The sequence below is a fragment of the Paenibacillus silviterrae genome (assembly GCF_030167925.1).
GTDB classification, from domain to species: domain Bacteria; phylum Bacillota; class Bacilli; order Paenibacillales; family NBRC-103111; genus Paenibacillus_G; species Paenibacillus_G silviterrae.
This window is the reverse complement of record NZ_JASKUT010000001.1, coordinates 230,687-346,029: the sequence shown is the minus strand read 5'-3', so window position 1 is coordinate 346,029 and position 115,343 is coordinate 230,687. Positions and strand designations below refer to the sequence as shown.

At 46.3% G+C, this 115,343-nt stretch carries 83 protein-coding genes and 4 pseudogenes (2 of these 87 running past the window's edge); 20 read left to right on the top strand and 67 right to left on the bottom strand.

The genetic code is table 11. The annotated features are described in order from the left end of the window. Together QMO62_RS01505 and QMO62_RS01500 are read right to left on the bottom strand one after the other, a co-directional pair. On the bottom strand, positions 1 to 1,379 hold the 5' portion of the coding sequence (locus QMO62_RS01505) for a sensor histidine kinase (RefSeq protein WP_284638189.1). 283 nt of this gene lie to the left of the window's left edge; 1,379 of the gene's 1,662 nt are visible here — the first part of the coding sequence; the start codon lies at positions 1,377 to 1,379; its stop codon lies beyond the left edge, outside the window. Between the two features lie 633 nt (positions 1,380 to 2,012). Beyond that, positions 2,013 to 3,050, bottom strand: coding sequence for a glycoside hydrolase family 88/105 protein (locus QMO62_RS01500; RefSeq protein WP_284638188.1), 1,038 nt, complete (start codon positions 3,048 to 3,050; stop codon positions 2,013 to 2,015). Between the two features lie 171 nt (positions 3,051 to 3,221). On the opposite strand from QMO62_RS01500, the gene QMO62_RS01495 reads away from it, so the two are divergent. Beyond that, positions 3,222 to 4,097, top strand: a complete 876-nt coding sequence (locus QMO62_RS01495) for a helix-turn-helix transcriptional regulator (RefSeq protein WP_284638186.1) — start codon at positions 3,222 to 3,224, stop codon at positions 4,095 to 4,097. A 73-nt stretch (positions 4,098 to 4,170) separates the two neighbouring features. Here QMO62_RS01495 and QMO62_RS01490 read toward each other — a convergent pair whose 3' ends face one another. From QMO62_RS01490 to QMO62_RS01430, 13 genes are all read right to left on the bottom strand, one after another. Next, on the bottom strand, positions 4,171 to 4,533 hold the full coding sequence (locus QMO62_RS01490; RefSeq protein ID WP_284638184.1) for a cupin domain-containing protein: 363 nt from the start codon (positions 4,531 to 4,533) through the stop codon (positions 4,171 to 4,173). Positions 4,534 to 4,547: 14 nt separating this feature from the next. After that, positions 4,548 to 6,683, bottom strand: a complete 2,136-nt coding sequence (locus tag QMO62_RS01485; RefSeq protein WP_284638182.1) for a TIM-barrel domain-containing protein — start codon at positions 6,681 to 6,683, stop codon at positions 4,548 to 4,550. A 41-nt stretch (positions 6,684 to 6,724) separates the two neighbouring features. Further along, the gene (locus tag QMO62_RS01480; RefSeq protein ID WP_284638180.1) at positions 6,725 to 7,690 is read right to left on the bottom strand and encodes a Gfo/Idh/MocA family protein; all 966 of its coding nucleotides are present in this window, start codon (positions 7,688 to 7,690) and stop codon (positions 6,725 to 6,727) included. 27 nt (positions 7,691 to 7,717) lie between these two features. Then, the gene (locus QMO62_RS01475; RefSeq protein ID WP_284638178.1) at positions 7,718 to 8,842 is read right to left on the bottom strand and encodes an alginate lyase family protein; all 1,125 of its coding nucleotides are present in this window, start codon (positions 8,840 to 8,842) and stop codon (positions 7,718 to 7,720) included. Between the two features lie 22 nt (positions 8,843 to 8,864). After that, entirely contained in the window at positions 8,865 to 11,081 is a 2,217-nt protein-coding gene (locus QMO62_RS01470; protein ID WP_284638176.1) for a glycosyl hydrolase family 95 catalytic domain-containing protein, read from the bottom strand. Next, complete coding sequence (locus QMO62_RS01465) at positions 11,074 to 12,780, bottom strand: alpha/beta fold hydrolase (protein WP_284638175.1); 1,707 nt, start codon at positions 12,778 to 12,780, stop codon at positions 11,074 to 11,076. The genes QMO62_RS01470 and QMO62_RS01465 overlap by 8 nt, the downstream gene beginning before the upstream one ends. Before the next feature lie 80 nt (positions 12,781 to 12,860). Next, positions 12,861 to 15,107 (bottom strand): chondroitinase-B domain-containing protein, encoded by a 2,247-nt coding sequence (locus tag QMO62_RS01460; protein ID WP_284638173.1) that lies wholly within the window; start codon positions 15,105 to 15,107, stop codon positions 12,861 to 12,863. Positions 15,108 to 15,349: 242 nt separating this feature from the next. Next, complete coding sequence (locus QMO62_RS01455) at positions 15,350 to 16,228, bottom strand: carbohydrate ABC transporter permease (protein WP_284638171.1); 879 nt, start codon at positions 16,226 to 16,228, stop codon at positions 15,350 to 15,352. 14 nt (positions 16,229 to 16,242) lie between these two features. After that, positions 16,243 to 17,199: an ABC transporter permease gene (locus QMO62_RS01450; RefSeq protein WP_284644825.1), complete on the bottom strand. Its 957-nt coding sequence runs from the start codon at positions 17,197 to 17,199 to the stop codon at positions 16,243 to 16,245. A 91-nt stretch (positions 17,200 to 17,290) separates the two neighbouring features. Continuing rightward, a complete protein-coding gene (locus QMO62_RS01445) occupies positions 17,291 to 18,913 on the bottom strand; it encodes an extracellular solute-binding protein (RefSeq protein WP_284638169.1) in 1,623 nt (540 codons plus the stop codon). A gap of 217 nt (positions 18,914 to 19,130) precedes the next feature. Next, complete coding sequence (locus tag QMO62_RS01440) at positions 19,131 to 21,443, bottom strand: helix-turn-helix domain-containing protein (protein ID WP_284638168.1); 2,313 nt, start codon at positions 21,441 to 21,443, stop codon at positions 19,131 to 19,133. 159 nt (positions 21,444 to 21,602) lie between these two features. Next, complete coding sequence (locus QMO62_RS01435; RefSeq protein WP_284638165.1) at positions 21,603 to 26,303, bottom strand: S-layer homology domain-containing protein; 4,701 nt, start codon at positions 26,301 to 26,303, stop codon at positions 21,603 to 21,605. A 272-nt stretch (positions 26,304 to 26,575) separates the two neighbouring features. Next, positions 26,576 to 28,918 carry a substrate-binding domain-containing protein gene (locus QMO62_RS01430; protein WP_284638163.1) on the bottom strand — a complete coding sequence of 781 codons (2,343 nt, stop codon included), beginning with the start codon at positions 28,916 to 28,918 and terminating at the stop codon, positions 26,576 to 26,578. Between the two features lie 386 nt (positions 28,919 to 29,304). On the opposite strand from QMO62_RS01430, the gene QMO62_RS33230 reads away from it, so the two are divergent. Continuing rightward, positions 29,305 to 34,311 (top strand): right-handed parallel beta-helix repeat-containing protein, encoded by a 5,007-nt coding sequence (locus QMO62_RS33230; RefSeq protein WP_348651691.1) that lies wholly within the window; start codon positions 29,305 to 29,307, stop codon positions 34,309 to 34,311. Positions 34,312 to 34,561: 250 nt separating this feature from the next. Here QMO62_RS33230 and QMO62_RS01415 read toward each other — a convergent pair whose 3' ends face one another. Next, entirely contained in the window at positions 34,562 to 34,948 is a 387-nt protein-coding gene (locus QMO62_RS01415; protein ID WP_284638162.1) for a GNAT family N-acetyltransferase, read from the bottom strand. Positions 34,949 to 35,327: 379 nt separating this feature from the next. Here QMO62_RS01415 and QMO62_RS01410 point away from each other — a divergent pair, with 379 nt between their 5' ends. Genes QMO62_RS01410 through QMO62_RS01400 form a run of 3 tightly spaced genes read left to right on the top strand, consistent with a single transcriptional unit; the run spans position 35,328 to position 36,946 of the window. Next, positions 35,328 to 35,837, top strand: coding sequence for a phage tail protein (locus tag QMO62_RS01410; protein WP_284638160.1), 510 nt, complete (start codon positions 35,328 to 35,330; stop codon positions 35,835 to 35,837). Positions 35,838 to 35,888: 51 nt separating this feature from the next. After that, entirely contained in the window at positions 35,889 to 36,389 is a 501-nt protein-coding gene (locus QMO62_RS01405; RefSeq protein ID WP_284638157.1) for a phage tail protein, read from the top strand. Positions 36,390 to 36,409: 20 nt separating this feature from the next. Continuing rightward, complete coding sequence (locus QMO62_RS01400; protein ID WP_284638155.1) at positions 36,410 to 36,946, top strand: phage tail protein; 537 nt, start codon at positions 36,410 to 36,412, stop codon at positions 36,944 to 36,946. Between the two features lie 109 nt (positions 36,947 to 37,055). On the opposite strand, the gene QMO62_RS01395 is transcribed toward QMO62_RS01400, so the two are convergent. The 9 genes from QMO62_RS01395 to QMO62_RS01355 all read right to left on the bottom strand — a co-directional run bounded on the left by QMO62_RS01395 (position 37,056) and on the right by QMO62_RS01355 (position 54,468). Further along, the gene (locus QMO62_RS01395) at positions 37,056 to 43,229 is read right to left on the bottom strand and encodes an S-layer homology domain-containing protein (protein WP_284638153.1); all 6,174 of its coding nucleotides are present in this window, start codon (positions 43,227 to 43,229) and stop codon (positions 37,056 to 37,058) included. Positions 43,230 to 43,681: 452 nt separating this feature from the next. Further along, a complete protein-coding gene (locus QMO62_RS01390; RefSeq protein WP_284638151.1) occupies positions 43,682 to 45,295 on the bottom strand; it encodes a type 2 periplasmic-binding domain-containing protein in 1,614 nt (537 codons plus the stop codon). A gap of 29 nt (positions 45,296 to 45,324) precedes the next feature. Beyond that, positions 45,325 to 46,224, bottom strand: coding sequence for a carbohydrate ABC transporter permease (locus QMO62_RS01385; RefSeq protein ID WP_284638149.1), 900 nt, complete (start codon positions 46,222 to 46,224; stop codon positions 45,325 to 45,327). Between the two features lie 15 nt (positions 46,225 to 46,239). Further along, positions 46,240 to 47,133: an ABC transporter permease gene (locus QMO62_RS01380; protein ID WP_284644824.1), complete on the bottom strand. Its 894-nt coding sequence runs from the start codon at positions 47,131 to 47,133 to the stop codon at positions 46,240 to 46,242. Between the two features lie 350 nt (positions 47,134 to 47,483). Then, a complete protein-coding gene (locus QMO62_RS01375; RefSeq protein ID WP_284638148.1) occupies positions 47,484 to 49,754 on the bottom strand; it encodes a helix-turn-helix domain-containing protein in 2,271 nt (756 codons plus the stop codon). A gap of 178 nt (positions 49,755 to 49,932) precedes the next feature. Continuing rightward, positions 49,933 to 51,279 carry a sulfatase family protein gene (locus QMO62_RS01370; protein WP_284638146.1) on the bottom strand — a complete coding sequence of 449 codons (1,347 nt, stop codon included), beginning with the start codon at positions 51,277 to 51,279 and terminating at the stop codon, positions 49,933 to 49,935. Positions 51,280 to 51,294: 15 nt separating this feature from the next. After that, positions 51,295 to 52,128, bottom strand: a complete 834-nt coding sequence (locus QMO62_RS01365) for a carbohydrate ABC transporter permease (RefSeq protein ID WP_284638144.1) — start codon at positions 52,126 to 52,128, stop codon at positions 51,295 to 51,297. Then, on the bottom strand, positions 52,125 to 53,066 hold the full coding sequence (locus QMO62_RS01360; RefSeq protein WP_284638142.1) for a carbohydrate ABC transporter permease: 942 nt from the start codon (positions 53,064 to 53,066) through the stop codon (positions 52,125 to 52,127). The genes QMO62_RS01365 and QMO62_RS01360 overlap by 4 nt, the downstream gene beginning before the upstream one ends. Positions 53,067 to 53,151: 85 nt before the next feature. Then, positions 53,152 to 54,468: an ABC transporter substrate-binding protein gene (locus QMO62_RS01355; protein ID WP_284638140.1), complete on the bottom strand. Its 1,317-nt coding sequence runs from the start codon at positions 54,466 to 54,468 to the stop codon at positions 53,152 to 53,154. A 247-nt stretch (positions 54,469 to 54,715) separates the two neighbouring features. Here QMO62_RS01355 and QMO62_RS01350 point away from each other — a divergent pair, with 247 nt between their 5' ends. Both QMO62_RS01350 and QMO62_RS01345 read left to right on the top strand, forming a co-directional pair. Next, positions 54,716 to 55,483, top strand: coding sequence for a response regulator transcription factor (locus QMO62_RS01350; RefSeq protein ID WP_284638138.1), 768 nt, complete (start codon positions 54,716 to 54,718; stop codon positions 55,481 to 55,483). Next, complete coding sequence (locus tag QMO62_RS01345) at positions 55,473 to 57,233, top strand: cache domain-containing sensor histidine kinase (protein WP_284638136.1); 1,761 nt, start codon at positions 55,473 to 55,475, stop codon at positions 57,231 to 57,233. The genes QMO62_RS01350 and QMO62_RS01345 overlap by 11 nt, the downstream gene beginning before the upstream one ends. Before the next feature lie 71 nt (positions 57,234 to 57,304). Here the strand turns inward: QMO62_RS01345 and QMO62_RS01340 are convergent, their stop codons facing one another. From QMO62_RS01340 to QMO62_RS01320, 5 genes and pseudogenes are all read right to left on the bottom strand, one after another. Next, positions 57,305 to 57,796 (bottom strand): hypothetical protein, encoded by a 492-nt coding sequence (locus QMO62_RS01340; RefSeq protein WP_284638134.1) that lies wholly within the window; start codon positions 57,794 to 57,796, stop codon positions 57,305 to 57,307. Positions 57,797 to 58,015: 219 nt separating this feature from the next. Further along, entirely contained in the window at positions 58,016 to 58,531 is a 516-nt protein-coding gene (locus QMO62_RS01335) for a hypothetical protein (RefSeq protein ID WP_284638132.1), read from the bottom strand. Between the two features lie 29 nt (positions 58,532 to 58,560). Beyond that, positions 58,561 to 60,690 (bottom strand): ABC transporter transmembrane domain-containing protein, encoded by a 2,130-nt coding sequence (locus QMO62_RS01330; RefSeq protein WP_284638131.1) that lies wholly within the window; start codon positions 60,688 to 60,690, stop codon positions 58,561 to 58,563. Positions 60,691 to 60,780: 90 nt separating this feature from the next. Further along, positions 60,781 to 60,954, bottom strand: a pseudogene (locus tag QMO62_RS01325) (sigma factor); the annotation flags it as partial. Positions 60,955 to 61,411: 457 nt separating this feature from the next. Then, positions 61,412 to 61,657 (bottom strand): annotated as a pseudogene (locus tag QMO62_RS01320) (sigma-70 family RNA polymerase sigma factor); the annotation flags it as partial. 304 nt (positions 61,658 to 61,961) lie between these two features. On the opposite strand from QMO62_RS01320, the gene QMO62_RS01315 reads away from it, so the two are divergent. Beyond that, positions 61,962 to 62,048, top strand: coding sequence for a putative holin-like toxin (locus tag QMO62_RS01315; protein ID WP_284644823.1), 87 nt, complete (start codon positions 61,962 to 61,964; stop codon positions 62,046 to 62,048). A 167-nt stretch (positions 62,049 to 62,215) separates the two neighbouring features. On the opposite strand, the gene sigK (QMO62_RS01310) is transcribed toward QMO62_RS01315, so the two are convergent. Then, complete coding sequence (sigK, locus tag QMO62_RS01310; RefSeq protein WP_284638129.1) at positions 62,216 to 62,758, bottom strand: RNA polymerase sporulation sigma factor SigK; 543 nt, start codon at positions 62,756 to 62,758, stop codon at positions 62,216 to 62,218. Positions 62,759 to 62,839: 81 nt separating this feature from the next. Between sigK (QMO62_RS01310) and QMO62_RS01305 the strand changes: the two genes are divergently transcribed. Next, entirely contained in the window at positions 62,840 to 63,106 is a 267-nt protein-coding gene (locus QMO62_RS01305) for a hypothetical protein (protein WP_284638127.1), read from the top strand. Beyond that, entirely contained in the window at positions 63,106 to 63,387 is a 282-nt protein-coding gene (locus QMO62_RS01300; RefSeq protein WP_284638125.1) for a type II toxin-antitoxin system RelE/ParE family toxin, read from the top strand. The genes QMO62_RS01305 and QMO62_RS01300 overlap by 1 nt, the downstream gene beginning before the upstream one ends. 44 nt (positions 63,388 to 63,431) lie before the next feature. Here the strand turns inward: QMO62_RS01300 and sigK (QMO62_RS01295) are convergent. Next, positions 63,432 to 63,944 (bottom strand): annotated as a pseudogene (gene sigK, locus QMO62_RS01295) (RNA polymerase sporulation sigma factor SigK); the annotation flags it as partial. 123 nt (positions 63,945 to 64,067) lie between these two features. On the opposite strand from sigK (QMO62_RS01295), the gene QMO62_RS01290 reads away from it, so the two are divergent. Beyond that, positions 64,068 to 66,602, top strand: coding sequence for a hypothetical protein (locus tag QMO62_RS01290; protein ID WP_284638123.1), 2,535 nt, complete (start codon positions 64,068 to 64,070; stop codon positions 66,600 to 66,602). Positions 66,603 to 66,816: 214 nt separating this feature from the next. Here the strand turns inward: QMO62_RS01290 and sigK (QMO62_RS01285) are convergent, their stop codons facing one another. The 10 genes and pseudogenes from sigK (QMO62_RS01285) to QMO62_RS01240 form a co-directional block, all read right to left on the bottom strand. After that, positions 66,817 to 67,449 carry an RNA polymerase sporulation sigma factor SigK gene (gene sigK / locus QMO62_RS01285; RefSeq protein WP_372516637.1) on the bottom strand — a complete coding sequence of 211 codons (633 nt, stop codon included), beginning with the start codon at positions 67,447 to 67,449 and terminating at the stop codon, positions 66,817 to 66,819. A gap of 452 nt (positions 67,450 to 67,901) precedes the next feature. Next, positions 67,902 to 68,441 carry a histidine phosphatase family protein gene (locus tag QMO62_RS01280; protein ID WP_284638121.1) on the bottom strand — a complete coding sequence of 180 codons (540 nt, stop codon included), beginning with the start codon at positions 68,439 to 68,441 and terminating at the stop codon, positions 67,902 to 67,904. A gap of 431 nt (positions 68,442 to 68,872) precedes the next feature. Next, positions 68,873 to 69,691, bottom strand: a complete 819-nt coding sequence (locus QMO62_RS01275) for an SDR family NAD(P)-dependent oxidoreductase (protein WP_284638120.1) — start codon at positions 69,689 to 69,691, stop codon at positions 68,873 to 68,875. 18 nt (positions 69,692 to 69,709) lie between these two features. After that, positions 69,710 to 70,201 carry a hypothetical protein gene (locus QMO62_RS01270; protein WP_284638118.1) on the bottom strand — a complete coding sequence of 164 codons (492 nt, stop codon included), beginning with the start codon at positions 70,199 to 70,201 and terminating at the stop codon, positions 69,710 to 69,712. A 641-nt stretch (positions 70,202 to 70,842) separates the two neighbouring features. After that, positions 70,843 to 71,394, bottom strand: a complete 552-nt coding sequence (locus QMO62_RS01265; protein ID WP_284638115.1) for a hypothetical protein — start codon at positions 71,392 to 71,394, stop codon at positions 70,843 to 70,845. A gap of 482 nt (positions 71,395 to 71,876) precedes the next feature. Next, on the bottom strand, positions 71,877 to 72,332 hold the full coding sequence (locus QMO62_RS01260) for a GNAT family N-acetyltransferase (protein WP_284638114.1): 456 nt from the start codon (positions 72,330 to 72,332) through the stop codon (positions 71,877 to 71,879). A 21-nt stretch (positions 72,333 to 72,353) separates the two neighbouring features. Next, a pseudogene (locus QMO62_RS01255) lies at positions 72,354 to 73,258 on the bottom strand (NAD(P)/FAD-dependent oxidoreductase). Between the two features lie 35 nt (positions 73,259 to 73,293). Further along, positions 73,294 to 73,845, bottom strand: coding sequence for a GNAT family N-acetyltransferase (locus QMO62_RS01250; RefSeq protein ID WP_284638112.1), 552 nt, complete (start codon positions 73,843 to 73,845; stop codon positions 73,294 to 73,296). Positions 73,846 to 73,877: 32 nt separating this feature from the next. Further along, positions 73,878 to 75,389: an MFS transporter gene (locus QMO62_RS01245; protein WP_284638110.1), complete on the bottom strand. Its 1,512-nt coding sequence runs from the start codon at positions 75,387 to 75,389 to the stop codon at positions 73,878 to 73,880. A 164-nt stretch (positions 75,390 to 75,553) separates the two neighbouring features. Next, positions 75,554 to 76,195, bottom strand: a complete 642-nt coding sequence (locus QMO62_RS01240; RefSeq protein WP_284638108.1) for a TetR/AcrR family transcriptional regulator — start codon at positions 76,193 to 76,195, stop codon at positions 75,554 to 75,556. 113 nt (positions 76,196 to 76,308) lie between these two features. Between QMO62_RS01240 and QMO62_RS01235 the strand changes: the two genes are divergently transcribed. Next, on the top strand, positions 76,309 to 77,253 hold the full coding sequence (locus tag QMO62_RS01235; protein WP_284638107.1) for a class I SAM-dependent methyltransferase: 945 nt from the start codon (positions 76,309 to 76,311) through the stop codon (positions 77,251 to 77,253). A 78-nt stretch (positions 77,254 to 77,331) separates the two neighbouring features. Here the strand turns inward: QMO62_RS01235 and QMO62_RS01230 are convergent, their stop codons facing one another. The 3 genes from QMO62_RS01230 to QMO62_RS01220 form a co-directional block, all read right to left on the bottom strand. Further along, positions 77,332 to 77,652, bottom strand: coding sequence for a hypothetical protein (locus tag QMO62_RS01230; protein WP_284638105.1), 321 nt, complete (start codon positions 77,650 to 77,652; stop codon positions 77,332 to 77,334). A gap of 141 nt (positions 77,653 to 77,793) precedes the next feature. Further along, entirely contained in the window at positions 77,794 to 77,985 is a 192-nt protein-coding gene (locus QMO62_RS01225; RefSeq protein ID WP_284638103.1) for a hypothetical protein, read from the bottom strand. Between the two features lie 31 nt (positions 77,986 to 78,016). Continuing rightward, complete coding sequence (locus QMO62_RS01220; protein WP_284638101.1) at positions 78,017 to 79,609, bottom strand: diguanylate cyclase domain-containing protein; 1,593 nt, start codon at positions 79,607 to 79,609, stop codon at positions 78,017 to 78,019. Between the two features lie 453 nt (positions 79,610 to 80,062). Here QMO62_RS01220 and QMO62_RS01215 point away from each other — a divergent pair, with 453 nt between their 5' ends. Next, positions 80,063 to 81,586, top strand: a complete 1,524-nt coding sequence (locus QMO62_RS01215) for a DUF4077 domain-containing protein (protein ID WP_284638100.1) — start codon at positions 80,063 to 80,065, stop codon at positions 81,584 to 81,586. A 74-nt stretch (positions 81,587 to 81,660) separates the two neighbouring features. Here the strand turns inward: QMO62_RS01215 and QMO62_RS01210 are convergent, their stop codons facing one another. From QMO62_RS01210 to sigK (QMO62_RS01145), 14 genes are all read right to left on the bottom strand, one after another. After that, positions 81,661 to 82,881 (bottom strand): IS256 family transposase, encoded by a 1,221-nt coding sequence (locus QMO62_RS01210; RefSeq protein WP_284638098.1) that lies wholly within the window; start codon positions 82,879 to 82,881, stop codon positions 81,661 to 81,663. Positions 82,882 to 83,119: 238 nt separating this feature from the next. Beyond that, positions 83,120 to 83,296, bottom strand: a complete 177-nt coding sequence (locus QMO62_RS01205; protein WP_284638097.1) for a hypothetical protein — start codon at positions 83,294 to 83,296, stop codon at positions 83,120 to 83,122. Between the two features lie 1,032 nt (positions 83,297 to 84,328). Next, complete coding sequence (locus tag QMO62_RS01200; RefSeq protein ID WP_348651690.1) at positions 84,329 to 85,675, bottom strand: DJ-1/PfpI family protein; 1,347 nt, start codon at positions 85,673 to 85,675, stop codon at positions 84,329 to 84,331. A gap of 535 nt (positions 85,676 to 86,210) precedes the next feature. Beyond that, a complete protein-coding gene (locus tag QMO62_RS01195; protein WP_284638095.1) occupies positions 86,211 to 86,630 on the bottom strand; it encodes a hypothetical protein in 420 nt (139 codons plus the stop codon). 51 nt (positions 86,631 to 86,681) lie between these two features. Beyond that, positions 86,682 to 87,329: a response regulator transcription factor gene (locus QMO62_RS01190; protein WP_284638094.1), complete on the bottom strand. Its 648-nt coding sequence runs from the start codon at positions 87,327 to 87,329 to the stop codon at positions 86,682 to 86,684. Positions 87,330 to 87,389: 60 nt separating this feature from the next. Further along, entirely contained in the window at positions 87,390 to 87,692 is a 303-nt protein-coding gene (locus tag QMO62_RS01185) for a metal-sensing transcriptional repressor (protein WP_284638092.1), read from the bottom strand. 10 nt (positions 87,693 to 87,702) lie between these two features. Further along, entirely contained in the window at positions 87,703 to 89,778 is a 2,076-nt protein-coding gene (locus QMO62_RS01180; RefSeq protein ID WP_284638090.1) for a sensor domain-containing protein, read from the bottom strand. A 349-nt stretch (positions 89,779 to 90,127) separates the two neighbouring features. Further along, positions 90,128 to 92,566 carry a sensor histidine kinase gene (locus QMO62_RS01175; protein ID WP_284638088.1) on the bottom strand — a complete coding sequence of 813 codons (2,439 nt, stop codon included), beginning with the start codon at positions 92,564 to 92,566 and terminating at the stop codon, positions 90,128 to 90,130. A gap of 478 nt (positions 92,567 to 93,044) precedes the next feature. Further along, positions 93,045 to 94,421 (bottom strand): DJ-1/PfpI family protein, encoded by a 1,377-nt coding sequence (locus QMO62_RS01170; protein ID WP_284638086.1) that lies wholly within the window; start codon positions 94,419 to 94,421, stop codon positions 93,045 to 93,047. Positions 94,422 to 94,565: 144 nt separating this feature from the next. Then, entirely contained in the window at positions 94,566 to 95,942 is a 1,377-nt protein-coding gene (locus tag QMO62_RS01165; protein WP_504928717.1) for a sensor histidine kinase, read from the bottom strand. Continuing rightward, the gene (locus QMO62_RS01160; protein ID WP_284638082.1) at positions 95,905 to 96,585 is read right to left on the bottom strand and encodes a response regulator transcription factor; all 681 of its coding nucleotides are present in this window, start codon (positions 96,583 to 96,585) and stop codon (positions 95,905 to 95,907) included. The genes QMO62_RS01165 and QMO62_RS01160 overlap by 38 nt, the downstream gene beginning before the upstream one ends. Positions 96,586 to 96,652: 67 nt before the next feature. Next, positions 96,653 to 98,134 (bottom strand): multicopper oxidase family protein, encoded by a 1,482-nt coding sequence (locus QMO62_RS01155; protein ID WP_284638080.1) that lies wholly within the window; start codon positions 98,132 to 98,134, stop codon positions 96,653 to 96,655. Between the two features lie 264 nt (positions 98,135 to 98,398). Beyond that, entirely contained in the window at positions 98,399 to 99,319 is a 921-nt protein-coding gene (locus QMO62_RS01150; RefSeq protein ID WP_284638078.1) for a hypothetical protein, read from the bottom strand. A gap of 675 nt (positions 99,320 to 99,994) precedes the next feature. Beyond that, entirely contained in the window at positions 99,995 to 100,696 is a 702-nt protein-coding gene (gene sigK, locus QMO62_RS01145; protein WP_284638076.1) for an RNA polymerase sporulation sigma factor SigK, read from the bottom strand. A 241-nt stretch (positions 100,697 to 100,937) separates the two neighbouring features. Here sigK (QMO62_RS01145) and QMO62_RS01140 point away from each other — a divergent pair, with 241 nt between their 5' ends. Next, on the top strand, positions 100,938 to 101,975 hold the full coding sequence (locus tag QMO62_RS01140) for an acyltransferase family protein (RefSeq protein ID WP_284638074.1): 1,038 nt from the start codon (positions 100,938 to 100,940) through the stop codon (positions 101,973 to 101,975). A gap of 62 nt (positions 101,976 to 102,037) precedes the next feature. On the opposite strand, the gene QMO62_RS01135 is transcribed toward QMO62_RS01140, so the two are convergent. After that, positions 102,038 to 103,318 carry a class II aldolase/adducin family protein gene (locus QMO62_RS01135; protein ID WP_284638073.1) on the bottom strand — a complete coding sequence of 427 codons (1,281 nt, stop codon included), beginning with the start codon at positions 103,316 to 103,318 and terminating at the stop codon, positions 102,038 to 102,040. Between the two features lie 152 nt (positions 103,319 to 103,470). Beyond that, positions 103,471 to 104,559: a sulfate permease gene (gene cysP / locus QMO62_RS01130; protein WP_284638072.1), complete on the bottom strand. Its 1,089-nt coding sequence runs from the start codon at positions 104,557 to 104,559 to the stop codon at positions 103,471 to 103,473. A 274-nt stretch (positions 104,560 to 104,833) separates the two neighbouring features. Between cysP and QMO62_RS01125 the strand changes: the two genes are divergently transcribed. From QMO62_RS01125 to QMO62_RS01115, 3 genes are read left to right on the top strand one after another with little or no spacing between them, the layout of a single operon-like run. Continuing rightward, a complete protein-coding gene (locus QMO62_RS01125; protein WP_284638070.1) occupies positions 104,834 to 106,921 on the top strand; it encodes a sensor histidine kinase in 2,088 nt (695 codons plus the stop codon). Next, positions 106,908 to 107,645: a response regulator transcription factor gene (locus tag QMO62_RS01120; RefSeq protein WP_284638068.1), complete on the top strand. Its 738-nt coding sequence runs from the start codon at positions 106,908 to 106,910 to the stop codon at positions 107,643 to 107,645. The genes QMO62_RS01125 and QMO62_RS01120 overlap by 14 nt, the downstream gene beginning before the upstream one ends. 16 nt (positions 107,646 to 107,661) lie before the next feature. Beyond that, complete coding sequence (locus QMO62_RS01115) at positions 107,662 to 108,366, top strand: response regulator transcription factor (RefSeq protein WP_284638066.1); 705 nt, start codon at positions 107,662 to 107,664, stop codon at positions 108,364 to 108,366. Positions 108,367 to 108,375: 9 nt separating this feature from the next. Here QMO62_RS01115 and QMO62_RS01110 read toward each other — a convergent pair whose 3' ends face one another. The 5 genes from QMO62_RS01110 to QMO62_RS01090 form a co-directional block, all read right to left on the bottom strand. Beyond that, positions 108,376 to 110,235 carry a SpoIIE family protein phosphatase gene (locus QMO62_RS01110; RefSeq protein WP_284638064.1) on the bottom strand — a complete coding sequence of 620 codons (1,860 nt, stop codon included), beginning with the start codon at positions 110,233 to 110,235 and terminating at the stop codon, positions 108,376 to 108,378. A gap of 4 nt (positions 110,236 to 110,239) precedes the next feature. Then, a complete protein-coding gene (locus QMO62_RS01105) occupies positions 110,240 to 110,629 on the bottom strand; it encodes a DUF1987 domain-containing protein (RefSeq protein ID WP_284638062.1) in 390 nt (129 codons plus the stop codon). Next, the gene (locus tag QMO62_RS01100) at positions 110,630 to 111,175 is read right to left on the bottom strand and encodes a SiaB family protein kinase (RefSeq protein WP_284638061.1); all 546 of its coding nucleotides are present in this window, start codon (positions 111,173 to 111,175) and stop codon (positions 110,630 to 110,632) included. After that, positions 111,156 to 112,097, bottom strand: a complete 942-nt coding sequence (locus QMO62_RS01095; RefSeq protein ID WP_284638059.1) for a sensor histidine kinase — start codon at positions 112,095 to 112,097, stop codon at positions 111,156 to 111,158. Before QMO62_RS01095 ends, QMO62_RS01100 begins: the two co-directional genes overlap by 20 nt. Before the next feature lie 78 nt (positions 112,098 to 112,175). After that, positions 112,176 to 112,913 (bottom strand): DUF429 domain-containing protein, encoded by a 738-nt coding sequence (locus QMO62_RS01090; RefSeq protein ID WP_284638056.1) that lies wholly within the window; start codon positions 112,911 to 112,913, stop codon positions 112,176 to 112,178. A 260-nt stretch (positions 112,914 to 113,173) separates the two neighbouring features. Between QMO62_RS01090 and QMO62_RS01085 the strand changes: the two genes are divergently transcribed. Beyond that, positions 113,174 to 113,974: a hypothetical protein gene (locus QMO62_RS01085; protein ID WP_284638054.1), complete on the top strand. Its 801-nt coding sequence runs from the start codon at positions 113,174 to 113,176 to the stop codon at positions 113,972 to 113,974. On the opposite strand, the gene QMO62_RS01080 is transcribed toward QMO62_RS01085, so the two are convergent. Then, positions 113,964 to 114,230 (bottom strand): YqkE family protein, encoded by a 267-nt coding sequence (locus QMO62_RS01080; protein WP_284638052.1) that lies wholly within the window; start codon positions 114,228 to 114,230, stop codon positions 113,964 to 113,966. The two genes, QMO62_RS01085 and QMO62_RS01080, sit on opposite strands and share 11 nt — an antisense overlap. Before the next feature lie 151 nt (positions 114,231 to 114,381). Between QMO62_RS01080 and QMO62_RS01075 the strand changes: the two genes are divergently transcribed. Together QMO62_RS01075 and QMO62_RS01070 are read left to right on the top strand one after the other, a co-directional pair. Next, on the top strand, positions 114,382 to 114,597 hold the full coding sequence (locus tag QMO62_RS01075) for a hypothetical protein (protein ID WP_284638050.1): 216 nt from the start codon (positions 114,382 to 114,384) through the stop codon (positions 114,595 to 114,597). Between the two features lie 28 nt (positions 114,598 to 114,625). Continuing rightward, positions 114,626 to 115,343 carry the 5' portion of an FAD-dependent monooxygenase gene (locus tag QMO62_RS01070; protein ID WP_284638049.1) on the top strand. 461 nt of this gene lie beyond the right edge of the window, so 718 of the gene's 1,179 nt are visible here — the first part of the coding sequence; its start codon is at positions 114,626 to 114,628; its stop codon lies beyond the right edge, outside the window.

Genomic DNA, 115,343 nt, shown 5'->3' with positions numbered 1-115,343 from the left:
CTCCGCTCCGCTTCCCTCACCCGGATCGTCACACGTTGATCGCCTGTAGCTTCAAGAAAGGCATGCTGAATGGCATTCTCTACGAGCGGCTGCAGACTGAATTTTGGAACAAGCGCATAGTCAAGCCTCGTATCATATTCATAGCGAATATCAAAGCGGTCCTTATATCGGGTTTGTTGGATAAAAACGAATGCCTGCGTCAGCATAATTTCTTCTTTAAGATGAATCAGGTCGACGTCGGTGTTTAAGCTCATTTCAAGCAGCCTGCCTAAGGACACGCACATATCGGCGATATCCTCACAGTCACGGCGCAAGGCGATCCACTTCATCGTGTTCATCGTATTCAGCAGAAAATGCGGGTTCATTTGCGCCAGCAGCATCTGAAAGCGGACGGCATCCTTCTGCCTTTCCTCCGCCCACAGCCTTTGAATCAATTCATCCATATCGACCAGCATCGTATTGAACGTACGGGTTAATTCGAGAATTTCTCCTTTGTATTTTTGCTCGGGAATACGAACCTTCAGATTACTATGCGCGGCCTGCCGCATCTTGATCTGCAGCTGCGAGAGCGGCCGGGTGATCGTATGCGCAATCAGGAATGCGACGAGAATGAAGGCACCCGCCAAAAGAAAAAACATGCTGAAATATTGACGTTTCAGCACCTCGATCTCGTTAAATAAAATGGGCAGCGGGATGCGGTTTACGATATACCAATCCAAGGATTCGATATAGCTGTAGTTGAGCAGCGCGTCGGAAGCTGCATCCACCGTATAGCCCTCGGCTTCCGGGTCCGATGCGATTTGCTTAATCGCCTTGGCCGTTACGGCTTGCGCCTGCGGATTCGATTGGGTCACCACCTCCCCGCTGCGCGTTACGATGAAGTAGTCCTGTCCAAGATCCGACGCGGGCTTTAGAAAGGTTTGAAACCAATAAGCATAATCAATGCTGATCCGTGCGATACCGTAAACGGCATTATTATGGTCTCGCAGCAACGCGTAAACGGATAATAAGTAAGGGGTCTTCGAGAGATCCCTAGACACATTGTTCTCGTCACTCGGCACCCAGACAATCGGTGTTTTACTCATGCGGATTTCACGGAACCTGGGGCTTGCCATGATCTCCTCATAGTTGAGGGAACGCCTCGAAGGATAGGAGGTATACACATTGCCGTGAAAATCTAGAACCGTGAAATATACATTAGAATTGTACAAGAAGAAGCTGTTATTCAGATTCAAAAATTTTTCTTCTATTAAGGCTTTGTTCTCCAGCGGATTGAATCTTGCCGGGTTGTCAAGAATCGACTTCACGAGAGAGTCCTGCTCCAGGAAGATGAGCGTCTTAAAAGCGATGCTTATTTGGTCTTGGACAGTTCGGTGCATCCTTTCCAGCTGATCGCGACTTTGTTTGCTGATTTTTTTCTGAACAATAGACTCAATTTTTTGGAAATTATAGATATTCAAGGCGCTAAACGGCAAAAGTAGTAACAGCAGACACGCTATAAACAAACGATATTTTAATGTATCGGGCCATAATCTGTTTAATTTTCTCAGCACGTGACCGCCCCCCTCACCTCAAAGATATTATAGCACGTCGTTAAAGATGGAAAGGGGTTTGGCATGAAATCCGTTGTTCTGTTCTATTTAGGCCTATTTCCCGAAATGTGAAACAAAGAAATGTTCTATTTCCATACATCAACAAAAACAGGGTGGAAAACATTTTCCCCCCTGAAATATATATTGTCTTTAGAAAATCCTTGCGTGCTGGGGTCCAACCACTCATAGGCGGCCTGAATCTTTGAAAAGCACATTTCTGCAAAAATGCAGCTTTTTCCATGATTGCTATCAATTTCAATAAAAATTCTGCGTTTATACAACTTTCCAAAACCATTGGCCTCGTCTTCAGCCGTTGTGATCTCTCAAAGATGCCTATTCTCACAAATCTCGTTCCAAACCTCCACTTAAGGTCGAGGATTTCTGCACTTTCGCAGCTTTGCATCCCTTGTTTAAAAGTGCTTATATTTTGCTGACAAGCTCCTTGTTTTGAAGCAAAGCCACAAGGTACGCCAAAGTTAATCCTTGCCCCCATCCCTGAACTCTCTTCCTGGATATCGCCTTGTAGTCTTCCGCAGAGTACATTACCGCCGTGCCTGCCGATACGTTCCGAACGGAACCGTCTTCGTCTATGTTGGCCAGGATGCCTTCATAGGCTTTGGCAATGGCATTTTGGTGCAACGGATGTCCATTGATGACCAAAGCTGCGGAAATGCCCGCGGAGGCTGATGTTTCGGTATACGAGGTTTCATCGGTCAATACCGTCCGCCAAAGTCCATCCGGAGTCTGCAGTCTTACCAAAGCGCTCAATTGATCCCGAAGCGCATCGCCGAGCTTCATCCACATCGGCATGAAGGGGTTCAGCATTTTGTACGCCTGTGCCATCGTATAAGCAGCCCATGCATTCGCTCTGCCCCAGTAAATAGCGGACAAATGGTCTTGTCTGACATTGTCCCAAGCATGATAGAACAGGTTCGTCTTCATGTCCTGCAGGTATTCCTCGTGCCAGTAAAATTGATTCAAGGCATCGTCAATATAGTCCTTGTTGTCCAGCTTAAAGCCCAGTCGAAGCAGGAAGTAAGCCGCCATAAACAGCGTATCCGCCCAGGCCTGCTCCGGAAAATCGTTTTTGGAGGACACCGTATGCTGGAATACGCCTTCTCCGAACCGGATGGCATCCTTACGAAGATACTCGGCCTTTAACAGCGCCAAATCAAGATATTTAGAGTCGCCTGTGGCTTCATGCAGAGTCAGCATCGTATGCCCCATGGCACACGCATTAACCATCATAGGCGGCAGGCCCAGCTCCAAGTATTCGTCCACCCATTGGACCAGAAAATCAATATATTCTTGGTTGCCGGTGACTTCCCACGCTTTGGATATTCCGTAATAGGCAACTCCGCAGGACCAGTTCCAGGTAAAATCCATATTCATCGTTCTGCGGACAACACGGTCAATAAGCTCTTTCACTTCATCTTCATTGCATTCAAATTTACGCATTTCACCCATCTCCTTTTGACAAAGCTCTACCCCTACAGCCATTTCGCTTTATCGAGAAGACTATCATAAAATGCGAATTATTTCCCCGCTTATATGGACAATCATTCCCCAAACCCCGCATATATTGATATAATGAATATATGAATCATTCTTTAATTAAAGGAGCCCTTCATGACGATTGCATCGCTGCCCGGCATGCTGCGCTTCGGGTCGAGGAATGATCCGCTTTGGATCGAATTCGACCGCAGAATCGGGCACTATTCCATGAACACCAGCCACTACCATATAGAGTATGAAGTGTTTTACCTGTTACGCGGGGAAAGAAATTATTTTATCAAGGATTCCGTATATCATATTCGGCCAGGCGACATGATGCTGGTAGACTCCTATGCCCTGCATAGAACCTCCGAGATCAGCGAGCCCAATCATGAGCGTATCGTCTTTCATTTTAACCCGTCCTTTTTCAATGGTTACCCACAGGAGGATAAAGAGCTGCTGCTTGCTCCCTTCTCCGGGGGCCACCCGTTTGTCAGGCTGAATATGCAGGAACAAATGCAGTTGGAAGCCCTGCTTGGCTCTCTCTTGAGTGAGCTTAACGAACGTCCCCCGGGTTATCCGCTGCACATCCGAAACATGGCTAACGAAGTACTATTGTTCGCGGCGAGACACATTCTGAAGCGCAGGGCCCAGCCTGATGTAGAGCTTACGCCCGTCCAGCGAAAGGTTACGGATATCGTTCGCCACATTAATCTGCACTTTAGAGAGCCTCTGCACCTGGACCTCCTGACCAAGCAATTTTTTATCAGCAAAGGTCACTTATGCCGTGTATTCAAGGAGGTCACCGGCTTTGGCTTCACCGAGTACGTGAATATTACCCGAATCAAGGAAGCCGAGCGTCTTCTGCGGGAAACGGATTGGAGCGTCACGCAGGTGTCGGAGCACTGCGGCTTTGAAAACTTCTCCCACTTCGGCAAGGTGTTCAAAAAGCTGTCGGGTCTCTCCCCTCGTGCCTATAGGAAGCTTGAACGCTCCGGCTCCGGCGGATGAAGCCGTTCTAAAGCAACAAAAGGAGGAAGCCCTCTGCGTCGCAAGGGCTTCCTCCTTTCTCCATGGAGCGTAATCATGGCTGTGTAGTAATAGCTGCCTCAAAAACAAGAATGCGTAAAGGAGCATCCGTGTGATTTTCCAATCCATGGCTCCAGCCCGGTTTATTTAGCAGCACATCACCGCGTTCTACCTCCCGCACTTCCCCGTTAACCGACATCCGCCCGCGGCCTTCTATGATGACATAAATCTCCTCATCTTGCCCGTGTGTGTGGTAGCCGATGGACGCCTGCGGCGGAATTTCGGTATAGTAGAAAAACTTCAATGCAGTATCAAAATCGCTGCTATCATACAATCTCACACTTTTCACCAGACCATTGCCTCTGTGACTCTTCTCCATCATATACTCGGCATGCAGGTAGTTACGAACGATCACCACGGATCCCCTCCTAGTTAGTTAATGCTCTTTAAGCCCAGCCTCCAGGTTACGGAACTGTAAGAGGAGAGCGCATCCGCAGCTCCGGCTTTTTCCTTCATCTCGAATAAGAGGTCCCCACGTTCATCCACCGTAACCTCCGCATACTGCCAAATATGCTTGCCCCGTTCATAATCAAACGACACGCCGTCGTCATCAAATAACATTCCGCGGCCCGGTACACTGCCGAAATGAAGCCATTCCAACGGAGTACGCTCCGTACTGTTCGGTGCATGCTGTCTGACAGGCATCATGGGAATGACAGCTCCCTCGCGAACGAAGATCGGAATCAGCTCGAGCGGAGCTTGAATATGCACAACCTGTTCACCCTCGTAGCGTACTCCTGTTTCGAAGCCGTACCACACACCCGGAGGCAGCAAAACGTCCCGCCCCCGCTCACCTGAAAACATCGGGGCCACGAGCAGGTCATCTCCGATAAGGAATTGATCGTCCCATTCCTTGATCCTTTGTTTTCCGTAGGCGGCGTCCGTCGTATTGAGCACCTCTCCATGATCAACGCTGGTTTTCGATGCGGCTTTACGGTATTGATCGGCGCTTTCAAAGGCCAGCGGCATGGCGCGAAACGGAGGAAGACCTTCGAAGCAGTATCGCGCGAATGCCGTATAGAAATAAGGCAGCAGCCGCATGCGAAGCTCGATATAGTGCCGAATGATAGGCTCCACCTCCGGGAAAGACCAGGGCTTGGTACCGTCTCCCCACGCGTTCAGCATGGCCATAGGCGAGAAGCATACGGATTGCATGCGACGCACCCATTCCTCACTGTTATCCGCCTTACGCACCTCCGGAGTCCAGAGAATACCGCTGAAGGAAGCGTTGCTCAGTGCACGAATGAACTGTTTATGGTCATACAAGTCTGAGTAGAGCACATAAGGCAGAGTGGATGCCGCCGCGTTAGAGGCTCGAACCAGACCGTAGGTTCTACGGTTATGCTTCCGATACAGGTCGGAAGTCATTTTCTGAAATAGAAGACCGTACATCTGCCTCATCTGCTCCCCATCGGCGCCGGAAGGGAAGCTGGCGTGGGCCGGAAACATCCACGAATGATTCGTAAGCTCGCTCCCATCGCATTCGTCAAGCTTATATCCCGATACACCGATACTGGCATGCTGCTCTATATGCTGATTCATGTACAGCTCCTGCGCAGCCTTCAAGGTATAATCGGGAGCCAAACCGCCCCACACCGTGTGACTTCCCGATAGCGGTTTCATCGCCTCAAAAATAGAGGCATCCGGGGAGATGTATGGATGCTCCCAAAGGTTAATTCGAAAGCCCAGCTGCTCCATGCTGCGCACAAATCCGGAAGGGTTGGGAAAACGCTCCTCCGACCATTCATAAGTGACAGGATAGCTTCTGCTGTGCCAGCCCGGCTCTAAACCAATGACGTCACAGGGAATACCGCGCTCGCGGAACTCTCTCGCTTCCGCTAAGGTCATCTTGTCATTGTACAGCTTCGGTACCCTGTGCCAAAAGCCAAGCCCCCATCGGGGCGGTAAGGTTCCTCCGCCACAGAACAGATTGTATCTTTTCACCACATCGACTAGCGTCGGTCCGCTAAATAAATAGACCGTGGCCCCTTCCTCGGGAAGACGTACCTCCATACGGCTGGACAGCGGAGTGGCCCTCCAGGCCTTATCCGTATTCCGATCCCGCGCCGCCTCCGGGCCGTTATCATCGATATGCACGGTTGAGCCGCAGTATACGGTCGTCACTCGTGAAGTATCGATCAGAACACCATAACCGCAGTCCGATACAAAGAACGGCACCGGCGCGTGTGTTTCTCCCGTATCCTGCTTAGGATCGCTATTAACACGAAGGAATCTGGTCCTTCCACGCTGGTTCATTCGGGCAAACTGCAGTCCCATCCCGTAAATGGCTTCCTGCTCCGTCAGCGGAAAGGATAAGATCGGCATGGCGCCTACGTAATCCGATCGTATCTCTTCCATAGAGAAAGGCAGAGGCACATCCCCTAACTGGTGCAATGCTTCATACTTAGGCTCCCGGTTCATCCAGCTAACGGGTGAAAGCGCGGATGGTTCTCCTATCGTTCCCCGCCATACTCCGGAAGCGTACTGCTGCCAAATAAGTGCTGCCATTGTATTTCCTCACCCCATCTTCCCTTGTTGGATTATGTCGTTCAAGTCCTTAGCGGCAATTCAATGTCCGTCCACTGCCTCTTTTTGCTGGCCAGCTTGGCATAATGAACAAGAGCTTGCGTATGCAAGTAGTCCCTTCCGCTCGATTCCGCCTCCCTCTCCTCTCGTAGGGACGAGAGGAACTCAGACAACGTATCGCTTGCTGCAAAAGCACTATGATCGCTGAAGGTTTCGGCATGTCCCCCTCGGTATAAGGAGATCTCTTGATCCGTAAGTTCCAGCGCGCCATCACTGCCCTCAATACGCAGCTGTCCACACCATGGAGTTTGTCTGCTCCGAGAGGCTATCGTTCCGGAATACGTAGCACGAATGCCCCCCTCGAGTTCAATCCATGCCTCAGCATTGAGATCGGCTCCGGGCTCTCCCCATCCGTTTAACGGCGCATACAGCTGAGCGGCAATTCGTTTCCCCTCGGCTCCGGTCAAGTACCGGATCATATCGAAGTGGTGCACGCCGATATCGTCCAATAAGCTGACCGTGTAATTGCGATGCACCTGATGGTAACGATGAAACCGGATATCAATAGATGCAACCTGCCCTATCAAGCCTTCATCTATCAATCGCTTTAGCCTTCGAATATAAGGGAAACGGCGATAATTCTCAGCGATCATAAAGGGGATCCCCTCCCGCATCGCTCGCTTTACAATGTCCACGGACTCTTCGTAATCAAAAGAGATCGGCTTCTCGCAAAGCACCGGCAGCTTCCGATCGAAGGCTGCATGGTTGACCGATGTATGAGCCATGGGCGAGGTCACGTTCACTAGGAAGTCCGCCGCTTCTTTCTCAAGCGCCTCCTCCAGCGAGGTGTAAAAGGGGTACGGGTCGTTACCCATCTTCGGCTTCAGGGAAGAATTGGTTTCCACAACAGCGGCTAACAGCCCCTGGTTCTTCAGCCTTGTATACCAGCTAAACCCGGCGGACCCAAGTCCAACCAATATGGCTTTCATAAGACTGCTCCTCTCTGGATCCGGATGTTATAACCATAAGATCGGCTGGCGAATAGCGATGTTTCTTCGTATTTCCTTATCCTCCGGGTCACGCTCCAGAGATTCAAAGAGGGATATATATTCCTCCTTACCAAGTCCCAAGCCGGCAAATAATAAGCCGGAAATTCTTGCCGGCCAGCCCTCGTCATGCTCAATGTCCGGTGGGTAGGGCCAACTTTCCTTGTCGGCAAGATAGGGGAAGAGATAAGCAAAGCCTCTACGTATACCTCGTCCGTCCGGAAGCTCGTAGTTCCACAAATTGTCGGACGGGGTGGATAGGATATGGCATAACGTTGCCATGTTGTCTAACGCAAAGATGGAGTAGCCGTAGGGCTTGGTACGAGCAAGCTCTCGGGGAAAGCTTCCGTCATGCTCCATTTGGCCGGGCAGCAGGATACGTTTATACCTGTCGCGGCAATACGCCAGCATCTCCTCGTTACCGGTGAAGCCGGCAAACACGCTTGCTTGTACATGCCAGCAGATGCTGTGGTTATTGTCCGTATTGCTTTCTTCCACGCCGTAAGGATGGGTTGTCATCCAGCATAAATAATCGGCAAACCAGCGTTGTAAGCCGGAAAGAATCTCATCCGCGAGGGGAGCCGAACCCCGCAGCATGAGAACCGCCTGCGGGATATCAATCAAATGCAGCGTATCAATGATCCCGATGCCTCTCCCGGGGCAAATGCCGGGAATGGCCTGAGCGTAGAGCAAATGCGGATTCATTCGTGTATCCTCATCGAGGAAAAATTCCTTGAGCCATTGTACCGCCCGCTCAGCATATTTCATCTCTTTGGTTACTGCGTATGCGGCGGCCAAATGTGCCGTGTTCGTTCGCATGTCCCGAAGGATCAGCCGATGGGCGCTAAAATTGTTCGGGTTCGACTCCCCGTCCCGCTTAACGTAGGGCAGCCCGTCCGTAGTATCCGGATGGGGCCACCAGTAATCGCCGTTCGAATAATAATCATGCGGTCCGCCTTCACTCTTATCTGCCTGTTCATCGGTAATGTGCCTTATTTCCGAACGGAGGGCCTGTTCCGCCCTCCTTAAGATCCATGACCTATCCAGGTCGATAAGTCTCTTTCGAATGTCATGTGATCCATGACTTGAATGCATGCTGCTTCTCCTTCCGTTCACATCACGAAATCGGTATCCCGTACAGACGCCAAGGCTTGCGGCCTCCAAAGTATCCGCACAAGTGATGGACCGCTGGAAGGGGCTTGACTTCCCAAGCTTCACTTCCTGAGTCAGATTCTGTACAACCTGCGTGGTATAGTACGACCTCTTCGTCAACTGACAGCTCGAGCTCATAGACGCCGGGACCGACCTGTCGGACCGCTTCCGCAGGGACGCCGGCTATGCCGATGTCCCCGGTCATGTCGGTCTTGATCCGGCAAATCCCTCCGGCCAAGCTTTTGACCCTGATCCACGACGTCTTCCCGTCTGTGCGAACGGCACTTACCTGGAATGCGCCTTCGGCCCGCAGGTTGTGAAACACTGCCTCCTTCCAGTCGGTGGGAACAGCCGGGAATACGCGAATCTCCGTGCCCCAGCTCTGCAGAAGCATATCGTGAAGAGCCTCCGCTCCCGCTAGCGGTGTCTCTATTACGGGGCCCGCCTCTTTATACATGGTATTCGACTTGAGCATGTGCAGTAAGGTGTGCAGGTATTTCAAAGCCTCATCTCCCTCGCCGACCTTCGCAGCCAGAGATGCCGCTCCCGTAAACGTGAATCCGCGCAGGTCCCCCTCGCGGGAAAGCCAATGCCGCAGGGAACGGATAATTAACTCACGTTCTTCTTTCGTATCCCCGCTCATGATATGCAGCGGAAAGGCGGCCATCAGATGACTGAAGTGCCGATGTCCGAACTCAAGCGGCTGATCCTTGCCGATCATAAAGCCTGTTTCGTCTGTCGGCAGTGGTGTAAGTCGCTCCAAGGTTTCCGTCCACCTCTCACGAGTTGGATCCTCGACCTGGAGAATCTCGCAGACACGCAGGAGCGTCCGGCAGCCCCATTGGAGTAGAGCGAGATCATAATGCGTATCCGGTACCTTGAGCTGAAGAAAGGACCCGTATTCCGGAGAAATCATGGGAGGCAAATGAAGCCTGCCATCCTCCCCCTCTTCCAGCAGATGCAGGTAGTACTGAACGGTTCGCTTCAGCAGCGGATAAAGCAGGTCTTTCAACATCTCCTGGTCCATCGAATGTCTATAGTGGCGCCACAGGTTATGGCATACCCAGGCCAAATTGCCCACTTCAGCGCCGACTGGGGCCGCCAGATCATAGCTCATGCTGCGACCGAGCCCTGCAGAGTCGTGCCGATACCGCTCGGGAACATTGCGGATCAATTGCTCCATGCGATCCCGGAAAGCTTTTACCAACGATTCGCCTATTTCCAGCCGACCTGATGTGTACACCGGTGAATAGCTCATCTGCACGTTCATATTGAACCAAACACCGGCCCATGGTGTCGGTGCGAGCCATGGTCCCTGATTGTCGATAATCATGCCGTCGGAACGCGTAGCGGCTGCGAGCTTATACATCTGAATCCAATAAAAGCCTTCCAGCAGCGTATCCGGAATGGATACAAAACTTTGACGATAGTAATCGTGCCACCAGCTGCGGTGAGCTTCCAGCCATTCCTCCCACGGTTGGGAGGCAGCATGAACCACAGCACTCTCCGCTTTTTCCCTTGAGGAGGCATCATCACCATTCATTAAGGAGAGCCACAGCCGTCGCCTGCCTGACTCTATTTCCCCATCCAGCCACGCAGTTGTGCAGCCTCCGCCGTACTCGAACGATTGTACTCCAACAGAAACACCGGCGTCCGAAATGTCTCGGGAAACCTGCGTAGCAGGAATAAATTGGTTCAGATTGAAGCCATCGGCATTCTTCAATACGGGATCCACTTCGTTATGCGGATACCACTGCAGCCGTGTCCCCTTCTCGCTTTCACTTGTTTCCAGTTCAACCGCGAGTACCGGCTCCCTGCTGTGGACGAAAGCGCGTACCCTTACATTCCCTACTGTCGTAGTAATCTCCGCACGCAGCTCCGCATTCCATAGATCGATTCGAATGCTTGAAGGCTGATAATACCAGCCGGTCAATTCAAGATGCAGCTCGCCTACAGGTACCCTGGGAGTGAATTCTCCTTTAGGTTTGCCGGCCGTTACGTCCGAGCGCCCTAGCACGAAGCGAACAATATTTCGCTTGTTTCGGTGCTCTTCACTATAAACCATGGCTCCTATCATCCCATTACCGATAAAAGCCCCTTCATCCCAAGAAATCGGTTTGACCGACCAGGTCATATCGTGACGTGCCAGAAAGGTATCCCATTGAATATGGTTTTTAATCATGCGAGTTTCTCCCCTCTTTTGTACCGTGCTGCATCGCCCCGTTTAGAAACCGAACAATAGGCTCCGGATTTTCCAAACTGTGAGGATGATGACCGATCCCTCTTTTAACTATAACGGTGATGGCGCCGCCTGCTTCGCGGTAATGGCGCTCGAAGGGCTCCCCATTTTCTCGGTAAGGAACGACGTTGTCGGCATCCCCTGCGATTAATAGGACCGGGATGCCGGCATTGGCCAGCTTACCCGCACTAGCGAGCGGCCGGCTCTCCGCAGGTATTGCTTGCTCCTCCGATACTCCGTACACCGCCAAGCATTCCTCCCAATGGGGGGGGGAGCCTATTCCCGCTCCTTTACCGCCCGGCCAGCTGTGTTGGTCCAGAACAGGAGCGTCCAGGTAAAGGGCCATAACGTGCTCGGGATAAACAGCAGCATAATTGACGGCATACAAGCCCCCCCGACTGAAGCCAAACAACGCCGCCTTGGAAGCAAGGCCGAAATGGTCTACAACCTGAGCTCGAAAGCCTTCCATCCTGCGAACCGCAAAGGGACAGCCATACAGATGGCTTAGCCGAATATAGGCAATGTGCCACCCCTGCTCCAGCAATGCCAGGTCCGCCGTTGCGAAAGCACCAAAAAACTCCGTTCGCCAAATCCACGGCCTTCCTGCAGCCTCCTGCTTAGGTGCGACCACAAGGGCCTCTCTTCCCGACAAGTAAAAATGATACTGCGTATATCCATGCCAATCGGTGGTCATGGGTTGAGTAAGCCCGTTTTTCTCTAATTCGAAGCATGCCTCGGCTGCAATTTCCTTCCGAAGGCGTTCCCCAAGCAATAGCGCTTCTGGAAGCGGCTTCGCTTCAGCCTTGTTCACATGACTATGACCGACATGCTCTTTCCAGGCAGTACTGAGAAGACGATGGCGTTCTATTGTTTTCCGAAACCAAGGTACGGTATTCGGCTCATTCACATAGTCAGGAATACGTTCCAAGGTGATGTTGAACAATCGGCTTAGCAGCGTTTGGGCGATGCTCCAGTGCCCATGGGCATTCGGGTGAATCCCGTCGCCATACATGTATTCCGGCTCCCTCCGGCGTCTGTGCTCCAAGTCCCTGCGGAGCGGATCATAAATGTTGATTGCCGCGTCTGCCTCACCCAGGACAGGTAGACTCAGTACCCAATCGGCATAGCGGCTTAAAACTTCATTGTAGCTCGGGTCAGGAAACCTCCAGCTGGGGCTGTCGTCTTCATTGATGTTTGGTCCCAGGTGCCTCAGCCTGGACGAATGGTCGTACGGAGTGGGAGTAAGAACAATGACCTTCTCCACCGATGGTCTAGCCTTGCTAATTGCTGCGAGCATGCCTTCTTGATATGCCCTGAAGCGATCCTCTGAGTACGGATGATAAATTCCGTCGTTCATACCGTAGAGGAATACGAGCCAATCGGGCTTGCTCTCCCGAAGCACTCGCTCAAGCCGGTCATGCAGGCAAGGACGCGGCCATGGATGGGCTTTTTCACTGAGGCCCGATACCGTTTCGCTGCTTACTCCGAGATTAACGAAGGTAAGCTCCCGCTCCGGCATATGTTGTAAAAAGTAAGCCTCCAAAAAAGCAATGTACAAGCCGTTATCTGTGATACTATCGCCTACAAAAACAATGCGCTTAGCTTGCGGAAGGTCTCCACCCCGCAAGAACAACGTTCCCAAGACCGGTTACCTCCCATTCGTTTCATCCTAAGCAAAAAGTCAGGCGTGCCGCTAAAGCGGCACACCTGAAATCAACTCCATTAAGGAGCGAGAGGGCCAACATCCGATGCCGTTAGAGGACGAACCGGGAATGTCGTTGCACTGGATCGTTCATCGGCTCCCGAATCGTTCGTAGAACGCGTTTCCCCGTCCATATCCTTTGTAACATACGTGTAGGTTCCCTTCGCATAATTGATCGCCGGACTAGATGAGGATAGCTTCTGTAAACCGCCCACCGTTGTGAAGAGCGGATTCGTGTTCCAAATTTCGGCGCTGGTTCTCGCCTTATTGTTTACGGTGCTGCCATATCCGATATTGCCTTCAAACACGGTGTTCGTCGTTGCAGCCTCGTTGTAAAGCGTACCCGTTGTGTTCCTTACAATATTATTAGCGACTCTGCTATCCTGAGGCGCATAGGTCTTGCCGGAGCCGACAATAATTCCTGTGGCGCTGTCTACAATGGTATTGTTCACAACGTGGGCGCGATAGATTTTCCATTGTGCCGTTAATTCACTGGAGGACGGATTGGACGGGTACCCGCCGGAGCCGCCGTCATAATCGCCGCTATCAAGCAGAATCGCCTTGCCCGTCAGCTTCTCCATATAGTTATTATAAATCTTATGGTCGTTACCATAGATCCGAATCCCGTCTTGAGCGCTTTCTACTCCGTCCCCAAGGAAGAAGTTGCCGTAAAAGCTATTACTGTGACCGTGCCTCGAGGTAAGCCCGCCCTTGGAGGTTTTGAAGGTGTTGTAACGGACCGTATTGTTGCCGCTCTTCACGGAAACGATCTCCGGCTCTCCGTCCGTATTCTCGAAAAGATTGTATTGGATCGTATTATAGCCGTTCGAGAGGGAAACGGAGGATAACCCTAAACGGATGGTCTCCTTCCCGTTAGCAACCCAAGGTCCTACATCGTGGAAGTAATTATACTCGATCACATCGTATTGCGAGACGTTCCCGTTCCCATCGCCTTGATAGGCAATAAGCGGTGCAGTATCGCTTTTATTCCCAAAGTCGTTGTGATCGATTTGGTTATGATGACTGTTGCTTCCGCTGACCTGAAGCCAGATGAGGTCCCCTCCGGTAGCTGCAAGGGCGAAGGTATTCCGGGTAATGCGGATATGATTGGACCCGTCCAGAAGAACGGCAGTATTCCCGGTATTTGTGAATTTCAACCCTTCCACCGTGACATAGGATGAGCCGGTTATGTGAATTGCCGCGCCTCCGGAAATAACGGCCTGCCCCTGATTGGCGGCTTTTATCGTAATAGGGGCAGAGGACGTACCCTGCTTTCCGCTGATAGTGAAAGGCGTGCTCTGCGTATAGGTTCCGTTGGCGAGCACAATCGTGGTACCGGCGCTCGCATTCGTTAATGCAGAGCTTAACTGGGAAGACGTCGAAACCTGAACCGTACTGCCGGAACCGCCGGAGCCGCTTGAAGCCCCTCCATAAATTTCTACCTCCGTATAGCTGTTCCAAGCATTGACGGAGTTCCCGTGTCCTACGATTCTCACATACCGGACGGGATCCGCATCGGGAAAGTCGAAGGTCTGAAGAGATGCATTGAGGGCGCTCGTTACATTAGCACTTATCGTGGTAAAGCTGATGTTATCCGTAGAGGCTTGGATATCAAAGGTAGAGGTCCGAGTATCGCCGTTTAAAAAAGCGATTTTCATATAATCAACCTTCTTATTTGATCCCAAATCGTATTGGATCCACTGCCCGTCGCCACTCGCGGACCATCGGGTCGAAAGGCTTCCATCCACCGTATTGGCCGGTACATTCCCGTCGTCGGCACTGGCCGTCACGGATGTGCCGGGGATTGAGAATTTCGCCGATGCATTGGAGGTGTCTCCATAAATCTCTACCTCGGTATAGCTGTTCCAAGCATTGACGGAGTTACCGTGCCCTACGATTCTCACATACCGGACAGGATCCGCGTCGGGAAAGTCAAAGGTCTGAAGGGCCGCGCTTAAGCTGCTGGTTACATTAGCGCTTACCGTGGTATAGCTAACTTGATCCGTAGAGGTTTGAATATCGAAGGTTGAGGTTCTGGAATCCCCGTTAAGAAACGCTATTTTCACATAGGAAACCTTTTTATTTGATCCCAAATCATATTGAATCCACTGCCCGTCTCCGCTTGCAGACCATCGGGTCGCCAAGTTTCCGTCAACGGTATTTCCGGGAACGTTCCCATCGTCGGCACTTGCCGTTACATTCGCAGACGCGACGGTTAGTTTCGCATCGGCCGCATGAGCAGCCATGGGCATCAGGGACAACATCATGCAGAAGCATAAAAGAAAAGAGAAGAGCCGCCTTTGTTTTTTCACTGTTTTACACATCCTTTTCGTTTTGATTTGCAAAGGAAATGCTTACTCGCTTTCTACCTCCTTTCCTCGATCTGGCCATTCTCGCAGCTTATTCGAATATATGCACACTCATCGCTTGAAGCCATGCTTTGGCGATGAGTGAGTGGCCGCTTGGTCCCGATTTCGTGCTGCATGCTGTAAGATCAGTTAGCCTCCGTCTACCCTTTAATCGCTCCGATTAGGGCGCCTTTCACGAAGTATTTTTGAAGAAAAGGATACACAAGCAGAATAGGTACGGTAGCTACGATAATCGTGGCGTATTTTAAAGTAACGGATAACATTACTACATCCGTCGCCGAAGCGCCGACAGCCATGGAGCTGGCTTCCCCCTGCAGCAAAATCTCTCTGAGAATCAACTGAAGCGGATACATGGAGCGGTCCTGCAAAAAGATAAGCGCGTGAAACCAAGAATTCCAATGACTGACTCCGTAATACAAGAGCATAACCGCAATAACGGGCATCGATAAGGGAAGAATGATCCGAAACAGAATGACGAAGTCGTTGGCGCCATCCATCTTCGCCGACTCCTCCAGCGCATCGGGAATGGCCTCAAAGGCTGTTTTCATCAGAATCAGGTTAAAGGTATTGATGGCCTGTGGGATGATCAGCGCCCACAACGTGTTGGCCAGCCCGACTCCCTTCACTGTCAAATAAAAGGGGATCAAGCCGCCGCTGAAAAACATCGTGAATACGATAAAAAGCATAAGATGCTTGCGATACTTCAAGCTTTTGCGCGACAAGGCATAGGCCCCAAGCGAGGTAAGCAGAATGTTAAAAACCAGCCCCGTCAGGACGACAAAAAAGGTATTTCCGTAGCCCTTCAAAATCATAGGATTCTCAAAAACGCTTCTATACGCATCGAGTGAAAATCCAAGCGGCTTCCAAAGGATGCCGTTGAAAGCCATAAGCATGGAAGCATCGCTTACGGATGCAAATGCTACATAAATGATCGGGTAAACCGTCACCAGCATCAATAAAGTTAAAAATAGGGCATTCGTCGCATCGAAGCATCTTTCCGATAATGTCGGTCGATTCATATGTTTGCTCCTTCTTACCAGAGACTCGTATCGTTTAATCTTCGGCTAAGCCAATTTGAGAACACCAGCAGCGTGAAATTGACTGCGGAGTTAAACAGACCGACAGCCGAACTGAAGCTATAATTGAAATCCTGCAGACCGACCCGATACACATAGGAGGAGACTACATCCGCCGTTTCATATGTGCTGGGGTTATACAGCAGTATGATTTTTTCGAAACCAACGTTCATCATTCTTCCCATTTCCAGGATGAGCAAAATGACGATCGTAGGCATGATCCCCGGAATCGTAACATGGAGCAGCTGCTTCCAGCGCCCGGCCCCGTCCATGCGGGCCGCTTCGTATTGTTCGGGATCAATACCTGTTAATGCGGCTAAATAAATGATCGTACCCCAACCGATATGCTGCCATATTCCGGAAGACACATATATCGGTCGGAACAAATCCGGATCCAGCAGGAAGGTAGCCCGCTCTCCTCCGATCCAGGCAACTAAGTCGTTGATAATGCCCTCGCTTGAGGTAAAATCCTTAACAATACCGCAGATCACAACCAATGAGATGAAATGCGGCATATAAGTAACCGTTTGAACCGTACGCTTAAACAGGGAATTCTTCAATTCATTTAACAAGAGCGCTAATAGGATCGGGGCCGGAAAGCCGAAGATCAGTTCATAGAGGCTAATCAAAATCGTATTCTTGATCGTTCTCCAGAAATAGGCTCCGGTAAAAAACGTCTTAAAGTGCTCGAAGCCGACCCATTCGCTCCCCAAAATCCCCAGTCTCGGCGAGAAATCCTTAAAAGCGATCATCGCTCCATACATGGGACCATAGTGAAAAACGATATAGTACAACAAGACCGGAAGAAGCATGAGGTATAACATTTTGTTCTTGCGTATGTCCAGCAGCAGACCCATCTTCGTTTGTTTGGCGTCTTGAGCGATGGTTGTTGCTTCTTGATGAATCGCAGCCATTCGATTCCACTCCATTCCTTTTATGTCCTTTTACAAGAGAACGTGTCCTCATCAGATGGACACGTTCTCTTGTTCGCGGTCATGGTGCTTCTTAACGCTTATTGTAACGGTCATAAGCGTCCTGATAAATTTTCACTACCTTGTCGCTGCCCATATCCTTAATTCGCTTTACATATTCATCGAACTTATCCAGCGGCTCTTTACCCATTACAAATTTAACGAACATTTCTTCTTTATAGCTGGCGATAGCCGTATTGATTTTCGCTACCTCTTTGCTCTCTTCTATCGTCGGAGTAATGAAGAGCGGAAGCACGTGCTTGTCGGCATCGGTTTGCTCCCAAATTTTAATGGCTTCATCCTGTTCCTTGAAGGTATTGAAGCTTTTTCTCGAATCACCCGGGAAAGGACCGTTCGGCTTCGTATACTGGGTTACCATCTGCTGCAGATTGTACTTTGGATCCTTCGTAATCTTATCCGAGAAGACCGGTTTCCCGTTCTGCATGCTGTAGCTCTCTCCTTCGATACCGAAGTTGAACAACAGGCTTCCCTTTTCGCTGTACGCATAATCCAACCACTTGACTGCAAGCTCAGGGTTTTTGGCAGCGGTCGTGACAGCTTTGCTGGCCGCCGGGTTATATTTGAAATCCCGTTGTCCGATGAAGGCCCGCTCTCCCTTCTTCAGCGTAGGATACGGAGCAGCCACCAATTGAAACTTCGGATCCTGCTTCTTCCCCGATTCCATCCAGCGTCCCATGCCGCCGCTCAGCAGTCCGACCGTAGCGCCGGAGGCATGGCTCAGCATCTTATTGTCGTAGGATTTGGAATCCGTGTTCAAAGCAAAATCCTTATCGATCAGCCCCTCGGCATACCATTTGCGAAGTAAGGTTAAGGCTTCCTTAAACTGCGGATCCACCGGTCCGTACTTGACCTTGCCCTGATCATCGATATAGTAACGGTTAGCCGTTCGGTAAGCTCCGATGAACGCATCTTGAATATTGAACTCGTTGCTGTATTGTGCGGTAAAGGGGGCCGATGCATTTTTCTTTTCCTTAAACGCTTTCAACACCGTATACCACTCGTCAATGGTAGTAGGAACAGCAAGCTGCAGTTCGTCCAGCCAGTCCTTACGAATCATCGGGCCGCGGAATACAAGGCCGTTATCCGGACGAATCATAGGAAATACATAGTATTTGCCGCTGTCCGTCTTCAGCATTTTATCCAGCTCTTTATCCTGCTCCAGCCTCTTCTTCAAATTCGGTGCATGTTTATCGATGAGTTCGTTCAAAGGGAGGATGACCTTATCGGCCATCGCCTTCTCCGGTCCTCCCGGATAAGCATTGTTCCAATCGTACTCGATGACATCGGTTAAATTGTTCGAAGCGATAAGCAGATTGAACTGCTCCTTCGACTGTCCGTCGGCCGGGTGGGAATATTTCACTTTGATACCGGTTTCCTTCTCCAGCTGCTTGCCGAAGGGCGAATCTGCCAGGTTGGGTACGAACGTAGTTAAGTTCGAATTGATTTGTTCCCAAGAAGTGATGGTTTCCGTTGTGCTGACCGGGTATTTGCCCGCTTCGGTCACCGGTGTCGTCGGTTTCTTCGCCGTATCGGCTCCCCCGTCCTTTGTATTGGAGCATGCCGCCAACAGGCTTGTTGATGCCAGCATAATGGAAACGGCAAGACCGATCGATTTGTTCATAGATTGTTTTCTCATCGTAATCCCCCTTGTGCTCGTCGTCGAATTTTGTTTGGTTTGAACCGGTGAAGCACTGCTCACCTATGGCCCTAATTATGGCCCCGAAATCACGTTTTGGATATCTTCAAAAAAGAGAATCCGTCTTTATAATTAGCAGTAAAGGATATGTAAAACCGCGAGAACTCCTTTAAAAAACGGGAATAGCCGCGCGAGGCGGCTACTTTGGTGACAAGTGCTATAGAATGCTTTTATATTTGCCGGGCGTAATGCCTTCATGCTTCTTGAATACCCGATTAAATGTGTTAATGTCCGAATAACCTACCCTTCTTGCAATTTCCGCAATCGAACAGGACTGGTCGGCTAGAAGGCGCTTCGCCTCCTCGATCCGAGTCCGGCTGATAAATTCCAGAAGCGCTTCGCCTGTCTGGGCTTTGAATTGTTTGGCCAGATAAGGAGGAGTTAACCGGAACGTCTCCCCGATCATCGTAATATTCAAGTTTTCGGAGCTGTAGTGCTCTTTCACATAAGCGATTACCTGCCGGCTGAGCTGATTATGCTCCTGCTTCCGGGCGTCCTCAATGGACTGACATATTTGCTGAAGCACAGCACCGATCTGCTCTCTCATTTCATGAATCGTCTGGCAAGCGGTTAATCGCTCGACCGGGTTGATGATGTCGACGAAATCCCGCTTGTCGCCGGTACTGATTTCGTCCAGCGTCTTGAGCATGGTACTAATAAGGTCAAACATGAGACATTTAGCCAGCGGAACGGATAATGACGCATCCGCTACATTGGTTTCAACAATTTCGTCAACCGTAGCCTTGGAGTTTTCGTAATCGCCTACCTTGATGAAGTTGATGAGCTGCTGCTCCACATGGAAAGGGTAATAGTAACGGTTTCTGCCTCGAATCGAGCCTGCAACCGGCAGATCTTCATAGCGGATGATTTCTCCTTTATCCTTGACTAAACGGTACTCCAGGGCGGCGAGTGATTCCTGGTACGCGGTCGATACCCCTTCCGGCCCCTGATGAATTCTGCTGATAGCTACGGTCAAGTGGATATGGTAATGATCCGATACGAACGATTTGACCTGTTCCGCGATCCGCTGTAATTCTCCGGCTTCATGCAGCTCATTGAAATTAATAATACATGCCTGCTTATCGTCAATTTCCGTAGTCATGGCCTGGTGCCTGCTTCCCGCTATTTCCTCCGCCACATTCATAATGATAAAGTGTACGAGCTTCACCTTCTGAGGCTCCACAAAGCCGGTGTCGTGGAATTTGCCGTAGTGATCCACATGAAATAACAAAACGGCAAAATCCGAGGTGAGTAACTGGATATTATGACTCTTGAACAGCTCATGCACGGGTATTTTTTGTTCAAGCCGCCCCTTTAAGAGGTCCTGAAGAAAGTGGGAACGGATGACGTCGCGATGCTGCTCCAATCGTTTGCCGATCTTCTCTTTCTCGTCAAACGTATTGTTCAATGCAGCTTGCAAATAGCCGAATTCATTCACCCCAGCCTCAAAGGTAATTCCTGATTTGGTGGATAAGCTGCGTATTAAGGTATGGATCGGATTATAGTTTCTTCTCAGAAATATGACGGTGACGAGTCCCCCGATCAGCAAGCTTACCGTCAAACTGATATAAATCAGCTTCTTAACGTATTTCATTTTCTCGTCGAACATTTCGGCGGGAATCGTCGATACATATTTCCATCCGGTCTTCTCCGAAGTAGTGTAGGAAACCGCTACCTCCTGTTCGGCATGACCGGCGTAGAACAAACCATTCGTTCCGGAGAGCTTGGCTGGGACAAGAAAATCCGGAGCCCGTTCGATGCCGGTCGAGGCAATCAGGCGATTGTCCTTATCCAGCACGGCCACCGACGATTGGTTGGCGGAGCTGATACTTTCAAGGAGCTTTGAGTTCTTAATAACAATTAAGATTACCGCGCCCGGTTGCTCAGGGTTATCGAGCAGAATCGATTTGGCATACATAACGGCTTTGACCGCATCACCGTTCTCCCGAAGCGTTATCGGTGCGTATTCCTGAATGTACCGCTTGTTGAAAAACGTTTGCCATTCCCCATAGCTCATGTTATCGCGTTCTCTAATCCTCTCGAATAGTCCGCGGCTGTCGATTCGTTCGCGAGCGGAAACTACGGTATCGCTGTTCTTGTAATACACGTATATTTGCTCGATATAATCGTTGGCCATCTGGTACAGCCGAAGATCCGCCGCGATATTGACAATATCATAGTAATCATTGTCTGTAAGCGGCTTGGCCGTGCTGATGAAGCCGGCAAGACGTTTACTCAACGCCATTTCCACACTTAATCGTTCAATGCCGCTTAGATTGCCGTCAATCGCCTGTTCCATCTGTCGAAGAAGCGACTCGTTAGCCCGATTTACTTCGGATTCCACCACATGCCAGGTTGCTGTATAGATAAAAGCGCTTACCACAATCGGTACCAACAATACAGAGATGTAGGAGATGAGCCAGTTGAATACGATGCTGTGTGTTTTAAAACGAATCCTTCGAAGACTCATATTCGTTACCTCCGTGAGCTTGTCCTACAAGTTATACTTTGATCCCATTATACACAAAAGCTTGGCTCAAGACAGCCTCCCTCATAGCTGCCCATAGCATCGGTCAAAGGAAATAGCAGGGCCGACTGCTCGGCGAGCGGCCGTCCCTGCTTGATTTACTTACCCCTTCTTCACTTCCAGCATGCGCAGCAGCACAGTCACAGCTTCCGCTCTGGTGGCGGTATCGCCGGGTGCAAAGCGGCGATCCTCCTTACCATCGACCAGACCTTGCGAAATGGCATAAGCAACGGACGGCTTTGCCCAATCCGGGATTTCTTCCCTATCGCGGAAAGTCTCCGTAGCCGGAACGGCAGCGAAGTCCGGCTTTTGTGCCCGCATCAGCATCGTGATCATTTCCGCACGGTTGATCTTTTGATTCGGACGCAAAGTTTGATCCTCATAGCCCTGAAGAATACCCGATTGAACGGCAGCCGCGACCTCTTTTTCCGCCCAAGCAGGAATATCCGATTGGTCGGCGTACGTAACCGGCGTTGTACCGGGAGTCAGCTTCAAGGCGCGAACAAGCATAGCGGCGAACTGCAGTCTGGTCATCGGCTCTTCCGGCTTAAAGGTGCCATCGGGGTATCCGTTTACGATCCCCATCTCAACCGCCTTGGAAATAAACTTCTCCGCCCAGTGCTTCTCAGCATCAACGAAGGGGGCCTGAGCAGGGGACGGCCCAGAAGGTACAGGCGATACCGGTGCCGGGTTAGGCGCCGAAGGAAGCGGTGCGGGCGCAGGGGCAGCCCCCGGCATCGTAGCAGGTACCGAACCGGACGTGTCTCCTCCACCGGTATCCGCCCCATCCTCATCCGCCGGACCCGGGGTCGGTCCCGGGTTGACTGCGGGCACACCTGCATGGGGACCGACATCCGATGCGGTAAGCGGCTTTCTGATCCGATTCGCATCCCGGCTATATTCGTCTGCTCCGGCATCAGGCGTATGATATCGTGTCTCCCCGTCGATATCCTCCTGAGCATGGAACGGAGCTTTGGATGCATCAATAGCCGGACTCGTGCCCGACAACCGGATCAAGCCATCCTTGCTGCGAACAAGCTGCAGCGGCTTCTTCTCGATCGCGGCGGCGGTAATCCTTGTCGGATCCGTAATATTCGTAGGGTTGGCCAAGCCTTCCACCAGATTTCCTGCATACATCTGACGTTCGTTGACGGGAGCATTCTGAGCAGCTGTCGTTTCGTTGAATATGATACCGGCATTGCTGAATACTACATTGTTGTAAACCGCCGCTCCAACAGGCTGATACACTCTGCCCCCAAAGCTAAAGCCGGTCGTATTGTTCCCTATATTGACCATCGTATTATTGAAGATCTGTACGTTATATTGCCGCCAATGGCCCCGCAGAATCTCGGTCTGCTTCTGTTCGGGAAGCGTATTTAGAACCGCTGTTTGCTGAGTCGCTCCTTCCATCCATTTCACTGTGGGATTCGTTCCTCCGTCCGGACCGGCATCATGGGTGCCTCCGTCAAGACGAATCACTTGCGTCGTCAGACCTTCCATATAATTATTATATATTTTGTGATCATTCCCATAAATCCGGAATCCGCTGAAGCCCGGCGTTTTGCCGTCCCCGATAATAAAGTTGCCATAAAAGCTATTTCGATGCCCGTGACGCGCCACAATCCCGCCGTAGGAATTACGGATCGTGTTGTATCGGATGATGTTATCACTGCTTTTAACGGAAATAATTTCATCCTCTGCATTAAGCCCTTCGAATAAATTATACTGCACGGTGACATAACCGGAAGCGAGCGATAAGCCGGACAAGCCTAGCCGTATCACTTCCAGGCCGTTCGTTACCCGAGGTCCGATGCCATGGAAATAATTATGTTCAATGACATCGTACTGCGAGACGGTGTGGCCGCTTTCTCCGTTGTACGTGATGGTTGCTCCGAAGCCCTTCTTCGGACCAATATCATTATAGGCTATACGGTTGTGGCTGCCGATCCCCTCAACGCGGATATAATGCCGATGGGTCCCGTTGTCGGTTACGAGGGTCGGATTCGTATGCGGTGTGTCTCCATTGTATACGGGCCGATCTGCGATGTACTTGTCCCCTCCGCCGATTCGACAGCTGCCGGCGATATCGGTTAAACACCATACCGGACCGATGCCGTCAGGCGCATTGAAGCGGTAGGGCTGGCCCGTTTCATCAAGAGCAAACTTATTTCTGAGAATCGAGATATTGCTGGAGTGATACAATTCAATGCCCGGGTGGACCTGCTCATTGGGTCTCACTTCTTTCGTTTCCGGGTTCTCCCCCTTTAAAATAGAAGCAATTTCATCACTGACTCCCCTGTAATTGAGGCCCGGGATGCCTATCCCGCTGTTGAATTCGAGACCCGTCACTTCAATGTATTTCGAATTTTCAATGTGTAAATAACTGTTTCCTTTTATCACCGCCTTGCCCAGTTCCTCGGCTGTAATACGGATCGGAAGGGCCGACGTCCCTTGCTTTCCCTTGATTACGAAAGGTCCGTCTTGTGCATATGCTCCGTTCTTTAACCGGATTTCCACGCCCGGCTTCGCTTGATCAAGAGCCGTTTGGAGCTGATCCGCCGTGCTTACCTCGATCACCTCCAGAACCGGGGCGGGACCTTCGGGGATGTCCCCTGCTTGCGGCGGTCCCGCAGGCTCTTCAGGCTCTACGATGACCGGAGGGGTGCCGGTATACAACGCAATTTCCGTCAGACTGTTCCAATTACCGGAGCTGCCCGTCGCACTGTTACCGTATCCAACAAGACGCAGGTAGCGCGCGGTTGCCGGCTTATCGAGCACGTAAGGCTGAAACACGCTGTCGGCAGCCAGAAGGGTCCTGCTCTTCCTTTTGGCCAGCAGCACCGTGCCGGTTGCAAAATCCGGATCATTGGATTCCAGAACTTCAAAGGTAGATAATCTGTCCCTGGCATTTAAAAACGCGATTTTCAGATAGGTGACTGCAAGGGGCTGTCCCAGATCGAATTGCAGCCATTGCCCTTGACCCGATGCCGACCAACGGCTTTCCGGGTCTTCCCATTCGCCGTCGACCACGTTCGCGGGAACATAGTTCGTATTCGGTTGATATGTGCTGGCGGTTACCGTCCCTGCATTAAGCCCGACTTGTCCGTCGGGAGCAATGGCAAGACCTCGAATCACGTCCACTTGATACACATTGCTGGAGCTTCCTTTCCTCAGCTCAATCCTTAGCTTATTAACGCCGGGAACGAGCGGCACTTGAGCAGGATCCGTGATGGGTTCTTGAGAAAGCGTATAGTTGGTAATCGCCATAGTTACTGCAATTCCATTCTCCGCTTGAGCAACGACGCGAACCGCAGCTGTCTCATATGGAACCGTCGCTGAATAACCGTTCGTCTTGCTTGGCAGGAAGCCCGTCAAGACATTCTGGGCTCCGCTTTGGATTTCAAGGCTGCTCAATTGCACCTCGGGCAGCTTCTCGGCGAAGGTGAAATAAACACCGCTGTTCAGCTGGACATCCGCAACATAATACGATGCGCCGTGTATTGTTGCTTGCGTAAGAGGAACAGACGCTGCATTGTCAAAATTGCTGTGGGAGCTGGTTAGCAACAACCCGCCTAACGGAAGCATCCCCGAGGGTATGGCTACCTGCACTGTGCCGAGATGGCCCGTATTTTGAACCTTCCAGGTACGCGCCCATTTCATAAACCCGGCTCCGTAGGGACTATGCTGCTCCGTGCTGGCATTATCCCCCCATATCAAATATTGTTTATCCGATAAGGCTTCCTTCGATGAAAGGATAACTTGCTCCGCAGCATCTCCCTGACTGCTCCTGCTCTGTTGAAGGTCTAATGCTCCAATCCGATCAAGCCCGATACCGGCGATATGGTTGTTGTATCCGTCGTTTGCCGTCGCGTCCCATACCACATCGGGGGACGGACCCGCCGAAAGATAATTGCCCGCCTTCAAAGTCAAACCAAACTTCAGGGCAAGGTAAGTCTCGACTTGACGCTTCTGCACTCCGGAAAGCGGTGCTGTAAATAAAATAAGCTCTCCCATGTTCCCATCGTAGCCCGAGCCTCCTCCCGCTGCAGAACCTAACGATGCAGCCGCGTTCAACGCCCCCGTCAGGGAGGCGCGTGGTTGCGTGGTTTGTGCTTCCACTATCCCGTCGCGAACAATGGATTGGTATACATTGGAACCAACGCTAGGATTCGCGTCAAAATGAAGTCCCCATAAATTGTAATCCACCGGGGCTACCACATTGAAAGCCGTTAATCTTGTTGAGGTTGTCCCTACATCCCACAGGACGTTGCCTTTACCGGGGGCTGCACCGGACGTGTGGGGAATATGTGCCCCTAAGCTCCCGGAGGTCAACGGCTGATTGAAGATGGAGGAATTCGCCATAGAAGGCGCGCCTCCCGTGACCGTAAACAAGCCTGCATGGTTCACAACCTCTCCATCCCCTAGCAAGCCTGTTACGTCCTGCAGAATGCTTCCCCCGCTGCGCACGAATTTCACGGTAGGCTGAAAATTAAGTGCCTCATTAGAAGGTACATATCTAGGCTTCGGGCGGGAAGCTATGGGGGCGATCGTGCCGTCGTTCGCAAAATGATTCGCGTTCGGGCTGCTATCCTTCCATACGGTAACCGTGTCATCGGTCAAAGTGACGCTAGCAGGATCAGCTTTAAGCCACAGCCTCAGTGCCGCGGCATCCACCCCTCCCGGTGTACCAGCAGCCGCCTGCGCCTTTGGCAACGCCTCCGGTATTCCCCCCAACGTCAGTACGAATGCCAGTGTAAGATGCACTGTTTTCAATAAACCCTTTTTGCTGCTTCGTGGGCTCAAGTCTTCGCCACCTCTCCCCTTCTTTGTCGGTATGATTGCACTTTTAAAGCGGTTTCACACCATGCTAGAGTTGATCTCTTCTTTAGTTATAAAGAGGTTAGCCGTTATTTGAAATCAGCAAAAAGTGAAACCATACCCAAATAGGAAGACAAAACCATCCTTATTTTTGAGAGTGTATCTTCATTTTTGGGGATTTTCTTACTCATTGCTCTTCCTATTTCATGTCGAAAAGGCCTGCCGCAATGGCAGGCCCTCAATGATTTCGAATCTTCCTATAGCGGTTCGAAGGGAAGAATGATTTCGACCGTCGTTCCTGCGTCGCTGCTAACGATTTGCAGTGTTCCCCCATGAGCCTCTACGATTCGGTGTGAGATCATGAGGCCTAGCCCCGTCCCTTTTTCCTTCGTGGTAAAAAACGGCTCTCCCACTTTTTTTATGAGCTCCGGCGAAATTCCGTCGCCTTCATCCCTGATCTGTACACACAAAGTATTTACACTCGCTAACTTTACATCTACATAAACACTTCCGCCCTTAGGCATTGCTTCAATAGCATTTTTCAAGAGATTTACAAACAGCTGCTTCAGCTGATTTTCCTCGCATTTTATGGGAGGAAGAGGGGCTTCGAAATGTGTTTCAATGTAAACTCCAGTTAGAATCGCCTGGGTTTCCAAAATGGATACAACGGTGGTGATGATTTGCGTTATATCCTTGAAACTGAAGTGGGTGAGGTGCGGCTTGGCCAGTGACATAAACTCGGTTACGATAAAGTTGATCCGGTCCAGCTCGCTTTCCATAATCCCAATATAAGGAAATTGATCCTGGTACCTTGCCTTCAACAGCTGTGTAAAGCCTTTCAGGGAGGTTAGGGGATTCCTGATTTCATGGGCGACTCCGGCTGCAAGCTGTCCGATAACGGAAAGCTTCTCCGAACTTCTGAGCAGCTCCTCCGCGCTCTTTCTTTCACTGATATCTCTAATTGAGCCTATCAGACGAACCTTCATCTCTTCCATATCGCGAATCACTTGCCCATTGCACTCAACCCATAGGTACTTGCCGTCCGGCTGCCGGATCCGGTATTCCAGGCGGATAGGATATCCCAGCTGTGTCTGGTTAAACAGCGCCGCTTGTACAGCCGCCCGGTCTTCCGGGTGAACGAAGGAGAGCAAGTCCGCATCGGTCGACGGTGGAAACTGGAAAAACTCATTGGCCCGCTCAGACCATATAAAACGTTTATCATCGGCAGACCATTCGAAGATGGCATCCATGGCAGCCTTTGATACGGTTTCCAACAAGTGGTTCGTTTTACGAAGCTGCGCAAGAAGCTCTTCCTTTTCCCATGCCGATGCCAGTCTATGTAATGAATAGGTGATCGTATCGGTTTTGAAATAGGACCAGCTTTCATCGACAGGATGAAGCATAGCCATGACTCCCCAATCCCGTTCATGAGGGATGATCGGATGAATGGAAATAATATATTTGGGATCGTCGAGCAATTCCTCAGGGATACAATGAAGCGGAGGGAATTCCATAGGGGAGCATTGTATTTCCCCTGTCGGTGCAGTCGGCATCTCCTTCGTATAGTAGTATTTGACATACATTTGTTCTGGAGATTTATTGAACCACTGGCCGTAACAGCCCCAAATGCATTGTAAAGAGTGCATCCATGACAGGTTGTTTAGCTTCTCAACATCCCGATAAGATAAATAATTAATGGTTCGATTCGCCGACATACTTTGATTTAATAACTGGAAGGAACGATACAGCTTTTCTTGATCTCCAAGCCGGCTCTCCGGCTCATGATGGCAGCCGCATGATCCTCTGGCTATGAGGGTCATATTCATATGGACAGGATCCGTCCGCTGATCCCCCGTCGCCATCCCCGCTTCCAGCAGGCTAACGGATCGTCTGGCCGCTTCCCTAAGCGGAGGCTTGATGGTGGAAACGGTGGGCAGCGTATGCTCCGATAAGGGATTATGATCATATCCCATCACGGCAATCTCTTCAGGTACCCGATAGCCTTTCTCTTTAAGCCGATCCATGAGCGCAATAGCCGTTATATCACTATTCGTAACGACAGCCGTACATTCAAGCTCACCGCTCACGATTCGGTCAGCCGCCAAATAACCTCCTGCCTGCGCATCGGTTCCTATCTTAACCAGCAAATTCGGATCCGGGTCTAGCCCTAACCTTCGGTAAGCGTTTACATATCCCGGATAACGGGATTGTGTGGCCGGGTTCATCCAATTTCCGACAAACGCGATCCGCCGGTGACCATGCTGATACAGATGTTCTACGGCTTGCTCCATGCCCATCTCATTGGCAAAATGAATGCTGGGATAATGCAAGGAATAGTGGTTGATCCCAACAATCGGCCGCCTTTGCCTTTGAAGCTCATTCAAAATGCTTTCATTCAGGGGGGAATCGAAAACAATCCACCCTGCCGCATGAACGGTAGCAAACGGGATAGAGAAGTCACTGCTGGTTTTAGGCGTTTTGATCACAAGGAGTCTGTATCCGCGTTTGATTGCTATTTGGTTTAATTCGAATAAAAAGCCCCCGTATAAGCTGCCATCCAAAAAAGGTGTAACAACACCTATCATACGGCCTAAGCTCATATTGCCTTCTCTCCCTTACTGTATAAGTGCTCCATCGCTCTACTATACGGAGTGAATTCAGCCAGCTCTTGTTTTCTTTCCAGCATATAACAATATAATCTTGAAGTGGCCTGCGTTGTCAAGGCAATTTGCCAAATCAAATGATTATTCTAATGCCGCTCCGCGGTTTATATAGCGGTCTAATGAATGACATGGTGTCATTTTCCAAATCTAATGATTATCATATTGCCGTTGGAACTAAAGTTATAAAATGTCTATTGTGTGTTACTTGGTAAACCCGTACATTTTACTCTTGTAATGGTTTTCTTGTAGAGAAGGGGGGCACAGGATCCACGTCATAGGCCAAAATGATTCCGATGGTAACCAACCATTCCAGGAGGCGTTATATGAACACAATTTCTTTAAAGAAACGTATGAGTACGATTCTGGTATTCGCCATGCTTGCCGCTTTATTCCCAAACGTGTTTACATACCAAACGGCCGCCGCAGCGGGAGCGCTGCCGGAAGAAACACTGCCGGCGGGCTGGAAGGCTGCGGATGTCTCCGCCTCCAGCTCCTTAGGCACCATCAGTTACGGTTTCAGTAACGGAGAATTTGCGCTCTCCGCAACGGGCGGTAAAATACAGAGCGCGGATGATAATGTACTTTATGCCTATTATCCCGTAGGCGCGGGCGATTTTTCCATTACGGCAAGAGTAACGTCCACTGCACTTAACTCAAGCAATAACCGAGCTCTGTTAATGATCAAGAAAGATCCGCTTACGAACGGAGCAACCTCTCCCGGCTATACCCTCGGCTATAACAGCTCCGCCAATACTTTGATTTCCTATCGCCGTTTATCTTCCGTCGGATCAAGCAATTTTACGATCCCCGAACCGAATGCCCCTATTTATATGAAACTGGAACGCTCAGGCTCAGATTTGAAAACCTATTATTCAAAAGACGGAATTACCTTCGGTAACGGCACGACAACAAACCCGCTTAAAACAGATTCGGATACGGCAGGTGTTCTGGCAGGAAACGTATACGTCGGCATAGCGGTTGCGGCGGCCGGCGCCAAATTTACCGACGTGAAGATTTACCAAAACGGGCTTGTTTACGATTCGAGTGCAGACGTTCAAGCTCCTGCTGTTCCGGAGAGCTTAACTGCAGCTTCCGGTACCGGAGGGGTGACTCTGCAGTGGTCATCCGTTAGCGGTGCAAGCGGCTACAATATTTACCGCAGCACAACATCCGGCAGCGGCTACTCAAAAATAGCTACGACCTCGAACAACAGCTACACCGATTCGAATGTTTCCGGCAATACTCAGTACTTCTACCAGGTCAGTGCTTTTGCCGGCGGCGCAGAGAGCATGTTATCCCAGGAAGCGTCGATTATTACATCACTTTCAGCACCTGCCGGATTGAATGCGACTGCGGGAGACCGGAAAGTCGATTTAAGCTGGATGGCCGTAAGCGGCGCAACCTCGTATAACGTAAAGCGCAGCTTGGACGGATTCTCTTTTACAAATGTACAAACGGGTATCACCTCAACTGCCTTTACAGACAACACCGTGTCCAACGGAACCATGTATTTTTACGCTGTCAGCGCAGCGAATGCGGCGGGCGAGAGCACAAACTCCAACATGGTGAGTGCAGTGCCTACCGCTGATTCCTCAACTCCCGTGGAAGACGGCATCTTCGTTGCACCAGGCGGTCTTGAAAGCAACCCAGGGACGATCGAAAGTCCGACCACGCTTGAATCCGCCATTGCAAAGGTGACTCCGGGGGGCATCATTTATTTACGCGGAGGAACTTATTCTTACTCTACACAAATTACCATCGACCGGAACAATAGCGGTACTCCGGCTGCTAAAAAGCACCTGTTTGCTTACGGCTCGGAAAAACCCGTTCTTGACTTCTCCTCCCAGCCTTATGATGCAACCAATGTGGGGAATAATGCCAGAGGTCTGCAAATAAATGGAAGCTACTGGTATGTCAAAGGCCTGGAGGTAAAAGGATCCGCCGATAACGGTATTTTTATTGCAGGCCATTATAACCGTATCGAAAATTCGGAGGTCCACCACAATCGTGATACCGGTCTGCAAATCAGCAGATATGCTTCGACAGCCTTGGAGAGCGAATGGCCCAGCTACAACGAGGTTATTAACGTATACTCCCATGACAACTTCGACCCCGACAACGGTGAAGACGCAGACGGCTTTGCTGCCAAGCTGACGGTCGGCCCGGGCAACGTATTTATCGGGTGTATTGCTGCCTACAACGTGGATGACGGCTGGGATTTATACAGTAAAACGGACACGGGACCTATCGGTGTTGTTACGATTCGAAACAGCATTGCCCATCATAACGGCCAAACGTCCGAAGGGAATTCCACCACATCCAGTGACGGCAACGGCTTTAAGCTTGGCGGGGAGAAAATCCCCGTGGATCACATTGTCGTGAATTCCGTCGCTTATCAGAACAAGAAGCACGGATTTACCTACAACAGTAATCCGGGCTCCATCGTAATGACAAACAATACGTCCTATAACAATGGGCAAAGCAATTTTGCTTTTGATCTTGGCACCCACCGGTTTACCAATAACTTGTCCTATAAAGGTTCTTCCAGCGACAAAACTAGCGGCACAGATGTAGAAAGCACGAACGTCTGGTGGAAGAACAATAAGAGCACCAATGCGAAAGGGCTGCTGGCCGATGATACGGATTTTCTAAGCTTGACCCCCTCCGTCAGCCGGAACGCCGATGGCTCGCCGAATTTGGGTAATTTCTTGAAGCTGTCCGCAAGCAGCGATTTAAAAGGCGCCGGGACCCCGAGCGGTACGGATATCGGAGCGGTGTTCGGAGCTTCGGGAACGAACCCTAATCCTACGCCGACGCCGACACCAACACCAACGCCGACGCCTACTCCTACACCGACGCCGCCTCCTGCCGGTTCTACGGGCGTATATGATTTAACCGGCTTCGCTTCGGGCGCGACAGGCGGCGGGAATATTCAGGAGACGGATCCTGCCTACAAAAAGGTGTACAATGCCGTTGATTTTGCGGATGCCATCAATCGTAAAAAGGGCTATAAGGTCATCGAGATCATGAACGATTTGAATTTGGGCTGGAATGAGCTCCCCGCTCAAGCGAAAACGACGGCAGGGTCTCTCATCGTTGCGCATAACGCCGCTCAAACCCATCCGGTTCTTTTACAAACAGGGGTTAGCAAGGTGTACCTTGATACTTTAAAGGACGTTACCATCTTTTCCGCAAACGGCTCAAAAATTAAGCATGCGGCCTTGGTCATCAAATACAGCTCCAATGTCCTCATCCGTAACCTCGAATTTGATGAGCTTTGGGAATGGGATGAAGCGTCCAAAGGAGATTACGATAAGAACGATTGGGATTATATCACGATCGAAGGAAGCTCAAGCAAGATCTGGATTGATCATTGTACTTTCAATAAAGCATATGATGGAGTTGTCGATGTTAAAAAAGGCAGTAATGGAGTGACCATCTCCTGGTCCATTTTTAAAGGAGATGACGGGAGCGCAGGCAGCTGGGTAGCAAAACAGATCAACGCGCTGGAAGCGAACAGAACCAACTATGCCATGTACAACTATCTGCGTAATCTGGGACTCAGCGTAGAAGATATTATTGCCGTTGTCAGCTCGCAGAAAAAGGGACATCTCGTCGGCTCGACGGAATTTGCCAGCGACAATGCCGATCTGGAGGTTACCCTGCACCATAACTATTACAAGGATATGCAGGACCGTATGCCTCGTTTAAGAGCAGGTAATGTTCATGTTTATAATATTGTCATGGATAATGCGGACGCACACGCGGCAGGCAAACGGATTACTCCTGCAATGGCAGCGGCTATCTCCTCCAAGGGTTACAAATTCGGAGTTACCAGCAATGGGGCGATTTCTACGGAAAACGGCGCCGTCCTAGTCGAAAAATCACTTATTATTGATGTGTTGTATCCGATCCGCAACAATCAGGTCGATCCGAATAAACCGCAGTATTCCGGTAAAATTCTTGCGCTCGATACAATCTACTCCAAAGATGGGGTTGAGTTTAGAGGAAACAGCGACTCCGAGGGGAGTCCGTTAAGTCCGGTTCCCGCTCCGCCACTCCCGTTCTCATGGAACGGATTCACAGCACTGCCGTACAGCTATGCCGCAGACGATCCTGCGACACTGCAAAGCCGTTTGTCGGCAAGCAACGGGGCCGGTTCAGGCAAATTGCTTTGGGCCAAGCAGAATTGGCTGTTGCCCAAGGTTCAAGGAGAGGAAACCAATACGGCACCTGTTACAGTGATCACCTCTTATGCCGAAGGTCAGCATTTGAAGGTCAACGAGCCCGTTGTAAGCTGGCTGTTTACCGATACGGATGCTGACGATGTTCAAGCAGCGTATCAGGCTCAAGCCTCGTCCGATCAATGGAAAACGGTCCACTCAGATAGCGGGGAATTAGCCGGGCTCTCTGCAGCTTATGCTATGCAGACTCTTCCCGATGGCAGCTGGTCACTGAGGGTTCGGACGAAGGACAGCCGCGGAGTCTGGTCGGAGTGGGCTTACAGAAACATCATTATTGATACCGCTGCGCCGACGGCAACAATCAGCTACAGCACCGTCAACCCGACAAATCAAGATGTCGTTGCAACGCTGCTTCCTAATGAAGCTGTTACGGTAACGAACAACAGCGGTCTTGCCCAATATACCTTTACTCAGAACGGAAGCTTTACCTTTACATTCGAAGACGCGGCCGGTAACATCGGCAATGCTGTGGCTGTAGTCGATAACATCGATAAAACCGCTCCGGTTACCGTCGACGATGCCCCGCTAGGCTGGACCAATCAAGATGTCACCGTACATTTTGCTGCCGCGGACAATGCATCCGGTGTGATATCAACTTATTTCACGCTTGATGACTCAGCCCCCCGAACGGGTTCATCTGTGACTATTGCTTCCGAAGGAATTCATACCTTAACCTATTGGAGCATGGATCAAGCCGGCAATGAGGAGACGAAGAAATCCGTATCGATTCAAATCGACAAATCAGCGCCAGCTCTTCAAATTGTGTTGGATAAGTCTACGCTTTGGCCTGCTAACAATAAGCCTGTTACCGTGACGGCCGCGGTGTATTCCAACGACAGCCTCTCGGGGGTCGATTCCATCGTCCTCTCCTCCATTACCTCCAGTGAACCGGATAACGGAACTGGATCATTGGTTGGGGATGCCGTGTTCGGCACCAAGGATTTGACATTCACGTTGCTGGCGAAAAAAGCGAGAGCTAAAACCGATCTTGTCTATACCGTCACTTATACGGCTACAGATAAAGCGGGAAATAAAGCTGTTGCCTCCGCCGCTGTGTCGGTACCGCACGATCAATCAAGCAAATAGTAAAGATGGGCTGCTGAGTCATCAGCGGCCTATTTTTTATGGTTATACAATCCAGCTTATGGGGATGATACGTCCACGAGATCGGCATTCCCGATCCTCCTGATCAGTGGGTAGGGGCAGCCCAAACCTGGATACCATTCAATCGAAGTCCCGGGTGCGGAAAGGCTAGGAATAAGCTCTTTTGTGCACGGGACCTCATGATTTCCCCCCTTCCTGCTCCATGTGTGCGGCGATTTCGTTCTTGTTCGCTCTAAGTAGCTGCCCACTCCATAGCTATCTGTGTTTCTGAGGTCTCCGTAATTTGAAAGCCCAATCGTTGATAGAGCCGTATTGCCCTGTTCGCGGCATTTACGCTCAGCAGCACAGGAACTCCCAGCACGCGGGCCTTATCCAACCAATGCTGCAGCACCAGCGTCCCCCAGCCCTGATTGCGAAATGCCGCTAGCAAAGCAATGTCGACAATGCGAATATGCATGTCGGAACTCTCAACAAGACAAGTGCCAGCCCAATCGCCGCCTATGAGTATTATGTAATACTTGGCCTGCGGGTAATAGTCCGAATAATGCCTCTCGCGCGCTATCCACTGCATTCGAATGAACGGCGTCGACTGCTCGTCAGTCCACCCCCAACCCGCCATTTCTTCCTGTTTAAGCTCGGTAAATACCACGCTGGGGAATAGAGTGGTTTCTTCTTTCATTTCCTGTAGTGCTATGGTATCAGACACGACCTCTCTATCGGCATTCAGATGTCCTCCCCCCAATCCTTTCCAAATATTCGATATTTCAACATTACCTGACTGAGATATTGTCGTCAACGCTTTATGCTTGTGTGGTTTCAGCGGTACGCATTGATCGTTAATGTATATCCGATACTTTAGACCTACCTAATTAAGGATAGTTGATCATAAATTTACTGAATATCCACATTTATTATGCTATAATTTTACATGAAATGCCATTTTATCTTGTTTTTATTAGTTATTTCCGGTATCCAATCTGACAAAGAGGTGACATGAAATGAGCGAATCTTATTTGGGCGAGATCCGCATGTTTGCGGGGAACTTTGCGCCCCAGGGCTGGGCTTTGTGCAATGGCCAGCTCATGAGCATTGCGGAGAATGAAGCGCTGTTTGCCCTGCTTGGGACAACCTACGGCGGCGACGGCCAAACCACCTTCGCGCTGCCCGACCTGAGAGGTCGACTGCCTATCCATCCAAGCACTGACTACGCGCTAGGCTCCCAGGGTGGAACCGAGACCGTTACGTTACTCTCCAACCAGCTTCCTGTCCATACGCATACTGCCAACGCATCCACAGCAGAGGCTACGGATGTATCGCCGACGAATGATGTTTGGGCGGCAACGATCAAAGCCCATTATTCGAACGGTACCGGACAAACCCCTGCAGCCATGAACGCAGGAGCGATCGAATCGATTGGCGGCGGACAAGCACACGATAACATGATGCCAACGCTTACGATTTCTTTTATTATTTCGCTCTACGGCGTGTTTCCTCCTCAACCTGATTAAGCATTCACCTTATTTTGGTACAATTCCCCCTATTACGAAAGGAGCATTACAATGTCAGAACCCTTTATTGGCGAAATTCGCCTGTTTGGCAACAACTACGCTCCCAGAGGCTGGATGAAATGCGAAGGGCAAATCCTTTCAATCAACACCAATCAGGCGTTATATTCGCTGCTTGGAGCTACCTACGGCGGCGATGGACAAACTACTTTTGCATTGCCCGATCTCCGGGGACGTGTGGCTATCCATAATGGAAACAACGTTACGTATGGAACAAAAGCAGGCGAGGCAACCCATACTTTGACGGTAAATGAAATGCCTCAGCATACCCATATGGTATCCGGCTCCAGCAACGCTGCCGACCAGATCTCACCTGCAGGCAACGTCTGGGCCGCCACAGCAATTAACTCCTATGCTCCGGCTGCTACCCTGGTGCCTATGTCGGCAGGTGCAGTCTCTACTAGCGGAGGAAGTCAACCGCACAACAATATGCAGCCATACTTGGCTGTTACTTATTGCATCGCCGTACAAGGCATTTTCCCATCGCGGAATTAAAAGGAGGAGACTTATAACTCATGGCAGATGCTTATATTGGCGAGATTCGTATTTTTGCAGGAAACTTCCCGCCGAAAGGCTGGGCGTTGTGTAATGGGCAGCTAATGAGCATTACTCAAAACACCGCCCTCTTCTCTATCCTAGGCGTACAGTACGGCGGTGACGGTAAAACTACCTTTGCTCTTCCGAATCTCATGGGCAAAGCGCCTATGAATCAAGGACAGGGCCCTGGTCTTACGAACCGTACCATGGGACAATCCGTTGGCAGCGCAACGGTCACCCTGCTCACAACGGAAATCCCTGCGCATAATCATGTGCCTCAAGCGATAAACGCGCCGGGCAACGACACATCGCCTTCAAATAACTATTGGGCTCAATCCCCGCCTGTAGGACGTGGAGGAGTTCAAGACCCATTGTCAACACAGACGCCAAATGCTCCCATGAGTCCGGTTGCCTTGAACGTGGCCGGCGGGAGCCAGCCGCACAATAACATGCAGCCGTTCCTTGCAATGAACTTTATTATTTGTTTGGTAGGCGAGTTCCCTTCAAGGGGATAAGGCACTCAGCTATAGTAAGTTTACAATAGTAAGGGCCCATCCATTGACGATGCTGATCATCGATGGATGGGCCCTTTTCAATTACTTTTTTTAATAGAATTGCTTCAGTTTATATCAGCTCGGATTTCTGCAGCAGCTTCTGCATAATCACCGCCACTTCTGCGCGGGAGATCAGTGCTTTCGGTGCAAGAATGCCCTCTGCTCTGCCGGAAATGAGTCCTGCCTGCAGACTTTCCGCAATGCTTTGCTTCGCCCAATCGGATATAAGCGCATTGTCCGTGAAGCTTACTACGCTTCGGCTCGTATCGGAGCTCTGGCCGGCCTCAAGTCCTGTCAGCTTCATAGCTTTTGACATGATGACCATTGCCTGCTCTCTGGTAATCTGCTCCGTTGGGCGGAACGTACCATCCTCGAAGCCGCTGATTAAGCCATAAGCATTAGCAACGGCCACAGTGCCGCTATACCAATCCTCTGCCTTTACATCCGTAAAGACCGCCTCTCCCTGCTCTGGCTTCAAACCTAAACCGCGTACAACAATCGCTGCGAATTCCGCTCGTGTAATTTCGCGGTCAGGACTAAAACGTTCTTCGCCTGCCCCTCTGATTACCATTCGAGAACCCATGTCGTTAACGGCTTGCTTAGCCCAGTGCCCTTCCATATCGCGGAATTCAAGCGGATGCCAGATGACAGAATACGTACTGTTAGTCAAGCTGTTAAGCTTGGCATAGTATTTACCACCCGACTTGAACACTTTGGTAGGCACATGACGAACAGTTCCACCAGGCTCTACCACGACACCGGTTGTAATTTTGCTTGGATCCACACCGTCCGGAATAGCAATCGTTCGTTCCACAAAGGCATGAAACTTCGTTACTTCAACCTCATTATTTCCGTATGTCGCCTTCACGCTAAATTCGAGAGGCGGCACCACAATGGTAAAATTACCTTGGCGTGAGGAAGTTTCAACCAATGTGATCATATCCGAGGTCGGTTTGGATATTACAACTTGCACTTGAATATGCTGCAGCTCAATCTGCTGCCCCAACTGCCGGGATACGGCGCTTATATTGATTTGTTTGGATGGGAGTGTATACAAAGCGTCATCCGTTTTGATTTGAATGACGGCTTGCTTCTGCTCCATGCTCTTGACCATTTGTCCCGTCAGTACACCAACGGCTTTGTCCGAACCGGCCGGGACCGGAATGGTCAGCACAGCGCCAATCGGCTCAGCCGCAAGGCGCGCCTCCAGCTTGTTCGGATCGACCGTAACTATCGTCGCGGTACGACCATTCTCCTCGGTAGTAGTCTTGGCCGTGCCGGCCGTCTCGACCTTACCGTTCACGAGCACTTCCACCCCGGTTTCTCTGCTTCCCGGTATCGTGTTGGCAGAAGACGGGGCCGGTCCTCCCGAATTTGACGATTCATCTTGCGGCAAATTCGGCCTGATCTCATTCGAGGCTTCGGACGGCATGCCGGTGCCCTCGGCATTCCTCGCCCGAACGACGAAAGTATACGCCGTACCGTTCAATAAGTCAGACACGATGATCGGGCTAGCTGTTCCTGTGACCCTCCGATTCGTCGGCAGGATCGTTACCTCGTACCCTGTGATCGGGCTGCCGCCATGATCCTCTGGCGCCTCAAAGTACACGATAGCCCTTCGGTCGCCGGCTTCGGCCCTAACCTTCCTTGGCCCTCCCGGAACCGCTCTAGGCGTCGCACTCACTTCGTTCGAAAAAGCGCTGATTCCACCAGGATTTTCGGCTTTTACTACAAAATAGTACGTTTGGCCGTTTCGGAGTCCCGTAGCTCGATAGGCATACACTGAACCCGATACCGTATCAAGCGGTTCGTCATATGCTCCGGATGTTGAGCTTTTGTAAATCGCATAGCTTGTAGCTCCGCTTACAGGCGACCACGTCAAATCAACCTTGGCCGGACCATACACCGGCGGTTGAAGGATCGGCGCTCCCGGTGAAGCAACCTGAGGCGTGGCGCTTAGTTCATTGGAAAAGCCGCTTTCGCCTCCCGGGTGACTCGCCTTTACCGCAAAATAATAGGTCGTTCCGTTCGTAAGCGAAGTGATGTCCATTTCGTAAACCGAGCTGCTTACTGTTGCTACCGGAGTGCTGTAGCCGCTGGAACTCGTTCTCAAGTACACGGCGTACTGGACGGATCCGGTAACCTGCGACCAAGTCAGATGCACCCGTCCTTCCCCTGCGGCAATGGATAGCAAGCTCGGCGTTGTTAGCGTCGGCCACCCTAAATTCACAGGGGAGCTAAGAAGTTCGGGTACGCCTGCAGCGCTGAACGCCAGCTGCGCTCCCGTTACTGCCGCATCGTTCGCCGCCGTCAGGCCTGCGAACGATGCTACGCCGGACGCTGCTGTTACCGCCGTAGTTCCACCTAACGTCCAATTGCCGCTGTCTTTCTTGCTTACGGTGACAGCCGTTGCACTGTCGCCGGTCAGGACGTTCTCATGTGCGTCCACCAGGCGCACAATCGGCTGCTGTCCGAACGCGCCTCCGTTCGTCACAGGCGCTGTAATGTCCTGCATCAGCATCAGCTTGCTTAAGGCTCCCACCGACGGTGTGATTGTCTGCGTACCCGCCGATGGTGTAGTGACGCCAGCGATGCTGAAACCTATCGTCTGGGCATCCGCCTTGTTCAGCGTAAGCACCGGCGTCGCCACGCCGTTCGTGAACGTCACGCTGATCGTCTGGCCTGCTCCTGCCGCTGCCCCTGTCAGCGGTACGCCTGCGAAGCTGCCGTACGTGCCGTTCGGCGCCTGCTCCACGCCTGTGATCGTTACATCCTTCGCTCCATTGAACGTCGTGTCGGTATTGTTGAGTGAATTCTTTACTGTCAGCGTGATCGTATTATCTACGCCGACCACCGGTGTCAGCGTCGCCGCAGCAAACACCGCCGTCTGCGCCGATGCAGGCGCCGGCAGATTGACCGCCGTGCTCAGCAGTTCGGTTACGCCTGCAGCGCTGAACGCCAGCTGCGCTCCCGTTACCGCTGCATCGTTCGCCGGCGTCAGGCCTGCGAACGCCACTACGCCGGACGCTGCTGTTACCACCGTAGTTCCACCTAGCGTCCAGATGCCGCTGTCTTTCTTGCTTACGGTAACTGCCGTTGCGCTGTCGCCGGTCAGGACGTTCTCATATGCGTCCACCAGGCGCACAATCGGCTGCTGTCCGAACGCGCCTCCGTTCGTACCAGGCGCTGTAATGTCCTGCGTCAGCATCAGCTTGCTTAAGGCTCCCACCGTCGGCGTGATCGTCTGCGTCCCCGCCGATGGCGTAGCAACGTCAGTGATGCTGAAACCTATCGTCTGAGAAGCCGCCTTGTTCAGCGTAAGCACCGGCGTCGCCACGCCGTTCGTGAACGTCACACTGATCGTCTGGCCTGCCCCTGTCAGCGAAATACCTGCGAAGCTGCCGTACGTGCCGTTCGGCGCCTGCTCCACGCCTGTGATCGTTACATCCTTCGCTCCATTGAACGTCGTATCCGTATTCCCCAGCGCATTCTTCACTGTCAAGGTTATCGTATTATCTGCGCCGACCACCGGTGTCAGCGTCGCCGCAGCGGACACCGCCGTCTGCGCCGGTGCGGGAGCCGGCAGGTTGACCGCCGCGCTCAGCAGCTCGGTTATGCCTGCAGCGCTGAACGCCAGCTGCGCTCCCGTTACCGCTGCATCGTTCGCCGCCGTCAGGCCTGCGAACGATGCTACGCCGGACGCTGCTGTCACCGCCGTAATTCCACCTAGCGTCCAGGTGCCGCCGTCCTTCTTGCTTACTGTAACAACTGTCGTGCTGTCATCGGTCAGGACGTTCTCATATACGTCTACCAAGCTCACAATCGGCTGCTGTCCGAACGCGCCTCCGTTCGTCACTGGCGCTGTAATGTCCTGCGTCAGCATCAGCTTGCTTAAGTCTCCCACTGTCGGCGTGATTGTCTGCGTACCCGCCGATGGCGTAGCAACGTCAGCGATGCTGAAACCTATCGTCTGAGAAGCCGCTTTGTTCAGCGTAAGCACCGGCGTCGCCACGCCGTTCGTGAACGTCACGCTGATCGTCTGGCCTGCCCCTGTCAGCGGGACACCTGCGAAACTGCCGTACGTGCCGTTCGGCGCTTGTGCTACGCCTGTGATCGTGACATTCTTCGCTCCATTGAACGTCGCGTCGGTATTTCCAAGCGTATTCCGGACGGTTAACGTTATCGTATTATTTGCTCCAACTACCGGTGTCAGCGTCGCCGCCGCAGACACCGCCGTATGTGCTGTTGGGGGCGCCGGCAGGTTGACCGCCGCGCTCAGCAGCTCGGATACGCCTGAAGCGCTGAACGCAAGCTGCGCTCCGGTTACCGCCGCATCGCTCGCCGCCGTCAGGCCTGCAAACGTCGCTACACCCGAAGCGGCTGTCGCCGACAACGTCCCTCCCAGCGTCCAGGTGGTGCCGTTATCCTTCTTGCTTACGGTAACAACCGTCGTATTGTCGCCGGTCAGGACGTTCTCATACGCGTCCACCAAGCGCACAATGGGCTGCTGACCGAATGCGCCTCCGTTCGTCGCAGGCGCCGCTATGTCCTGCGTCAGCATCAGCTTGCTTAAAGCTCCTACCGTGGGCGTGATTGTCTGCGTACCTGCCGATGGTGTAGTGACGCCAGCGATGCTGAAGCCCACCGTCTGGGCATCCGCCTTGTTCAGCGTAAGCACCGGCGTCGCCACGCCGTTCGTGAACGTCACGCTGATCGCCTGGCCTGCTCCTGCCGCTGCCCCTGTCAGCGGTACACCTGCGAAACTGCCGTACGTGCCGTTCGGCGCTTGTGCTACTCCTGTAATCGTGACATTCTTCGCTCCATTGAACGTCGCGTCGGTATTTCCAAGCGTATTCCGGACGGTTAACGTTATCGTATTATTTGCTCCAACTACCGGTGTCAGCGTCGCCGCCGCAGACACCGCCGTATGTGCTGTTGGGGGCGCCGGCAGGTTGACCGCCGCGCTCAGCAGCTCGGATACGCCTGAAGCGCTGAACGCAAGCTGCGCTCCGGTTACCGCCGCATCGCTCGCCGCCGTCAGGCCTGCAAACGTCGCTACACCCGAAGCGGCTGTCGCCGACAACGTCCCTCCCAGCGTCCAGGTGGTGCCGTTATCCTTCTTGCTTACGGTAACAACCGTCGTATTGTCGCCGGTCAGGACGTTCTCATACGCGTCCACCAAGCGCACAATGGGCTGCTGACCGAACGCGCCTCCGTTCGTCACCGGCGCCGTAATGTCCTGAGTTAGCATCAGCTTACTTAAGGCTCCCACTGTAGGCGTAATCGTCTGCGTTCCCGCCGACGGTGTTGTGACTTCCGCGATGCTAAAGCCGACCGTCTGGGCATCCGCCTTATTCAGTGTCAGCACCGGCGCAGCTACGCCGTTCGTGAAGGTCACGCTGACCGTTTGCCCGGCTCCTGCCGCTGCCGCTGTCAGCGGTACACCCGCGAAGCTTCCGTACGTGCCATCCGGCGCCTGCTCCACGCTTGTGATCGTTACATTTTTTGTTCCAGTAAAAGCCGTGTCCGTGGTATTGTCTGATTTTTTTACCGTCAACGTGATGGTATTGCTTGCACCCGCAACCAACGACATTAGGGCGGCGGATGAAGTTGCCGTATGGGCATCAAGCGGCTTGGATACCGTACTTACATTTGAAATTTTCAGCGTTTCAAAGCTTAGCTCTCCAGGGGAGTTGCTTTTCCCCGGCTTTTGATTCTTGAACCGAAAAGAAACCTCAATTGAGGCAACATAATCATAAGCGAAGTCTGAAGCAGAACCGAAAAAATTGCTAATATAAATAGGTGAAGTACCTACAATTTTGTCGGTACTGTTCAAGGTGGCAACAGTATTGCCATACTCATCTTTTAGCGCAACGTTAAAGTACTCGAAAGACCTTGTATCATCCGCTACAACACCGGTAGTCGTTGCACTTACAGACATGTTGTTAAACGTAAAATTTTTAGCAGCAGTGCCATTGGCTTTAAATACAACTTGCGCTGGATTGTTATTAATTGTATCTATATCATTCACGAAGATCTGCGGCGAAGCCAACGCCATATTGTCTGATACCCAAAACTTATTACCCAGCGTCCTGAAGCCGGCTTCCCCTGTAGCTCCCAGCGTAACTCCGCTAAAGTTATATTCCCCTCCCGTTGTCACATTAGAGATGCTCGTGCCCGCCGCAAACACCTTCACAGGCGATCTCCATTGCCCTGTAAGTAGCGTAAGCACCAGGAATAGCATCAATACTGCCCTTAGCCTTATCATAAATATCCTCACATGAAAAACCTCCAAATCACTTCGTTACTCCTTTTTCTAACTCCAAGCTGTCTCTCTAAGACGTCAACACGCTCCGCTCCATTTTGCATCTCCACGTAAAGTTATGTATGCTGCCTTGAGCCATCCTCCCCCCGAAACACACCCTTACCGGCTAGTTAAAAAGCATCATTCAACTTATCTGCTGACTAAGAAATATTCATTATCTTCTGTCGAAAATCCTGTTTTCGGGGAAAAATTTTGGATAAATTTAACTTTATATCTTGAATTTAACGATTATAAGGCCTGTAAATTGGACGTTGTCCTCCAGCGATAACACCAGAAAAAGCCCGTACCATACTAGCACGGACCTACACTTTTTTAAATAATCCGGGGCCCCAGCTTATAGCAAGGGCCCCGGAGGTTAATCGATTCTATGCTTACCGGAATTGGCCGGCATCGATCGCTTTTTGCTTCTCATTCAAAATCTCTTGGTAGCCGGCTTCGAGGAACTTCTTCTTAGCCTCCGCGTACACCGTATCAAACTTGTCCGTAGGGGCGAGGACGACCTTCAAATACTGCTCCTGGAAGAGGGCGTTCAGGTCCGCCTTGTACTCGTTTACCTTCTTGAGTACTACGGTGAACATCGCGTCCGGCGTGCGATATGGACTGGTAGCATCCCAATTTTTCACTAGCTGCTCTGCCAGCTGCTCATATCCGGCCGGCGACCAGTTGCGTAGATTCGCTTTCTTCGTCAACTCCGGTGTGGAGAACTCGGCAATTTCGGTCACAAGCGCCCAGTAATCCTTGTTGTTGTTTTGAGAAAGCTTCGACTCGCCTTTAAAGTCTGCAGCTTTCTTTGGCAGGCCATCGGACTCAAGTGTATAGTTCTGTCCTTCGACGCCGTTCTGCAGGAAGAACAAGTTCTTCGGCTGGCTCATCCACTCCAGATACATCCAGACGGCTGCGCGTTCCTTCTCCGACGATTTGTGATTAATGCCCATGATGAGTCCGAACGGCCAGTCGGCGCGGCCCTGCGGCTTGCGTCCTTGAGGCACGCCGGCTTCAGGAGGCACCACAGCAAACTGGGCTCCCGGATTGTTTTTCAGCGTAGCGGCGAATACGTCGGTATTGCTCGCCATGTAGAATCCATAGGTGCCCGTCTTACCTGCAACGAACTCGGCCTTAACCTTGTTGTCGTCATCACGAAGATAAAATTCCTTATCGATAAGACCGTTATTATATTGGTAGTTCAAGTTACGCAGCCAGCGTTCCGTATCGGCTGTTGTGAAATCCGCGACGGCTAGATCGGAATAAAGCGCGCGGTACTTGGGATCGATCGGCCAATCACGGAAGGCATAGCTGTAATTGAATACGTTCCTGGTTAAGGATCCGCCTGCGACTCCCAAACCGGCTTGCTTCCATTTGGCGAGCATCTCGTTGAATTTCTCGAGCGACGTCAGATCCTCCACCTTCATGCCGACCTTCTCGACCCAGTCTTTCCGGATAATACTAACCCAGTTATTGTAGTTCGGGCGGGCGGCGAAGACGAACGTTTTCTTTCCGTCAACGGTACCGTATTGTTCAATGGTTTTGCTCATGTTTTTCCAGTAGGTCGGAGCATATTTCTTGATCTCGTCATGATTCAGCGGCTGCATGACGCCCTCGCTATAGTAAGCAAGCGCTTGTGGCATGTCATAATGGAAAATAATATCCGGTGCTTTGTTAGCGGCGAGCAGCTGTTGGAAATCCCTGACCTCGTTATTTCGCGTAATCGGCACAAAATTCACTTTAATGTTATTTTTGTCGCCGAATTCCTTCTGGATCCATCGAGTATAGTAATTGTCTGCTACATTCCAGCCCTCGAACGCACGTTCATAGACCGGAATATCGAGATTGACCGTCTCCGTAAAGCCTTTCGAATAGTCCGTCGAGCTAGAGCTGGAACTTGCGGAATTTCCTTGACTCTCGTTTTTGTCTGCCGTGCAGCCCGCGAGCAATCCGACACTCATCACGGAAGCCATAAGAATAGGAATCACTTTCATTTTGCCCATTGTATTTCCCCCATTTCAATGATTTTAAGCTATTCTTTGACAGCTCCAAGCATGGCTCCCCGAACAAAATACTTCTGGATAAACGGATAGACACAGATGATCGGCAGTGTCGCGAATACGACAACCGACGCCTTGAGCACCTCCGGATTGCTAAGCGATACGTTGGTAGCCTCGAGCTGGAAGGTTTCGCTTGCTTGGATAACCAAGTAATACAATTTCAGCTGCAATGGCCGCAGATCGGTATTCTGTTTAATATAGAACAGCGCATCTTGATAAGCATTCCAGCGACCGACCGCGTAAAACAAGGACAACGTCGCAAGGATCGGCTTACAAAGCGGAAGTACGATGCTGAACAGGATTCGATAATGTCCGGCCCCGTCGATCCTCGCCGATTCCTCCAAGCTAACCGGGATGCTGCTGGCGATCGAGCTTCGTAAGATCAGCATATTGAAAGCGCTGAACGAAAGCGGCAGCACGAGCGACCATATGGTGTCAAGCATCCCCAGACTATTCACCAGCATATAATCGGGAATAATACCGCCTCCGAAATATAAGGTAAACACAAAGAGGAAGGTCAGCACCGAGCGGCCCTTAAGCTGCTTGCGCGATAGCGGGTAGGCCGCGCAAATCGTTACGATCATCCCCAAAATCGTGAACAGCACCGTTACAAGGACAGAGACGTAAAGAGATCTCATGATGCTGGCGTCGGCAAAAATCTTTTCGTATGCCCCCAAAGTGAAGCCAGCCGGCCAAAGATATACTTTGTTAGCGATTACATAAGCGTCGTCACTGAACGATTTGGCAACGACGTGAATGAACGGCAGCGTACAAGCCAGGGAGGCGACAATCAGTACGAAGCGAATCAGCAAATCCCATATATCCAGACGCCATCGACGCTGTACGGAATTGGTGTAATCAGATGTTTTCATGGTTCGCCTCCTTTCCTAAATCAATCCGTCTTCGCCTAGCTTCTTCGCAATCCTGTCAGCGAGTAAAACCAGGACCAGTCCGATGACGGCCTGAAACAACCCGAGTGCGGTTGCGCGGCTAAAGTTACCGCTCTCAATCCCCCACCGGTACACCAAAACGGGAATGGTCGTTGTGAATTCGGTGGTCGCCTTATTCGCCAAGGCTAGTATTCGCTCGAAGGATCCGCCCATGACATTGCCTAAACTCAGGATCAGCAGGGTCACGATCGTCATTCGTATTGAGGGCAGCGTAACGTTCCATACTTTCCTCCACCTGCCTGCACCGTCAACGACAGCCGCTTCATATAGCTCCGGGTTAATGCCGCTCATCGCAGCCAGATAAATGATGGTGCCCCATCCCATGCTCTGCCACACGCCGATCAGCAAATAACTGATCAGCCAATTGGTGTCCTCCTGCAGGAAGGGGATTCGTTCACCCCCTAGCGCCGCAATAACGTTATTAACCATACCGTTGCCTTCCGCCAGAAGCTGATAGGCGATGGCGCCGATAATAACCCAGGACAAGAAATGCGGCAAATACAGCAACGTCTGGTTCACGCGTTTGAATTTGATACCCTTAATCTCATTAAGCAGCAAAGCGAGCACAATTGGCGCTGTAAAGCTAAACAGGAGATCTAAAATATTCAGCATTAACGTATTCCGAATGGCGCGAATGAAGTCGGGTTTGGCAAATAAATCTTGAAACACTTCAAGTCCAACCCATTCGCTTCCCCAAAAGCCCTTTGCGATCTTATAGTCTTTAAATGCCAGCGTAAGTCCGAACATAGGGGCATACTTAAAGACCAGCACCATCACTAAAGGGATAACCAGCAAACTATAGAGCTGCCAATCCCGGCGCAAATAGTACATGATCCCCTGTTTTTTCACTAATAAAGCGGTTTCATTTGTGGAATTGGGTGTAGATATGGCCTTCACACATTCACCTCCTCTATGCAGGTCTCTCTTCGATTCCATCCACTCCGGATGATTCCGAGCTCGCACTTATCTTACCCTCACCTCGGCGGGCCGGTAAATCGACAGTATTGATTATGACTTGCCATATTTGATTCATCCCTTATGTATCCTGAGATTTGACTCGCACTAATGATCACTTTTGTACCCTGATGAGCAAAAATATAACTGTCTCCTTCAGTAAAAATACTGAAAAAGACAGCTGGCAGATGCGTTTATCCTTTTTTGTGATCGTTGCACTATTTTGATTACATTGTCTGAGACTTCACTGTCTTATAGCCGCTCGGAGTCATGCCTTCGAATTTACGGAAAAAACGGTTGAAGCTTTTCACATTGTAGTATCCTACCTCTAACGCTATCTGCGAAATGGTAAGCTTGGATTCCACCAGCAGCTGCTTCGCCTTCTCAATACGCAATCGATTCAGATGATCGATCAAGCTCATGCCTGTCATTTCGTACACGATCTTTCTCATGTAAGAGTAGCTGATGCCGATTTCCTTCGCCATTTCCTCAAACACAATTTCCTCCCGGTAATGCTCATGTAAATACTCCATGATCGGCTTGCTGTACTTGTTGGCTTCGTTCGAGGTGCGGGCAATGTACTGAACAATGTCCGTATAAAACTTGGTAAGATATTCCTCAAGCTCATCTAACGTATCGATGGAGGCAAGGGAAGCATAAATATTGCCCCTTCCTGCAAAAATGCGTGATGTACTGACGTGATTTTCTCTAAGGTGCTTAATGGTGACACCTGCTAATTGATTATAAATGAATAAGATATTATCGTAAGAGATGTATTCAGCCGAACGGATTTCACCGCCGATGGTCTCCAATTCTTTAAGAATGCTGGTAAGGTCGCCCTGATCCAGAAAGTTAAGGATGCGCCGTTCGCTATGGGAGGGATAAATATACTTCTTATCACTTCTGTCCTTCTCCTTCCAATAAGAGATGCCCCCGCTCCCCGCGATCATGCGATGCTTAGTCACCTCCATCGCTTCGGCAGCACGTTCGGAGACCATATCCATCGAATTCGCCGGGCTGCTAACCCCGATGGTGACGGTGTGGCCAAGCACCTCAGCCGCTTGATCCCGAAGCTCGCTAAGCGCGGAATGAACGCCGATGCAACCGCTTTCAGTTTCCTCCTGACTGTAGTTGATCACGAATACGAAGCAGCCGTCACCTTGGTAAACGCCTCTAGCATAGACTCCTTCGGGGAACAGCACGTCGCAGGTGGAGAGCATTAGGTAACGGTGGTAGCTGCGTGTCTCCGGGTTGTTCGTGCTCACGTACTTCCTGTATCTGTCGATGGAGACAACGGCCACTAGGAAGTAAGCGAAAGGAAAAATTTCAGCAGCCTGCGGATGAAATTCGCCTCGAAGCAGATTATGGACCGCCAAACTTCGGGCATCCTGTTCGCGAATGTTCAGCAGCTTATGGAGCACCTCCTCATCCTCCTGCATGCGCCGGAACGCTGCATCGAGAAAAGCAAGCTCATTCCTCCCCTTAATATCCAAATTGCCGCGCCTGCGCAGCGTCCGAACCAGCTCTCTAGCCGGCTTGGACAGCCACGTCGCGAGAAACACCGTCAGACCCGTCCCGACAAAAATAATAATGGCAGTCAGCACGATAATCTTGCGCTGCAAGGTATGCGATTTGGTCATCAGTCCGTCGACCGAGTAAATGTTCACGTTGAGCCATCCGAATTGCTTTGACCTGGACCACGTGTACAGTAAACGTTCGCCCTCAAGCTCGTGGAATACATATCCCTCCGGCGATACATTCTCCATAATCTCACGCATATACGGCACCTCACTGCCGTTCTTAAGCAGAAGGCTTTTGTCATTGTGGGAAATGACGGTTCCGTTTGCATCCATGAGGAAATAGGCCTTTTCGTCCGCCTCCGATGAATGCACATATTGCTCGATTTGACTTTCCCGTAAATTCACAACGATGATGCCTCGCGTTGTAGTTGACAGCCGGTTGAGAGGAAACACGTACGATACGACATGAATTCCTGAATCCAGCTTCCGCGGATACCATACGCCGGTGATCCCCCCGCGGCTCGCCAGCGCCTCCTGCATCCAAGCGAAGGACTCGTACCCGTCCAATCTGGTGATACCCTTGTCTGTTGATACCACGTAGTCCGAGTCGCTGAGGTAGAAGAAGGAGGAATAGACTCCGTCAACCGATTTGTTTAAATCTAACAGGTCCTGGTGCACGGCCAGCGCGTCCCTGATGTTAGTAAAGTTCGAGTTGAGTTCGGTATAGGTTTTGTATGGACGGATCCGGTCGAAGATGTGGGTATCGGCAAGACGTATTGTGTTTTGAGACATGACGTTCAGTGCGTTTTCTTTCAAATTGCGGCTTGCGTTCAAGCCGGCGAGCGAGGATTCCGCAATGGCGTACTCCGAATCCCGCAAAATTTGGTCGCCGCTGTACCATGTTAAGATACCCGTGGGAACAGCCATGACGCAGAACAGGATTAATGCCAGCTGAAGCATCATCGGAAATCGTTTCATTGTGACCTCCTTTCAATATACTAACTTACCATTGATTTCAAAGCAGTTATTTACATCATTATACAATAATTTGTTTTTTTGGGTATACACTGACCCGTCTGTCAGACCGACTCCGCTTTTAGGCATCACTCCGAAAAAAGCAAAGAGGCGCAACCAGCGCCCCTAAGTTTACCTCCTATTAAGCCATCCACTCGTGCTCGTATACTTTCCGCTGTCCGTGTGCCTGGATCGGTGCCGCCTCGATGACCGGCTCCGCCTCGCCGGCCTCTACCATACGGCGTACCAGCCTATCGCGCAGCCGTTCGGCTACCGGGCGGTGGGATTCCATACCGATCAGGTTCGTAAGCTCATAGGGGTCGGCGTAAAGGTCGTACAAATATTGCTCCACATAACGGTCAGAGCCTGAATCCTTCACCGGGTCGTGATCCGGGGAATTGACGCAGTATTTCCAGCGCTGCGTCCGGATGGCGCGTCCCACCTGGGATTCGCTGATTTGCACAAACACTTCCTCCTGCCACCCTTCCTTATTTCCGTGCAGCAGAGGAAGGACCGATTTGCCCTGCATATGCTCAGGAACGGCTACACCTGCACCGTCCAATAACGTCGGCACCAGGTCCACAAGGCTGACCAGCTCGCGAACCGTGCCGCCTCCCGTAAAGCCCGCTCCATACAGGGCGGTAGGAATCCGGATGGAGCTTTCGTGGCAGGATCGTTTGTATTCTGCGTTCCGGGTCTTAAAATGCGATCCGTGATCGGACGTATACAACATAATGGTGTTTTCGGCCAGATCCAAGCTGTGCAGGGCGTCCATCACACGACCGAGCGCCTCATCCAGCCTCTTCACCATGCCGTAATAGCCGCCGAGATGCTGATGAGCCGTACCGCTGAGCGCAGCCAGGTCGGGAGGTATGTAACGTCCCGTATAAGAGTCCCGGTAAACGAGCGGCGCCGGATAATCGTCCCGATGATTTTGGTGGTGCGGCTCCAGGTAGGAAAGGAACAGGAAGAACGGCTCCTTCTTCTTCTCATCGATATATCGGATCGCCGCATCCGTCATGGCATCCACGCGGTACCCCGGCAGCTTAACGCTATTGTTGTCGTTATCGTAAAGCACAGTATGATATGCATCCGAAGTATGCTCCAGCGAATCGGCCGCAAGCCAATACTTGTACCCGCCGCGTAAATGCTCGGGCACCGGTTCCGTTCTGGTAGCCGCCAGATGCCATTTGCCAATATAGCCGGTCTCATAGCCGTGCTCATTGAAATAATGGGCGAGCGTCGGCAAATCTTCCCGTAAAGGGATACCGTTCTTGTAACAGCCGGTCGCAGTTGCGTACATCCCGGTTTGCAGACTTGATCTGGCCGGTCCGCACACAGGCTGACACGTAAACGTATGCTCCAGATGGGTGCCGTAGCGCGCCATCCGGTCAAAATTAGGCGTCAAACCAAGCGGGTTGCCATGAACCCCCGTTGTGTCCCAGCGCTGCTGGTCGGTAAAAAATACGATGACATTCGGCTTCTTCATGTATAAGCCCTCCCGTTATCCTTTTAAACCTGTGGTAGATATGCCTTCCACAAAATATTTTTGCGCCATAAAAAAGACGGCCACACACGGAACGATCGTTACGACGGACATGGCCATGACCTGGTTCCAGTTGACCGCCCCTTCGTTATCGAGCACCATCCGCAAGCCTAACGCCACCGGAAATTTCGATACGCTGTTAATATAGATCAAAGCATTAAAAAATTCGTTCCACGTCCATATGAACTGAAAAATACAAACCGAAAACAGGGCCGGCTTGGACAAGGGCAGCAGCACCTTCACCAAAGTACCGAAGCTGCTGCAGCCGTCCATTTCCGCAGCCTCGTCCAGCTCCCGGGGAATACCGCGGAAAAACTGAATCAGCAGAAAGACGAAGAACGCGTTAACCGCTAGCAAGGCTGGGACATAGAACGGCCAGTACGTGTTAAGCCAGCCGAAATTTTTAAACAAAATGTACCGCGGGATCATAATTACGGCGTCGGGCAGCATGAGCGTCGATATCATCATAATAAATAAAAACCGTTTCAATGGGAATTGAAATCTGGCAAAGCCGTAGGCTACGATGACGCCGGACAGCGCCGTAAAGATCACGACCGGAATCACAAGCTTAAACGTATTGATGAAAAATACGCTAAAATTGTTTCTCCCTATTCCTACCCAGCCTCTGATATACGAATCCCAAATGATTTCCGTCGGGATCAGACCGATCGTTGTAAACACTTCTTTATTCGGCTTGAAGGAAGCGGAAATCAGCCACAGTAACGGGTACACGAACAGAATCCCGAATACAGAGAGAAGAACGATCGTAGCGATTTTGCGGCTTGTTGTCATTTGCCATCCCCCCCGTCTTCATAATGGGTCCACCGATTGGAGGTTCCGAACAGCACAAACGTAAACACAAGAATGATGATGAACAAAACCCACGAGAGAGCCGAAGCATACCCCATTTTGAAGAAACGAAACGCGTTCTCATACAGCATAAGCCCGTACAGATTCGTTGACTTCACAGGTCCCCCGCCGGTTATGACAAACGCAGCCGTAAACTGCTGGAATGCATTAATCATTTGCATAATGAGATTAAACAAAATAACGGGCGTTAGCAACGGAAGCGTTACGCTGAAGAACGTTCGGAGCCTGGATGCACCGTCCACCTTGGAGGCTTCATACAGCTCCTTCGGGATTTGCTTTAGGCCAGCAAGAAACAAAACCATAGAGGAACCGAATTCCCAGATCGGCAGCAGCGAAATCGTAAATAAAGCCAGCTTCGGGTTACCCAACCAGTCGATAGGACCGATGGAAGCATAGGACAGCACCTTATTCACAAGACCTTCGCGCATAAACAGAAACCGCCATAATACCGAAACCGCGATACTGCCCCCGAGAATCGACGGTAAATAATAAACGGTACGGAAAAAGTTAATACCCTTTATCTGTACATTTAATATGATGGCGATCAACAGAGCGAAGACCAATTTGCCGGGTACGGCCATCAAAACATACAGGAATGTGACCTTCAAGGAATTGTAGAAATCAGGGTCCTTCGTAAAAATTTCCACGTAATTGGCGAGACCGACGAAGCTCGGTTGCTTCACCATACTGTAGTCGGTAAAGGAATAATACAAAGAAGCGACAAAGGGGTATAACGTTAGGACCAGAAATCCTATCAGCCAAGGGCTGATATACAGCAAGCCAATATATCGTTTGCTATTCCGCCTTAATCGGGACCGTACGGAAACAGTAGGAGCTATAGCCGCCGTTTGCTTGCTCATGGTTTATCTCCACCCTTTCAATCCGGAAAAGTATAAGGAGCCGTCTGAGCGGCCCCTTCCTTCAACCGTAAACGGTTGATACCGTCTACTTAATGCTTTTCAGCTTATCCTGCAATCTGTCGACGAGTTCCTTTGCCGCTTTCTCCGGTGCGGACTGCCCGAAGGCAACCTGCTGCATATAATCGTTGGTCAGCTTGGTGATTTCCTGATTGTTGCTGATCCCATTGACAGGGTCCCCCGGCTTCTCCAGTGCGATCTTCACCGCTTTGGCTACGGTAGGGTCAATCAAATTCTTCTCCGCCAACGCCTGAGCATTGGTATTGGACGGCGGTACGCTGTAATTATCCTTCACGATCATAGCCGAATCGAGTTCGGTCAGCAGCCAGCTTGCAAATTTTGCCGCCTCCTCCGGATGCTTCGTTTGCTTGTTAATCGCCAGCGGATTACTTGGGATGACGAGGACGCCCGAGGCTTTCGCATCCGCAGGAATCGGGAACTGGGCGGCATCCAGGCTTGGAACGTACTGCTTTAAGCTCGTGATACTGGAGGCAAGCGCAAAGGCCATACCGATATTCCCTTTCTGGAACGCCACGTTCTTGGTAAAGTCAGGGTACAGACTGCTTTCCGCTACTGGCTGGATCACTCCGTCATCCAGCAGCTTCTTGTAGTATGTGAACGCTTCTGCAAGAACAGCCTGATCAAAGCCGAGTGTTTTGTCGTCGTTAATCCACTGCTTGCCTGTTTTTTGCGCTATATACGGCTGCAGGAACGTACGGAATTCCAAAGCTCCCAGCAGGTAGGCCGAAGTATCCTTCTGATGAACCTGCTTTCCTATTTCGTGAATTTTGTTCCAATCCCACTTCGTATCCTCCTGGATGCCAAACCGCTTAAAGAAGTCTTTGTTATAAGCGGTAACGAGGCCGTTAACCCCCATCGGCAGACCGACAAGCTTGTTTTTAATCACTACATATTTGGAAAGAAACTGCTGATCGAACGCCTGCAGATTGATATTGTTCTTCTGGGTGTTCAAATCGAGTACAAGATCGCCTTTGATGGCAATATCATCAATCCAATCCGCCGAAAGCGGGGTTAAATCCGGGGCCGTTCCGCCTGCAAACTGCGTCACCAGCTTCTGGTAGTATCCGTCAAAGCCGCTGTATTCGGCCTCGATCGTAACGTGCGGGTTTTTGCTCATATATAAATCGATAGCCTGAAGCAAAGCTTTATGGCGGCCCTCCGAGCCCCACCAGGAGAAACGAAGCGTCACCTGCTGCTTCTCCCCGCTTCCGCCGGATGAAGCAGGAGCTTGTGCCCCCTCTTCTCCAGGTGCGCAGCCTGCTGCTATCGCCCCGGCTAATGATACGACGCTCAGCACACTGATCCATTTTTTTAACAGCTTCAATGAAAGTTCCCCCTTTTTACGTTGACTTACCCTAATCGATTGGAGCTATATTCAGAATAAATGGAACGCCCCCTTATGGAAAGGCTTACAAACTCACTTTTGGTATCACTATTTATTCGATTTACTCTAAAGGTATCATTTTTTGTGATTTCTACTCAGTTGAAGAAGAAATACTCATGCGGTCTTGTGTAAATAAGCACTAATCATTTATTCTTGATACAAACTAGCGCATGGGGAGGCTCAGCATATGTACAAGCTCGTACTGGTTGACGATGAGGTTGAAATACGCAACGGCTTGTCCCAATATTTCCCATGGCATGAGGTCGGCTTCGACATTGTAGCGCAATTCGATAACGGCCGTAAGGCCTTGGATTATGTGCTCGCGAACCCGGTGGACGTCATTCTGTGCGATATTATGATGCCGGTTATGACCGGTTTGGAGGTAGCCGGCGAGCTGCATCGTATAGGAAATAAAACAAAAATTATTTTTTTAAGCGGATACAAGGACTTCGAATTTGCGAAGCAGGCTTTGGCTTACGATGTGAAAGGCTATATCGTCAAGCCCACCAAATACAAAGAGCTTCTCGAAACGTTCTCCGCTTTAAAGATCGAGCTGGACAAAGCGAAAGCGGAGGATCCCGCCGACGGAAAGAGGGAAGCCGCCGCAACCTTCGACGAGAAGGTGATCGCCGCGATTAAGACTTATGTCGAACAGCATTATGCGAATGCCACGTTGGAGGACGCCGCTGCTCTTGTCCATATGAACCCTTATTATGTGAGTAAATATTATAAGGATAAAACCGGTCAATATTTTTCCGATTTCGTCGTCGAGGTGAAGATGAAGAAGGCGGCCGAGCTGCTTATGGACATCAAATTGAAAACCTACGAGGTCAGTGAGCTAATCGGCTACAGCCAGGCGAAAAATTTTACGAGAACGTTTAAAAAATTTTACGGTATGAACCCGAGACAGTTCCGCAACAGCCGGTTACCGGATGAGAGCCGCAATGAAGAATAAACTATTTTTGCAAAATCTGCTATTGTTTCTTTTCCCGCTGCTGATCCCAATCACCATTCTGGGGACACTTAGCCTTATGATCACCCAGCACTATATTCAAGGCGAAATGAGCAAAGCGACTCAGAATGTATTCAATCAAATTGACCGGAATGTCGAATCGATTTTTAATGAGATGAACTCGCTAAAGATGAAATTCGGCAGTCCCGAGGTGCTTTACAGACTTGAGGAAATTTTGCGCACCCAGAAGCTCACTCTGGAGAATCTGCGACTAATGGAAGCCGTCCAGAACGACATGAACGTCCCGGTTTACTCCAAACCTTATATGCAGTCCATTTACGTATATGTCAATAACGATCATAATCAGTTTCTGGCAAGCGCAAATGGGCTGGTGAAATTCGATATGTTTCACGATGTGGCATGGTTCGAAAGCTTTAAGCAAAACCAGGAAAATACCGGAATATGGACGGAGCCTAGATATATTCAGGAATATTCGTTTCAGCAGCCTATTCCAGTGACCACCTTCTATAAAAATCTGTATTCCGTGCTGGGAACGAAACCGATCGGAGTCATCGTCCTGAATATTTATTCGGACTATATGGAGAAGCTGCTGAGGAATATCGAGGTGTACCCCGGCCAGCATATCCTAATCGTAGACGAGCTTGACCGTATTGTGCTGAAGAGCCGATCTCTCGACAACTTAAGCGGACTCGATCTAAACAAAGTGGTAACGGGCCACACGTCCTATACCCTTCGTGCCGGAGGAGAAACGTATTATATCTCGACGCCCTCCTCTTACTCGAATCAGTACGGCTGGCGATATTATTCCATTGCCGAGCAGCGCTCTCTGAGTAAAATTCCATTCTGGCTCAGCACGTTTACGATTTTTTGCGTGCTATTATCGTTTCTGCTCGGTCTCGCTCTCACTTATCTGTTGACCAAACGAAACCTTAAGCATATCCGTAACATGGTATCCATCATTCATTCCGCAGAAAGAGGGCTTCCCCTGCCGGAGCTAACCGCCACCAAAGGGGCGAATGAATATGATTTTATCACCCAGCGCTTAATTAAAAACTTCATTGAGCAAAATTACCTGCAGGTGCAGCTTTCTGAGAAAAAGTATAAGCTGCAGGCGCTGGAAATGGCGGCTTTACAGTCGCAAATGAACCCACACTTCCTTTTTAACACGCTGGAAACGATTTATTGGAAGGTGATGGGTTTAACGGGTAAGCCCAACGAAGCGAACCATATGCTCGAGCATTTATCGGATTTGCTGAAATACTCGCTGGATGCGCCTAACAAAATCGTCACGCTGGAGAAGGAAATCAATTATACGAAAAGCTATTTGGAAATCCAGAAAATCCGGTACCGCGACAAGTTCGATATCCTTTGGGAGTATGACGTTGAAGATGTAAAAAAATACAGCGTCGTGAAGCTTATGATCCAGCCGTTGGTCGAAAATAGTATTTACCACGGGATCAAGGAAAAGGAAGGCAGAAGCTGCATCAAAATCAAATGCGTCCGGTATGCCGGCAGTATCCGGGTTACCGTTATCGACAATGGCATCGGCATGAACAAGGAGCGGCTTCGTCAGGTCCGGGACAGCCTGAAGTCGGATGCGGAGATGGCCGATCATATCGGGCTGGCCAACACGAATCGGCGGATAAAGCTTACTTACGGGCTCGAGAAGGGTTTGGCCATACGCAGTAAGCCGAATTGGGGTACGGTTATCATGATTGATATTCCGTTGTGAGCCGGGGCTTTACACACACAGCAAAAAGACACTGAACTGTAAAGTCAGTGCCTTTTTGCTGTGACTGGTATTCACTTTGACCCTTCGACCGTCTCGTACCGTCTTTGGAACCTCGAGCAATAGTCCTCCAGCCCACGAAACGGTATCTGATGACACGCCAGACCATTCACGATATGCCGTTCTGATCCCGGTAAGGCGGTAAATTTAGAGAAGAGCCTTTCCTCCTCCGATTGACCCTCTGCTACCCAGAACTGAACCTTCTCGACCTCCGGACTTCCCGCTTTAATCTCGCCTAGAAGCGTCAGCAGACCTTGCATAAACAAAGTCGTACGCCGATATTCCGGACGAAGATAAGCGACCTCCACCTGGCAAATATGCCGATCCTCATAGCTGTTAGTACCGGTTCCATAGACGAATCCGGCAACTCCAACAACATCGTAATCGTCGTCCGAGAGGATCAGCATCGCCTTGCCGAAAAGGAGCGGGCTACTAACAAAGCTAAGCTTTACGGCAAATGCATACGGCAAGTTCAGATCCGTAAAGTGCCGGAGCAGAAACTTCATGTACCCCTCATAGTCCAGTTCCGTGGTGCACGGTCGACATAGGAAGAACATTACTTCGCCGGCTGCGGTTGCGGTTGTGGTTGAATTTGCGGAACTGCTCTTAAGGTGTCATTGAGAATGGCAAATCTTCCTAACTTACCGCCAGTTTTCTTATCAATGTTCGGTGGTGGCAAAAACATGTGTTATCCTCCATTTCTATAAAACCTTTATTTTTCCTAATTATACCTTGAAAAATCGAGATAAGGTAGATCTTAATTGGTGAATTTTCGCACAAAATACGGTCTCTTCTCCAAGTTTACTCTCCTGAGTATAGGTGGCACTGGCAAATTTGGAATACAGTCTGCATAAGTATGCATTTTCCGATAATGCGTTGAATCTGAGCTCCTGTACATCCGGATGTGCTTCGATGATCAACTCCACCATGTAGTAAAGCCCTTTGGCAAACAGGCGTGTCCCTCTGTAGGCCCTGTCCATTATGGCAAAGTTAACGAAGGCAATTTCCTTATCATTGAATTCTTTATCAGGCGTTCCGTGGTAGTAAGTCATCATCCCGAACACTCGATGGTCAGCATCCGTGATATAAATCAAATGACCTTGCGTAATATGAGAACATAAGAGGGAGACCATATCCAAGGTGCCGAAAGAAGGGTGGAGTTCGTGTCTGTTCTCAATAGCAAATAAACTGACGGCGGCCAAAGCCTCGTCGCTGACGCACCGTTTGACAATGGTTGTCATTGGAAAGCTCCTTTCTCGGTTCCGATTCCTCACATGCGGCTCACCAGAATTTGTTCCAGCGTTTTGCGAATATGAGGGTGTTCGCTTAATAATTTAGCAAACGCCTCTCGCCTTATGGATAAAAGGACGGAGGGGACTAGGGCTCTCACCGTAGCTGTCCGTGGAATGTCCTTCAGCAAAGCGATTTCCCCGAAGTGGTCGCCATCCTGCAGAACCGCCACCCGCGTCGGATCGCCGGCCGTGAGCTGCTTCAAAATTTCAAACTTGCCGCGTACAATGATATAACATTTGTTGCCTTCCTCACCTTCACGTACGATCGATTCGCCCTCATGGCAGGTTTCCGTTGCAAAAAGACCGGAAATATCCTGAAGCAAAGACGGCTCGATTCCTGCAAAAAAGGGCAGCTGGGCAAGTCTTTCCGCATCCACGGTTGCATACAGGCCGTCATGGGAAAGATGAAAGCCGTGTTGTTTATCCCACAGGCTTCTGTAAAGGCCGCCGGATCGCAGCAGCTCTTCATGTGTACCGGATTCTACGATACGCCCCTCTTGAAACACGTATATCCGGTCAGCGCCAACAACCGAGGCTAACCGATGCGTGACGGAGACAATCGTTTGACTGCGGCGAATCCTCTCAATCACCCGATTGATTTCTGCCTCTGCAGCAGGATCTAATGCCGATGTGACTTCGTCCAGCAGCAGCAGCTTCGGTCTTCGCAGGAGTGCACGTGCCAGCGACAGGCGCTGACGTTCCCCGCCGGATAACGTTCCACCACCCTGCTGAACCTGCGTATCATACCCGTTAGGCCAGCTTTGGATAACGCGATGCATGTCCACCTGCTTTACAGCTTCCGTGAGATCCTCTTCCGTTAGTTCCGTACGATCCAGCAGCAAATTCTCCCGGATGGTTCCGTTAAACAAGAAGGTGTCCTGCGTGACTAAGACGGCATGTCTTCTTAAGGAAGCCTCGCTTACGGATCGCAAGTTTTGCCCGCCGATGGAGACTGTGCCCAGCTTCGGATCGTAGAAACGTGATAACAGCTGCAGCGCGGTGCTTTTGCCTGAGCCGCTAGGACCGACGAATGCGACATAACTTCCCGCTTCAATCTGAAGGCTGACCTCCTGCAATTGAAGGGTATCCTCGGTATAGCCAAAGGAAACCTGTTCCATTCGAATCGGCTGCAGGGAAACAGGCAGCTGAACGGCATCCGATGCTTCAGGCACATCGGGTTTATAATCGAGAATTTCCCCGACGCGTCCGAAGCTAATGCTCGATTCAATGAGGTTCGGAATGAGAAATGATAGATTGGATACAGCCTGACCCACACTCATAAACAAGGTAAAGAAGGCCATGAACCCTCCGACCGTCAACTCATCTTGAAAAATCAAGTATCCCCCGAAGCTGAGCATGATCCCATTGAGAATCAATAAAGCGGTTAAGGGCAGCCGCTCCATTAAAGAATTTGTAACATGCAGCCGGAATCCGAAAGAGAACAGCTCTTGAATGTTCTTTTGTGCCGCTTGCTTGAGCCTGCCCTGCAAATGCAGGCTTTTGATGGTCTTGTGGCCCTTGACCATCTCATCGATCGTATTGGAGAACCGCTCCTGTGCCAGCTTATAGTTCATATTGGCGGACTCCGCTCGGCCTTGGAGCAGCCTTGGACCGATGAACATCAGTGTCGAGCAGGCCAGCATCGCCAGAGTCAGCTTCCATTCAATAGAAAAAAGCATGATTAATCCGAGCAAGATGCTTAAGGACTCCCTTATCGTAAAAGGAAAGGAGCCGCGAATCACCTTCTCCATTCCACCCATATCCGAAATGAAACGCGTGACTAGATCGCCGACCTGGAAACGATGAAAGAAATAAAACGATTGCTTCTGCACATGGTCAAACAGCTCCAGCCTCAGCTTCCGAATCACTTCCCCGCTGAGCTTGCCCAGCGCGTAGTCACCGTAGAGATTTGCCAAGATATTGAGCGAACCGCCACCGATTAATAAGCTCAGAATGATGACAAAAACGTGTACATTCTTCGGGACAAAAGCATCATCCACGAAATACTTGAGGCTTAAGGGAGCTGCGACCGCATATGCAACTTCGACGAGAATGCACAATATAAATAAACCGAACATTCGTTTGCTTACCATAAAGTAACGCAGCACAGTTTGTATAAACTGCAAGGGTATCTCCGCCTTTCATTACTCTTAGAGTAACGCAGATTGCCTAACCTGTAAACGATGGCGGAGGCCAATCTTTTTCATCGACCGTAGATGCATCAGGATTTCATTCTCGATACAGCGTGCAGCGAAGGTGGCGTGTTTGGTCCCTATGCCGGGGATGAACGATTAGATTACTTTGATCAATCCGATCGTACCGGTCGAGTTCAAAACCTCCAGGTCCTCCCCGGTATTATCGAATTTTTTGAGATGTGTACACTAAACAATGTAATTTATTTTGTTTCCTCAATGGGCAACTTTCGATTACAGTCTTTCTCAACCGTTTACATGTCACTTAACCCATTAGGCTGCCGTTTTGACAAGCATACTCATCGGCAAAATTATGTTTAAAAAAATAAACAAGTCCTTGATTTTCCAAATACTTGTTTAGAACACATATTTTGTTTTTTTAGCTTGCCTATGCATCGACTTCACCCTTCCGTTCAATACTACTTCGTTAACCTGTCTTATCGGGCGCTGCCTTCATCTCATTTAACCCCGGCTTGCAGTACAAAAACCATCAGCCACGCCATAAACTTATTCCCTTCCATCCATTCTTTCATCCCAAACATCTCCTTGTCATTTGTGAATTAATTCACATTTGTTTTTAGATTTCACGTATTCTTATTTCAACTACATGGTATCTTGAAAACGGCAAGTTGGATGTAATCAAGGTCACATTGTTAGGTTTGTCCGTACCGATGGGGTCATGAAGCGAGACGTCCTTCTTCGTCTTTTTCTGTGACCGCAGATGCATCAGAATCTCATTCTCGATACAGCGTGCTGCAAACGTCGCAAGCTTGGTCCCTTTGTCGGGACTAAACGATTCGATCGCTTTGATTAAGCCAATGGTGCCGATCGAGATCAAATCCTCCAGGTCCTCCCCGGTATTATCGAATTTTTTGACAATATATACACGATACGATGTAACTTGTGGCAACCAAAAAGAACCATGCAAACAATTTTTCTGCTATGGTCCACTTATGAATCAGATTTAAACCCTTCCACTAACTGTTCTGTAACTCAATTTCTTAATATATCATTACCTTCTTGGTACTATCATCAGATGAGACTCTGTTTGATAAGACACAATAGAATTCATGGCGAAACAGGAACGTATGTACTATTTTAGATTTACTAGAATCAAAACTATGGTATAATAGACACGCATAACCAGCTTGTGGTGGATCGGTCCCCTCCTGAGAGGAGGTGGTGCGATGGATACTTTCCAAACGATCATGTCCTTTATCGCTTTCGGAACTTTCCTTTTGGCGCTTTTGACATATATCGAAAAAAGAAAGTAACCCACCCTAGTTGAACGCCAGGTAGTGGGTTACTTCTCTGATTCCATACGATTTTGGAGGGTAGCCCCATCCAAACTGTTATGCAGGGAGACGTGTTGGCGCACGTCTCTTTTGTTATTCTTATCGTAACACGACTTCCGCATACCTTCAAGCCCTTAGCATCCATTCTACCTCTTCTGCTTATAAAACTCATGATACAGCTTCATCAGCGCCCGCTTCTCGATCCGTGACACATACGAGCGCGAAATCCCCAGCTCCTTCGCGATCTCCCGCTGCATCCGCTCCTCGCCTCCCGTCTCAAGCCCGAAGCGACCAACCACGACCTCCCGCTCCCGCTCATCCAAGATATCCAGATTCTTATAGATCTTCGACTTCTCTATCTTCAGCTGCACCTTATCCACGACATCGTCCGCTTCTGTCCCGAGGATGTCAATCAGTGAAATCTCATTTCCCTCCTTGTCCGTACCGATGGGGTCATGAAGCGAGACGTCCTTCTTCGTCTTTTTCTGTGACCGCAGATGCATCAGAATCTCATTCTCGATACAGCGTGCTGCAAACGTCGCAAGCTTGGTCCCTTTGTCGGGACTAAACGATTCGATCGCTTTGATTAAGCCAATGGTGCCGATCGAGATCAAATCCTCCAGGTCCTCCCCGGTATTGTCGAATTTCTTGACGATATGTACACGATACGATGTAATCCTCAAGTACATAGATTGTCGATGTTCGTATTTATTTGCATTGTGATATAATGAATTAATCCATCATTAATATGATAAAAGGAAGTGAACAAAATGGAAAAACTGAATACTTCAGAAGAATTAATGGACTACATTTCTAATCTTGACCGAAATAATTCCGTCGGCCAGTTCTTTATTCCCGGTAAAGGAAAATTTACTATAGTACTACAAGAAGAAGACAATCGTACTATTGAAGCAGATGTTCTGGCAAATAAGGACTTAAAGGAAATGATCGCCCAAAGCCAAAGTGAATATAAGCAAGGACTAGGGATCTCAACATCCGATTTACTAAAATCTCTTTCGAAAGAGGATTTCGAATAATGGATCCTTACCTTTTAGTTTGGCTACCTGCGGTAAGAAAAAAGCTGGTCAGATTTCGAAGTGATAGATTTACACCAGAAGAGACATATGATTTTATCATTAGCCTTATCTTAGAAACAGAGGCACTGTTAACCAACCCTATATTAAGTAAATCGTATATAGAAGAAAGTAGAACTTATGCAGGTTTATCTCGTGTAGTTGTTAAGAAATTCAGAATCTACTATCAGAAACAAGACAACAAAATCATAGTCCTTGCTATTTTGTTTCCAGGTGAATTCTAAAACTGCCACCCCCAATATTCAAAGGGACGTGGCAGTTTCACATTCTACCGTTTCTGCTTATAAAACTCATGATACAGCTTCATCAGCGCTCGCTTCTCGATCCGCGTCACATACGATCGCGAAATCCCCAGCTCCTTCGCGATCTCCCTCTGCGTCCGCTCCTCGCCGCCCGTCTCGAGCCCGAAGCGACCAACCACGACCTCCCGCTCCCGCTCATCCAAAATATCCAGATTCTTATATATCTTCGACTTTTCGATCTTCAACTGAACTTTATCCACGACATCGTCCGCTTCCGTACAAAGGATGTCGATTAGTGAAATTTCATTTCCCTCCTTGTCCGTACCGATGGGGTCATGAAGCGTGACATCCTTTTTCGTCTTTTTCAGTGACCGCAGATGCATCAGGATTTCATTCTCGATACAGCGTGTTGCAAACGTCACAAGCTTGGTCCCTTTGTCGGGACTAAACGATTCGATCGCTTTGATTAAGGCGATGGTGCCGATCGAGATCTAATCCTCCAGGTCCTCCCCGGTATTGTCGAATTTCTTGACGATGTGTACACGGTACGATGAAAAAAACTTGAAATTATGTATTTTCATATATCGAAAAGTAATTTTTGGTGATTTATGTAATATTTTATACTATAATTAGTTCTATATCCTTAGTTGAGGTGGAAACTAGTGCTAAATTCAAATGGCTACAAAATGATTTTCTTTTTGGAGAACGTACTGAGAGAGTATCTAACGGAATTTTCCGAACCCAGTGATATTAGCACTACAGTACTAGCTGAGGCTGAAAAAAATGCAGTTAATAATGGTATCGAACTTCCTATTCCCTATGGAACTTTACTGAAGTATTTACACTTGGGTCAACTACTTGACAGTATTAAGAGTATTAATAGAAAGAAAAGAAACAACATCTTAAATGTTAAATATGGCTTATTAATTCAACTCAGAAACAACATCATGCATTCAAGGATCATTGGATACGATGAATTAGAAAAAATTGAAGAGCAGTGCATGACAATTATAGAAGCTCTAAGTGAAGATCGGTATCTTGCAAAATGGCATCAATTTTTAACTGTTGACATCGAAAATTACGAAGTTCCATTGGTATATCTCGAGTATCCTGGCGGGAAAAATTTCGATAAACTTATAGGAAGAGATAAAGAGTTACGTAATTTAAAAGAAGAACTTACAATTCCTGCACCTATTTCTGTTATAGGTATCGGTGGACTTGGCAAGACTGCTCTAGTACTGCAACTGATAGAAGATTTAATGTACTCTCCTGACAGACCTTTCGATAGGATTTATTTAATGAGTTTTAAAAACACAATGTTCGAACACGGTGAAACTAAAAGATTTGAAAAAAATATTAGTAACCATAAGGACCTGATTTATAAACTTGCTTATTACATGGCTATAGATATTAAAGATAAAACTTTTGAAGATGTTGAATCGTTAGTATGGGATAACATTTTTGATAAGTCAACACTTCTGATACTTGATAACCTTGAGACAGAAATAGTACAGAGTAATCTTGCAGAATTCTCCGACATTGCCCGAAAGTTTATGAAGAAACATTTATCACCTTCAAGACTAATTATTACGAGTAGATATGGATTGGGTGAAAGAGATAATCCATATCCTTTGAATCATTTCGATGTAGAAGGCACCAAACAACTCTTATATTTTTTTATGAAGGATCAACGGACAAAATTAAACAATATAAGCGCAGAAGACTGGGAATGGATTCAAAAGACGTCTTTTGGAAATCCAGGATTAATTATTTCCTTAAGTAATACTCTACGTACCTCAATTAAAACAATAAAAGATATTCGCATAGACTATGAAACTGATTACACCTCGGAAGTAACTGAAATTGTAGAACAAACACAGGAATTCATGCGTTTCTGTTTTGAAAACACCATTGAAAGTATGCCTAAGGAAACTCAAATATACTTAGCAATACTTTGTTTTATTTGTGCCGATACCAATACCTATCAAATAAATGAAGAATTACTAAATTTCATTAAAGAGGAATTAAGATTAAATAAACTTTATGGTGATCGGTATCTAAGATCACAATTACTTGTCAACATAGGGTTTTGTCAGAAAATAAAAGACTCTTCCTATTATACGGTTAATGAATTAATTGTTGAATATATCAATGGTAATTTTTCAGAAGATGTATTTAATGTATTTAGTCTAAAACAAGCTGAGATTTTTAAAGAAGTCCTGTCACTTACAGAATTATTTAATGATATTCAATTTGACAAGGATATGAACTTACCAGAGCTTCTCTCCTCTATTTATTCTAGTAAATTTAGAGTTTCAAAAGATATTAAGTATATGATAAAAGCGTTTCAAAGTAATCCTTCAATTGATACTTTAATTTACTTATATGAAAAGTCAGAACCGATTGGAATATATAATAACTTTTTGTTAATAGATAAACTAACAGCTCGCGAACTTAATGATACTAGACTTGCGCAGAAACAACAAACTTTAATTAGATTAATAGTCAATTCTCTTAAGGAAATTAAAAAACAACTAATGAAAGAAAGAAATAATACACAAAAAACTACAAGTATAAGATCCTCCGAGTTGTACAAAACATTCCAACAGCTAGAGAAAAAATTTGCTTGTATGAAAACTAAGATTCTCGATATACAAACCAGAATTTACATTTGTAATTTTCTAATTGGCGCAAGAGAATTGCAACATGCAGAAAATTATTTAATTGAAGATAGAGCTATGCAGAAAACCAAATGTGAAATATATGTCAATCAAATTGGTGAGTTGGCAGGGAAAAATCCTGAAGAGTGTGGGAATTACTTAGAAAAATTAAAACACATTGATTGGTCTAAAATTAGAGATGATTTTTTATATAAAAAATATTTAATATTTTCGGCAAGATATTACAGGCATACACCTGAAACATGTTTAACAAATGTTAATAAATTTATTCAACTTTGCAGGATAACACCGACCGAAAGAGATATGTCAATGTATAGTTTCTATCTAGAATCGTTACTATTAAAAGCACAAAGTTTATACACTACAAAGGGAGCTGTAACTGAAGTTAGTGAGCTAATCAGAAATTTTAAAAAACAAATTGGAACAATTGCTTATAAAAAATTGACATTTAAGAAAAAAGAAGAATTTGAAAAAACGTTAGAAAGACTTGAAGGATTAATTTATAAAGTTGGATAATAACAGTACATATTGTATCAATGTTCCGAAGAGTCTGTCAGTAGTATTGAATACTCTCCCAAACACGATTTTATGAAACTGCGGTGTTACGGCTGAATGATGCCTCTGTGGTATGATGACTAGCGATGCAGCGACTCCCAGAAATCGGTCATCGCCAGTCATCACACACAATTAAGATATAAGGACCTGCCGATTTAGCATGCCCCCATTTAAATTACCGTTTCTGCTTATAAAACTCATGATACAGCTTCATCAGCGCCCGCTTTTCGATCCGAGAGACGTAGCTTCTGCTGATCCCCAGCTCCTTCGCGATCTCCCGCTGCGTCCGCTCCTCGCCGCCCGTCTCGAGCCCGAAGCGACCAACCACGACCTCCCGCTCCCGCTCATCCAAGATATCCAGATTCTTATAGATCTTCGACTTCTCTATCTTCAGCTGCACCTTATCCACGACATCGTCCGCTTCTGTCCCGAGGATGTCAATCAGTGAAATCTCATTTCCCTCCTTGTCCGTACCGATGGGGTCATGAAGCGAGACATCCTTCTTCGTCTTTTTCAGTGACCGCAGATGCATCAGAATCTCATTCTCGATACAGCGTGCTGCAAACGTCGCAAGCTTGGTCCCTTTGTCGGGACTAAACGATTCGATCGCTTTGATTAAGCCGATGGTGCCGATCGAGATCAAATCCTCCAGGTCCTCCCCGGTATTGTCGAATTTCTTGACGATATGTACACGATACGATGTAACCATAAGAATATTTTTAGCATAATACGAGGCTTCCAATATAATCGACGTTATCGTCCAGCAGCAGAATACGGTAGCACTAGAGGCTGACACGCCGCTAGGCAACTTGCCAGCTCTCCCGCTGGCAAAGATAAAGCATCAGAGGAAGCGACGAGCATGGTTTTGACAGTCTGAAGGTCATTCACTTATTCAATGGGAGTGGTATCGTGCAGAGCTTAACTAGCAGTTACAAATGCAACTAGCAGGAGTAGATGCAAGACGAAATCCTGAGATTTTTCTCTATCTTTATCAAAAGTGATCACAAGATCACCATCGAATGTCTTCCGTCAGATGCCCATACCGACGGCTGCCAAGTCACTGCAGCCAAGGAAATGTACGTAAAGCTTCAAATACATAACAAGAGCATCCCCCTTCTAGAACTACTATAATAAGCTTTAGCCACCTGTCCGAACAAAGCACGCAATCATACTACCGATGTAAAATTTGGGCCCCCCATTTTGAAAAAATGACTTGTCGACAGCAAAACATCCCGTCTTGCTCGGCAAGGAAGGGATGTTTTACTTCTCAAAGACATACAATTTTCCGTTCTCCGCATACGAAAACTTTGGCCCCCTGAATCCCCTGCTTTGAAGCTCTTTACGCATCTCCCTCATCATGGAGGCATGGCTTACGATCAAAATGTTCTCGTAGCCCTGTCCCATCGCTTCATCTAAGAATACGCGAAAGCCTTCTCGTAACTGCTCAATCTCCTTGCGGTTTGTCGGGCTCGTCAGCTGCATACATTTTACGGCAACGGCCCACCACAGGAATGGCATACGTAAGCGACCGCTAAGGGCAGGCAGCGGCAACTCCCTCAGACTACTCGATTCAACCACCGGCCCATGGTAAATACTCTTCGCAGTTCGAACCGCACGTGGCATATCGCTGGTGTAGCATACTTCCCAATGCAGCCCTCCGAGCTCCGCTTCTTGCATCTCCACCTCCGCTCGATCATACCGGTCAAACCACTCATTGACCTCCGCTGCCGATACCAATCTTTGCTCCGGGTAAGCCAGCTTCACTTTAAAATGTCGAACAATACCTATTCTCATTTTCATAGACCCTTTCTATACCGGATAAAGAAGCAGCCGCGTAAAATGTTTTGCTCTCTCTTATTTCTTTCTTTGGACAATCACTGCTCTACGGGACTTACGGCAGTACGATCTACTAGGTCCAAAAGTATCCGCCGATGGACAAGGGTTGTCATTTCCTCAATAATGGATTAGTTTTTTTTGGGTCGATATCATTTGACCTCCTACAATCGGTTTTGCTGTAAGACTTTTCCTTATCCATATGGATCATTCCACCTTTCGGGGACACGAAAAATCCGACAAGCCTCGCTGATGCCTATCATCTAAGCCTTTTTCACAGTAGAGCTCACAGATTGGTTACAAGAACGCTCTAGTTCGTGTCAGGGAATAGAATAGGAGGATAGGGTGCACAACAGTTAATTTAACATCTGAAAGCCTTATCGCTGCGCTGCAACCATTTAATCTGGGTTTTGTTGTGGATTCGACTTAAGTTTAGAATGGTCCCTAAGCAAATGAAAAGCCAACGATTGGACCCAATTTCTTGGCAATATTCTAATCATGATAAGCATGAGAGTGTTAAGTCTCCCGACAACCTTAACTGACTTCTTTTTTTTGAGTGCATTATAACCTTGCTTCGCTACAACGGATGGGGACAATGCAATTCTGTTTAACAAAGTCTCCATATGCCCAAGATTTGCCTCTGTGATAAAATTTGTCTTAGTAAAACCAGGACAAAGTGTGGTCACAGCAATATCCCCTTTTCTTATCAGTTCACTGTTTAATGCTTCTGAGAAAGATAATACATACGCTTTCGTTGCAGCATACAAACTCATAAATGGGGTTGGCATAACTGAGGATATAGATCCGATATTTAATATTCTACCAAATTTATCATCAACCATATCTTTAGCAAATAAATGCGTGAGGTTCGTCAAAGTGTCTATATTTATCTTTAGCATTTGAGACTTCTGCTGAATGGTGCACTCAAGAGAATCACCATAAACACCTACTCCAGCACAATTTACCAGAACATGAATCCGTATCTTTCTCCTAGACATCTCTTCATAAATGTCATAAGCAGCACCCGGCTCTGTGAGATCTTTCTGTATAATAGTTATACTAATATTCTGCTTTAAAAGCTCCGATCGGATCTCCTTCAATTTGCTGATGTTTCTTGCTATAAGTATTAGGTTGTTGTTGTTTTCCGCGAAAGTTTTAGCTAATTCATGACCAATTCCACCACTGGCACCTGTTATGAGTACATTGAGGTTCTTCACTTCAAAATTGCTCCTTCTTTAGATATTAGTGTCGTGTTTTGTCTGTAATTTAAACTTCATTATAAGCAATGATCCAATAATGATCATGACAGCGAATAAATAGATCAAGGAGGTAGGCAAGGTATTCCATGCAATAAAGAACCAAGCAAACAATAATGAAACAGGACTTGTTGCCCTAAGTAATAAATATATTAGTGAACCCAATCCTGAACGGTGAAGTGGGGTCGCTTCAATTAAGAGCAACATCGGATTCATGATCGTTCCAAAAATTAATGGGACTATAACATATACAGGAAATTTAATTTCTAAAGCTATTTCCAACAAGTATGCAAAGCCTGCTGCGAAAGCTTGTGTAAAAAAATCGAGATGAGCTGATTTTAGTTTCCGGGGATTCGTGAACAATTTAGTCCATTTGGGGGAGTCTTGATAATGGACAGCTGCAAGTGGAAGAGACAAGACCAGCCCAAGCATAAACGAAAATAATCCCCACTCCAATAGTTCAATAGTCATAATTAATTTAATCTCCTTTACGATCTATAAACATCCTAAATTGATTTTATCAGGAATGAAATTATAACTTCGCGCAATTATGAAACAACCTTACGCAAAATATTGCGTTGTACACGCAAGACATGGTAAGGGACACATAAGAAAATTTTTACTAAATTCCCCTGTTCAGTAGTAAGTCTTCTTTTTTTTGCATCCGACAAGTGCTCGGAGAGTAGTTTCTAAACAGTTTGCTTTTCTCAAACAAAAACGGAAAGATTGTAAAGTGGGTAATGATGTGCAGTACCCGAAACTTAAAATCTTTGATGGAAGGCTAGTTGTGTTTGGGACCTTGCCCACTGAACGGCTGGCTGCTGCCTTCAGGTTTCTATGGGGTATCGGGTTGGGTGTGATGGAATTTACCGCGGCAAAATTGTGCTTCCTAAACAAGTCCTTGATTTTCAAGGACTTATTCAGAACAACCAATTTTTTTAACCATGTCGTTACACTCCGTAAGTGCAACGAAGGCCGCCCTAAGACCGAGTTTAACTAAACAAAGTCGGGCGCGGGGAAGCAGTCTATCCGGTAAAGTAAGCTGGCAGAGCTGTCGCCTGTTGTATACGTTCTGCTTCTCCTCCTGCCTAACATCTTACGGCTCAAACAGATCAAGTTAGCCCTTTGGCTCTAATGCAAAGGATGAAACCCATTAACAAAAACAAGAAACCGAATAAAGCCGTAATATAAGGATAGAAGAGAGGATAGAAAATGGTTGGCCAGAAGTATAGGACATCCGATCGGAAGCCAACCGCAATCGGAGTAGCAAAATTGGCGAGCCTCGCCCGATATAACGGAGAGCCGCGATCCTTATACGAAAAAATTTCCTCCTCGACAGTTCCATCTATCGAAACGAATAAAAGTCGCCATCGCAGCTTTTCCATTTGCGGGGGACTTTCCAAGCTGTCAATTCTTTGGATCACAGCCATCCGGCTGGTTCCCTCTTTCTTATCAACAAGTTCAATCAAGGCAAGATATCCGTGGTATCTATTGGAGTCACGATAATTTGGGCGAATTACAACATCAGCCGAATGAGAATAATCAACGCCGTTTACTGTGATTCGCACATTGTCATTTTTCCATTCTTCATCTCTACCTACGATCGAGTCCGAAAAAGCAATTCGATTACCATGAAAATCTGTTTTATTTGCATATGCAGACATTCCGGGCTCCTTTGTCGGGAGCAATTCATACCGAGTTTCGAAAGAGTGGGCGAGAAAATATTCTCGAAAGTGCAGAAATAGGGACGGAGCCGATAAGAGAAGGAGAAAGAATCCACAGCAAAGTAAAAAAACGCCGATTCTTCTCATAGGTAGCACCTAATAAAGGTAAAACACAGCTTGTTCATGTAAATCTTCCTCCAAAAAGATTGAGATAGCATAGTACTAATGAACCCTGGATCCAACCAACACTGTTATGTATCTTTAATGGGATATGATCGGAATCCAAAATATGCATAGAGCTAGAAAGCCGCTTACAATATGTGCCAACTTACCATATCAAATAAGATTTGCATGCTTCTATTGCTTAATAGAAAGTGGTTATAAGAGAATTGTAAGACCAAGAAAACAAAAAGATTGTAAAGTGGGAAAATGATGTACAGTACCCCGAAATTTACAATCTTTGATGGAAGGATAGTCGTGCTTTAAGCCTTTTTCTTTTTAAAATAAGACAAAGCAATACCTGGAGCAACCTCTTTATCATAGATTTGTTTATAACCATTACTTAAATAAAGATTTTTCGCTGGTATGTTTTTCTTTCCGGTAGAAACCAGAAATATATTTGCATCTTTCTCCAAAGCTTCAATGAAATCTAATAGCTTTCTAGCAATCCCTCTTCGAAAAAAGCTAGGAAGTACCACCAGTCTATGAATATCAATTATCTCAATATCAACTGTATAAGAAATGACTCCTATCAATTCTCCATTGGAAAAGTATCCGTAAAAATTTTCATCGCTTTTAGATAACGAGTCAATTGATTCACTCAGTTGGGGAATGCCGTGAAATTCGATAATCTCAGCTTCAACTGTATAAGCAGGAATTTGAACCGCTAGGACTTGTTCAGCCACCTCTTTTTTAGTTATTTCAAGCTCGCGGATCATTCTTCGAGCCCCCGTTCTTTTCTAGGAAAAATCCTCCTCCACTAACTCCTCATTAATACCGATAGCCGCAATGCTCCCAGTGGCTGCAGCAACGATTAGCTGTGATGGCACCCCGGAAGCAACCTCTCCGGCAGCAAACAAGCCGGGAATTATGGTTTTGCCCGTCACATCGGTTCGGATTCCGCCCCATTCCGTCGTTTCATAGCCGAGTTCGTCAGGAAACGAAACATAAGGCCGCCACAGGGGCAGCACAAACCCTCCAGTCCGCTCAATTTGCGTTCCATCAGTAAATTCCACGTGACCCAATTGTCCATTGCTTCCATGAAAAGACGCCACCATTTGCTCTGTCACGACTATGTTGCGTGATAAAGTGCATGATTCTGCTCCCATGTCAATACTTTCCGGCCGTTGGTACAAACCACAAGATCACGGCTCCATTGATAAATTAGCTTAGCCATGTGGTAAGCTCGTGGATGATCTATCACAACGATGAGTGGCTGATCCCGCAGTTCCCACCCATCGCAGTAGGGACAGTGAAACACGCTTTTGCCGTACAGTTCCTTAAGTCCAAGAATAGGCGGAAGCTCCTCCTTTAGACCGGCGGTGATCAGTAATTTTCGAGATCGGACCGTTTCACCGTTTTCCGCGGTGACCAGAAATCCAGAGTCAAGCTTTCGAACATCAGTTACCTTGACGGAATGGCGCTCCACTGAAGGATAGTGAAGCACTTCTTCATAGGCAATTCGCCGAAATTCAGCTGGTGTCACTCCGTCACGGGTCAGAAAACCGTGCGAAGCATGAGTCACTCGATTTCGGGGCAGATTGTCGTCGAACAATACCACACTTCTTCTCGCCCTGCCCAATACTAACGCTGCATTGAGTCCAGCAGGTCCCCCGCCGATAACGGTACAATCGTAAGTCTTCACTGATAATCCCCCCTTTAAAACTGCTGCTGTTTATTTTATTCCCATTCATTCTTTAGAAGAGAGAAACACCGCTGGTCAGCATATTCCCCATGAATCGTTGAATACCCACGTAATACTCCTTCCTCTTTAAACCCAAGTTTGATTAATAAGTTCAATGAGGGTGTAGCATCCAAGTTTGTAAATGCTTCAATACGGTGTAGTCCCATCATATTAAAACCAAAAGAAATAGCCTCTTTTAAAACCTCAGTCATGTAGCCCTGTCGCCAATATTCCCTTCCTAAATCATACGCAATTTCCCCTCGAGCGCCTCGTTGAGTTTCCCACCCGTTAAAACCACAAGTACCAATCAGGGTTTGATCAGCTTTGTTACATATTCCCCATCTGAATGCCTTATTCTCCTTAAACAACTCATTCATAAAAAGAATTAATCCTACTGCCTCTGTAATACTGGTGAATGGATCAATTCCCATATCCTTTGTAACAGCTGCATCGGAGAATAGTTTAAGAACAGCTGGAGCATCTTCGGTTGTTAGCTGACGCAAGATAAACCGTTCAGTTTCTACTGTTGGAAACGTTTCGAAATTCATGTAATCCTCCCAATTTACTAAGATAAAATCTATTAATGGAAACCTAACTTTTTACCTCCGTTAGATGCAACCAATTTGTCTTTACCGATCATCATACTAAAGTACAGCATGATGAACGAGAAGACAATTGTAGCCGTAAACACATGTACGATCCCTGTATTTAACGAATTTTGCAGGACATGCAGCGTTTGGGCCGGAATAAATGCTTGTAAATTAGAGTCCATTAACAAATTCGGGTCCTTTAACAGCTTTGTCTGCTCTGAGGTCAGATTAACTGATAACGAGTCTGCACTAATCATTAGCTGATGATTAACTATTACCGCTAATAAACTACTGCCGACAGCCATTCCGATATTTCTAAAGAAGCTAAGCAAAGAGGTGACACTTGTTATTTGCTCGTGATTTACAGCCGTTTGAGCTAACAACGTGGTCATGGGAAGAAGCGGCCCCATTCCCAACCCCATAAAAATCATTGCTATAAAAAAGTACATATCTGCCGTTTGAAAATCGATTTGGGCCAGCATATAGCTGCCAATTCCAATAAAAATAACGGAAACAAACGCCATTGTCCTTGGTCTGACCTTCTCTAATAAATGACCGCCGATCCCTGTTCCAATAATCATAGCAACAATCATATGAGTAATGATCTTTCCTACATAAGTTACAGTACCTCCCATAACCCCTTGAATAAAGAAAGGAATGTAGATCATAACTGCAATCATTACAATACCCTGGAAGAAACCAATTCCAGAAGAGGACAATACCTTTCTATTAAATAATTGAATAGCAATAATTGGAGCTTGCGCTTTCTTCTCAACACGTAAAAATATGTATCCAAAAACAATACTTAATGAAAATAATGAAATGATTTGCCATGAACCCCAAGCATATTCTTTACCACCTGTTACCAAACCAAGCATAAGTGGAGCAATGGCAGCAGTGAGTAAAGCGGCCCCGGCAAAATCAACCGATCCCTTTTGACGTACTTTCTGCTCCTTGTAGAATATACAGATAATAATTAGGGCTAATATTCCCAACGGGATATTCATCCAAAAGACCCAGTGCCAAGAGAAATGATCTGTAACGTATGCGCCAAGGAGCGGTCCAATAATGAGCGATATCCCGTTTACCGCCGCAAATAAGGCTTGCATTTTCCCTTGCTTCTCTGGTTTGACCAGATCAAATATCATACTAAAAGCTATTGGCATCAAGGGGGCAGCACCTAGACCTTGAAGTGCTCTATAGATAATTAGCTGTCCCATTGATTCCGCGTTCGCTGACAATGCTGATGCCACAATAAAAGTAAAGAAGCCAATGATTAGAAAAGGCTTCTTGCCATATTGGTCAGCTAGTTTCCCAAAAATAGGGATGAAAATGGTTGATGTTAGTAGATATACAGAGAACACCCAGGAAAATATGCTCATCCCTCCCAGTTGGGCGACAACGGAAGGAACGACGGTTGCCATGATGGTATGATCTAGATTTTCCATAAAAACACCAATTAGCAAGGCAAATAAAACGACTAATTTATTAGCTTCCTTCAATGATATTCCTCCTTTGATTTTGCACTCAAAGGACCCTTCTTCAAAGTGATCCAACAAGAGCCCTAAATTCATGATATACCCAAATCGAGTAACGAGGCGCGCAAATTCTGCCCACATGTCCGCAAATTTTTGCGGTTTGCACGAAAAAAACCTTTTTTCTGCCATTAAAGCATTTTTTTTAAATGTTCCTTAACCAGGGGAAAACTGCCTTTGGGAGTCCCTAGAATTTTCTCGAATATCTCAATAACTGCATCAAGCTTTGTAAAATACTGTTGCTCAGACCATGAAAAATAACTCGGATCAAGCATAAAGTTCATTCCAATCAACAGAAACTCCGTAGTTTCCTGAGGATAGTCAGTATTAAATACCTTTTCGTCAATTCCCTGCATAACCACTTCAGATATAATTGGGACGAACTCATTAATTAAAGCAACCTTCATTTTCTTATGAAGTCTTATGTTATCTTCGCGATGCAAATATTTCATCAAACCGGTGTGATAATGTATGGTAGCTTCTTGTAAAAAAAAACGGATTATCTTGTTCAATTTGTCAATTGCATTCAAATCGGACGCTAAGCGAATTAAATGGAAAGCTTCAATGACTTTTTCCAGTGCATCTCGGATTACTGCATCAGCAATCTCTTCTTTGGATTTAAAATAATGGTAAAATGTCCCTTTAGCCACACCCATTTTATGAATAATATCATTAATACTGGTTTTCTCGTACCCCTGAGAAATGAATAGTTCTCTAGATGTATTCATAATTTCGCGTCTGCGTTCCTCAGGTTGTTTAATGATTCGTTTCAAAATCCCACTGCCTCTCAATTAATTCATGTATGATTGACCACCAGTCGGTATATAATGTATGATACTATGGGGACCGACCGCCGGTCAATCTTGTCCAGATGGAGGTATGCTAAATGCAAGTTGCCGAAGCCTTAAAAGACTTAATCAAAAATCAGCTTATACATAATAGATACAAAAGTATTTTCTATTTGGACAATGAGGGCAACTCTCCATTAACCGCAACTAACGAAACATTATTTTTTTTAAAGCAATATAGGCTTGATTTCATCCAATGGTTTAAAGCCACTACATCTAACGAATTGCAGCGAACCATTACATATATATCTAAAGCCTGTATTGCTAGCCTACTGCAAGCAAACCAATACATACATTTGAGCAAAAGTGATCAATTTCAGTTGGAACGTTTATATCATAATTCAATTGAGGCAATTTATCAGTGTATCAAGAAGTTAAACCTTCCAAATGAACACATTATGGACTGCTTCCATGATCATTACCATAGGCTGCGATTGTTTTTAATCCAAAGCAACGGTAAGGACTTATTTGAAACTTACAAATCCAACCCTGAAATTCCATTTGTGATAAATTCAGAGTACACAGCAAGATTTCAACTTCAGATATTGGGTTTGGGTCTTAATGATATATCTACACCTATTCTTGACATTGGCTGCGGTCGGGAAGCTAACCTTGTCCGATATCTTCACCGGCAACATAAGGAAGCATATGGCCTTGATCGTCGGGAAAGAAGCTATAAATATGTTATAACTGGTGACTGGTTGACCATGGACTACGGATTGGATTGTTGGGGCACAATTACTTCTCATATGGCGTTTACAAACCATTTTCATCATCACCATTTACGTAACGATGGACGTTATGCCGATTATGCTCGAATGTTTATGCATATACTTCATTCGCTTAAAATAGATGGTTGTTTTGCGTATTCACCAAGTCTTCCATTCGTTGAAAAAATCATAGCTCAAGACAATCGCTTCCGAATAATCACTACAACAATTCATAACCGTCTATCTTCTACTAGGATTTATCGAATTAAGTAAGTTAATCAAGTAAACGGGGGTACACGTAGCCTTCAATTAAGTGAAAAGCCCTCAAAACATATGAGGGCACTCTTTGTTTTAATTCTGAAAGTATGAATTATTTTTACTCGTTGCTATGTAGGTAATATCCTTCATTTGTCTTACCACTATGATTTTCGTAATATCCGTGTTTTGGTGAGGAATAACTGAAAATACACAACTGCCTTCAATTATTTCTTTAATTTCTACGTCAATCATCAATTGATCCCTGATAAGCTTCGTATAAATCCCTATGTTGGGCTGTTCTCCCGTCTTTAATAAAACGTGGAAATATTCAAATTTAATATTTTCTCCTCTATGCACCATTACCGTGACTATAAACTTGGTCTTTAGTGCATCTCCGCCAATCATATTGTTCAAAAATAACACTCCAATTTGTATTATATAAACTATTATCTTTAATGGAAAGAAAGTCAAAAGCATCTTCAAATGACTTCGCTGAATTACTTGGACGAATAGACATCGCGCAAGCATTTGCGGATGACGCACAAATCTATTGCCCTATACTTTTTGCTGATGATCTTTAATTGAATTTTCAATCATATATTGATGGATTAAGTTCAAAGACTCAGATAATTCTAGTAGTTCCTCAGAGGACATTAATGATAATAATTCTGACAACGCCTCTGCTAGCTCATCGCCTAACCACTGCTTTATTTCTAAATTAATGTTTTTACCTATCTCGTTGACCAAGACATCATCTTCCTTTCGTCCTAACTTAACTTCAGAATCTTTTCCTAATGCCTATTTGCATAATAGGATCAAAAAAGGAAAAGTTGTTTTTTTCTTTATATTTTTCATAGTAGAGTGCTGTATCCGCACATTTCATTAATGAGTCTACATCAGTTCCATCATGAGGATATATACTTATACCTATGCTCATAGAGACAACCAATTCTTTCCCTTCTAGTTGAAAGGGCATTCGAAAGCTTGATATTAACTCCAATGCAAGATCCTGAGCTTCCTTTACATTTTCGGTTGGTAAAACAAGGGTAAACTCATCTCCACCGATACGTGAAAGAAATCCTCTTTTATTTATTTGTTTATCTAGTCTTTTCGAAGCATCAATTAAGAACCTATCCCCAGCTGCGTGACCTAAGGTGTCGTTAATATCTTTAAAGTTATCGAGATCGATAATAAATAAAGCCAATTTTTTATTTATCTCATGGTTATTTAAATGCGAACTAAGATATTCATGAAAGTGGTTTCGATTAGGAAGTCCGGTCAATGTGTCAAAGTATGCAAAGCGTCTGATTTTTTCTACCAAAATGAAAATTCGTGACCCTATTTTTTTTATTATGAAATAAAGAACAGAGAATGCCGCTAAATAAACCAGAATCATCATAGCAAGTATTTGATATATTATCTTATCTCTTTTGGAAGTATCCAAAACTATTGTTATTAATCTATTTTCGGGTAAAGGGACAAAGATTTTTTTGTAATTTGTTCCACTTTCCCTAAAGGAAACTGTCTGCATACTTCCCAGCAGCAAGCTGTCACCCATCACAGTCTTGTCTTCCTTAAGCATGTAGGTGTGCTTACCATAGAGAATTGGCAAGTCCTTTTTGGGTTCAACCACACTATTTTTAGTGTCATTCAAATATGGTTCAACATTAATAACTGCAATTTCCACGATATCAGGTGATGACTTGATCATGCTTTCGATTAATCTGCTAGGTCCGTAGGCATCAATAAATATTTGTACATCGGCGGCTGAGATATAAGGATTAATGATAAAGTCTGTTGTACCGTCATAATAATAAGCGTATAGAAATTGTTTATTATACAGTACGGACTTTACCAATGGACCTACCCAAAAATGCTCACTTCTAAATCCCTCCTTAACACGTACAGGTTGTAAATCAAACAATTGTTCAAAAGCACTAAACCAATATCCCCAACTCCTACTGCTTAACCCTACTTCTTTGGGGTCTGATGACTTCGCTACAACGATGTCTCCCTTGTGTTGAACGAATAAAGAAATATCAGACAAATCCCATTCCTCCCTTAGTTTTATCAGCTCCTTTTCACTAATCGTCGAAACGCTCCGACCACTCAATTGTTTTGCTATCGTTTTAGAAATAGCTAACATACGCAATCCAACGAGTTCTTCATAAGTATCTGCTGCTGTATCTGTAGCTTCTATAGCACTAGTAATAAGACCAGTGACAGACGTTATCTCCTCATTTTGCGAAAGGTCAAATTTACTCCCAACCAAGTAAAATATAACGCAAAAGGTTACTAAGCTAATTATGGTAAGAATAAGGCCTGATTTTACAACGGTTCGTTTTATGATATCAGCTTCTTGTTTATGCATAATTTTTCTCCCCAAACACCTTCTTATATTGATAATCTTCGTTAAATACTATAGTTAATTTTACACTATAACAAACATGCCTAATCCGCATTTTATTAGCATATCCACGCAAAAAAATAAGGTGCCCACGCAAATTGATGAATTTTTATGTTGGCGGACTATTTCTTTTTGAAGAGAATCAACCGCATCCCCCCATTAACTATGCAACCTGTTATGCAAGAATTGTAGAACTGTGTCAAATAATGCGGGAATACCACGTTTTTTTGCGGGGAGTTACTCATAATATGCGGGATAAATGACTTTCGCATAGTGTAGGATATTTGTATAACCGGCAAACAAGTTAGACCTGTTGCTAACTCTCGGGAATATCGGAATCGGAGGAGATTGTTATAAAGAAACATTGCTCATGCTAGTTTATTCAATCTATTTATCAAATGAGAGGAGTCTAAAAAAATGTTCCGAATGATTAATTGGTTTAGACAAACGTTTTTAAGTAATCTAGATACAGATAAGGGAAAAAATAAACTTGTAGCCCTAATATTTTTTATTGTGTATGGTTATGGGGAAATGAATGTACTGATCGGTGGATTACCTTTTACTAGTTCTACTAATATCATTTTTTTATCATTCACCGTTATTCTATTAATAATGTCTTTAATAGTCCTACGGCTTAAGAAGTTTGAAGCATCTTATAAATATATAATAACTGGTGGAAATTTGGTTATTACTATTCTTCAATTATGGCTGTTTAATACACTGGCACCTGTATATGAAATTGTTTATTTTACTATTGCACTCTCTGTCGTATATTTAAATAGCAGACTAGTGTTCTTTACTGGAATGTCACTCTGGATTTTCACATTACTTTCCAACAAGTTTTGGCATGAAATCTTTATGCCGATGCGAGCAGTAGAAACATCTAATGTTTCTGAAGGTCTTGTGTTACAAACAACGATTATACTTTGGGCTACTACCCTCATTGGGGAGTTCATTACCAGAGCTATGAAAAAGGAAAAGGAAACAGCCAGTCAAAAAAACTACGATTTACAAATGACTTATTTAACCATTGGGAATAATGTGAAACAACTACAAAGTAGTTTTTATACTCTAAGCGAGAATATGAAAACAACTTCTCAATCAACCGAAGATATCAAAATGGCCTTCAGGGAAATTGCGGCAGGTAACCAAAATCAAGCCGAAAGTATTACCGAATCAGCTTACAAAATAAACGAAATGCAAACAATTACTGAGAGCATTCTGGAACGAATTAAGTCTGTCGCTGGAAATATTATTGTTAGTTTGGAATTGGCCAATAGCAGTAAAACCAGCATTTATACCTTTGCAGATAATATGAAAAATTTAACAGATCTTGTAAATGAGACAGGACAAATCGTTCGCGACCTGAATGCAGAATCTGCCAAAATAAATGCAATTGTTAAGCTTATAACAGATATTGCATCACAAACTAACCTTCTTGCTTTAAACGCCGCAATTGAGGCAGCCAGAGCCGGCGAACATGGTAAGGGTTTCGCAGTTGTAGCAGGTGAGGTAAGGAAGCTTGCTGAACAATCACAAGAATCCGCACAGAATATACGGGAAATTTTAAAAGTTATTATGGATAGAGCGGAAGTCATCGAAGATAAAATAATACGAGGTGAATCTGTACAAAAAGATAATAGTGAAATATTGGAAACCGTCTATTCTAACGTTGATGAACTTAGTACTTTTATCACAAACATTAATGACGTTATGAAATCTGTTGTAGAGCAGCAGGAAAAATTCAAAAATAATTCAATAGTCATTGTAGATGAGATAAGCATTGTATCTAGTGTTACGGAAGAGACATCAGCAGCAACTCAAGAGGTACTGGCAAGTGTAGAAGAAGAAACAAGTCGAATTCAATCTTCAGTGGAAGCATTAGACGGAGTTAAAAGTTCTATAGATGAGCTAAGAAAGTCGTTAGAATCATCCACTTAGTCAGATACTATGTTCAACTTACGAGAGACAAGGGTCTGTCCAGTATTTTGTGTAAACCCTCTTAAAGCAAAATTCTAACGCAAATAATGACCGATCCGGTCGGGGACGAAAACGGAGAGCTGGAGGAGCATCTGCCCCCAGTTTTGTACACGACCTGTCCATTTGCGAGTCACATCCATCGTCGCTAAGTAGAGCATTTTCAGCAGCGCTTCATCGCTTGGGAAAATGCTCTTTCCTTTTGTGACTTTGCGAAGCTGGCGATGGTAGCTCTCAATCATGTTTGTCGTGTAGATCAGCTTACGGAACTCTGGCCGGTATTTGAAGAAGGTGGAGAGTTCCTCCCAATTGTTGCGCCAGGAACGGACAATGAGGGGGTATTTGCTGCCCCATGTGTCTTCAAAACGATCCAACTCCAACAAGGCTGCTTCTTCGGTAACTGCTTTATAGATCGGCTTCAGATCAGCAGTTACCTTTTTCAAATCCTTGTAAGATACATAACGGGTAGAGTTACGAATCTGGTGGATGATGCACTTCTGGATCTCCGTATTTGGATAACAGGCGGAAATCGCCTGGGAGAAGCCCGTCAGGTTATCTACACAGGTGATCAGAATGTCTTGAACACCACGGTTACGAAGGTCGTTAAGTACGCTGAGCCAGAATTTCGAAGACTCGTTCTCCCCAATCCACATGCCCAGCACGTCCTTGTTGCCGTCTAAATCGAATACCAATGACCATGTAAGCGCCTTGTTCACAATGGCGCCGTCTTGCTTCACTTTGTAGTGAATGGCGTCCATAAAGACGACCGCATAGATGCTCTGCAGCGGCCGATTCTGCCATTCTTTAATGAGGGGTACAATCTTGTTCGTTACGTTCGAGATCATTGTTGGAGAGACGTCAATGCCGTACAGGTGATTCAGATGATCCTGGATATCCCGTGTGCTGACACCCTTGGCGTACATAGCGATGATCTGGTCCTCAATGCCGGTCACCGTGGACTGATGCTTCTTCACGATAACAGGCTCGAACACACCATTACGGTCGCGTGGAACGCTAATCTCGACGTCTCCATACTCGCTCGTTACGGTCTTCTTGCTCTTACCGTTACGGCTGTTAGACGTCGTTTTGCTCTTCACGTCATGCTTTTCATAGCCTAGTTCCGTGTCCAATTCCGCTTCCAGCATCGATTGCAGCGTCTCTGCAAACAACTCCTTTAGTGCGGATTGAACATCGTCCATCGTCTTGAGGTTATTCTCCTTCACAAACGCCTTTACTTGTTCCTTACTGAATCTCGCCATGGGTGCCATCCTCTCAAACCAACCTTTCTCTTATTGTAATCTAAATTCGGTTTGAGAGTTTACACAGAATATTTTACAGACTCAGAGACAACTGAAAATCGATTAACACCTTAAAATGAGTAGGAGTCACACGTATCCTGCTCTTTTCTATATTATTGGCTATAGTTATAACTAAATATATGTTGACTTTCTTTCAAATTAAAACCGCCCTATGAAAAGGACGATTGAGTTTTTACAATTACGGTTGTGTGCTTATAAATTGAACAATTCCAATTAAAAACATCATAAGAATAAAAACTACAACAAATCCTATTATAAATTTAGACACGTTAGAGGAACGAGATTTTTCTTGAATCTGTTTCTCGATAGTGCTCAATCTTTCTTTGATTTGTTGTAGCTCCTTATCTTGGTCCATGGAATCCATCCCCTTTACTCACAACATTTTAAACCTTTACGGTAGTTGTTAATTTCTCAGATTGTCTAACCGATAATTCTTGACAAACCCCTGCTCGAAAAAAAATACAAAATCATACCAAGTTCATTCTTTTATGCTAGATGGTATCAACTGCATTAATTTTAGCCGTGTAATAAATTCGAAGGTATAACGATATAAGTGCTTGTAGTTCGCGACACGATTTAGTAACTGTTTTTTTCCTAACGCTCGAAAGATGGTTCCGTACTGTCTTTTCTGTAACATACAGATGGTTACTTAATCTTCATCCCGTAACCCCTCAACGACAAGTAACTTAGTGATTTCCAATTCCCTCTTTGTAAGCGAGTATTCTTTGGCAAAATTAATAAATACTGAATTAGAAAACGTATATAGAAGCATATTCATTTGGATAGAGAGTCTCTCGACCTCCATCATTTTTTGATTAATATTGTTTGTATGAACCCAGCTTTCTTCTAAAGTTCGAATTATATTCATTTATGATAAATCACTCCTTTTTTAAAAAATACTTTTTCTTAATTTTCCATTTGGACTAACAACCGTTTTGTTTCCATCCTTCTCCTCCCTAGTAGTCTTTCTAAAAATTAAATTTTATGGACTCCTTTGCTTTCTTAATGGAATACTTGAAGTTCTCCTCGATAGCATACAGTAGTTGATCCAGCTCTGAATGAGTAAGTATCCTTGTGTATCTAGTTGATATATTGTTCTTTACCTCTTCTAGTTGCTTCTTCTCCAATATTGTGAGCTCGTTTTCCATGAATATCACCTTCCAATTATATTCATTTCAATCTTTATTTTTATATAGGAATATCGTACACCATATTGAGATACCTTGTTCCGCAATTTATGAGCAATCTCACGCAAAAAAATTAGGTATTCACGCAAAATTTGACTTGATGAAAGGAATTTTTCCTATAATCTACTATGAATTTTGCTTTATCTTATAAAAATAAAAAAAAGACCCCTAAAATTCAGAAGTCACTGATATCGCAAATGTTATTTAATCTTTCTTAAAATAAAACGTCTATCAATATAAAAAGCGGATAAAAATGCTAAGATACCAAGTAAACATAAATTCATTAATGATTCTAGAGGGAACTTATTGCCTTCAAGCTTAAGTTGATCTGCACGATATTCTAATCGTTTAGCATCCCATTTGGCGGTTAGAATATCCTCTTGCTTAGCCAGCTGCTGTAGCGCCGCATCAAAAACAAATCTGGTTGGATTGTCACTATGAATGAACTCCGGCTCTACTCTATTGTTTACCTCTCTCCACTGTTTTACTTCTTCTGTTGATAAGGTTAACGATTCCGCGCCTGTAGCAAATAATCTATCTATTTCAGGTGCTGCAGAGCTTGCATACCTTGGAATCAGATTTAGGTTATGTTTTGTCACGATAGGCCTTATGGAATCCGAAATAGTAAAGATCTTAGTTGTTCCAAGTGGGGCGAAGGTATCGAATATTGAGGTCAGTGCACTTTCTTCTATTCCATCGTAAAGTAACACGCCTATCTTTTTCTTGTTTAACTGAAATGCCAGGTTTAAGTAATAAATGACTTCGGTCTTATCAATATAATAAGGGTCTACTTTAGGATTCTTTACAAAATGATAGGAAGGGTAATTTAATTCTTTGGCAACCCTCTCGGCTATAGGTTCACCTAATTGCTGAGAAATGACATGTAAAGTCGCATCGATTCCCGATGTGAGTCCAGCCGAAGCAGTGATGTTTCCATCTTGAACATAACGTTGATTTCTAACCCAATTAGTATCTTTATATTTATTTTTTACCGAGTTAACAATTCTCCAGTGTATGGTTGATGTTTTCCCTTTTAACAACCCTGCGTCTGCAAGATTCATGGATCCGGAACAAATGCTTAATATTTGGGTGTTAGCATGCTTTTGTAACCATTCTTTAACAGGCTGATATTTATTTTCATCAACCATAGGAATATAAGGAACTACGATAAGATCTGGACTTTTTCCAAGCATTTTATCCATTTCTTCAAATGAAAAATGTGGTGCTATATCCAGTCCGCCAGTTAAGGAAGTGATTTGTTTTGTTGGGGCAACAGCGTAAACATTATAGGCTTCAGTCATCGCAAACATTTCATATGGCACCATAAAATCAAATACCTCAGTTACTGGATTACCTAATACAACAGCCACAGTAGGTTTAGATGGATTATACTTAGCCACATTAACGCCTTGAAGTGAAGAAGTACTAGTGTCACGAGAGGAAAGCCAATTAGCACGCGAGTTAACTGCCCCGACAGCGCCCGTTCCCCCTACAAACAGAATAAATAAAGATAAATAAATCAAAAATCTAAGTACTAATTTGATCAACTCGTTGTACCTCCTATCAAAAATAATTGCTATATATCAGGAAGATAATAAAGCAAGGGTGAATGCTACACACATCCAAATAACAATCAAATCCATTAGTATCATCATAATGCGCATAGCATTATGACCCATCCGTCTCTGCATCCAGTTAAGCATTCTATCCATTACATTAAACATTCATTTAGGTGTTAGTTCCATACAATCATTTGCTACTCTTTTTGTTCTTAATGAGTCGAAAATGCAATAAAGTGTCATTCCGATATTCGCGAATACAATTGTATTCTTAGCTAAGTTATAGCCAGAGGAAACAACGCTAAAAAGTTCCGGTGAAGATAGAACGTGCAAAATAATCATATGAATTTAATAGTAAACATAAAGAAGCTTTGTGGATGTGTTCGGTTTAAGATCATCATTGGTATAAACATCTATCATAGCAGTATTCCCCACTTTGTATATTTGAGTTCCGTCCGTTGCCACCCTTGCGAAAGTATAACCCGGCATTGTGAACTCAATATGAATAAAATGAAGGATTTGCTTAATGTATGATATCTACTTGCTTCTTCATTAATAATCTCTCATTAATGAAATTAAGATTTTCCAATACCCTAGCCATACTATTTTTAATTGTGGTTATTTTATTTGTCATGGTACTTAACGATTGGTACCCTACATTAGGATTAATTGCTTCCGACTCGATCATCGCCATCATGGTTTCTTTATCCTCAATAATAACTGCTATTAACGTTGCTATCGGATTTAGAAACTTATTAATGGACATGCTTAACATATGAATTTTTATAAGGTCTTCGGTCGTCATATTGCTGTCGTCTCTCAGTAGTTCATTAATTATTCTGATATCTCTTTTTTGATCCTCTAGGATTCTGCTTATCAACTCATAGTTGGTATTGAATTTTGTCATCACTTCAATATTCCTTTTAGCTGCGAATACTCCCATAATGCAAACACCTTACCTGATATAAAATTGTTTAACTTTTTGACATTCTGTTTAAATTAACTCTTCTTTCGGAAGAACACCTAAATTCTTAGCTCTCCTAATAAGCTCAGCTCTAGAAGTAACATGTAATTTATGGAACAATTCAGTTAAACTATACTCTAAGGATCGTTGACTTATCATCAACGCCTTTGAAATTTCTTTATTATTTTTCCCGTTGGCTATTTCAGACAGTAACTTATATTCCTCTCTTGATATAATCGTCTGCTCCTGCCCTTTATCCCCCTGAATGATGATTTCTTGTCTTCTTAATTGGCTAAGAAGGTGCATAGGAACTATTGCCTCTTTTCTAGCAGCGCAAATTATTGCATTAATTAGTTGCTCACGGGTAGAGGTTTTGGCTATGAAACCTGAAATTCCCGATTCCATCAACATATTGAAATGGGGTGATATATCAGAACCGGAATAAATTAGTATTGTTGCACTAGGGGCAATGTCCCGAACTTGTTTTGCCAAATCAACACCATTAATATGTGGCATATATAGGTCAAACAACATTACGTCATACGTACAATGTTGAACAAGGTCTAGTACGCCAAAAACATTCGTCTCTATCGTTACGTTCATACCCGGTTCCGACTCAATTAACATTTTTGTACCTTCAATCACTGAGCGATGGTCATCGACCAATAATATTTCCATTTAGCTCACCTTTCTATATAATTTTGTTTTATCTTAACTGGGAAACTATTTTATGCTTTGTTATATTTTACTTAAAGTCACTAAAAGTTCATTCATTACATTGTCGTCACCGGACTTAATTCGTTCCATAGCATAGCCTCTTATATGCTCTGCAATGATTAATTTGCCAACATTATTTAATGCTGAATGTGCGGCCGCTATCTGGATTAATACATCATCACAATGAGCATCACTCTCGATTAACCTTTTGAGACCTCTAATCTGACCTTCAATCCTATTCAGCCGATTCAATAGATTTTTTCTAGTTTTAATCGATCTGTGACTTTCCTTTTTTTCATTAGTAGAAATTATATAAATAAGCATACCTCCTAAGTCAAGGGCAAAAGGACTTTGTTATAAATCGGCCGATTTTACCTAGTTGTTCCGGTTTGGAGAAAAGGAAACCTTGGAAATAATCACACTGGTACATCTGTAACAACTTCAATTGTTCTTTGGTTTCTACCCCCTCAGCCGTTACTTTCAAATCTAATATTTGTGCTAAGTTTATTATCGCCTTCACGATGGCTTTATCTTTCTCCAACAGTAGTGAGTTTGTTACAAAAGATTTGTCAATTTTCAATCCAGCAATCGGGAGCGATTTTAAATAACTTAGTGAGGAATATCCCGTGCCGAAGTCGTCAATGTAAACCTCTATTCCCATTTTTTGAAGCTCCAACAAAATTCTAATCGTGTGTTCAATATCTTTCATCAAGAGACTCTCAGTTATTTCAAGCTTAATATTCCTTTCATTTATATTTACATCTTTTAAAATCTTTTTTACTGTACTAATAAATTGGGGTTTGCGAAAATGGGGCGCTGAAATATTCACTGTAACAAATAAATCCGTCAAATGATGATTATTAAGTTGAAAAATATCTAGAGACGCTTTTTTTAATACCCATTCACTTATGCTTTCCATCAACCCTGAATCTTCTGCGACTGGGATAAACTCTACCGGTGGGATATATCCCTTTATTGGATGATTCCATCTAAGTAATGCTTCCAGGCCTATGACATTTTGGGATGACACGCTCACAAGAGGCTGGTAATAAACTTCTAACTCTCTACGTTCAAAAGCTTTCCTTAAATCTTTTTCTAATGAGAATCTTTCAAATATTTGCTGCCCCATAGTATTTGAATAGATTTTATAACTATTACCAACTTCCTCTTTTGCAGTCGTGATTGCAATCCCTGCCTTTTTTAAGATTTCCTCTCTATCTGAACCATCTTCAGGAAATCTACTTATCCCAACGCATGTCTGTAAGCTAATCTCTTGCTTTCCAATAATAAAAGGCTTATCAAGCAGTGAAAACACATTTCTCATAAATTTCTTAATAATGGACTGCTTATGAGTCCCTTTTAATAAAATGCCGAACTCATTACCGGTTAATCTTGCTAAGATATCGTCCGTCCTCAGTATAGATTTTAATTTGCAGGAAAACTCTATTAGTAAAACATCCCCATAGTTTGGTCCTAAATTATCGTTAATACTCTTTAGCCGATTAATATTAACAATAAATAATGTGAACGGCTCTCTTTTTGTAATCTTTTGTGAAACCATTTCATCAAAAAAAGAACGGTTTGGAATATTAGTAAGATGATCTATATATGCAAGACTAGTAAATTTTTGTTCTGTTATCTTAGCTAAAGTAATGTCCCGGGCAATCCCAAAATAACCCCTAATTTGTTTTTCAACGATAATAGGCAAGATTTTTATTCTAACAAGGTTTACAACTCCATCTTTATGCTCGATACCCATATCTACAGATAGTGGAAATTTACGTCTTGCCTTAATAAAATTTCGAAAATCAGATTGATTGACAATTTGGGAAAAATGCATGTTGTTTAATTCGTTTACCGAGTATCCTGTAATTGTCGAGCATTCTTCATTGCATTGAGTAAATTCCCCAGCTAAATTAAGTACGAAAATTCCGTCAGGGCTTGAATTAAATAATAAATGATAAATTTGTTCGTTTTCTTTCATTTTTTTTTGCAAATGTATGTAATCCGTTATATTCCGTATTGCGATAACTAGATAATCCAGCTTTCCACTCATATCCAAAATACAATGAAACTGTGTTTTCACAAAATATATCTGATTTTCTTTTAATAACCGATGTATGAGCGTTGAGTTTTTTCCACTTAGCATAGATTCTTCGATCCTTTGTTTCCATAAATCACAATCATCCCAATGGATATAATTAATTAGCTCATCAAGAGAGGCTGGCATTTCATTCATAATACCGCTTTCCAGTGCCAAAGTAGAAAAAATTAACTCACTTTGTTTATTCCAAATGCTAATAATGTCTATTGTATGCTCTGAAAGGATCTGCAGCATATCGGAATAAAAATGAACTATCTGATTGTTTTGGACATCATTTATGCATCTAGTATCTTTATTTACGATCATAGACCCCACACCTACAGATATATATTTGGACTCACGGTTATTACTCCGTTTACCATAGGTTAAGCGTACATTTTATTGGATTTGCAAAGGATCAACGCTGTGTCTATTAACCATCATACACTATTCAGTATTAGTGCAATCCGCATAAAATTAGTAAAACCCCGCAAAAAATAGAGGTGTCCGCGCAATAATCTATTTCATTGTTTAGAAACGATAACGTCAGAGGCCGTCCTAGCATATAAGTTTGATCGCATAAAGTGAGGCGAGCACCCAAGAAGTATTTCCTTCGGAGAAAAGCATCAGCCTACCATGCAATTCACGTGGTAGGCTGATATGTATTTTATTAATATTAAAATATGGGTATAGTGATATCTACATGAAAACCTTGTTGTGGGGCAGAGTGAAACTCCACTTTTCCTTCCATACTAATTACTCTCTTCTCAAGTCCAGCAATACCCATATTCTGAAATGAACCAGTGAACGCCGATAAATCAACCCCAACTCCGTCATCAGAATAAGAAAAATAAATATGATCCTTTTGATTTAATAATTTAATCTTTACCTGTTCAGCTTTGGAATGTTTTGATGCATTGTTGAGCAATTCCTGAACAATACGATATAAACCTAGAATCTGTTCTTCATTAAGCACAGCATTAAAATTATGTACAATAAACTCAATCTCATAATTACAAAATAGCCGCTTATGTTCAAACAGGCTTTTTAATGATTCAACTAGTCCCATTTTTAGAAGAAATGGAGGACGCAGTTCGTTGCAAGTGATTCGAATCTGATGAATTGCATCCAACAGGCCTTCCTCGATTTGCTTTAGCTCATTTTCCAGAGGTGCATCGAAATTGCCGAAGGAGCGAATTGATTCTAACTTGCGATACCATATGATTAGATCCTGAAGAACAGAATCATGCAAGTCACTAGAGAGTGAAGATCGTTCCTTTTCAGATAAATTAAATAGAAGTCTTAGCATCCACTTTGGTGTTTCGTTTGTCTTTACCATGTTCTCTAAACGCTTCATAAGGCCTTCGATAAGCTGGAGGTTGTCGTAAAGAATAGTCGCATAATGAACTACTGTCATTAACCATTCTTCTTCCATTTTAGGCAACGTATGCTCCATTTTAATCCTCAAATACACCTTTTGTTGCTTCTCGCCGATTTTAATCCACTTATCATTATTATTCGTTTGAATATATTTCTGATCACTAGGTACTTCCTCTATACTTACTTCTGCACTTTCAAGCACATATTGTACCTCTTCAATTAATCTACCTTCTAGCTCCGCTACCTTCATTACATCTGCTAAATCCGTTGAGAATCGGTTAATGCTCTGCTGAAGGAATCTATATCGCTTTTCACTTTGGATTAATTCCCTCTCTTCTTTTTTTCTCTGGGTAATATCTTTTACTATACCATGGATACCATTTAATTTATTTTTAAGGAAGATAGGGACGAATGTGATACTAACGATTTTCTCATCAAGTAGTGAACCGATGAGCCGGCACTCTATATCGTTGGGTTGCCCTTGTCTCATTACTTCCGATAGTGTTTTACTTACCATAGAGCGATCTTCTTCAACAATCAGGCTTAGAAAATTTGAATTCGTTAATTGAATATCTTTCATACCTGTAATCAGTTCAAACGCATGGTTTGAATTGACAAAGCAGAAATTGTTGAGATCAACAGAAAACACGCCATCTAAATTATTGTCAAATAATGACCTATATCTTTGTTCGCTTTCTTCTAATGCTAATTCTGAAAGAACCTTGTCTGTTATGTCCAGTATCATACCATCCAGCCGTTCAACTTCGCCGTTGGAATTGATATATGGATGAACAATTAGTCTTCCCCATCGGGTTTCGTTTTGGATATGAATCCAACGAAAATCCCTGATAACCGGTGTTCCTTTATCTAGCGTACTTTTCACTTTACCCATAATCATTTCGGTATCTTCAAAATGAATATGATCGTGTAACCGTTTCGGATTCAACATAATCTCTTCTCTCGGGATTGCAAATGTTTTCTCAATACTTTTGGAACACAGAGTAAAGTGAGAAAAGTCCTTATCCGACGTCCAAACAGCTGCATTTATGTTATCGAGAATATTCTCTAGCAGCTTTTCTGCTGTTTTTCGCTCAGTGACATCTCTCACAACAACTACAACACTCTTCACATTTCCACGGCTATCCAGAACAGGCTTCACATGCGATTCTACGTAAACCGTATTACCTTCAGCATGTATAACTCTGTATTCTAGCTTCTTAACTTGTCTACTTTTCAATGCGCTTAAATGTATCGAAGAAACGTATTCCCTGTCATCAGAATGTATAACACCAAACGCGTCCATTCCCAGGTACTCTTCCATCTTATAACCGAACAAAGATTCAAAAGAAGGAGACACATATTGCACCGTAGATTCGGAATCAACTAAAACAATTGCATCATATGTATTCTCTGCAATGATCTGATACCTTTCTTTTTCTTCAAGTACTTTTATCAGATCAATTTGGGATAGTTCATCTTTTAGAGTAACAATACACCCTATTTCTTTATTTTCTCCATCTGTAATTGAAATTCTACTTTTTTCAAAATTTAACATTGTGCTTCTATCTAAGGGTCTGATTTCATTTAAATCAAATGAATCATCGGTAGTACAAAAACTGCTCTTAAACGCATGATTGCACCAAATGATTTGATCATGGAGATCAAGAATAAATACTGGATTCGGTGAGTTCTTCAATAATAGTTGAGCACACACAATTATCTCCTGATTATTCATTACCCTTTCCTCCATCTGTAATTTTATTTTAAAACATAAATAAGCAGCAAAGTGTATTTCGCTGGCGGGCCAAACCACAACATTTTATAACATTATTCTACCATAAACGTTACTTAAAATAGTATTTAATAACCTTAATTTTTGTTTAATTAGTTCTATCGAACTATATCTGGTTTTCTTCGGACTGAATAATTATTCACCATCCGTAGTACTGGCCTACTATCCTGATTTGAGTTTAAGGGTTATTCCAAAAGCTTGGGGTAAGATGCATTATTTTTTGGAAGTTGAAGGAGGGGCAATGCTATCGCGATTGACACTCTAACACACATAGGTATGCTCGAAAGGATTAATTGGAGGGAAGATTTGTTTCTGGTCATGTATCGGGATATCGGAAAACAAGGAAATACAATCACACCCCAAGAATCTTAAAGATATTTTCTGTAAGATTTTTGGGGTGCTACTTTATCTAATGTTTGTTCTATACAGTTTTGTTTAATGGAGTAGCTTTATTTATCTTACTTACTCTTCTATCAAGAAACATAGCCACTAACATTGCAATCATGATAGTCAATAACAAGTTCCCGTAAGTTTCATAAGGAAATGCTTTGCCCTCAAGTTGAACATCATCAGCACGATATTCAAGCCGCTTTACAGCATGTCTTGCAGTTTCAATATCCTCTTGTTTGGCTAAATCTTCAAGCTGGACTTCAAAAATGAATTTATCTATAGAGTCGCTATGAACAAACTGAAATTCCTTAGCGATGTCTTTCTCCTCCCAATCCCTTAGGGTTTCCATTACCAGTGTTTTCGCTTCCGTTCCAGGCACGATCATTTTATCTAGTTTAGGAACATTTGAAGTTGTGTATCGGGGCACTAGAGTCAAGCCGTGTTTTGTTACGATAGGCGCGCCTGAATTGGAGAACGAGAATACTTTGGTTGTTCCACTATCTGAATAAATATCAAAAACAGAAGCTAACGCCATTTCCTCCATGCCATTGTATAACATAGCACCAATCTTTTTCTTGCTCCACTGAAACGCATTATTCAATAGATAAGTGGAAAACTTCCAATCCATATTGAACGGTTCTACCGTTGGATTTTTGAGAAAGTGATAGGAAGGGTATTTTAAATCTTTCGCAACCTTCTCCGCCGCCGGTTCGCCTAATTTTTGTGAGATCATATATAACACGGCGTCTATTCCAGAAGATATACCCGCGGACGAAACAATATTTTTATCTGAGATCACATATCGCTGACCATTAACCCAATCCACATTTGGATATTGCCTTGTTAGGGCTGAATAGGTTTGCCAGTGTGTTGCAGCTGATTTTCCGTCTAATAAGCCAGTAGCAGCAAGATTCCCCGATCCGGCACAAATACTTAAAAACGTTGTATTTGAGTGCTGCAATATCCATTGACGCAGCGGCTCATATGACCCCTTCCTATACATAGTTATATAAGGGATTGTAATAATATCGGGACTTTTTTTTCCTAACAACTCGTCTAGTTCTTTAAATGTGTAGTGTGGTACAATATCAACCCCACCAGACAGTGACTTAACCTTATTGTCGGCAGCTACGGCATATACATTAAATGCACCAGTTCTTGAAAACATTTCGAAAGGAATCGTGAAATCCAATCCTTCCGTTATCTCATTGCCCAACAGAATGGCAACTGTTGGCTTTTGGGGGTCATGCTGCGGCTTATTTAGCCCTTCCAGAGGTGGAGTCGAATCCTCGCGTATGGCACCCCAAAAGCTTTTCTGAGAGCTATTAAACCCAACAAATCCCACTCCGCCTACTATGACGATAAAGCTACAAAAATAAATAACCATTCGAACTAAAAATTTCTTCATCAGAATGCTCCTAACACTATATTTGATTAACTCATTTATGAATATAAGATTGTAGTATGAACTCCATATGAACGAACAACTTATTGTTTCGATTTTCACAAATACATATATAAAAATACTGCTCCCATCCGAAAGCAGTATGACCTAATTTGGCAACTTCACTATAAAGGTTGCCCCAGTTCCCGGGCTACCGGTTACAATAATTTCGCCATTATGCATATCTATAATTTTCTTTACTATAGTTAGACCAAGACCATTTCCTTTAACAGTAGAGTCCCTTGCTTTATCTACTTTATAGAAAGGTTTAAATATATCCGTTCTCTCGTCTTCAGGAATTCCTATACCATTGTCTGTTACAGACACAATTGCCATGTTACTTTTTGTATGTGCCCTGACCACTATTCTCCCTTTCACCGGTGTAAACTTAATGCTATTACTAATCAGGTTAATCCAAACTTGATTAAGTTGATCTTCATCCCCTTGAAGAGTCATAGGTTGAAGCTGGATATCAATTTGAATATCTTTCGCTACCCACTGGGGCTCCATGTTAATAATCACATTCCGAAGTTGCTCATCTAGTCGAAAAATACTTACTTTTAACTTTTGGTCATATTGTAAAGAAGAGAAGCATAGTAGATTTTGACATAGCCTCGATAGTCTCTCACTTTCAGATTCAATGATAGACAAATAATGAAGACGGCTTTCTTCACTCAATTTTTTGTACTTTAATGCTTTGGTAAAACCGGATATAGAGGTTAAGGGGGATTGAATCTCATGTGAAACGCTGGAAACAAAATCATTTCTCATTCGGTCTAATTTAACCAATTGTTTTACCATTTCTTTAAAGCTATTGGTTAAACCACCGATTTCATCCTTTCGGTTGATGTTCAATTGAATATTAAAATTCCCCAATGCCATTCTCTTTGTAGCAATGGTTAATTGAATGATAGGTTTTACGACATAGCGCGCGGCAATAAGAATCATAATACTACCGAATAATAAAATAATTGCATAGATGACATGAATAGATTTGTTGACTTCCGCGTCAATCTTATTAATATCCATTACCAAGAATAATGCGTAAACCTCCCCTTCCAATTCAAAGGTTACACCCACCATCGGAGGGTGAATTTCACCTGTATCCATGTCTCTGATGATGCCACCATTAACAATTACATCCTCCACGTGTTTTTGAGTAATCTTGTTCAGCCATACTCTCTCCGGAAATAGGGGATGGCCTTCCTTATTAAATAGCTGTACTTTTACATTTGATAATGTTGATAAGGTTTCTGTTAAATAGAATAATTCATTTTTTGGGGTAGATTGATATACTTTTATAATGTTCTCGGCTTTCTCAAGTAAACTATCATATTGTACGCTTCTTATTCGATCTTGATATAACATTGAAGATACAAGAAAAGCCATAAATAAGCTTATGATGACTATGACTATGAAAATAAAAACAATACGTGTATAAAGTGACTTAATTATTATACACCTCCAGGCGATAACCCAAACCACGAACAGTCACTACACGAAATTCAGAGTCATAATCTTCAAAACGATCTCTCAACCTTTTGATGTGCACGTCTACGGTTCTTTCATCACCTTCAAAGTCAATACCCCATATTTGCTCTATTAAGCTTTCTCGCGTAAAAACTTGTCCTGGATGACTTCCCAACTTGTAAAGCAACTCAAATTCTTTCATGGGGATGGAAGCGGCCTTGCCATCTTGATAAGTAATCTGATAAGACTTACGATCTAGCACAATACTTCCGAGCTGAATTAAACTTGTACTAGAAATAAGATATCGTTTTAACAGAGCCTTCACCCTTAAAACAAGCTCAATAGGATCGAAAGGCTTTGTTAAATAGTCATCCGTCCCAAGTTTAAATCCCATTATTCGATCATGTGCCTCCGCCTTAGCAGTGATTATAAGTAATGGAACATCAAAATACTCCCGAAGGTTAGTACACAGGGTCCAGCCATCCATTCTAGGCATCATGATGTCTAATATCACCAGGTCAATGGGATGGTTCTCTGCATATTCCCAAGCATCCTCTCCATTTGATTTTTCAATTATTTCATATCCCTCGTCTTCTAGATATAAACGAACTAGTTCTCGAATATGAGCATCATCATCAACCACTAATATTTTTGGCAAAATGTAATCCTGCCTTTCTTCTTAACATCAACAAACTGTCTACGTAAAATGCTAAATAAATGTCTCATTAGTGCTTCCCGCTATGAACTTCCCCTGTGTTGGCAATAGGCAATCGCTTCGTAACAGTTGCCTCTGTTCCAGGTTTAACGATCACGAACTGTCCCATCATCCCTTCGTCTTCATGCAGAAGTATATGGCAGTGAAACATATACGCGTGGAACGGATCCTCATATTGGCCGAACTCAACGGCTAGTCTTACCGTTGTTCCACTAGGAAGAAAAACTGTATCCTTCCTCCCGCTAATATAGGCTGGTGCCGGTTGTCCATTCATTTCAATAATGCGAAAAGCTGCTTCATGGATGTGAAAGTTGTGCGCCCAACCGGTATTTTTAATCTCCCAGATTTCACGCGATTCAGCAGGCACCACCTCATCAATCCTATACATGTCCATCTCTTTGCCATTGATTCTTGAAGCACCAGTTAATATAAATTGACGAACTTTGGCATCCAATGGTGCATCAATGGGAGCGACAGTTGTAAGTTGTTCGGGTAATAATGAGCCATTACTTAATTCCTTTCCAGCAACTATCTTCAGTAGATCGAATTCCCCATTATCGACCCCATTGCTCCCCTTGTAACTATGCAGAGTCGTTTGATCTCCGGGTTTAAAATCTACTACAATTTCTGCCCTCTCACCAGGACTCAGTGATATCCTATTTTCAGTTACCACTTTCGGAAGCAACCCCGCGTCGTTCCCAACGATATGAAAGGAACGTCCGTCAGTGAACCCAAAATGAAAAGTCCGGGCATTCGAAGCATTAAGCAATCGGAATCTGATTTGTTTTGATTCAATTTCAAGAAACGGATCATGGGTTCCATTGACGAGAATGTGATTACCCAAGAGACCGAAGGCACTGTTAGTATCCATTGTAAACGATCCGTCTTCTTTAAACTGTTTGTCCTGAATAATTAGTGGAATATCATCAATACCGTATTTTGAAGGTAATTTTTTCGAATCTGGATCATCGATAAGAAACAAGCCTGCTAATCCTTGATACACATGTTTTGCAGTTTTTCCATGCAAATGTGGATGATACCACGTAGTAGCCGCGGGCTGATCGATCATCCAGAAAGGTGTCCATGAGGCACCCGAATCAATCATTTGATGAGGACCACCATCCATAACGGCGGGCAGCCGCATACCGTGCCAATGTAATGTCGATGGTTCATTAAGTTGATTCTTCACTGTAAAGGAAACTTGGTCTCCACGCGAAGCTCGAATGGTGGGTCCAAGATAATTTCCATTGACCCCCCATGTCTCAGCTGGCTTTCCAGGCAAAAATTCGGTTGTGCCGGTTTGCATTGTTAATTCATAATGTTTATTCCCATTCAAGTCTATAGTTGGCTCAAGAAGTGGAGGAATCTTTAATGAATTTTGGAAACTTAGTAAACCTTCATTCGTTATATCACTTTGACTACAGCTGCTTATCGCTAAAGCAAAAAACGTACTAAAAATCAGTACGACTCTTGTCAATGTTATTGATTTCATTAAATTTCACTCCAAGTTTTCTACTTGATCATTTCTAGGTTTCGCTTTTTTACAACGTCATTACTTGAATCGGCATTTTTCTTTCCGCTTTTTTGATCTTTATTCGGAGCTGGGAAACCCCGGGTATTAATAATAATGCCCTCAAACTTTCCTATTGGGAAAATCGAGGGCTTCAGGGTCTAACGATTCGCCATTTTCAAAGTGATTACACATTTAGTGTTAAAGGATAAAGTATAAGCCTTTCACACTACGACACTGCTCCTTTTAAAGACCATATGATCTTGTGATGTCCTGTAGCTGGTCATAGCTAACTGCTCCACTTTGGGCGCGATTATGAATATCATTAAATGCGGAAGTTATCTTGTTAGGGTCACCGTGAACTTGCCAGATAAAGTACTCCCCTCGATCATCCTGCAAGGAAAATATCATTTCCGTACTATCATTAGTAATGAGCATAAAATCTGTTCCATGGGTTATTAAGGTTCCTACTGGAGTGCTGTCAGTACCGTTTCCATATAACAAGGAATTATCGATGGAACTTTGACCCGGTAATTGTCCCTCAACGATGCCAATTTGAAGTCGGTATGCTCCTGGTAGATTATTGATTACACCATCGTCGTATACATCAAAACTAGCTGCCCCATTAACAGTAACTACTCCGTTGTTTATAACTAGTATCTCATTTTGCTGTACTGTACCGCTAGCATCGGGCGACATTAATTGATAAATTTTCAAACTTGATCCTTCATTAAACTGATAATGATCAGTATTATTAATTATCAGTTCTCCGTCATCAATTTTTATATTAACATTTTTGCCCAAGGAATAGGTGTTAGTTCCATCTGATAACACGATGTCATCTACGGTAATGGCTATTGCAGCATTTGATGTTACAGCCTCTCCTGACGACAGGCTTTTTGATTCTACCTTTGAGGTCGATGAGCTTTGACGCTCTACCTCCTGTGGGTTACGTGTCGCTTCTATCATTCTCTGATGTATTTGACTTAAACTATAAATTCCTGCAGTACGGTTGTTTCTTAATTCCTGATACTGTTCCCTTATAAAAGACGGTTTAGGTAGAGGAGATAATGAATCCGTTGTATTTTTTTTTGCACTGAAATCGACAACTCTATACTTAAAGTCAAAGTGTTGTAGTCCTACATTATACCGAGGAATTTGAACCATTATGAGCCCTCCATTTTAGTAGTACAAGTTAAAAAATAAGAGCTATGTATACATGTGCGCACTCAATTGAATAATTATTTTTTTTAACCGATCATAGTAACGACTTTCTCCTGCATCTATAATCACTAAAATTACCCGAACCAAGACACAGGTCTGTTTTGTCGTTAAGACTAACCTTACCAATTTGCTCTTGCAGCGTTACTTTTTGTCGGTAACCTATTCAGTCTTGGTTATTAGCTTTGTTCGAAGACTGTGCTGAGACAAAGGATTTCGCGGCCTATACCCTTTACATATTCAATGATATCTCACCCCCTATCTGTTCACACTCTATCGATCACGCCAAATTAGTTTCAAATATAATTATAAGCAGCTCGTAGGATTAAAAGCGCGCAAAAAAGTGCGTTGCTCACGCAAATTTTGAAACCGGAATATGCTTATTTAATATCAAATAAATATAGACCTACCACCCTGACAGATCCATTACCTGCCATCCAGTTCCAATTCGTCGCGTATAGATTCTAGGGCAAAAATAAAATGCATCGTAATCATCGTCGCCCTATTTGTACAATGATATATTTGATACATATGTTTACATCATTTTTTCACCAATAATATGCTCGTCCACCCCGTGAATATAAAGGAACCTGCCAACACAGCAGGCCCTTCACTTTTATATTATCGTTTCTGCTTATAAAACTCATGGTACAGCTTCATCAACGCCCGCTTCTCTATTCGGGATACGTAGCTCCTGCTGATCCCCAGCTCCTTCGCGATCTCCCGCTGCGTCCGCTCCTCGCCGCCGGTCTCGAGCCCGAAGCGACCAACCACGACCTCCCGCTCCCGCTCATCCAAGATATCCAGATTCTTATAGATCTTCGACTTCTCTATCTTCAGCTGCACCTTATCCACGACATCGTCCGCTTCTGTCCCGAGGATGTCAATCAGTGAAATCTCATTTCCCTCCTTGTCCGTACCGATGGGGTCATGAAGCGAGACATCCTTCTTCGTCTTTTTCAGTGACCGCAGATGCATCAGAATCTCATTCTCGATACAGCGTGCTGCAAACGTCGCAAGCTTGGTCCCTTTGTCGGGACTAAACGATTCGATCGCTTTGATTAAGCCGATGGTGCCGATCGAGATCAAATCCTCCAGGTCCTCCCCGGTATTGTCGAATTTCTTGACGATATGCGCGACCAGCCGGAGGTTGTGCTCGATGAGCAGGTTACGCGAATGCTGATTTCCCTGGGCCATCAACCGCAAGTGTTTTTCCTCTTCATCCTCCGCGAGCGGTTGGGGAAACGCGTTGTTTTTGACATATGAAACCAACAGCATTAATTCTTTGATGAACAAGGCGACCGCTGAGAAAAATCCGGGCACGAACAACACCTCCCAATAGTCTGAACCCCAGAGCCTCATGATGAGATTACTACTATGGTATGTGGGCTGCCGCCCATACGTGCCTGTACCGCCGAAATTTCGCGCTTATTCTGATGGGGCATTACTCCGCTTTTGTTTGTGAAATATATCACTTACCTGAAATCAACACCGTATTATACTAGGCCTGTAAGCCACAAATCCATGTGAATTAACTCATTCTCTACGAAAGCCGGGATCCAAAATGAAACAAGAAAGCAATCACACCTTGAACCCCACGGACATCTTTTTTCTCAATACGCGCTTCCTTTTAATCGTTATGGTCGTTCTGGGTAATATTCTGATGCCGCTGTTATCCACCCATGCGGAGGCGCAGGCCATCGTGATGACCATTTTCACCTTTCATATGCCGATCTTCGTTCTGATCACGGGATACTTCTCCAAGGGCTTCCCCGAGGATCCGCAGCTGCAGCAGGTGCTTCTGCGCATACTTCTACAGTATCTGATTTTCCAAACACTTTACTCAGCTTTGGACTACTTCTTCTTTCGTACTGCACATACCGTCTATTCCTTCTGGGCACCCTACTGGATGCTCTGGTTCCTGTTCAGCCACCTAGGCTGGAAGCTGCTCCTAATCGTCTTTCGAAAGCTGAAGCACCCGCTTCTCACGGCTTGGATGCTGGGTATCCTTGTCGGATATTTGCCTTTCGACGGCTTCTGGGCAAGCATCAGCCGGACCTTTGTGTTTTTTCCGTTTTTCCTCATGGGTTACTATTATCAAGGTAATTTTTTGACGAAAGCCGCGCGCAGCCTTCGCTTAAAGCTGGCCGCAGTCCTCTTGCTGGCGCTGGTCGCTGCCGGATTTTATACAGGAACCTTCCATCTATCGATAGATTGGCTGCTGGGAAGCCGCACCTATCACGAAATGAACCTGAGCCATTGGTATGTCGGCTTGGGCCGAATCGCCGTTTATGCATTCGCACTGGTAGCCTCAGCAGCGTTCCTGATGCTCCAAAGCACCAAATACGGTCGAATCACGACATGGGGGGAGCGCACCGTTTATGTGTTCCTGCTGCACGGAGCCGTCATCAAGGTGCTGACAGCTGCAGGTATCTATGAAGCTCCATGGCCTCCTTTGGCAACGGTTCTCCTTATGGTCATCTTAGGGGTCACCATAACACTTCTGTTATCGGGCTCGCGCGTAGCTGCGTTAACGCATCCTTTGATCCATCCGAACCCGCAGCCCTTCCTCGGTAAAATCAGAAGCTTTCATCGCACATAGCACTGATAACGTAAAACAACCCGTACCGTGCTCATTAGGGCGCAGTACGGGTTTTCTATAGGCTAGCTTAGCTTAAAAGCGATATCGATCTCCTTGATCTTTTTTTCGTCGATCGGAACGATCTCGCCCAGACAGCGTGTCGAGATCAGTGCCTTAGCGCTGTATTCCGCCACCTCCAGGCGATCGAAGGCATTCAGCAGATTTTGTCCCGTCACAATGATGCAATCATTGGCGACTAGGGCAAGTGGCGTATCCTCGCGAAACACCTTGGCTGTTTCCAACGGCGAATGGAATGTCATTCCATATGGGAGCTTAGGAATGGTCCGAAGCAGGATATAGCTCTCCGGAATCGTTCTGGAGTCGAAGTCGCTATCCGTTACGGCAAACGCCATAATGTTCGGAGGATGTGCGATAATGATCGAACCGACATGCGGCTGCGTCTCGTAAATCTGCTGATGCAGCAGCACGGAACGGCTCGGCGTTTTACCGGCTTCCTTCTTCCCGTGCTCGATTCTCACCAGATCTTCCGGCTCCAGATGTTTCCGGTCTACCGCATAGGGTGTAATGATGAAGGAGCCATCCTCCATTCGCTGCGAGAAGGTCCCCTGCGTGCTCGTAAAAAGCTTCTGATCATACGCCCGGTGGATCAGTTCGCACATATCTCTTCGAAGCTCTTTTTCTTTGGCGGAGAACGTCACCGGCGAGAATTCGTCCAAACTGGCGTGCATTTTCTTACCGATGCTTTCCTTCCCCTGCGGCAGCGGTATGCCGAGCCGGTTCGCCTTAATTTCAAGTCTTGCACAATAGTCCAGCGTCTCGAAGATGTTAAAGGCCTCGTACAAGGTGTTGGATCCGATCACAACACCGTGGTTCTCGAGCATCACCGCATTCACCCCCCTGGAGAACACTGACGCGATGTTCTGCCCTAGCTCCTCGCTGCCGGGAAGAGCATACTCCGCCATGCCGATGTCGCCGCAGATTTGGTAATCGTTCGGAAGCAGGTAAAGATTCGGCAATCTTCTAACCATGCTGAAGGCTACCAGCGCCGGAGGATGAGCATGGACAACCGCCTTCAAATCCGGTCTCTGCCGATAAATCTGCTGATGAAACGGAAATTCGCTGGAGGGCCTGTGCAAGCCGACCACCTCACCGCTCCGCTTAACGCAAACAATATCCTGACGCCTTAAGCTTCCCTTATCCACTCCGGTCGGTGTAATCCAGATATCCCCGTTCTCATCCAGCAGCGAGACATTTCCTCCGGAAGTGGTTGTCATCCCGTAATGATAAATGCGCTCCATCATCTGCAGAATTTGATCCGCAGGATGCGTAAGTAATGAATGCATGCCTCTCACCTCTTTTTATTGTTTACACCCGTTTCTATCCGTTTTGTTCTGTTTTTATTATAAACGATAGGAAATCATCTCCGATGTGATCTAAGTTATAGAGATAAAAAAACAGGTACCCGCAAAGGATACCTGTTATGACGACATAGGTGTTATATTCCAGCGCCATCCTCATTGAAGTTTCGTTTTTCCGCTTGCGACGCGTCATAAAGACTTTTCAAACCGACCGTTGCAATCAGTAGCGAGGCTAGAACGAACAAGGTGTAGAAGGAAGGCTCAAAGAAGATTTTCACAAGAACGAAGGAGACAACCATGGAAAGCAGTGGAGATACGATCCATACCTTCATGATCTTTGCAATGATCCCCTTCTGCCACAGCTTAAAGCCATGATCCGCTGTACCGATACCAAGAATTGCCGTTGTTGTAATCTGTGTTAACGGTACAGGAATCCCCAGGAGTGAAGCAATAATGACCAAGCCCCCCCCTGTGCCCGAGATAAAAATTCCCTGCAGCAGCGACATGTTGGTAATCTTCTTGCCATTCGTATCAAGCACCCTGCCGCCAAGCAGGATGGCACCAAGGGAAACAAACAAACCGCCCCAAAAGACTCCGGAGCCTGCGCTCATGAGACCGGCACCCACCAGCGGCCCCACAGCGTTGGCCACATTATTCATTCCCGCGGAGAAGGCTTCCATGAACCCGGCCAGGATGACGAGAATCATCAGCACCCGCTTCCATTTGCCGTTTCCGACACCGCGCCATTTCGGATCCTTCCGCTCTAGGTAACGGATCAGATACCCGGCTCCCCAAGCAAGCGTGAAGGCGATTACCGGGAAGATGACCCAGAAGGATACGATGTACAATACATTTTTGACGAACAGCACCTCATAGGCTACTCCGACACCTACCACAGCGCCTACCGTCACCTCGCTGGTGGACAACGGAATGCCCATCATATTGGAGGTGAACAGGGTTACGGTAGCCGACAACAAGATAACGATCACGAGATATACCGTCAGCATATTTGACGGAATGATGCCTTTACCTAAGGTCTTGACGACCTCTCCCCCACCTAGATACGCCCCCATGAAAACGCCAATGGCTACTAATATTAACGCAATTCGTTTGCTCCTAATAGCTCCGCTGCCGTAGGCAACGCCCATGGACGCCGCGGCGCCGCTCGCTCCGATATTCATGGCAAAAAACAGGGCGATAAGGATTGCAATTACTGTAAAGGTCACGCAGTTCAGCTCCTCGTGGAGTATTCCCGACTATTTCACTTTGAATAGTTAAGATAATTGGATATGCCTCATTTTACCGTTAACCGTACACAGCGTCAATATGATCTTTCACGAAAAAAAATAAATTCATTTCGAAAAAATTTGTCTAAAATATTCATAAACTTCCTAAATATTTGTCAATTATTCTCTTATGGTGTCAAAATAAACTTGAAAAAGTTGTATAATATTTTTTAGTAAAGTCTTTAGAATTTCCCCTTCGAGAGGAATTGAAGCTGTGTTTCATCCTATTCGCCGCTTGCTGCTCTTGTTATTGCTTATCTTGATTCTTCTTCCGGCCCCTAAGGCGACGGCCCTCCATGAAAATCCGGTCCCGTTTCGCTTAGGTCATATGGATGCCAGCGGCACCAGCTTACATAATCGAAGCTCGCTATACCTGAACGGAGAATGGCAATTTTACTGGCAGCAGCTGCTGAGCCCTTCTTCCTTCAACGATCGGACGGCAGCTTTCCATTGGGTTCAGGTACCCCATGTTTGGAAAAGCAGCGAAACCGCTCCATCTAATGAAGGCTATGCAACATATCGCATGACGATGACCCTCCATCCCGACGATGTTTCTACACTAAAGGGAATCTATATTCACGGCATCGCATCCGCCTACTACCTGTGGGTAAACGGAGAGCTCCTGCTTGAGAACGGGGTCGTGGGAACGGATCAAACCTCCATGAGCCCTAAGCATTATTCGCGGGTTGCCGTCTTTCAGCCTAAGCAGCAGGAGCTTGAGATTGTCATTCAAGTATCGAACTTTGTCCAGCGCAAGGGCGGGATATGGGAGAAGATCGAGCTAGGCGAAGCGGACTCCATTCTATTTGCCCGTGAGAAGAGCATGACGCTGCAGACCTTCATCTCCAGCGGCTTATTCCTGATCGGCTTATACCATCTGGCGCTCTATTGGTTTCGAAAGCGCGACAAGATCGCCTTCTACATGGCTATTTGCAGCTTGCTGTTTTCGATCCGTACGATGCTTCTTGGAGACAACATTCTCGTCCGGCTTCTGCCTCAGCTTGATTGGGAGCTCATGGTAAAGGTCGAATATTTATCGCCCTATTTGTCCATACCGTTGTTTATGCTGTTTGTCCGCGAGCTGTATCCTAAAGAAACTACGGCATGGGTCACTCGTATCACGCTTCTCGTCGGATTCGTTTTTTGTGCGACGGTCCTAGTATTTCCGGCACGGGTGTTTACCTACACCATGAGTGCTTTTCAAATCTATACGGCGCTAGTACTCACCTACATTGTCGGTGTTTTCATCGTTGCCGCCTATCGGCGCCGCGAGCACGCTCGGCTTCAATGCTCCGTCATTCTGCTTATGATTGCTGGCGTAACAAACGATATGTTATATCATAACCATGTGATAACATCCATCGATTTTTCACCATTGGGAATATATATTTACTTATTTGCCCAAACGCTGATTATCGCCTTTCGCTACTCTCAATTTCAATATAAGGTGGAGCGAATGTCGGAAGAGCTTAAGGATTGGAACGCAAAGCTTGAGGAGCGGATTCGGGAGAGAACGCACGAGCTGGAAGCCAGCCATACCGAGCTTCGCATTGCCTATGACCAGCTGAACCGAATGGAGGAATCTCGTCGGTCGCTCATTGCCAACATTTCGCACGAGCTGAAAACCCCGATGACGACGATCCAGGGCTACATTAAAGCGATGATCGACGGTATTGTGCCGATGAATGATTCCAAGCCATTGCAAATGGTGTACGGTAAAGTTCTGTTTGTCGGGCGCCTTGTGCAGGATCTCTTCGAGCTGTCGAAGCTGGAGTCCAATCAGATCAAGTTTGCCTTTACAACGGTTCCCGTGAAGGAATTTCTCGATTCGGTGCTTATGCAGTTCCAGCTGGATATCCGCAGCAAGGGCTACGAATTCGAGCTGTTCCGGGACGAACGGCTGACCCATGAGAATCCGAACGTGATTATCGATCAGGACCGCATCCTGCAGGTCATGACGAATTTACTGTATAACGCAGTCAAATTTACACCCGAGGGCGGAAGCATTACGGTCCGCGCTTCCCGCACCGCCCGATCCGAGCTTCTGATTGAAGTTAAGGACACAGGGGTAGGGATGGAGGAAGACGTAATCCCGCATGTCTTTGAGAGGTTCTATAAAGGCGCGCGCCATAAGCCGCTCAATCGTGACGGAACGGGTTTAGGCCTGTCGATTGTCAAGGAAATAGTAACGCAGCACGGCGGCCAAGTTGGTGTAACCAGTCGATTGCAGGAGGGCAGCACCTTTTACTTTACACTACCGCTTCGCGATGAAAAGGAGGAGCTTTCGGATGTCATCGGATAACAAACGTGTGATGGTCGTTGAGGATGAACCGGAGATTCGAGAGTTGATATTGTTATACTTAAAGGCCGAGGGGTTTCAAACCTACATCGCAGACAATGCGGAAGAAGCGTTGCCCTTATTTGGCGCTGTCAATCCCGACCTCGTGCTGCTGGATATCCAGCTGCCGGGCAACGACGGCTATAAGCTATGTGAAGAGATTCGAAAATATTCGAACGTACCTATTATTTTTCTAACCTGCCGCACCGATAACGATGATGTCATCAAGGGACTCAAGCTGGGGGCAGACGATTACATTGCAAAGCCCTTCGACCCTAAGGTTGTAATGGCTCGAATCCATTCCAACCTGCGCCGTTCCTCGATATTTCGAAGAGATATGATTGAACAAAATCAGGAACACCTTCCCCGTGTTCTGCAGTTCGGTCCGCTTGTGCTCGATTTGGAGAGCTACAGCGCCTCCATGAACGGCGAACCGATTCCATTGGCAACGAAGGAGATGCAGCTGCTGCTTTTTTTTGCCAAGCATGTTGGGGAAGTATTCTCGCTTGAAGAGCTCTATTCCGCCGTTTGGGGCCAATCCAGCAACAGCGATACCCGAACCGTCATGGTTCATCTCAGTAATCTCCGGAAGAAGCTGGAGCCCGCTTCACCAATTTCCAATTATATCCACAACATTCGTGGGGTCGGCTACAAATTCCTGCCGTCGGCCAGCGTACATAAGTCATGAGAAGGGGGTCATGGGCATGAGCAGCATACCTGTTTTGATTGTTGAGGACGGGGAAGAAATTCGCGAGCTTCTTCGTTTATACCTTATGCCGAACGGGTTTCACGTTACAATGGCCGAGGACGGCCGCAGCGGATTAGAGAAATTCAGCCAGGTGCAGCCCAGCATCGTACTTCTGGATATTAATCTTCCGGATATCAACGGGTATGAGGTATGCCGTAAAATTCGGGAGCAGTCGAATGTGCCGATCGTTTTTATCAGCTGTAACACCTCCTCAGAGGATATCGTTCGAGGTCTGGAGCTTGGTGGAGACGATTATATCGAGAAGCCTTTCGATCCCGCTGTGGTTGTAGCCCGCATTATTGCCAACCTGCGTCGAGCGCCCATCGGACAAGTCTCGAATCCCGTTATGGTTACCGAGGATGAATTGGTTCGTATACGGGACCTTGTCATTGACCCGAAGCATCTTCGCGTCCATATTGGCGGTACGAGCATCTCTCTAACCGCGAAGGAAATGCAGCTGCTTCTCTATATGGTGAAGCACCCGAACCGTACGCTGACCTCCGATCAATTATACTATGGCGTTTGGGGTGCAGACAGCATGGGTGACACCAGAACGATTCAGGTGCATATCAGCAGCATTCGCAGAAAAATTGAAGCCAACCCCGCCGTACCGGAATATATCCTGAATATACGGGGAATTGGCTATAAGCTCCAGGTCTGATGCTGGTTGTCACACGATATTTCGCTTGAGCTTCGGCTGCCGTTCGGAGGCTGAGGCTTCCACGTCGGAAGCGGCGATCTGGAAGCCGAGAAGAGTAATATCGTCTCGCTGTGCCGCTTCCCCCATGTAATCCTCCAGCTCTCGCCACAGCTCTGCAACCAGCTCCGATACAGGCAGCTCCTGCCTCTCCTCCAGCAATCGCTGGAATCTCTTCTTGCCGAAGCCGTAGACGGTTTCAGCCCCTCTTTGATCATAGAAGCCGTCGGAAGCCATGAAGAATGAGCTCTCGGGACCAAACTCCGTCTCATGCTCTTGATAAACGTAGTGCTCGGGCGTTTTACGATATCCGATACTTTTGCGGTTTCCTTCCAGAACGCGAAGACCATCCGCATCCTTCACGTAAAGAGAAAGCTTCGCCCCTGAGAACGACAATCGGGAGCGGCGGTGATCGATGAAGAGAAGACCCAGATCAAAGCCGTCGTCGGTAATTCCGTTGCCGGTTTGCTGATGCAGTGTCTGCTTGACCAGCCCATTCAGCTGCCGCAGAAACTCTCCGGGCCCGTGGACCTCTTCCTGCTCCGCAACCCGGTCCAGCAAGGAGATCGCCAGCATCGTCATGAAGGCTCCCGGTACGCCATGACCGGTACAATCCCCCAAGGCGACCCAGACACCGCCGGAAACAGGCTTGACCCAGTAAAAATCGCCGCCGACCGTATCGCGCGGCTGCCATTTTACATGAGAGCGGATCCCAGCCGCGGACCACTGTGCAGCTTGCGGCAGCAGTGACTCTTGAATTCTCTTGGCATAATCAATGCTGTCGGTAAGCTGGTCATTGCGTTCGGCCAGCTCTCTTGTTCGCACCTGAACCTTAGCTTCAAGCTCTTGGTTCAGCTGAAGCGCCCGTTTGTAAGGATTGGCCAGCCGATGCGAAATAAAATAAAAGAGAGCCAAAATCATAATAAAGGTAAAAAGGGAAACAATGGCTGTGTTCGTTTTGATATTCTGAAGTACCGATACCGTTTCCTTCCGCTCCACCCGAAAGAGCAGCTGCAGACCGGTTGAACTTAGAGGATAGCTGATCATGTCCATTAAGCCGCCTTCTGCCGTTTCGCTCTCCGTCACATGAATTTTCCCATCATTCTTCAGCTGCCCTAACAGAAGTGAGTCGACGTAGTCGTGAATCGGCTTACCGAAATGCTCCTGACGGTCGGAGAGCACAATCTCTCCACTGTCGTTGATCAGCCAAAGATTGCTGTTCTCCCCGTATTTAAACTCCTGAAATTGCTTGGAAAGCAGCTGGAGCGTCATTCCGACACCGACAATCGCCAGCGGCTTCTCGCTTTCATCCTTCATCATGGCATTCACGAAGACGAACGTATCCTTGCGCTCCTCGTTATAGTCCACTTGGACGTCAATCAGCTTCTCTGCTTCGATCAGGTCAAAGAACCATCGGTCGTCGGGATCACTCGGAGTTACCGTATCGATGATACGGCCGCTTTCGGACCAGTAATGCCGGGTCAACGCGCTAACGACGAAAGAATTGCTGTAGCCGAACTGCTTGGCAAGGAGCGCCAGCTTCTGCAGAGCATCCTTGCCGAGAGCTTCATCCGCTTCTCCGCCGTTCACCCAGCGGATCAATTGCGGATCCTTAGCCATAATGAGCGAAGTTTCCTTCGCTTTCTCGATATGCCCGTCCACCTTGGCCGCCATCGATTCCACGATACGGACCAAATCCTTATCCTTCCACTTTCGCACGAGCTCATCTTCCGTGAATCCATAGGTGATCACGCCGATCAGCAGCATGGAAAACACGATGACAACGCTGGCAAAGCCAATGACCTTCAGCGTCCCTTTATCATAGTGTTTCATCGGTTCACGCTTCTTTTATCATCAGAATATCAAATGGCATGCTCATATCTTCCTGGAACTCCTCAGCGCATTCCAATTCACTGTCATTTTCCTCGTTGCAATACCACTCGAGCCTGATGTTCTTGCCCGCTTGGTAAGCCTCCTCAAATTTTTCCAGTAACATCATCATGCATTTCGTGCTGCTGGTATTGATGTAAGGAAGCTCCAAAGATACCGTAACCGCCTCTTGGCCTTGAAGCGTACCGATATACTGATCAACCCATGCGAAGATCGGCTCGTAAAATTTAAAAGCGTTCTCCGGATAAGACTCTCCTTTCATAGTCAATCGATGCAATGTAGGCTCGAAGGCAATTTCAGGTGTACTCTTGGTAGCTGCGATATACAGGCTGTTCAACTAAACCACCGCCTTCAGTGTAAAGAATGAAACCTCGTCATCAATCCGAGTAACCGTATATTCCAATGGCTTGCTGGTTTTTCGGGCCATCTCGACGAGACCGATCCCTGCTCCGCTGCAGCCGTCGGGGAGCTCCCGCTTCAGCAGCTCCTTATACAGCTTCTTCAGCTCCGCCTTGTCGAGCCCGATCAAATGCTTAAGCTTGTCCTTTAATTCTTCCACATCCTTGTTTTCCACGAGATTTCCGGAGCTAACGATGCTTCCGTCCTCTTCCTTTCCGATCGTAACAATACTGGAAGAAGCAATCCTTTCATAAGACGGGCTTCCCTGCTTGCTTAAACAGTAATTTTTAATATTTTGCGTTTGCTCGATGAAGATCGAGAAGATTTCCCTGATTTCGCTGGTCGGGCGCTCTTCATCCTCCAAATATTTGCGAACTGCAGCCCCGTATTCCTCGATCAGCCCTTGCGAAAGTCGCCCGGAAAAGCTGATCAGGATTTTCTTTTGCCTTAAAAAGCTCTGAACCTCATAAAGGTGATTGGTCATGCAGATTCTCCTTCCGGGAAGTATTGTCGAAATTTTCTGGGCTCAGCTGTATTGGGATGGTAAGTAAGGAAGCTTTCTCCCCCAGTTGAACCGTAAGCCCGCCTACGAAGCTTTCTACAGACTTGTCTTTAAGTTGCTCGATTTGGACACCCTCTGCCCAAGTAACCCGAACGAACAGCTTACCGATTCTTGAATCATGATGATGCAGTTCATAATCGATGTCTATCTGTATGTTTGCGCCCCATAACACCTGTTCCATCGGCCGCTCGAACAGCATAACCAGGGCATGAGTTAACGATGTCGGTTCAAGCCAGAGCATAATCCGTTCTGCATGAGCAATAGGAACGATGGCTGAAACCCGTTCAGGGTAAAGAGCCGCCTTGCAAAGCTGGGCATGGTGCTCCGATAAGCGCTCGAGCAAATCATTCGCTTTAAGCGGCCGCCGGTAATAGGGCATATTTTGAGCCTTTTGGCTTGTTAAAAGGAACAAATCCTTGATCAAGTGATTCACCGTCAAAATCTTGTTATAAATCATTCGCAGATATTTATCGTCAGCGGTGATCACACGATCCAGCATGGCTTTAATATAGCCTTGTATCGTAGACATGGGGGTACCAAGCTCATGGGAAATATCCGCGATCAGCTGCCGCCTGATTTGTTCTTGATGTTTTAAATTGTTGTGGGCTTCATGCAGCTCCTGTTCCTGCTTCTTCAACGTTTCTCCTTGAATGTCGCTGATTCGAGAAATTTTCATAGCTGTCTTTAACAGCTTTTCGTAATCGTTGATCAATTCGGAATACAGCTCGCGAGACTCATCCGCCCATCGATTTTTATCCAGCGCTTCCTTGGCTTGATCCAGCACCTGGAGCTCGTCTTGGAACAGTCGCTTATATTGATATTTCCGCTGCTCTCTTCCCGCCATTCGTCCACCTCCGCTCTGTCTCATTATAGTCGAAATATGTCGTTACATTGAGTAAAGAATCGCTAAAGAATTTAAAGTTTAGTAAATCATCCTCCGCATCGGATAAGCAATGCGCATGACAAGACCTTCCCCGTCCTCCGGCGGCGGGGTAACATTCGGCACATACGCAAGCCCATCCGATCCGTGTAGCGCCGATACAGCGAGGGCCAAGCTGTCCACCAAATCGTCCCGGGCGACCTGACTTCGCGGGGTACGTGCGAGCGTATCCACAACGATCTGCTCCGATGGTGCATAAAGCTTTGACAAAATTTCCATTCGTTCCTTATAACCGGATTCCGTCTTTTTATTATTTCTCATCGGGGCACCGGACCAAGCGGCAAAAGCCAGCTCCGGGTGGGACTCTTGAAATCGCAGCTTGGCGAGGGGTTCGGAACGAATTAGACGGTCAAGCTCTCGAATCTTCGGGACGATGTTCCATGTTTGCTTGGAAAGACCTTTCCCGGACAGCCTTCGCTGCCATTCACCGGCTTGATCGTAATTGGCCGCTTCCAATACCTCGCGTACCGGAACGGGAAAAATGCTCGAAGCCCGGTACGGCTTCAATAGGGCCCTCGCCTCCGACTCGCAATGCCGCACATGCCGTGTATCCGGCAGCCCGATCGGCATATCAATCAGAATCAATTCCGCATCCCGATGAGCTTCCCAGAGCTCCGTTATGTGCTTATACAGGAAGACTTGTCCAGTAGAGTTATCCATACGAAAAACGGTGGCGGCCCAGCCGAAAGGACAGCCATCGATACCGATATAGGTTCGCATAGCATCCCCCCCTTCTAATAGCATTTTGTACAGCCATATAAGGAACAATTAAAACTCCAGCTTCGCCTACTCCGTTCAAATCATCACCCCATTATACCATTTATTTCTACCTCCACTTCAAAAAAACACCTTCGTGGTATGTTACTAGGGACAACGATACAATCAGCAGGGTATTCGTGCTCATACCATAAACACAGAGGCACGAATATATCTGAAGCTGTATGAAAACAGATACTGTTTGTTATCAGGGACGGGAGTGGATGAAATTGTCTAAAGGGATCGTGGATATTTTGGTTCTACAAGAAATGGAGGAGAATGTCGTTACATTCGTAACCGACAGAGATGGAGGGCTCCCGCAGGACCTGCAGGAAATTCAAGAGGGGGTAACATTGACGCTCAAAAAGGGACCTCATGATGCGAAGGTAAGCATCCGAAAGGAGTATGGGGATGAATCTCCATTTCAGTTTGCGGAGATCAATCCGAAGCTGGCGAAAAAGCTCTCCATACGAAACGGCACACGTTACGCATTGGAGTATGATCCGAAGTCCAATACGCTAGAGCTTATTCGCATGCCCGCAACACAGGTAAGTGCTACGGTCACCGTTGGCCGCAGTCGTTCAAAGAGCAGCCTTAGCCTAACGGTCGGTTACGCACTGTTAAGCTTATTAGGAGCAGCTGAGAATCGTCCTGCCGAAATCTTATTAAAGAAAGGAACGCGTTCGCAAAAAATCAGACTGTTCGTTCCCGAAAATGAACTGAATGGAGAATTTCGAGTAACTCCGCTGCTGGCTAACCAGTACGGGCTCGAAGACGGGAAACCTTTCCTCATGGAATATAACCAAGCAACGAAGGTTCTCTCCATTCTGGGGCCCGCAACAACGGATATCAGCATGCTGCTGCGTAAACGTAAAAGGCTGCGCAAGAGATTAACCGCAGCCGCGCTGCGTCAAGTGGTTATTTCCGTGCGTCAGAGGGCTCGCTCCCCTCGCATAGCCAGTGCGAGGAAACTCTTGAACCGGGCACGGAGTAGCAGTCGCAATCATAACTTACCTATTTTTTGAACTGATTCCAGTCCATCTTGCTGTTATTCAATAGATGCTCAAAATCATTGTCGAGCCGCTTTAGCTCGGCTTTTTGAGCTTCTGCCACCCGTTTGCGGGCTTCTTCTTTCTGTTTGGCTTCCTCTGCCTTCATTTCATTAGCTTGTGCCTTCAGTTTATCAACAATATCACGACTAAGCAGATCCTGCAGGGTTGCCTGCTTCTCTTGGGCGGCTTTAGGGGCTGGAGCCGTGGTGGAATTGCGTTTTTTCGCCATAACGAATACTCTCGCTTTCTCTAGAATACAACATGATGGGCACCGTCTTGCCGGGTGATGCGATACGATCATCATATAATGATTTGCCCTAAAGTTCAAATCAACGTAGAATAAGTTACAAAACAAATCCCTATGAATAAAGGAGCCTGTTATGTCTCTAAACCGCAGACTCATTACCGACCAGGACTTTCAGGAAGCCATGGACCGGCAGGTGAAAATCCGTGTTTTCCAAAATGATCATATCGTTGATTCCGGCGGACTTATTATCCGCTTCGACGAGTCCACCGTAGTCGTACAATCCGGCGTAAGCGACCTGTCATATCATCAAAGAAACCAATGCGAATTTTTCGATATTCGAAAGCGTTAAGCCAGCCTATAGCGAAGGAGGCGCGGTTATGAGCCATCCAAAAAACGCCGTAAGGAAAGCCATCATTATCGGAGCCGGCATCGGCGGCTTGTCTGCCGCAATCGCACTGGCCCAAGCAGGCTGGGACGTTGAGATTTACGAGCGAGCGCAAGCTTTAACGGGAACCGGTGCGGGCATCGTACTGGCTGCCAATGCCATGAGGGCGCTCCACAAGCTGCATGCAGATCAGGAAGTCCGGCGGCTCGGTGCCCCGGTGAGGCAGGCTCTCATTCATTCCTGGAATGGCTCATTGCTCACCCGTCTTCCTGTAGAGGAACAGGCTCGCCGGTACGGCACCTACAGCTACCTTATCCATAGAGCGGATCTGCAAGCCAGCCTTGTGCATTCGATTCCCCCCCACCGCTTGCATCTAAGCCATGGGCTTGTTCGATGGGAACAGCACAATACCCATGTTACGGCTGTCTTCGACAACGGTGTCGTGGTAACAGCCGATGTCCTGGTTGGTGCCGATGGACTGCACTCCTCAGTCAGAAGCCAGCTTCCATTCCCGTCAGGGAAGCTTCGATATTCCGGATATACGGCGCTTCGCGGTATTACCGAGCTTTCCCGCAACCGCTTCTCCCTAGCTAGCGGGGGAGGCTTCGAAGCGTGGGGCTCAGGTAAGCGGTTCGGCTTGTCCGCCATCGGACAAGGGCGATACTTCTGGTTCGCCGCGATCACTTCTCCGGAAGGAACGGCTCCGGCTG

Bases quoted from the DNA above. Each gene is read 5' to 3' on its own strand.
- QMO62_RS01100 (WP_284638061.1), bottom strand. From the start codon at position 111,175: ATGACCAATCACCTTTATGAGGTTCAGAGCTTTTTAAGGCAAAAGAAA.
- QMO62_RS01250 (WP_284638112.1), bottom strand. From the start codon at position 73,845: ATGAATTTCGAAACGTTTCCAACAGTAGAAACTGAACGGTTTATCTTG.
- QMO62_RS01440 (WP_284638168.1), bottom strand. From the start codon at position 21,443: ATGAGTCTTCGAAGGATTCGTTTTAAAACACACAGCATCGTATTCAAC.
- QMO62_RS01370 (WP_284638146.1), bottom strand. From the start codon at position 51,279: ATGAAGAAGCCGAATGTCATCGTATTTTTTACCGACCAGCAGCGCTGG.
- QMO62_RS01375 (WP_284638148.1), bottom strand. From the start codon at position 49,754: ATGAAACGATTTCCGATGATGCTTCAGCTGGCATTAATCCTGTTCTGC.
- QMO62_RS01205 (WP_284638097.1), bottom strand. From the start codon at position 83,296: ATGGACCAAGATAAGGAGCTACAACAAATCAAAGAAAGATTGAGCACT.
- QMO62_RS01485 (WP_284638182.1), bottom strand. From the start codon at position 6,683: ATGGCAGCACTTATTTGGCAGCAGTACGCTTCCGGAGTATGGCGGGGA.
- QMO62_RS01280 (WP_284638121.1), bottom strand. From the start codon at position 68,441: ATGAAAATGAGAATAGGTATTGTTCGACATTTTAAAGTGAAGCTGGCT.
- QMO62_RS01395 (WP_284638153.1), bottom strand. From the start codon at position 43,229: ATGCTATTCCTGGTGCTTACGCTACTTACAGGGCAATGGAGATCGCCT.
- QMO62_RS01085 (WP_284638054.1), top strand. From the start codon at position 113,174: ATGAAATTGTCTAAAGGGATCGTGGATATTTTGGTTCTACAAGAAATG.
- QMO62_RS01185 (WP_284638092.1), bottom strand. From the start codon at position 87,692: ATGCTTATTTATATAATTTCTACTAATGAAAAAAAGGAAAGTCACAGA.
- QMO62_RS01270 (WP_284638118.1), bottom strand. From the start codon at position 70,201: ATGACTATTGAACTATTGGAGTGGGGATTATTTTCGTTTATGCTTGGG.
- QMO62_RS01335 (WP_284638132.1), bottom strand. From the start codon at position 58,531: ATGACAACCATTGTCAAACGGTGCGTCAGCGACGAGGCTTTGGCCGCC.
- QMO62_RS01475 (WP_284638178.1), bottom strand. From the start codon at position 8,842: ATGCATTCAAGTCATGGATCACATGACATTCGAAAGAGACTTATCGAC.
- QMO62_RS01345 (WP_284638136.1), top strand. From the start codon at position 55,473: ATGAAGAATAAACTATTTTTGCAAAATCTGCTATTGTTTCTTTTCCCG.
- QMO62_RS01415 (WP_284638162.1), bottom strand. From the start codon at position 34,948: ATGGCGGGTTGGGGGTGGACTGACGAGCAGTCGACGCCGTTCATTCGA.
- QMO62_RS01195 (WP_284638095.1), bottom strand. From the start codon at position 86,630: ATGGGAGTATTCGCAGCTAAAAGGAATATTGAAGTGATGACAAAATTC.
- QMO62_RS01170 (WP_284638086.1), bottom strand. From the start codon at position 94,421: ATGAAGAAATTTTTAGTTCGAATGGTTATTTATTTTTGTAGCTTTATC.
- QMO62_RS01305 (WP_284638127.1), top strand. From the start codon at position 62,840: ATGGAAAAACTGAATACTTCAGAAGAATTAATGGACTACATTTCTAAT.
- QMO62_RS01115 (WP_284638066.1), top strand. From the start codon at position 107,662: ATGAGCAGCATACCTGTTTTGATTGTTGAGGACGGGGAAGAAATTCGC.
- QMO62_RS01215 (WP_284638100.1), top strand. From the start codon at position 80,063: ATGTTCCGAATGATTAATTGGTTTAGACAAACGTTTTTAAGTAATCTA.
- QMO62_RS01430 (WP_284638163.1), bottom strand. From the start codon at position 28,918: ATGAGCTTAGGCCGTATGATAGGTGTTGTTACACCTTTTTTGGATGGC.
- QMO62_RS01180 (WP_284638090.1), bottom strand. From the start codon at position 89,778: ATGATCGTAAATAAAGATACTAGATGCATAAATGATGTCCAAAACAAT.
- QMO62_RS01300 (WP_284638125.1), top strand. From the start codon at position 63,106: ATGGATCCTTACCTTTTAGTTTGGCTACCTGCGGTAAGAAAAAAGCTG.
- QMO62_RS01380 (WP_284644824.1), bottom strand. From the start codon at position 47,133: ATGTACTATTTGCGCCGGGATTGGCAGCTCTATAGTTTGCTGGTTATC.
- QMO62_RS01265 (WP_284638115.1), bottom strand. From the start codon at position 71,394: ATGTCTGCATATGCAAATAAAACAGATTTTCATGGTAATCGAATTGCT.
- QMO62_RS01120 (WP_284638068.1), top strand. From the start codon at position 106,908: ATGTCATCGGATAACAAACGTGTGATGGTCGTTGAGGATGAACCGGAG.
- QMO62_RS01500 (WP_284638188.1), bottom strand. From the start codon at position 3,050: ATGCGTAAATTTGAATGCAATGAAGATGAAGTGAAAGAGCTTATTGAC.
- QMO62_RS01235 (WP_284638107.1), top strand. From the start codon at position 76,309: ATGCAAGTTGCCGAAGCCTTAAAAGACTTAATCAAAAATCAGCTTATA.
- QMO62_RS01385 (WP_284638149.1), bottom strand. From the start codon at position 46,224: ATGAAAACATCTGATTACACCAATTCCGTACAGCGTCGATGGCGTCTG.
- QMO62_RS01480 (WP_284638180.1), bottom strand. From the start codon at position 7,690: ATGAAAGCCATATTGGTTGGACTTGGGTCCGCCGGGTTTAGCTGGTAT.
- QMO62_RS01495 (WP_284638186.1), top strand. From the start codon at position 3,222: ATGACGATTGCATCGCTGCCCGGCATGCTGCGCTTCGGGTCGAGGAAT.
- QMO62_RS01220 (WP_284638101.1), bottom strand. From the start codon at position 79,609: ATGCATAAACAAGAAGCTGATATCATAAAACGAACCGTTGTAAAATCA.
- QMO62_RS01460 (WP_284638173.1), bottom strand. From the start codon at position 15,107: ATGATGTTGTCCCTGATGCCCATGGCTGCTCATGCGGCCGATGCGAAA.
- QMO62_RS33230 (WP_348651691.1), top strand. From the start codon at position 29,305: ATGAACACAATTTCTTTAAAGAAACGTATGAGTACGATTCTGGTATTC.
- QMO62_RS01405 (WP_284638157.1), top strand. From the start codon at position 35,889: ATGTCAGAACCCTTTATTGGCGAAATTCGCCTGTTTGGCAACAACTAC.
- sigK (WP_284638129.1), bottom strand. From the start codon at position 62,758: ATGTACTTGAGGATTACATCGTATCGTGTACATATCGTCAAGAAATTC.
- QMO62_RS01075 (WP_284638050.1), top strand. From the start codon at position 114,382: ATGTCTCTAAACCGCAGACTCATTACCGACCAGGACTTTCAGGAAGCC.
- QMO62_RS01445 (WP_284638169.1), bottom strand. From the start codon at position 18,913: ATGAGAAAACAATCTATGAACAAATCGATCGGTCTTGCCGTTTCCATT.
- QMO62_RS01210 (WP_284638098.1), bottom strand. From the start codon at position 82,881: ATGGCGAGATTCAGTAAGGAACAAGTAAAGGCGTTTGTGAAGGAGAAT.
- QMO62_RS01315 (WP_284644823.1), top strand. From the start codon at position 61,962: ATGGATACTTTCCAAACGATCATGTCCTTTATCGCTTTCGGAACTTTC.
- QMO62_RS01140 (WP_284638074.1), top strand. From the start codon at position 100,938: ATGAAACAAGAAAGCAATCACACCTTGAACCCCACGGACATCTTTTTT.
- QMO62_RS01190 (WP_284638094.1), bottom strand. From the start codon at position 87,329: ATGGAAATATTATTGGTCGATGACCATCGCTCAGTGATTGAAGGTACA.
- QMO62_RS01450 (WP_284644825.1), bottom strand. From the start codon at position 17,199: ATGGCTGCGATTCATCAAGAAGCAACAACCATCGCTCAAGACGCCAAA.
- QMO62_RS01350 (WP_284638138.1), top strand. From the start codon at position 54,716: ATGTACAAGCTCGTACTGGTTGACGATGAGGTTGAAATACGCAACGGC.
- QMO62_RS01175 (WP_284638088.1), bottom strand. From the start codon at position 92,566: ATGAATAATCAGGAGATAATTGTGTGTGCTCAACTATTATTGAAGAAC.
- QMO62_RS01455 (WP_284638171.1), bottom strand. From the start codon at position 16,228: ATGAATCGACCGACATTATCGGAAAGATGCTTCGATGCGACGAATGCC.
- QMO62_RS01135 (WP_284638073.1), bottom strand. From the start codon at position 103,318: ATGCATTCATTACTTACGCATCCTGCGGATCAAATTCTGCAGATGATG.
- QMO62_RS01095 (WP_284638059.1), bottom strand. From the start codon at position 112,097: ATGGCGGGAAGAGAGCAGCGGAAATATCAATATAAGCGACTGTTCCAA.
- QMO62_RS01090 (WP_284638056.1), bottom strand. From the start codon at position 112,913: ATGCGAACCTATATCGGTATCGATGGCTGTCCTTTCGGCTGGGCCGCC.
- QMO62_RS01260 (WP_284638114.1), bottom strand. From the start codon at position 72,332: ATGATCCGCGAGCTTGAAATAACTAAAAAAGAGGTGGCTGAACAAGTC.
- QMO62_RS01155 (WP_284638080.1), bottom strand. From the start codon at position 98,134: ATGAAATCAATAACATTGACAAGAGTCGTACTGATTTTTAGTACGTTT.
- QMO62_RS01360 (WP_284638142.1), bottom strand. From the start codon at position 53,066: ATGAGCAAGCAAACGGCGGCTATAGCTCCTACTGTTTCCGTACGGTCC.
- QMO62_RS01080 (WP_284638052.1), bottom strand. From the start codon at position 114,230: ATGGCGAAAAAACGCAATTCCACCACGGCTCCAGCCCCTAAAGCCGCC.
- QMO62_RS01365 (WP_284638144.1), bottom strand. From the start codon at position 52,128: ATGACAACAAGCCGCAAAATCGCTACGATCGTTCTTCTCTCTGTATTC.
- QMO62_RS01400 (WP_284638155.1), top strand. From the start codon at position 36,410: ATGGCAGATGCTTATATTGGCGAGATTCGTATTTTTGCAGGAAACTTC.
- QMO62_RS01410 (WP_284638160.1), top strand. From the start codon at position 35,328: ATGAGCGAATCTTATTTGGGCGAGATCCGCATGTTTGCGGGGAACTTT.
- QMO62_RS01390 (WP_284638151.1), bottom strand. From the start codon at position 45,295: ATGGGCAAAATGAAAGTGATTCCTATTCTTATGGCTTCCGTGATGAGT.
- QMO62_RS01340 (WP_284638134.1), bottom strand. From the start codon at position 57,796: ATGAAGTTTCTGCTCCGGCACTTTACGGATCTGAACTTGCCGTATGCA.
- QMO62_RS01470 (WP_284638176.1), bottom strand. From the start codon at position 11,081: ATGATTAAAAACCATATTCAATGGGATACCTTTCTGGCACGTCACGAT.
- QMO62_RS01110 (WP_284638064.1), bottom strand. From the start codon at position 110,235: ATGAAACACTATGATAAAGGGACGCTGAAGGTCATTGGCTTTGCCAGC.
- QMO62_RS01150 (WP_284638078.1), bottom strand. From the start codon at position 99,319: ATGGTTCAAATTCCTCGGTATAATGTAGGACTACAACACTTTGACTTT.